Raw genomic sequence first — 112,115 nt, forward strand, 5'->3', positions numbered from 1 at the left:
GCCGCGGTGCCGTCCGGTGCGTCCACCGGCGCCTTCGAGGCGCTCGAGCTGCGCGACGGTGACAAGGGCCGCTACCTCGGCAAGGGTGTCGAGAAGGCGGTCAACAACATCGAGGAGCAGATCGTCGAGGAGCTCGTCGGTTACGAGGCCTCCGACCAGCGCCTGATCGACCAGAAGATGATCGACATCGACGGCACGGACACCAAGTCCTCGCTCGGTGCCAACGCCATCCTCGGCGTCTCCCTCGCCGTGGCCAAGGCCGCCGCCGCCTCGGCCGAGCTGCCGCTGTTCCGCTACCTCGGTGGCCCGAACGCGTCACTGCTGCCGGTCCCGATGATGAACATCCTGAACGGTGGCTCGCACGCCGACTCCAACGTCGACGTGCAGGAGTTCATGATCGCGCCGATCGGCGCGCCGACCTTCCGCGAGGCCGTCCGCAGCGGCGCCGAGGTCTACCACGCCCTCAAGTCGGTGCTGAAGAAGAAGGGCCTCTCCACCGGCCTCGGCGACGAGGGCGGCTTCGCGCCGAACCTGTCGGCGAACGTCGCGGCCCTGGAGCTGATCGCCGAGGCCGTGCAGGCCGCCGGCTACACCCTGGGCAGCGACATCGTCCTGGCCATGGACGTCGCCGCCACCGAGTTCCACAAGAACGGCGCGTACGTCTTCGAGGGCACCCCGAAGTCGACCGACGAGATGATCGCGTACTACGCGAAGCTCGCCGCCGACTTCCCGATCGTCTCCATCGAGGACCCGCTGGACGAGGAGGACTGGGCCGGCTGGACCGCGCTCACCGCCGAGCTCGGCGACAAGATCCAGATCGTCGGCGACGACCTGTTCGTCACCAACCCGCAGCGCCTGGCCCGCGGCATCGCCGAGAACGCCGCCAACGCCCTGCTGGTCAAGGTGAACCAGATCGGCTCGCTCACCGAGACGCTGGACGCCGTGGAGCTGGCCCACCGGGCCGGCTTCAAGACGATGATGTCGCACCGGTCCGGCGAGACCGAGGACGTCACCATCGCCGACCTGGCCGTCGCGGTCGGCTCCGGCCAGATCAAGACCGGCGCCCCGGCCCGGTCCGACCGGGTCGCGAAGTACAACCAGCTCCTGCGCATCGAGGAGCAGCTGGAGAGCGCCGCCCGGTACGCCGGTGCGGGCGCGTTCCCGCGTTACCGCGTCGGCTGACCCTCCGGCGTCGGATCATCGGGTTTGTGGCACCCGCCTTCGGAGACATAGATTTCCGGGTGGGTGCCACGAACACGTGACGGTCAGCGGGGAGGGTGAGATGGCGGAACGCCGCACACCGAGCGGCCAGGGTCCGGCCCGGCGAGCCGGTGGCCGCCCCACCCCGCCCCGGACCAGGAACACCGGCCCGATCCGGGTGCCCGCCGCACGGCGTACCTCCTCGGGGTCCGGCGGCGCAGCCGCGAAGCGCACCGAGGCGCCACGCCCGCGCGCGCTGACCGGCCGGGCCACCGTCCTGATCGCGCTGGTCGTGGCGCTGGCGCTGGCCTACACGTACCCCGTCCGGGTGTATTTGAAGCAAGAGGCCGAGATCGCCGAGATGGAGCGGGCGCAGGCCGTGCAGCGCGCCGAGATCGCCGAGACGGCCAAGACCCTCGAGAAGTGGAACGACCCGGAGTACCTGCGGATCCAGGCCCGGGAGCGGATCTTCTACGTGCGCCCGGGTGAGACGCCCCTGCTCGTCGTCGACGACAAGGACCGCGCCGCCCGCACCGCCGCTGAGCAGACCCCGGCGGCCGCCCCCGACCGCTGGTACGACACGCTGTGGAGCAGTGTCCAAGCCGCCAACGCAGAGCCCCAGGACTGATTTCGGACTGATGGAAGAACCCACACCCGCCGACCTCGACATCGTGGCGGCCCAGCTAGGCCGTCGTCCCCGTGGCACACGGGCGGTCGCGCACCGTTGCCCGTGCGGCAACCCCGACGTGGTGGAGACCTCGCCGCGCCTCGATGACGGCACACCGTTCCCCACCCTCTTCTACCTGACCTGCCCGCACGCCACGGCCGCATGCAGCCGCCTGGAGTCGGCCGGTGTGATGCGCGACATGCAGGAGCGTCTCAGCACCGATCCCGAACTCGCCAAGCGGTACGCGGCCGCGCACCAGGACTATCTGGACCGGCGGACCGCCATCGAGGACGTTCCGGAGATCAGCCACGTCTCGGCGGGCGGCATGCCGGACCGGGTCAAGTGCCTGCATGTCCACCTCGGGCACGCGCTGGCCGCGGGCCGCGGCGTCAACCCGTTCGGCGACGAGGTGCGGGACGCGATCGAGCCGTACTGGGCCGGCGGCCCCTGCGTGCGCCCGGCCGGCGACGAGTGATCATCCGGCGCGCCCGGACCGGGGACATCAAGGCGATCCGGGCGCTCGTCGACACCTACACGACCGATCGGCGCCTGCTCAGCAAGGCCACCGTCACCCTGTACGAGCAGGTGCAGGAGTTCTGGGTGGCGGCCGACGAGGCGGACCGGGTCATCGGCTGCGGCGCCCTGCACGTGATGTGGGAGGACCTCGCGGAGATCCGTACCGTCGCGGTCGACCCGTCCCGTCGCGGTCAGAAGATCGGCCACCGGATCGTGTCGGCTCTGCTCGACCAGGCGCGCGAGCTCGGCGTACGCCGGGTGTTCTGCCTCACGTTCGAGACCCGGTTCTTCGGGTCGTTCGGGTTCACCGAGATCGACGGGGCCGCCGTGCCGCACGGGGTCTACGAGCAGTTGCTGCGCTCCTACGACGAGGGCGTGGCGGAATTCCTCGACCTGGAACGGGTCAAACCCAACACCCTGGGGAACACGAGAATGCTGCTGCACCTATGAGCGGGTCATCGAGCTCGGTCCGGAACTCATGGCGATGCCGGGGTAAAGCGTCATGAGCGTCCGGGTGGCCGCCATCGACTGCGGCACCAACGCGATCCGCCTGCTGATCGCCGACGTCGACGGGGACAAGCTGACCGACGTCGCCCGGCGGATGGAGATCGTGCGGCTGGGGGAGGGCGTCGACCGTACCGGGATGCTCGCTCCGGCCGCGATCGAGCGGACCCGCCAGGCGCTGCTCGGCTACGCGGCCGAGATCGCCGAACTGGGCGTCACCCGGGTGCGGATGTGCGCCACCTCGGCCAGCCGGGACGCGTCCAACGCGCAGGACTTCCGGGACATGGTGCGCGGTGTGCTCGGCGTCGACCCCGAGGTGATCACCGGCGAGCAGGAGGCGCAGCTCTCCTTCGACGGCGCCGTCCGCGGCCTCGGCGCGGAGGGCCCCTACCTGGTCTTCGACCTGGGCGGCGGCTCCACCGAGTTCGTCACCGGCACGACCGGCGTCGAGCGCGCCGTCTCGATGGACATCGGCTGCGTCCGGATGACCGAGCGGCACCTGCACAGCGACCCGCCCACCGCGGCCGAGCTGGCCGCCGCCGAGGCGGACATCGCCGAGGCCGTCGACACGGCGCTGGCCGCCGTGGCCGGCCGGGAGGCCAGGACGCTGGTCGGTCTCGCCGGGACGGTCACCACCGTCGCGGCTCTCGCTCACGACCTCGAGGTGTACGACTCCGCGCGCATCCACCACAGCCGGGTCGAGGCTCCGGCCGTGGCCCGGGTGACCGCCGAGCTGCTGGCCATGACCGTCGCCGAGCGTCTCGCGCTGCCCGTGATGCACCCGGGGCGGGCCGACGTGATCGGCGCCGGGGCCCTGATCATGAAGCTGATCATCGAGCGGTCCGGCCACGACTTCGTGATCGCCTCGGAGCACGACATCCTCGACGGCATCGCCTTCGGTCTGGCCGTCTGATTCTCCGCACCGCCCCTCCGGGTAGTGCGCTGTTGACGGTACTTCGGATTGCGCAGTAGTGTGCTCCGCGTGGATCCGACCCAGTTGCTCAAGGGCGTGCTAGACCTCGCCGTCCTCGCCGTCCTGCGCGACGAGGACGGTTACGGCTACGACATCCTTCGCCGCCTGCGCGCGGCCGGGCTGGAAGACGTCGGTGACGCCTCCGTCTACGGCACACTGCGCCGGCTGTTCAACAACGGCCTGCTGAACAGCTATGTCGTGCCCAGTGACGAGGGCCCGCACCGGAAGTACTACGCACTCAACGCGGCCGGCCGCACCGAGCTGCAACGCTCGGGCAAGGTCTGGAGCGGCTTCGCATCGATCATGGATGATCTTCTTCGCGAGCGGGGGAAGGCGTGAACCTCACGGCACAGGACGAGATCGCCGTCTACGTGGAGGGCGTTCGGCTGGCACTCGCCGGCCTGCCGCCCGCCACCCGGGACGAGCTGCTCGAAGACCTGCCCGAACATCTGGCCGAGGTTCTCGCCGAGGGCGGCGGATCACTCACCGACCGGCTCGGGCCACCGGAGGCCTACGCGGCCGAGCTCAGCGCCAGCGCGGGCTTCGCCGCGGCCGGGCAACCCACCTCACGCTACGCGGCGGTCACCGGCAGAGCCGCCCGGCATCGTGCGCGGATCAGCCAGGCGGTGCAGCGGGCCGACGTCCGGGTCGGGCCCATTCTGGGGTATGCGAAAGCCAGCGAATTCCTGGTGCTCCTCCGTCCTGCCTGGTGGGTCCTGCGCGGCTACCTCGCGGCCATGGCGATCGCGTTCATGTTCGACGGCAACTCCCGCCTCGGCCTGATGCCCCGGCTCGGTGGCGACGACTTCGCGGCCGTCCTGCTGCTGGCCCTGGGCATCCTCGGCTCGATCTGGCTCGGCCGCCGCGGCACACCGGCCCGTAAGTGGCCCCGGCGCGCCCTCCGCCTGGCCACGGTGTACCTGGTGTTCTTCGCCCTGATCGGCTTCTTCGAGGTCGACTCCGCGGCCCAGCGCGACGGCTACAGCGAGGTCGGCTACACCGGCTGGAACGAGTTCACCGACGTCCGTGACGTCTATGTCTACGACGGCGACGGCCGCCTCATCTCCGGCGTGCAGCTCTACGACCAGGACGGCAACCCGATCCGCCTGGGCGAGCCCTACTGCGACGACCCGGCCAGCGGCATGAGCGTCCCGAGCCGCACGCTGGGCTACCCGCACTGCCCGGAGGCCGCTCCGTACCACCCCGGCGACCCGTCCGCCGTCCCCCCGGCCTCCCCGGACGCCTCCACCCCTGCTTCCGCGGCCCCGTCCGCCCCGGCCGCCTCCCCGAACGCCTCGGCCCCGTCCGCCCCGTCCGCTTCCCCGAAGGCCTCGGCTCCGGCAGTCTCCTCGGCCGACTCGACTTCGAAGCCGCCCGCGCCCGTCGGCGGAGCCCAGACTCCCGAGGCCAAGGACCCAGCCGACGGCGCCAAGCCTTCCGTCCCGGGCCGGGTCGGCTAGCCCGCCACCCGCCGCCGACCCGGAATGCCCGGTTCCCCGGGAGGTGCGTGCTCTTGCGGACGTATCCCAGGAGAGGAGCCGGGCCAGGTTGGGAAGGGGGGATCGCGCGCGAGCGACAGTGATCGCTATCCTCGCGTGCCGGCGATCGATATCCGGTCGTGGCCCCTGGAAAGGAACCCCTGATGACTGACCCGGTTGTGCCCTCTCAGCCCGGCGGCACCGTTCCGCCGGCCGAGGCCGGGACCGTCCTGCCGCCGACCAGCGGTGCCTCCGGGTCCGAGTCCTCCCCGACCTCACCGGCCACCGCTCTGCCCGCCGACTCCCCGTCGCCCGCCGCGGCTCCGACCGCTGTCTACGCAGACGCCGCGGCTCCCGCACCCACCACAGCCCCGGATCCCTCCTCGTCCCCGGCTGCGGCTCCGGGCTTCCCGGCCGCGCCCGTTGTGGCGCCGGGTTACCCGGCTGCGGCTCCGGGCTTTGCCGGAGGGCCGGCTGTGCCGCCCGTGGAAGGTGGGACTCCTGGCTACCCGGGTGCCCCGGCGCCGGGCTTCCCTCCGGTCGAGGGTGGGGTGCCGGGCTTTCCTCCGCCCGGGTTCCCTCCGGCGGAGGGAACCCCGCGGAAGAACAAGGCGCTGGGCAAGGTTCTCGGCGTCCTGGGCGCGATCGTGGTGATCGCCGTCGTCGTGGTGATCAAGGTTCTGATCAGCAGCGTGCTCGGTGACGCGACGGCCGACGCCAAGGCCGGCGACTGCGTCTCGATCGGCAAGGAACTCGGCGCGGAGGTGTCCGAGACCACGGCCGAGGTCGTCGACTGTTCCTCCGCTGAGGCCGGCTACACCATCGTGGGGCGGGTCGAGGGCACCACCGATGTCATGGGCACGGCGTGCGACCAGTACTTCAAGGAGGGCGACGACGCGGTCATCCTGGCCGGCGACGACTACCTGCTCTGCGTGGTCGCCAAGCCCTGACCGCGACGCGGCGGACCATCCGGATCGCCCCAGCCGGCTCCAGCCGGATTGCGGTGGGAGGGTGAGGCCGGGTGTGCGGGTGTGCGGGCGGGATGCTGTGCTGGACAGGTGTTGCCGTCCGGCGCGTCCGCGCGTACCCCCGGGGAAGTTGTCGTCCAGGCGGCCGGGGCCGCCTCGCTGAGCGTGCTCGACGCCGGGGTCGCGGATTGTTTCGCCTGCCCGCGCCTGGTCGCCTGGCGCACCGACGTCGCCGTGACCCGGCGGGCGGCGTTCCGGGACCAGGAGTACTGGGGGCGGCCCGTCCCCGGCTTCGGCCCGGCCGACGCCGAGATCGCGGTCCTGGGGCTGGCCCCGGCCGCGCACGGCGGGAACCGTACCGGGCGGATCTTCACCGGCGACCGCTCCGGTGACGTGCTCTTCGCCGCGCTGCACCGGGCCGGCCTGGCGAATCAGCCGACCAGCGTCGCCGCCGACGACGGCCTGGAACTGCGGCACACCCGGATCTTCGCGGCGGTCCGCTGCGCGCCGCCGGACAACAAGCCGCTGCCGGGGGAGCGCGACACCTGCGCGCCGTGGTTCCAGCGGGAACTCCAGTTGATCCAGCCGACCGTACGCGTCGTGGTGGCGCTCGGCGCTTTCGCCTGGGCGGCGTGGTGGCCCGCGATGACCGCCGCCTACCGGGTGCGCCCGCCGGTGCCGCGCCCCAAATTCGGGCACGGCGCCCAGGTCAGCGTGCCGGGAGCGCCCACCCTGCTGGGCTGTTTCCACGTCAGTCAGCAGAACACTTTCACCGGCCGGCTGACACCGGGCATGCTCGACGAGGTGTTCGCCCGTGCAAAGGTTCTGGCGGGCCTGGCATGATGCGAGGCCTGTCGACAAACCCCGAGTCACGGATCTGAGCCTCCGCATGGATTTCGCTGTACTGCGCCGATGGTGGCCCCTGGCCGCCGTACTCGGGCTGCTCTTCGTGGTCGCACTGGCCGCGACCCGGTCCGCGCCGCAGCTCGACCAGATCAAGCCGGAGTCGACCGCCACGACCCGCCCGCCGCTGCTGCCGCCGCGCCCGTCGGTGACGCCCAGCCTGGAGGAGTCCATTCCGGAGCCGGCGCGCCAGCTGCCCGGTTGGGTGGGCACCGCGACGCTGGTGCTGCTGAGCCTGGTCGCGCTGCTCATGGTGGTCGGCCTGTGCTGGGCGCTGGTCCGTGACTATCTGCGCCGGCGCCCGGCCCGCAGCGGCAAGCACGAGCCGCGCCGCCCGACCCGGACGGCCGACGACCTGGTGGCGGCGCTCGACGCCGGTCTGGAGGAGCTCTCCGACACCGACCGTGACCCACGCCGGGCGGTGATCGCCTGCTGGGTGCGGCTGGAGGACGCGGCGGCCGCGGCCGGCACGCCACGGCATCCGGGGGACAGCCCCACCGACTACGTCGGACGGCTGCTGGCCGAACAGCAGGTCGACGCCCGTGTGCTGGCCGCGCTGCTCGAGGTCTACCGCGAGGCGAGGTACGCGACGCACACCGTCGACGACCAGATGCGGCAGCAGGCCCGGTCCGCGCTGGAGCGTCTGCGCGCCGATCTGGGCGCGACCCGGGCCGGGGTGACCGCGTGAGCGAGTTCGTGCCTTCGCGGGGGCGCCGGAGCGGGGCGGAGGTGACCGCGTGAGCGACGGAGGACTGGACGATCTGTTCGGTGCCGCCGACGGCCGGGTCGTCGCCGAGGAGCGGGAACCCGTCACCAGGCGGCGCTCGGCGGCCATCACACTGATCGGCAACGCGGCCGTGATCGGGCTGGCCACAGTGGTGGCGACGGCCGGTCTGCGGGCGCTCGGCCTGACCATCTCGCTGCTGCTGCTGATCGCCCTGCTCACCGGCCTTCGCCTGCTGATCCACGCGGTCGCGGCCGTGGCGCCGCCGCCCGGGCCGAGGCTGCGGTCGGGGATCGGCGCGGAGGCCCCGCCGGCGGTGGACGCGCTGCGGGCGACGGTTCGCCGCTGGGAGCGGAACCTGGACCAGGCACACTCGGATCCGGATCTGCATGCGCGTAACGTTCTGCCGGTGCTCGCGGAACTCGCCGACGAACGGCTGCGCCTGCGGCACGGCATCACCCGGGCCAGCGACCCCCGCCGGGCCCGTGAGCTGCTCGGGGACGATCTCTGGGCGACGCTGTCCGGTCCGGGGCGCCGCGCGCTCAAGGCCCGGGATGTCGAGACCTACCTCGACGCCATGGAACGACTGTGAGAAAGGTGCGCCGGTGACGCAGGCTCTTCCCCCGTACGAGGTCGGGCGGCTGGCCGGGGCGGTCCTCGACTCCGTCGGCACCGTCGTGGTGGGCAAGCGGGACTCGCTGGAGCTGGTGCTGGCCGGGATCCTGGCCGGCGGCCACGTGCTGCTGGAGGACATGCCGGGGCTCGCCAAGACGCTGACCGCCCGGTCCTTCGCGCAGGCGCTCGGGCTCGACTTCCGCCGTCTGCAGTTCACCCCCGACCTGCTGCCGGCCGACGTCACCGGCTCGTTCCTGTACGACCAGCGCAAGGGCGACTTCGCCTTCCGGGCCGGCCCGGTGTTCACCAACATGCTGCTGGCCGACGAGATCAACCGGACGCCGCCGAAGACCCAGTCCGCCCTGCTCGAGGCGATGCAGGAGAAGCAGGTGTCGGTCGAGGGCGTCACCTACCGCCTGGACCCGCCGTTCCACGTGATCGCGACGGCAAACCCGATCGAGTACGAGGGGACCTACCCGCTCCCCGAGGCGCAGCTGGACCGGTTCCTGCTGCGGGTGTCGTTCGGCTACCCGACGGCCGAGGAGGAGTGGGCGATCCTCCAGCGCCGGATGGCCCGCCGCCAGGAGGAGGCCACCCTGGCTCCGGTGGTCGACGCTCGTACGCTCCAGATGATGCAGGGCGCGCTGGAGTCCGTCGCCGTGGAGGACTCGATCGGCCGCTACATCGTGGCGCTCACCTCGGCCACCCGGGAGCACGGCGCCGTACTGGTCGGCTCCTCGCCGCGTGGCTCGCTCGCGCTGCTGCTGCTGGCCCGTGCCCGGGCGGCGATGGCCGGCCGTGACTACGTGGTGCCGGAGGACGTGAAGGACGTGGCGATCCCGGCGCTGGCCCACCGGATAACGCTGCGCCCGGAGATGTGGCTGCGCCAGGTGAATCCGTCGTTCGTGGTGCAGGAGGTGCTCACCGCGGTGCCGGCCCCGGCGAGCGGGGCGCTCCCGACGTACGCCCGGCATGACTGACCTGTTGCGCCTGCGCCCGGCCGTGCCCGCGGGCGGGGCCGGCGAGTCGTCGTCCGGACCGGTCTGGGCACCGACCCGGGCACTCGGCCGTTCGGTCCTGCTCACCGGCCTGCTGCTGCTCCTCGGCGTGGCGCTGGGCCGCGTCGACCTGGCGCTGCTGGCCGCCCCGTTCGCGATCGGCGCGGCGATCAACCTGCGGCGGATCCCGTCCGCGGCCCCGGAGATCACCGTCCGGACCGACGAGTCGTACCTGGTCGAGGGCGGCGCGGTGGATGCCGGGCTGATCGTCTCGAACCCGGACACGATCGACTACGACCTGGTGGTGGTGCGTACGCGTACCTCCCCCTGGCTGAAGCTGGAGCACGCCGACCGCCCGTTCGCGATCACCGTGGCCGCCGACGGCTGGGCCGCGATCGACCTGCCCGGCGAGGCGACCCGTTGGGGCCGGCAGGACGTCGGTCCGGCCGCCGCGCGGGCCGCCGCCTGTGGTGGCCTGCTGGCCTGCCGTCCGGTGGTGACGCCGGCCGCCGGGGTGCGGGTCTACCCGGTGACCGAGCCGTTCAACGCCACCGAGGCGATGCCGGCCGCGGCCGGTCTGGTCGGCGCGCACCGCTCCCGGCGGCCCGGTGAGGGCGGTGAGCTGGCCGGGGTCCGGCAGTTCGCCCCCGGCGACCGGCTGCGCCGCATCGACTGGCGGGTCTCCCTGCGGACCCGTGACCTGCACGTCGCCTCCACCCTGTCGGACCGGGACGCCGAAGTGCTGCTGCTGCTCGACGTGCTCGGCGAGATCGGCCTCTCCGGCGGGGTCCGCGGCGAATCGTCGGTGCTGGACACCACGGTCCGGGCGGCCGCCGCGATCGCCGAGCACTACCTGCACCGGGGGGACCGGGTCTCGTTGCTGGAGTACGGCGCGACCGCCCGCCGGCTGCGCCCCGCCTCCGGCCGCCGGCAGTATCTGACGGTGCTGGAATGGCTGCTCGACGTACGGGCCGATCCGGTCAATTCCGAGCAGTACGAGAACGTCGTCGGCGCCCACCACGTCTCCTCGTCCGCGCTGGTCGTGGTGCTGACCCCGCTGGTCGACCCGCGGGCCGCCGACATGCTGGCCCAGCTCACCCAGTCCGGCCGGTACGTGGTGGCGGTGGACACCCTGCCCGCCCAGGCCGCCCCGCCGGTGCGGAACCAGTGGACCCCGCTGGCCACCCGGCTGTGGCGGCTGGAACGGGAGAACGTGCTGGGCCGGCTGCGCGAGCACGGCGTACCGGTGGTGGCCTGGGCCGGCGCCGGCAGCCTGGACCTGGTGCTGCGTGACGTGGCCCGGTTGGCCTCGGTTCCGAGGGGGCGCTGACGTGCGGAACGATCTGACCAGGCGGATGGACCGGTGGCGTACCGCCGCGGGACGGGCGACCACGATTCCGTTCCTGGTCCGTTGCGGCGTCCTGCTCACCGGCCTGCTGGCGACCGTCGTCGCCTGGCCGCTGGAGATGCTGTCCAACCCCCGGTTCATGGTCCTGCCGGTGGCGGCCGTGATCTGGGCGGCGCTGGCACCTCGCGGCCGGGGTGGCACCGCCGCGGCGCTCAGCGTGATCGCCGGGTGGCTGCTGAACACCGCCGGTTTCGGCGCCTCGATCGACCTGTGGCGGGTGCTGACCCTGGCCACCCTGCTCTATCTGGGGCACACGCTGACCGCGCTGGCGGCCGTCCTGCCCTACGACGCGATGGTGAACTTCGACGTGCCGGCGCTCTGGCTGGGCCGTGCCCTGATCGTGGTGCTGAGCTCCGCGGTGGTCATCGTCCTGGCGCTCGGACTGACCGCGGACCTGGGCGGCGACGCCTTCCAGTTGGCCACGCTCGCCGGTCTGGCCGCGGCCGCCGCCGTGACAATGGTCCTAGCACGTATGGTCCGGCGCGGGTGAATTCTGAGTCTTAGGTCACTTGACTTCCGCCGTTGTGATCGTCACAGAACCACGCATGAATCGCTTCCCCCGCGCGACAATAGAGGCGTGAATCCGCCGCGCATTGTCGTCGTAGGAGCAGGTCACGTCGGGCTTTACGCCGCCCTCCGCCTGTCCAAGAAGCTGAACCGCAATCGGGCCGAGGTTGTCGTAATCGACCCTGTTCCGCACATGACTTACCAGCCGTTCCTGCCTGAGGCGGCGGCCGGTAACATTTCGCCGCGACACGCTGTGGTGCCGCTGCGCCGTGAGTTGAAGAAGTGCCGCATCGTCTCCGGTGAGGTGACCCGGGTCGAGCACGCGCGTAAGACCGTGAGCGTCCAGCCGATCGACGGTCCCGCCTACGAGATGGAGTACGACCACATCATCGTGGCGCCCGGCTCGGTCTCGCGGACCCTGCCGATCCCCGGCCTCAGTGACATGGGCATCGGCCTCAAGACCATCGGTGAGGCCATCTACCTGCGCAACCACATCCTCGACCGGCTGGACGTCGCCGCCGTGACGCCCGACGAAGAGGTGCGCAAAGCTTCGCTGAACTTCGTGTTCGTCGGTGGTGGCTTCGCCGGCATCGAGGCGCTCGCGGAGATGCAGGACGTGGTCTCCGACGCGCTGAAATACTACCCGGAGCTGGACCCCAAGGAGGTCCACTTCATCCTGGTCGAGGCCACCAACCGGATCCTGCCCGAGGTCGGTCCCGAGATGGGTGCGTACACCGCTCGCCAGCTCGCCGCCCGCGGCGTGGACCTGCGCCTGGGCACCTTCCTGAAGTCGTGCGCCGACGGCCGGATCGAGCTCTCCGACGGCGACTCGTTCCGCGCCGAGACCCTCGTCTGGACGGCCGGTGTCAAGCCGTCGCCGATGCTGGCCAACACCGACCTGCCGCTGGGGCCGAAGGGGCACGTCAACTGCCTGCCCACCCTCCAGGTCGCCGACACCGAGACCGGCGAGGTCCTGGAGGGCGCCTGGTCCGCCGGTGACTGCGCGCAGGTGCCCGACCTGACGAACCCGGGTGGCTGGTGCTCGCCGAGCGCCCAGCACGCGGTCCGCCAGGCGCGGGTGCTCGCCGACAACATCGTTCAGGTGATCCTCGGCGGCGCCCCGAAGGAGTACCGCCACAAGCACGTCGGCGGTGTCGCCGGCCTCGGCCTGAACAAGGGTGTCGCGCACGTCTACGGCATCAAGGTCAAGGGCTACCCGGCGTGGATCATGCACCGGACCTACCACGTGAGCCGGATCCCGTCGTTCAACCGCAAGATCCGGGTGCTCGCCGACTGGACGCTGGCGCTGTTCCTCAAGCGGGAGACCGTGGCGCTGGGCCAGCTGCACCGTCCGCGTGAGGAGTTCACCGAGGTGACCCCGCCGGTCGAGCTGCCGCAGGAGAAGAAGGTGGCCGCCGGATCCCGCTGATCCGGTAATGCCGTTTCCATCGCCTGGGCGGCACCAGCTACGGTGTTCGCAGGCCGCCCGGGTGGTGGAATGGCAGACACGGCCGCCTTAAAAGCGGCTGCCCGAAAAGGCGTGCGGGTTCGAGACCCGCCCCGGGCACCATCTACCGCGGCCGCGGCGTGACGCCGCGGCCGCGATCTTGAGCACAGGGCTGCTGACCAGCACTGACGTCGGTCATTTTCAGCTGGCTCACAGCTACTGGAAGCAGCGGGAAGTGGACACACGGCTTACCCTTGAGCGACAGGCACAGCGCCGCAATCTCTAGGGAGGCTGGAAACAGTGAAGACATCGAACCCGGTGCTCTCGCGCCTCGGCCAGGCGGCCGAGCGGGAGCGAGCGGCCGGGTACGGGCCATATGGGCCGGCCCCGCAGCCGGGTTACGGTCAGCCGGCCTACGGCGATCCCTACCCCACCGCGGCGGGCTACCCTTCCGCTCCTCCGGCCGTTCAGCCGATGACCCTCGACGACGTCGTCGTCAAGACCGTGCTGCTTCTCGGCCTCACCGGTATCTCCGCGGTCGCCGCGTGGAACCTGATCCCCGACGCCCTGGTCGGTCCCGCGTGGATCGGTGCGGCGCTCGTCGGCCTCGTTCTCGGCCTGGTCATCTCGTTCTCGCGGATGGCCAACCCCGCTCTCGTGCTGACCTACGCGGTCGTCGAGGGCGTCTTCGTCGGCATGGTCAGCAAGGCCTTCGAGAACATCCTGGGCTACCAGGGCATCGTCCTCCAGGCCGTGGTCGCCACCTTCGGTGTGTTCTTCCTGATGGCCGGGCTCTACAAGGCCCGCGTCATCCGGGCGACGCCGAAGTTCATCCGCGGGATGATCGCGGTCATGGCCGGCCTCTTCGGGGTCATGCTGATCAACTTCGTGCTGGCTCTCTTCGACGTCAACACCGGTCTGCGTGACAACGGCCCGCTCGGCTATGTCTTCAGCCTGGTCTGCATCGTGGTCGCCGCGTTGAGCTTCATCCTGAACTTCAACGAGATCGAGGAGGGCGTGCGGATGGGTCTGCCGCAGCGCTACTCCTGGACCGCGGCGTTCGGCATTCTGGTGGGCCTCGTCTGGCTCTACATCGAGATTCTCCGCCTGCTGAGCTTCCTCCAAGGCGACGACTGACGGTTCGTCCGTCGTCCCGAGCAACGCCCGGCTCGCCTCCCCGCGAACCGGGCGTTGTCCCCCGCTTGACGCGAGCCCGCCCGTGCCCCGTGCCGGGCGGGCTCCGTCTTTCCAAAAGCCCTCCCGAAGCCTTTGGCGCCGGAGCCTGCCGGAGCCTTTGCCGGGAATCTCCCGCCGGAGCCGCCCGGGTATGGTCGCCGGGTGCCCGACTTCGCCACCTCCATCGAGCGGCTGCTCACGCAGGTCCACCACTGGGACGAGCCACGCTGGCGAGCCACCGCCACCACCGGCACCCGCTCCCAGTTGGTGCGGGACCTCGTGCAGCGCCTGGCCGACCTGAGCGCCGAGGCCGAGTCCCGCCCCACCCGCCGGGTTCCGCACATCCACGACCTGGTCCTGCGCGACCAGCTCCGGGTCCTGGCCGACGACCTCCTGGCCGCGGCCCCCTCCGCCGACCTGCTGGTTCGGGCCACCACCGCGGTCGACGAGACCCGCCGCGCCCTCTGACACCTCCGCAAAGCGGCATTTCACCCTGCCCGGCGGCGCCTCACCCCGACCCGGACGATCTCCTGCCCGGCGGCGCGTCACCCCGACGTCAAACCCGCCATCCGGTACGGGAAAGCCCCGCACCCAGCCGCACTCTTCCCGCCCCGCCGAGCACCGCGAGGCGCTGCCCACCCCAGGCCGTAGCGCGCCCGCCGGGGGGAGCGCTGTCTCAAGCCCCGAGACAGCTCTCCGAGCCAGCCGGAAAGATCCACCCGCGGGAGACGAGCAACGGCCGGGCTGTTTCGGTGGGCTTCCTCGGCTGTTGTTCTGCGTGTGTGGGCGATCCGGGTGAGTGCATGTGCCAGGGCTGGGGACCGTGGTCTCAGGAACGCAGGGTGCGGGTGAGGGAGTCGAGGTCGGGGACCGGGCGGAAGCCGAGTTCGGCGTAGAGGGCCTGGGCCGCGGCGTTGCCGGGCTCGGTCTGCAGGGAGATGCGCAGGGCGCCGGTGGTTCGGGCTTCGGCGATGGCGTGTTCCATGAGGGCGCGGGCTACTCCGTTGCGGCGCTGGGCGGGGTCGACGAAGAGGTCGCGTACGGAACAGGCCTGCCCCAGGCGCAGCGAGGCGGGGAGGACCAGGGTGGTGATCAGGCCGGCGGGGCGGCCGTTCCGGAGGGCCACGGTCAAGGTCAGGCCGTAGGCGGTGATCTGACGGGCGAGCCAGCCGGCGGTGGCCGACGGGTCGGAAGGGTGGCCGTAGTGGGCCCGGTAGTCGTCGAAGAGGGTGGCCGCGGCGGGGAAGCCGGTGTGCTCCGGGGTGACTCGGACCAGGTCGGTCGGCATGTGGGCACCGTACCGGGGTGTGGGGTTCGAGGGTGACCACGCACGGGCGTCGCCGGGTGGGGGTGGCCGTTCAGGAGCCGCCAGGCGACTGGCCGCCCGCGCCCGGCCCTCGGCGGGAGCGACGGTCCGCACCCACCACCCCGCTGCGACATCAAGATCTTGACCCGGCCCCGCTGCGGCAGATCGTGAAACGGCCCGGCACGCGGGGCAGGCGTGCCGGGCCGGGGGTGCGGAAGGTCAGCTGAGGCGTTCGACGATCAGCGCCATGCCCTGGCCGCCGCCGACGCACATGGTCTCGAGGCCGATGGACTTGTCGTGCCAGTCGAGCGAGTTCAGCAGGGTGCCGGTGATGCGGGCGCCGGTCATGCCGAACGGGTGGCCGACGGCGATGGCGCCGCCGTTCACGTTGAGCTTCTCCAGCGGGATGCCGAGGTCCTTGTACGACGGGATGACCTGGGCCGCGAAAGCCTCGTTGATCTCGACGAGGTCGACGTCGCCGATGGTCATGCCGGCGCGCTTGAGGGCCTGCTTCGACGCCTCGACCGGGCCGAGACCCATGATCTCCGGGGAGAGGGCGGTGACGCCGGTGGACACGATCCGGGCGAGCGGGGTGATGCCGAGCTCGCGGGCCTTCGTGTCGCTCATGATCACGACCGCGGCGGCGCCGTCGTTGAGCGGGCAGCAGTTGCCGGCGGTGACCCGGCCGTCGGGGCGGAAGACCGGCTTGAGCTGCGAGACCGCGTCGATGGTGACGCCGGCGCGGGGGCCGTCGTCCTTCGACACGACGGTGCCGTCGGGCAGCGTGATCGGGGTGATCTCGCGCTCCCAGAAGCCGTTGGCGATGGCCTTCTCGGCGAGGTTCTGGCTGCGGACGCCGAACTCGTCCATCTCCTCGCGGGAGACGTTCTTGATCTGGGCCAGGTTCTCCGCGGTGTAGCCCATCCCGATGTAGATGTCGGGGGCCAGGCCGTCTTCGCGGGGGTCGTGCCAGACGCTGCCGTTCTGGGCGCTGGCCTGCGTGCGGGCCTGGGCCTCGTCGAAGTACGGGTTGGTCCAGCGGCCCAGCGCCTCCTGGGCGGCCGACGGCAGGCCGTCGGAGCTGCCGCGGGCGAACCGGGACACGGTCTCCACACCGGCCGAGATGAAGATGTCGCCCTCACCGGCCTTGATGGCGTGGAAGGCCATCCGGGTGGTCTGGAGCGAGGACGAGCAGTATCGCGTGATGGTGGCGCCGGGCAGGCCGTCCAGGCCCAGCTTGGTGGCGACCACACGGGCCATGTTGAAGCCCTGTTCGCCGCCGGGCAGACCGCAGCCGAGGTAGAGGTCCTCGATGAGGGTGCGGTCGAGCTGCGGCACCTTGTTCAGGGCGGCGTCGACGATCGTGGTGGTGAGATCGTCGGGGCGCAGATCCTTCAGCGAGCCCTTGTGGGCGCGGCCGATGGGCGAGCGGGCAGTGGCGACGATGACAGCTTCCGGCATGGGCCCAGTTTACTCATCGGTAACATGGTCGGAAGCGCGAATTTGTCACACGAGGTGCAAAAAATTCAGACGCTGCTCATCGCCGCTTTCGACACCGCCGGATAGAGCGCGTGCGCCCAGACCCGGTAGCCATCGGCGGACGGGTGGAAGCCGTCGTAGCAGAGCGTCCCGGCGTCGGCGCGGAACACCGCACCCGTTTCGGCGGCCAGGTCGACCACCACACCGCCGGCCTCGGTCACCGCCCGGGCCTGGGCCCGGGCCATCCGGCGGCCGATCAGCCCGGCGATCTGCCGCAGCGGCGGGGCCATCGAGCGGGCGGCGCCCAGATCCGGGCAGGTGCCGACCACCACCTGGACGCCCGCCGAGCGCAGCCGCCGCACCGCCTGGCCCAGATGATCGGCCGCGTCCTCGGGACCGCGCCCGGACGCCGCGTCGAAGGCCCCGATAAGCACCACGGCCACGTCCGGCCGGTCGCCGAGCAGGGAACGGGCCACCTGGGTGGCCAGGTCGCTGGAGCGGGACCCGGCCACACCGACGCTGGACAGCAGCACGTGCCGCTGGCCCATCTCGGCCGAGCCGTCGGCGAGCAGGCGGGCGAGCTGGCCACCGACCGTGTCGGACAGCCATTCCACGCCGACACCCACCGCGGCCGAGTCGCCGAGCAGCACCAGGCGCAGCGGCGGCGCGCTCTGCGGGCCCATCGACGTGCGCAGCGCCAGGCCCATGGTGGGCTTCGCGTAGCGCCGCGACTTGGCGGCCAGCATCTCCCCGGCGATCAGCGCGACACCGCCCACCACGCCGGCCAGCAGACTCGTGGCAGCGGCCCTGGTGAGTCGTTCCGGCAACCCCGCCATGTCCCGCCTCCCTGCATCAGCCGACCTGATGATCCTCTGGGGTATACCCTACGGCCCCGGCCGCGGAGTCACCGCTGGGAACGGGGGCCGCGGCCGTGGGGCGCGCGCTGAACCAGCGGTAGCGGCGCATCCGGGCCCACGGCCCGGCCGGGGCGACCTCGGTCCCGGGCGCCCGGACCGCCTCGTCGGCCGCCTCGGGAAGAGCACGGACGTCCTCGGCGACCGGGATGGCCACCCGGTCCTCCGTGCCGAGCACGGCCATCACGGTCGGCATCATCACGGAGACCGCCCTGGCGTACCCCTCGGCGGACGGGTGGAAACGATCCGAGCTGTACATCCGCCCCGGGTCCGCCTCGAACATCGGGCCCAGCAGGTTGCCCAGCGACACCGTCCGGCCGCCGGCCTCGACCACGGCGATCGTCTGCGCGGCCGCCAGCTGCCGGCTCCAGCGCCGGGCCAGCCAGCGCAGCGGCGGCTTGATCGGCTGGATCGCGCCGAGATCGGGGCAGGTGCCGACGACCACGCGGCACCCGGCCGCGCGCAGCCGGCGCACCGCGTCACCCAGATGGCGGACGGCCGCGTCGCGCGCCGAGAAGTGCGTGACGTCGTTCCCCCCGATCAGGATGATCGCGAGGTCCGGTTCGTACTCACATGCGGCGTCCACCTGGTACGGAAGGCCGGCCGAGACCGAACCGACCACGGCCAGCCGGTGCAGCCGGACCGGGCGGCGCAGACGGCGGGACACCCCGGTGGCGAAGAGCGCGCCGGGTGTCTCACGGGGACGGTGGACGCCGTACCCCGCGGCCGAGGAGTCGCCGAGGATCACCAGGTTGACGGGCTGCCCGCCGAACTTCGCGCCGTAGACGCCGTCACCGCGGGGCGGGGGCGCCTCGGCCATCGGGATGATCCGGCGGGCGTCGGCGGCCTGGCGCATCAGCAGGCCGGCGGAGAGAGCCGTCAGCCCGGCGACCGCGCCGGCGGCCCGGGCGGCCACCCGGATCCATCGCCAGTGGGCACTGCTGGTTGCATCGATGGTGCTCATAGTCTCCCTCGCTGTCGCTCGAAGGGAACCATCCGGCTCGCCCATGATCGGCGTTGCTTGTCGGAATTCGAGGCTAACTCGCAATGGCGAGAGGCAATCATGGCGCGCCCACGTCATGCTTGAGTTGCCGAAAGGGGAACACAGATGGCCAAGACGTTGAAACGTGCCGCGGCGTTCACCGCGCTCGCCCGGGCGCTCACCGCGGGCACCCGGGGCGGTCCCACGATCGCCCAGAGACTCGGCGCGCTGCCCCGCATGATCGCGGCCACGGTCCGGGGGCGGTATGACGGCGGCGCCCGGCTGGCGCTGATGGTGGCCGCGACAGCGTATGTCGTGTCCCCCGTCGACGCCGTCCCGGAGATGTTCCTCGTCTTCTTCGGGCTGATCGACGACACGGTCGCGGTCACCTGGCTGGCCGGCATGATCCTCAGTGAGACGGAACGGTTCCTGGAGTGGGAGCGGACCCCGCCCGCCCTGGTCGTAGAGTGAAGCGTGCGCTATTACGACAACGTGGTCGAGATCATCGGTAACACCCCGCTGGTCCGCCTGAACAGCGTGACCGAGGGCATCAGCGCCACCGTGCTGGCCAAGGTCGAGTACATGAACCCCGGAGGTTCGGTCAAGGACCGGATCGCGCTGCGGATGGTGGAGGACGCCGAGAAGGCCGGCCTCCTCAAACCCGGCGGCACGATCGTCGAGCCGACCAGCGGCAACACCGGGGTCGGCCTGGCCCTGGTGGCGCAACAGCGGGGCTACAAGTGTGTCTTCGTCTGCCCCGACAAGGTCAGCGAGGACAAGCAGAACGTTCTGCGGGCGTACGGCGCCGAGGTGGTGGTCTGCCCGACCGCCGTCGCGCCGGAGGACCCGCGTTCCTACTACAACGTGTCCGACCAACTGACCCGGGACATCCCAGGCGCCTGGAAACCGGATCAGTACAGCAACCCGGCGAACCCACGCTCGCACTACGAGCAGACCGGGCCGGAGCTCTGGGAACAGACCGGCGGGAAGATCACCCACTTCGTGGCGGGCGTCGGCACCGGCGGCACGATCAGCGGCGTCGGGCGCTACCTCAAGGAGCAGGGGCCGGTCCAGGTGATCGGCGCCGACCCGGAGGGCTCCGTCTACTCGGGCGGGACCGGGCGGCCGTACCTGGTCGAGGGCGTCGGTGAGGACTTCTGGCCGTCCGCGTACGACCGGGAGGTCACCGACGACGTGATCGAGGTGAGCGACTCGGACTCCTTCGAGATGACCCGCCGCCTGGCCCGCGAGGAGGGCCTGCTGGTCGGCGGCTCGTGCGGGATGGCCGTGGTGGCCGCGCTCGAGGTCGCCCGCAAGGCCGGGCCGGACGACGTGATCGTGGTCCTGCTGCCGGACGGTGGGCGTGGCTACCTGTCCAAGATCTTCAACGACCGGTGGATGGCCCGGTACGGATTCCTGCGCACCCAGGAGGGCACCCCCACGGTGGCCGACGCCCTGGCCGGCAAGGGCTCCGAGATCCCGCCGCTGATCCACGTGCACCCCACCGAGACGGTCCGCGACGCCATCGACTACATGCGGGAGTACGGCGTCAGCCAGCTCCCGGTGCTCAAGGCCGAGCCCCCGGTGGTCACCGGGGAGGTGGCCGGCTCCATCTCGGAGAAGGTGCTGCTGGACGCGCTCTTCACCGGCCAGGCCCACCTGCACGACACGATCGAGCGGCACATGAGCCAGCCGCTGCCGATGATCGGCGGTGGCGAGCCGGTGGCCGAGGCCGTCGCCCTCCTGGAGAAGGGCGACGCCGCGATGGTCCTGGTCGACGGCAAGCCGGCCGGTGTCCTCACCCGTCAGGACCTGCTGGCCCACCTCAGCTAGGCGAGGTGGGCGACCTGCTCCCAGGCCGGGTCGGGCGTGACGGTGATCCGGACACGCCCGTCCGGCCAGGCGGCGGTCAGCGGCTTCAGGGCCTCGGCGGCAGCCGGACGGTCGGCGTAGAGGTGCGTGGTGCGGACACCGTCCGATGTCTCGTGCGCGACGAGGACCGCGCCGTCCAGGTGCCGGGCGATGTGGTCCTCCAGCGCGTAGAGGTCCGGGAACGCCTCCTTGGCCGGGAACCCGTTGTCGTCGCGCCGCGAGTACGGCACCTCGACCCGGATGTGCAGGTCGTGCCCCGGCCAGCGGGCCGGCCGCAGTGGCGTCTGCGCCATGGCCACCAGCGGCCTGCCACGTCGGGTGCCGGACATGGACAGCCACGGCTCCTCGCCCTCGGCCGGCGCCAGCCCGCCCACAACAGCGGCCAGCTCCGGGCCGGTCAGTGACGCGCCGGGCCCGGATGCCGGCGTGACCGCGCCCACCCAGATCCCCACGGCGTCCTCCCCGAGGATCCAGTCCAGCGAGAGGAACGTGATCTGGGTGCGGGCGCCCTCGGGCAGCTCCGGGAACCGCGGGTGCCACACCTCGACGTGCACCCGGGGCCGGTCCTCGTCGACCTCCGCGCTGAACCGCAGCTCGGCCAGGTCGAGCCGGTGCCCGGCGATCTCCAGCTGGGCGTCCGCCAGGGCCGTGGGATTGCCCTGACGAGCCGTGGCGTAGCCGAACGTCTCGTCCGGCGGTGGGCCGGCCCGCCGCCAGCGCTCGGCCAGCGCCCGGAGCCGCGGATCGCCGACCGCGCTGATCACCAGCAGGTGCCGCGACGACGTGCCCGCGGTGAACTCCCAGTCCAGCTCCGGATGGATCGCCGAGACGGCGGCGCCCATCTCGGCGATGAGAGCATCATCGGGATGCCCGGCGATCTGCCTCTCCGCCCGGGGCCGGGCGGTCGCCCACCAGTCCCAGAACCGCTCGATCGCCGCCGCCGGATCCGGCTCCGTCTTACGTCGTCTCTTGAAGATCACCGGCGCACCGTACTGCCTGGGACCGACATTTTCGTGAGCCCGTGGGCCATCGATGCTCGTGCGGAGGGAAACCGCTCGGTTCATGGATTGTTACGGATAGTCGCCGCAATCGCACAGACAGTCCGACCGGCCGATGAGCCGCTGCGGTTGTATGTGTCGTGACGGAGCTATGAGCCACTCCCGGACGGAGGGGTAGGGGATGGTCGACGTCGACGAGGCGGCGCCCGCCGACATCGTGGACCGCCTGCTGTGGCGGGACGCGCAACGGATGCTCGGGCGCCACGTGGCGAACGGCGTGGACGGCCTGGAAGGCACCTGCGACTGGTGCGGATGGCGCTGGCCGTGCTCGGCCCGCCGTCTGGCCGAGCGGGCCGCCGCGGTCGCCCGGCGGCCGTGGCGTGAGGCCTGGACCCTGCGCCACGACCTGAACAGCATGCGTTCCCTGCCCGGCAAGCGGGCCGGTGCGGACGAGATCGGCCGCTACGGCGCCGGCCCGTACCACCGCAACGACGACAACCGGAGGTATCTGGCCTGATTTTTGAACCCTGACGTCGCCGACATGCTTGACCGTCCCCCGGCAAGTGCGGCTTCCCGGCCCGGCCGACGTCGCCCGGCGGTGACACCGGTGCGCCCCGCCAGCGCTCCGGTGTCCCGCGCCCAGACCCGCTCTTGAACTGGATCCCAGATCGGCACGCCTCCGCTGATCGAGCGCCTCCGGCCAGGCGCATCCGGTTCGGGCGGGGCGGTGGGCGGGAGCACGAGACCAACAGGTTCCCCCGCATTCACTCGGTCCCGTGCTCCCGCCCGACCAGCGCCCCACGTCTACAACGGATGTGAATACCGCAGCTGCGGCAGGTCCCGGTCGTTGACCGGGGCGACCCGGACCGCCCCGTCCGGGAGCCAGCCGCCCTTCTCGTAGAAGCGCCGGGCCACCGCGTTGTCCTCCAGCACCCACAGCACCGCCCGCCCGGCCCCGAACCCGCCCAGCCGCTCCAGCGCGTCGACCATCAGGCGCCGTCCGACGCCGGTGCCGACCCGCTCCGGGGCCAGATGGATCGCGTACAGCTCGACGGCGCCTTCGGTCTCGCTCGGGCCCAGGTAGGTGAAACCGGCCAGTTCGCCGTCCACCTCGGCGACGGTCATCCGGTGCGTCTCCCGCTCCCACCGCCAGCGCTCGACCCACCAGGCGCTCATCGCCTCCGGCCCGCGGGCCGCGAACGTCTCGGCCGGAATCAGATGGGCGTAGGCAGCCGCCCGGGAACGGTGATGCAGCGCGCCGATCGCGGCCAGGTCACCGTCCTCAGCGGGACGAAGCGAAACGGTCATGGGCCGACGTTAGCCCGGCTCCGGCGGCTACCGCCGCGGCGGCACGGGCACCCGCATCAGATCCTCGGCGATCACGATCGGGCCGTCGAACTCCTTGCGTGCCTCCTCCAGGAAGCGGTCCGGCTCCGGGTAGCGCTGGGAGAAATGCGTCAAGACCAGTTTTCGTACGCCGCACTCGCGCGCGACCGCGGCGGCCTGCCCCGCCGTCAGGTGCCCCACCTGGGCGGCCAGCTCCGTGTCCTCGGCCAGGAAGGTGGACTCGATCACCAGCAGGTCCACGCCGTCGGCCAGCGCGAACACGCTGTCGCACAGGCCGGTGTCCATCACGAAGGCGAAACTCTGGCCGGGGCGGACCACGCTCACCTCCTCGAGCGCGACGTCACCCAGCCGGCCGGCCCGCAGCAGCTCACCGACCGCCGGGCCGCTGATGCCGCGCTCGGCCAGCAGCGCGGGCACCATCCGGCGGGAGTCGGGTTCGGCCAGGCGGTACCCGTACGTCTCGATGGAATGCCGGAGCGGCAGCGCGGTGAGGCGCCCCGCCGGGGTCTCCACCGCGAAGCCGGCGCCCACCGGACCGGGCACGATGTCGGCGTTGTCCCAGTAGCTGGTGGCATGCCGCAGGCGGTCGTAGAACTCCTGGCCGCCGGCCGGGTAGTGGACGTGGACCGGGTGCGGCACCCGGTCCAGCGAGATCCGCTGGAGGACGCCGGGCAGGCCGAGACTGTGGTCGCCGTGGAAGTGGGTGATGCAGATGCGCCGCAGCGGGGTGACCGGGAGGCCGGCCATCAGCAGCTGGCGCTGGGTGCCCTCACCCGGGTCGAAGAGGATCACCTCGTCGTCCCAGCGCAGCAGGTAGCCGTTGTGGTTGCGGTGCCGGGTGGGCACCTGGCTCGCCGTGCCGAGCGCGACAAGCTCCCGCATCCGTTCCTCCCCGGTGGAAATGAAGCGACCCCTGGGGACTTCCACACTCGCGAACGAGTGTGGTCCGGTCGGACTAGGCCGGATCCCCAGGGGTCGGGTGGCTGTCGTGTACTCGCCAGACCGTTGCCACACGGTCTCGACTCTTTGATCATTTTTAAGATCAAATTCGGACGCTTATCAAGAAGATCGTTTGACAAGCGTCCCAAGCTGTCGAGGACAGCGGCTAGCGGACAGCCACCTCACGAGTCCCGTTGCTACTCAACTTTGGACCACCTCCCTTCACGTGTACGGCCACGTTATCCACGAGGGGCCGGGAGCGCCAACGATTTTGAATCACTCAGAGCCGCGGGAATACCTGGGGAGAGGCATCGGGATTCTCCACCACGAGATTGGCGGAGCCGACGATCAGCGGGTCCGGGGCGCCGACGATCTTGATGTCTTTGCCCTCGTAGTCGAAACGGTGCAGCACATACCGCATCGCCTCCAGCCGGGCCCGCTTCTTGTCGTTGCTCTTCACCACCGTCCACGGGGCATCCGCCGTGTCGGTGTAGAAGAACATCGCCTCCTTGGCCTCGGTGTAGTCGTCCCACCTGTCCAGCGAGGCCAGATCCATCGGGGAGAGTTTCCACTGCCGGACCGGGTCCACCTGCCGGATCGCGAACCGGGTCCGCTGCTCGCCGCTGGTCACCGAGAACCAGAACTTCACCAGGTGGATCCCGGAGCGGACCAGCATCCGCTCCAGCTCCGGGGTCTGGCGGAGGAACTCCAGGTACTCCTTGCGCTCGCAGAAGCCCATCACCCGCTCGACGCCGGCCCGGTTGTACCACGACCGGTCGAAGAGCACGATCTCACCGGCCGCCGGCAGATGCTTGATGTACCGCTGGTAGTACCACTGGGTGCTCTCCCGCTGGTTCGGCTTCTCCAGGGCCACCACCCGGGCGCCACGCGGGTTCAGATGCTCCATGAACCGCTTGATCGTGCCGCCCTTGCCGGCCGCGTCCCGGCCCTCGAACAGGACCAGGAGACGGTTGCCGGTCTCCTTGCACCAGTTCTGGAGCTTCAGCAGCTCGATCTGGAGCAGCCGCTTGTCGTGGTCGTAGTCGGTGCGGGACAGGCGCTCGTCGTACGGGTAGTCCTCCCGCCACGTGGCCACCGGCTGCCCGTCGGCGTCGAGCAGGCGGGGGTCATCGTCCGCGTCGTCGAGGACGCGGTAGCCGGCCAGTTCGGCGATCGGCCCGTCGTAGGGATGGGTGCTCGCCAGCTCGTACTCCGATTGCATGACCCGACTTGATACCCCCGTCCGCCCCGAACACAACGTCCTTGATCAGAACAGTCGCCGGACTCTGCGCCGGCGCGCCGCCTTCGCCAGGCCGGGCACCTTGGCCAGCTCCTCCCGGCCGACCTGCTCCTGGCGCCCGTACAGCACACCGAAGTGGAAACTGCCCTCGCCCAGCTCGCGCAGAACCCCACGGGCGACGTTCGAATCCTGGTACGACCCGAGGCCGTCCTGTAGCGCGGTCAGCCGCTTCACCAGGCGTTTCGCGTCCTGACCGTGCCCCGGGACGAGCAGCTCGACGGAATACCGTGCCTGCTTGAAGCCCTTGCGGGACTCGTGGATCTCCTCCTCCACCCCGCTCGCCAGCGCCGCGTCCAGCCGATCGTCCGCTTTGGCCAGCACCTTCCGGGCACGGTTCACCGGGTCCGGGGTGTGGAACGGATCGCCGTCGACCAGCTCGTCGATCCGGTCCAGCAGATCCAGGTAGCGGTCCGACTCCAGAGCCCCGGCCAGCTCGGTGCGGCCGGTCTCGATCTGGTCCTCCAGGTGGGCGCGCACCCGGTCGGCGGCCGGGGCGAACTCCGGTCCCGCCTCCTGGACCAGGGCGAGCAGCTTCTCCTCCAGGACCTGTGGGTCACGGACCGCGCCCAGCACCCCGGCCAGCCAGCGCAACTCGTCACGGATGCCGGTGTCCGGGATCGACTTCCGGTACGTCTTCAGCGTGCTGCGCAGCCGCCGGGTGCCCACCCGCATCTGGTGCACGGCCCGGGGCTCGCCACGACGGGCCGCCGGGTCGAAGCCGATGATGGCGTCGCGCTGCTCACGGGCGTACGCCAGAACGGGGTTGACCTTGATCTTGGTCGGTTCGGCCGACCGGTGCTCGGCGAGCCGGCCGGCCAGCGCCCGCGCCACCTTGGAGGGCCCCTCGGCCGGTCGCGCGCCGGCGGCGAACAGAGCCTCCTCGACCGCGTCGAGCACCGCCGCGTCGCCGGAGACCAGCTCGACCTCGATCTCCTGCCAGGCCTGCTCGGCGCCGTCCGACTCGGCGCGCACCTGATCCTGCGCGATCAGCGCGAGAGTGCGGCCGCCGGAATCCCGCAACGGCGTCTCCACCCGGTGTGTGCGCAGCCGGGCCACCGGGGTCAGCGGCCGCCGCCGGACGATCGACCGGACCACGCTGACCAGCTCGGCGGGCACCTCGTCGGAGTCGCCGGGCAGCCGGTGCTCGGTCCGGCCGGCGCCGTCCCCGGGGGTCTTGAGATGCCACCCGGCGTCGTTGCCGCCGGAGCGCCGGCGGAGAGTCCGGCGATTTCTCATCAAGATCAGATCTTCGGTGTCGAAGTAGGTGGCGTCGAGATCGTGGATCTCGGCACCGTCGACTCCGGCGATATCTCCGGCGCCGACCAGATCAGGAAGCTCGAAGGTCTCGGGGACGTCGTACTTGCGCTCGGTCTCGGTGGCGATCTCCACCCGTCCATGGTGCCTGCCGCGGCGGCTGATGCACAGCGGTGTCTCAGGTTCGCCTGGCACCGTGGTGACCCGGCTCGTAAGGAGTGCTGCATGGAGAAGCCCGAACGTCGTCCCGTCCCACTCGCCGCCTCACTCGCCGGTCTGCGCCTTCTCGGCGCCGGCGCGGTTCTCGGCCTGGCCCTCGCGGTGCCCGGGTCATCGGCCCAGGCCGACCCGCCCCGCCCGCCGGCCGCCACCCAGGACTCGGCGGCCGACGACGCCCCGGAGAGCTAGAGCAGCCGGGCGTCGTCGCGCGCGTGCAGGTAGATGGCGCGGGCGTAGTTCGCCGTCGCCGCGTTGTAGTACATCGTGGCCAGGCCGGTGTAGAAGCCGTTCGCTGTCAGCGCGTTCTTCGCGTTGGCCGTGGCGGACCAGCGGATCTCGGCGTCGGTGGTGCTGATGCCGCGGCGCGCGCAGCGCAGGCGGTTCATCTCCTTGCCGGTCTTCCAGGTCTCCAGGGCGTCCTCGGCCTCGCGCATCATGTCCCGCGCCTGTTGCAGGAGGAACTCGGCGAGATCCCAGCTGGCCCGTTCCTCGTCGTTGTGGTACCTCGTCGTCATGCCCTACCTCCCGTGTTACTCGATTTCGAGTGTGAGTGGGATGTCCGGACATGTCGATTTTTTTCGATCGCGCGCGTGAATTCCGCGCCCCCGTCTTGACCTTCACCGGGCGGCAGGCGTGCCCTCGTCGTTGCCGCCGTCGACGACAATGATCGGAATGCTGGAGGAGTTGCGAAGCAGAGTCGAGCGGTGCCGCGCCGCAGCGGCCGAGTCGGGTCTGCCGGTCGAGATCGGGCCGCCGCTCGCGTTGCCGGGGGCGCCCGCGGACGCGCCGCCGGCCGCGGTGGCGGCGTACCGGCTGTTCGAGTGGGTGGCCGGCCCGCTCTTCCGGTTCGACTGCCCCGACGAGCTGCGCTCGATCGAGGGGTGGCGGGCGCGATCCGACATCGAGATGCTCCTGCCCATGCCGATCGAGCTCGGCTGGGAGATGTGGTCGTGGCAGTCCGTGACGAAGGGCCGCCTCGGCGTTCAGGGAGGCGAGGGCATCTGCCTCGATCCGGTCAAGGGCGACGTGTACTACGTCGAGGACTGGGCGTGGTTCCAGAGAAACATCGAGTGGGAGGCCGTCGAGGACGTCCACCACCCGATCGCGCCGGATGCGGTGACCTTCTTCGCCGACTGGGTCTTCGGGCCGCGCTATCCGGAGCTGGTCTCCCTGGTGCTCGGCCCCGGCCTGCTGGAGCACCGCATCCGCAAGGGCCGGCACAAGGGCGAGCTCACCGATGCCTGGCTGCGCCTGCTCCAGCGGGCAGAGCTTCTCGAGGAGCGCACGGCCACGGAGTAGCCGGTAGTGCCGAACAGGTGGCCGACAGCAGGGCCGGCGGCCACCTGTTCCGGTGGGTCAGCGCTCGTCGGGGACCGGGGCGACGCCGATCGGGCAGGTCATGCCGTTCGGGCCGTGGTTGCAGTAGCCGCCCGGGTTCTTGTCGAGGTACTGCTGGTGGTAGTCCTCGGCGTAGTAGTACGCGGTCAGCGGCTTGATCTCGGTGGTGATCGTCCCGTGACCGGCGGCCGTGACCACCGGCTGGAAGGCGTCCCGTGCGGCCGCCGCCGTCTCCGCCTGGGCGTCCGTGGTCGTGTAGATCGCGGACCGGTACTGGGTGCCCACGTCGTTGCCCTGGCGCATGCCCTGGGTCGGGTCGTGGTTCTCCCAGAAGGCCTTCAGTAGGTCGGCATAGCTGATCTTGTCGGGGTCGTGGACCACCTGGACCACCTCGGTGTGGCCGGTCGTCCCGAAGCAGGTCTCCTCGTACGTCGGGTTGGCGGTGAAACCACCCGCGTAGCCGGCCGACGTGGAGTGCACGCCGGGCAGCTGCCAGAAGATCCGCTCCGCGCCCCAGAAACAGCCCATTCCGAAGACCGCGACCTCCAGCCCGTCGGGCCACGGGCCCTTCATCGGGGTGCCGAGCACGGTGTGCCTCTCCGCGACCGGCGTCTCGGTGTCGCGGCCGGGCAGGGCGGTCTCGGCGGTGGGCAGGTCGAGCTTCTTGTACCGCAGGAACACGGTCACTCCCTTCGTCCGGTCTCTGCAACGCTGAGCCGGGTGTATTCCTTACCGACGGCGGCGGCGATCCCGGTGGCCTCGTCGTCGTCGGCGTATTTCCGGCGCGGCCAGAAGAAGCCCTTCAAACCATCGCCTCTGGTACGGGGTACGACGTGCGTGTGCAGGTGCGGCACCGACTGGGAGACGACGTTGTTCATCGCCACGAAGGTGCCCTGCGCGCCGAGCGCGGCGGGGACGGCGGCCGCGATCCGGCGCACGAACCCGAAATATTCCGGCAAGTCCGAGGGTGACAGGTCGGGAAGTGTGACGATGTGGGGGCGGGGGATCACCAGGACGTGGCCCTTGAACACCGGGCGGACGTCGAGGAACGCCAGCCCGGCCGGGCCGGAGGCCACCAGGAACGCCGGGACCGACCCCGCCACGATGCCGCAGAACACACAGTCTGCCATCCAGTGAGACTAGCCTTGCGCAACATGACCGTTGACAGCTATGGGTTCGACACCCTCGCCATCCATGCCGGCCAGGAGCCGGACCCGCGGACCGGCGCGGTGGTGCCACCCATCTATCAGACGAGCACCTACGCCCAGGACGCGGTCGGTGCTCCGCGTCTGGGTTACGAGTACAGCCGGTCCGGCAACCCGACCCGGGACTCGCTCCAGGAGTGCCTCGCGGCGATCGAGAACGGGCGGCGCGGGCTGGCCTTCGCGAGCGGCCTCGCGGCCGAGGACACCCTGCTGCGTACGGTGTGCCGCCCGGGGGATCACGTGGTCATCCCGAACGACGCGTACGGCGGCACGTTCCGGCTGTTCAGCAAGGTCGCCGAGCGGTGGGGCCTGGACTGGACGGCGGTGCCGCTGGACGACATCGACGCGGTGCGGGCCGCCTTCCGTCCCGGGCACACCCGGCTCATCTGGTCCGAGACGCCGACCAACCCGTTGCTCAACGTGAACGACATCGCGCTGCTGGCCGGTCTCGCCCACGAGTACGACGCGATGCTCGCGGTGGACAACACGTTCGCGTCGCCGTACCTCCAGCAGCCGCTCGCGTTCGGCGCCGACGTGGTGATCCACTCGACCACCAAGTACCTGGGCGGCCACTCGGACGTGGTCGGCGGGGCCCTGGTCACCGCGGACGACGGGCTCGGCGAGGAGCTGGCCTTCCACCAGAACGCGATGGGCGCGGTGAACGGCCCGTTCGACGCGTGGCTCACCCTGCGCGGGATCAAGACCCTCGGTGTACGGATGGACCGGCACTGTGACAACGCCGAGCGGATCGTCGCCTACCTGAGCGAGCACCGGGCCGTGGCCGAGGTCCTCTACCCGGGCCTGGAGACGCATCGCGGTCACGAGGTGGCGGCCAAGCAGATGAGCCGGTTCGGCGGCATGGTCTCGTTCCGTACCGTCGGCGGCCCGGAGCAGGCGGTGGCCGTCTGCAACCGGGCGAAACTCTTCGTGCTCGCCGAGTCGCTGGGCGGTGTGGAATCGCTGATCGAGCACCCGGGCCAGATGACACATCTGTCGGCTGCGGGCTCAGCGCTTGAGGTTCCCGCCGATCTCGTGAGACTGTCTGTCGGCATCGAAACCGTTGACGATCTGCTCGCGGACCTGGAGCAGGCTCTCGGATAACTGACCGACGCTGGAGATTCTGCGCGATGGACTCGACGACCTGGGTGGGAGCAACCGCTAAACAGATCGCTCGCGCGGTGCGCCGCGGCGATGCGAGCGCCACCCAGGTCGTGGCCGACCATCTGGAGCAGATCGGCATCTCCGATCCGGCGCTCGGCGCGTTCCGGGTGGTCCGCGGCGGTGAGGCGATCACCGAGGCGGAGAAGGTCGACGACCAGGAGGACCTGGCGAACCTGCCGCTCGCCGGGGTGCCGGTCGCGGTCAAGGAGAACACTCCGGTCGCGGGACTGCCCACCTGGCACGGCTCGGCCGCCGCGCGTACCCCCGAGGTCGCCGAGGAGGACCACGAGGTGGTCCGCCGGCTGCGCGGGGCCGGCGCCGTCGTGGTCGGGGTGACCCGGATGCCGGAGATGGGTCTCTGGGCGGTCACCGACGACGAGGACGGGCCGACCCGCAACCCGTGGGATCTGGAGCGGACCCCGGGCGGCTCGTCCGGCGGGTCGGCGGCGGCGGTGGCGGCCGGGCTGGTGCCGCTCGCGCAGGGCAACGACGGTCTCGGCTCGATCCGGATCCCGGCGGCCTGCTGCGGGCTGGTCGGGCTGAAGCCGGGCCGCGGCGCGGTCCCGGTCGACTTCGGTGACAAGGACTGGTTCGGCCTGGTGGAGAACGGGATGCTGGCCACCACGGTGGCCGACGCCGCACTCGGCTTCGCGGTCCTCGCCGGGCAGGTGCCGGGCAAGCTGGTGGAGCCGGCGAAGCTGCGGATCGGTGTCTCGCTGCGCTCGCCGGCGGCCGGCGTGAAACCGGACGAGCCGAACGTCTCGGCCGTCACGAAGGCGTCGAAGCTGCTCGTCGACGCGGGGCACGACACGGTGACCGCGGACCCCACCTACCCGGCCGGGGTGGCGCTCGGGGTGCTCGCCACCTGGTTCGCCGGGGCGTACAAGAACTCCGAGGGACTCCCGCTGGAGCGGCTCCAGCCGCGCACCCGGCGGCACATCCAGCTCGGCAGGGCGGTCACGAAGGCCGGGCTGGTCCGGCAGCGGCAGCGCGACGCCTGGCGGGAGCGGTCCATCCAGTTCTTCGCCGACCGTTCGATCGACCTGCTGCTCACCCCGGCGCTGGCGACCGCGCCGCCGCCGGCCGTGCAGTACTCGGCCTCGGCCTGGCGCAAGAACATGTGGGCCAACGCGTCGTACGCGCCGTACGCCGCCCCGTGGAACTACGCCGGACTGCCCGCGATCGTGGTGCCGGTCGGGTTCCGGCCGGACGGGCTGCCGCTGGCCGTGCAGCTGGTCGGCCCGCCCGACTCGGAGTTGCTGATGCTCGCGGTGGCCGGCCAGTTCGAGGTGCTCAACCCCTGGCAGCGTCACGCCCTCGTGTGAGCTGGTGGCACGATTGGCGCCCATGGACCTGCTCACTCTCGCCGACGTAGAGGCCGCCCGAGATCTGCTCGCCCCGGTGGTCAAGAAGACGCCGCTGATCCCGTCCCGGCCGCTCGGCGAGATCACCGGGGTGCCGGTCTGGCTGAAGTGTGAGAACCAGCAGCGCGCCGGGTCGTACAAGGTGCGGGGCGCCTACACCCGGATCGCCCGGCTGTCCGGCGCGGAGCGCTCGCGCGGCGTGGTCGCCGCCAGCGCCGGCAACCACGCCCAGGGGGTGGCGCTCGCGGCGGGCCTGCTCGGCACGCAGGCCACCGTCTTCATGCCGGAGGGCGCGCCGCTGCCCAAGGTCAGCGCCACCAAGGGGTACGGCGCCGCCGTCGAGTACGCCGGGACCAGTGTCGACGACGCGCTGGAGGCGGCCTACGACTACGCGGCCACCACCGGGGCGGTGCTGATCCACCCGTTCGACCACGCGGACGTCATCGCCGGTCAGGGCACCGTGGCGCTGGAGATCCTGGAGCAGCGGCCGGAGGTGACCACGATCGTGACCGCGGTCGGCGGCGGCGGGCTGATCTCCGGTGTGGCGGTCGCGGCCAAGGCGTTGCGGCCGGACATCCGGATCATCGGGGTGCAGGCGGCCGGCGCGGCGGCGTACCCCGTCTCGCTCGAAGCCGGAGCACCCCGGAAGCTGGACGCGTGCGCCACCATCGCCGACGGCATCGCCGTCCGGCGGCCCGGCGATCTGCCCTTCGCGCATGTCGCGAAGCTGGTCGACGAGATCGTCACGGTGCAGGACGAGGACCTGTCGGCAGCCCTGCTGGTGCTTCTGGAACGGCACAAGACGGTGGTCGAGCCGGCCGGGGCGGCGGCCGTCGCGGCGCTGCTGACCGGGGCGTACGTCCCCCTCGACGGCCCGGTCGTGGCGATCCTGTCCGGCGGCAACATCGACCCGATGCTGCTGATGCGGGTGATCGAGCACGGGCTGGCCTCGGCGGGCCGGTTCCTGCGGCTCGCGGTCCGCTGCACCGACCGGCCCGGGCAGCTGGCCCGGCTGCTGCGCGAGATCGCCGAGCAGCGGGCCAACGTGGTCGACGTGAACCATTCGCGGCAGAGTCCGCGCCTCAGCTTCGGCGAGGTCGAGGTGGCGCTGTCGGTGGAGACGCGGGGGCCGGCGCACTCGTCGGCGCTGATCCAGGCGCTGCGCGACGCCGGTTACCGGGTGGCGCTGCTGGCCGACACCACACCCTGAGAACGCGAAACGGCCCGCGGCGCATCCGCCGCGGGCCGTCGCGAAGGGATCAGCCCTCGAACGGGCCGAACTCGACCACGGTGACCTTGATGTCGGCGCCGCTGGGGGCCGTGTAGGTCACCGTCTGACCGGGCCGGGCACCGAGGATCGCCTTACCCAGCGCCGACTCGGGGCTGTAGACCGTGTGCGTGGTGGTGGAGGAGATCTCCCGCGAACCGAGCAGGAACGTCTCGGTGTCGGCCTGGTCGTCGTCGAAGTAGATCGTCACGACCGAGCCCGGGGTGACCGTGTCGCTCTTCTGGACCTCGCCGATCTCCGAGTTGCGCAGGAACTCCTTCAAGTACAGGATCCGGCCCTCCTGGCGGCTCTGCTCCTCACGGGCGGCGTGGTAGCCGCCGTTCTCCCGCAGGTCGCCTTCCTCGCGCCGGGCGTTGATCTCCGCAGCTATCGCCGGCCGGTTGGCGATCAACTCGTCGAGCTCGGCCTGCAGCCGGTCGTGAGCGTCCTGGGAGAGCCAGGTCTTCGGCGTCTCGGAACTGGACACGGTCGATCTCCTTGCTGGAACTGGGCAATGTCACTGCTAGGGGGTCACTGCTCGCATCCTGAACGCAGCGAATCACCAAGCTTACCAGCGGTACTCACTCCGGCCGGAAGTCGAAAGTTTCGCGTATCTAGCCGGCCGCGCGGCAGCCCATCACGTCACCGACCGCCGCCCGGGCGGTGGTGGTCACCGGCTCCCGGAGCGTGACCGAGCCACCGTCGGGCGGCGCCGGGAAGGTCACCGGCCGGCGGCCCACCTCGAAGCCGTCGTAGTCGCGGGCCCGCAACATGCACAACGCCTGAGCGCCCTCGGGCACCCGCACCCGGAACTCGATCACCATCTGCGTGTCCGACGGGACGCTCCAGCCGACGATCTCCGGGCTGTAGTCGGTCTGCCCGTACTTGTCGTAGTAGGCGACCGTGAGCCCGCCCAGGAGCAGCGCGAACACCGCCACGGCGACCGCGAACGGCCAACGGCGCCGGCCGCCCTCGCGGCGACGGCCGTACCGGCCGGGCGGGAAGACCGGCGCTGTGGTGTGCGTCTCGCTCACCTGTCGACCTCTCGTGCGTTCGTTGTCAGTGGGATCGGCCAGAATGGCAGAGTCCATCTTCGCAGCCGATCCCGGTCTGCCCCGCGCGGCAGGTCTGGTCGAGAGGATTTCAACACCGTGGCCGAGCAATTGCGTCTGATGACCGTGCACGCGCACCCCGACGACGAGTCGAGCAAGGGTGCCGCCACCATGGCGAAGTATGTCGCCGAGGGTGTCCAGGTGCTGGTCGCGACCTGTACCGGTGGGGAGCGGGGCAGCGTCCTCAACCCCAAGATGGACCGGCCCGAGGTGCTCGCCGACATTGCCAACATCCGCCGCGCCGAGATGGACAAGGCTCGCGAGATCCTCGGCGTCGACCAGGCCTGGCTCGGCTTCGTCGACTCCGGTCTGCCCGAGGGCGACCCGCTGCCGCCGCTGCCGGAGGGCTGCTTCGGCCTCCAGGACCCGGAGGAGGCGGCGAAACCGCTGATCAAGCTGATCCGCGAGTTCCGGCCGCACGTCATGACGACCTATGACGAGAACGGCGGCTACCCGCACCCGGACCACATCATGTGCCACAAGATCTCGGTGGTGGCCTTCGACGCGGCCGGCGACCCGGAGAAGTACCCGGAGCTCGGCGAGCCCTGGCAGCCCTCGAAGCTGTACTACAACTCCGGCTGGACCCGCGCGCGGATGCTCGCGCTGCACGAGGGCATGCTGGCGGCCGGGCTCGAGTCGCCGTACACGGAGTGGCTGGAGAAGTGGTCGGACCGGCAGGACCGGGGCGACAAGATCACCACCCGGGTCGAGTGCGGAGAGTATTTCGGCGTTCGCGACGACGCGCTGCGCGCCCATGCCACCCAGGTCGACCCGGACGGGTTCTGGTTCCACATCCCGCTCGAGATGCAGCAGAAGGTGTGGCCCACCGAGGACTTCGAGCTCGCCCGCTCGGTCGTCGACAGCCCGATTCCGGAGTCCGACCTGTTCGCGGGCATCCGGGAGAAGGTCGGCGCCCACTGAGCAGTAGGCTGGCGGGGTGGACGTCGTTTTCGCGGTCAACAACTTCGGTGACACCCGATCGGGCGGTCTGGCCGGCCCGATGGGGCTGTTCCTCATCGTCCTGATGTGCGTAGCGACCGTGCTGCTGATCCGCAACATGAACAAGCGCATTCGTCGGCTTCCCGACAGTTTCCCGCCGGCCGGTGAGCGGGATCGTGTGGCGCAGATCGCCCGGGACGCCGCCGGCGCCGGGAGTTCCGGCGCTCCGGCGGCCGCCCAGGTCGAGCCCGGTCGATCGGAAACGGCCGCCGGAGCAGCAGAAGCCGAGGTGGCGGGCGTGTCCGAGGAGCAAAGTGGATCCGTGTCCGGCGACGGGCGCGAGCGTTCCTGATCGAGCCGCCGGCCGGCCGGCCCGCGTGGTTTCGGCCCGCCCGCGCCGAGTGTGCCCCTTCGGCCGCCGTCAAGCCCTGTTGCGTTCATCGCGATTGATTTAGCCTTCCGCCCGGGGGCCGTACGGCCCTCGGACCCTGCGCGGAAGGGGGCGCCGACATGACCACGGTTCGGCGCCGACTCTCGGTAACCGCGCTGCACGTGCATCCGGCCGTGCGACGGCGGGCGTCGCCATGACCTCCCCACCGCGTTCCCGATTCGGGTCCGCCGGGCTGACCGGCCGCCCCCGCCCGGTGCGGATCCTCACCGCCGTCGTCGTGATCGCCGCCGCCGCGGCCGTCGTCCTCGGCGCGTTCCAGCCCGTGCGACCGGCCGACGGGCGCCCGCTCGCCCCGGTCTACGGCGTCTGCGTGGCCGCCGTGCTCGCCGCCATCGCCCAGCTCGCCGGACTGCGGTTCCGGCTCGGCCCGGACGCGGTGTCGGTCAGCTGGGCGGAGGCCGCCGTGGTGGTCGGCTTCGTGCTGGCCCCGGCCGGCTGGCTGCCCGCCGCCACCCTGGCCGGCACCGGCGCCGCGTGGCTGCTGCTCGCCTGGTGCACCGGCCTGCGCAACGTCACCGAGATCGTGCACCTGATCGCCTCGATGACCCTCGGCGTGGCCGGGGCCGCCCTGGTCACCTCGATGCTCGCCGGGGACGTGCCGGTGCACAGCGCCCGGCTGCCGCTGGCCCTGATGGCCGGCGCCGGCACCTACCTGCTCATCACGTTCGGCCTGGTGGTGCTCACCCTGATGCTGCACCGGGACGCGCACCCCGGGCAGATCGCCACCCGGGTCCTCTACGCCAAGCTGCCGATGACCGTGGGGAACCTGATCGTCGGCCTGTGCGCGGTCTACGCCCTGATCCGGGAGCCGTTCTGGCTGCTCGCCTTCGGGCCGGTGCTGTGGCTGCTGCACCGGACCTACCGGTTCCACCTGCGCGCCGCCGAGGAGCGCCGGATGTGGGAGGCCTTCGCGGCCGCCACCGCCCGGCTGCCCGGTGCCAGCGAGGCCGAGGTGGCGCGGGCCGGGCTGCTCGGCGCGCTCGACGTCTTCGGTGCCCGCCGGGCCGAGCTGGAGGTCCGCACCGGGCACGGCTGCCGGCGGTACGCCCAGGACCTCCCCGGACTGCTGGACTCGACCGGCGGCCGCTCCGGCCCGGCGATCACCCGCACCATGGCGGTGTCCGGCCGCCCGGTCGGCGAGCTCACCGTCTGGCTCGCCGAGCCCGGGCTGCCGGTGCCGCGCGACGAGGCGGCGATCGCGGCGTACGGGGAGGCGCTGGCCGGGGCCCTGCACGACGCGGCCGCCCACCAGCGGATCGTCGAGGTGGAGGCACGCGCCGCCCACGAGCGGGTGCACGACCCGCTCACCGGCCTGATCAACCGCGCCTCGCTCAGCGCCGAGGGCGACCCGCTGGTGCGCGCGCTCGACCGGGAGCGCCCGGTCGCGCTGCTGCTGCTCGACGTGGTCGGGTTCGGCGAGGTGAACAGCACGCTCGGCCACGGCGGCGGCGACGAGGTGCTGCGCCTGATCGCGGACCGGCTCAGCGGCCTGATCCGGGACGGGGAACTGATCGGGCGGACCGGTGACGACGAGTTCGCCCTGCTGGCGCCGGTCGCGACGCTCGCCGACTCGGCCGCCCCGGCACACGGCGAGCCCAGCCCGCTGCCGACCGCCCTGCGCCGGGCCCGGGAGCTGGTCGAACAGCTGCGGGTGCCGATGGAGGTGGCCGGCGTCCGGCTGTCGATCGAGGTGACCGTCGGCGTGGCGGTGGAGCGGGCCGGCCAGTGCGAGGTGGGCGAGCTGCTGCGCCGCGCGTCGCTGGCCACCACGCGGGCCAGGGAGCTGGGCGTCACCGTCGGGACGTACGACAGCGGGCAGGACGCGAGCAGCACCGACCGGCTGGCGCTGCTCGCCGACCTCCAGGACGCGTTCGCCGCCGACGACCAGATCATGCTGCACCTGCAACCCGCCGTGGACCTGGTCACCTCCGAGCCGACCGGGGTCGAGGCGCTGGTCCGCTGGCGGCACCCGCGGCGCGGCTACCTGTCGCCGGCCGAGTTCCTGCCCGCCGTGGAGCGCAGCGAGCTGCTCATCCCGTTCACCCGGCGGGTGCTCGACCTGGCCCTCGCCGCGGCGGCGGACTGGACCGCGAACGGCATCGACGTACCGGTCTCGGTGAACGTCTCGGCCCGCAGCCTCACCGACCCGACCTTCCCGGCCCAGGTGACCGAGGCGCTGCGCCGGCACCGGACCCCCGCGTCGCGGCTGGTCCTGGAGATCACCGAGTCGGTGGCGGTCAGCGAGCAGGAGATCGTCGACGAGGTGCTGGCCCGGCTGCGGTCCTCCGGCGTCCAGGTGTCGCTCGACGACTTCGGCACCGGCTTCTCCTCGCTGGCGTCGGTCACCCGGATGCCGGTCGACGAGATCAAGATCGACCGGTCGTTCGTGGACGAGATGATCGACTCGGCGGCGGCCGGCGCCGTGGTGCGCGGCGCGGTCGAACTCGGCGCCCGGCTGGGCGTGCGGGTGGTCGCCGAGGGCATCGAGACGATCGAGCAGCGAGCCGCCCTGATCGCGCTCGGCTGCCCGTCCGCGCAGGGCTACCACTTCTGCAAGCCGATGCCCGCCGACAAGATCGTTCAGGCGTTGTCGCAGCTGGCCCGGTCGGCCTCCGGTGGCAATGTGACCCCGTTGCGCGCGGACGACGCCTCGACCGCGTGAGAGGCTGGGGGCATGGCCAACCGTCTCGCCGACGCCACGTCCCCCTACCTGCTCCAGCACCGGGACAACCCGGTCGACTGGTGGCCCTGGTCCGCGGAGGCGTTCGCCGAGGCGCGCAGACGGGACGTGCCGGTGCTGATCTCGGTCGGTTACGCGGCCTGTCACTGGTGTCACGTGATGGCGCACGAGTCCTTCGAGGACGCGTCGATCGCCGCGAAGCTCAACGACGGGTTCGTGGCGATCAAGGTGGACCGTGAGGAGCGGCCCGACATCGACGCCGTCTACATGACCGCCACGCAGGCGATGACCGGCCAGGGCGGCTGGCCGATGACGGTCTTCGCCACGCCCGGCGGCGAGCCGTTCTTCTGCGGCACCTACTTCCCGAAGCAGAGCTTCGCCCACCTGCTCGACTCGGTCACCACCGCCTGGCGGGAGCAGCGCGACGACGTGCTCGCCCAGGGCGCCGCGGTGGTCCAGGCCGTCGGCGGGGCCCAGCTGGTCGGTGGCCCGACCGCGCCGATCTCCGCGGATCTGCTCGGCGCCGCGGTGGTCGCCCTCCTCAAGGACCACGATCAGACGTACGGGGGATTCGGCGGCGCCCCCAAGTTCCCGCCGCACATGAACCTGCTCTTCCTGCTCCGCCACCACGAGCGCACCGGGTCGTCGGAGGCGCTCGAGACGGTCCGTCACACGTGTGAGCAGATGGCCCGCGGCGGCCTCTACGACCAGTTGGCCGGTGGCTTCGCGCGGTACTCGGTGGACGCCACGTGGACGGTGCCGCACTTCGAGAAGATGCTGTACGACAACGCGCTGCTGCTCCGGGTCTACACCCAGCTGTGGCGGCTCACCGGGGACGTGATCGCCCGCCGGGTCGCCGACGAGACCGCCGCCTTCCTGTTGCGTGACCTCGGCACGTCGCCGGGTGGCCTGGCGTCGGCCCTGGACGCCGACGCGTCCGGGGTCGAAGGCTCCACCTACGCGTGGACGCCCGCCGAACTGGTCGAGGCGCTCGGTGAGGAGGACGGCCGCTGGGCCGTCGACCTGTTCCGGGTCACGCCTACCGGAACGTTCGAGCACGGCAAGAGCGTGCTGGTCCTGGCCCGCGACATCGACGAGGCCGACCCCGCGCTGATCGCCCGCTGGCAGGACGTCCGGCAGCGCCTGCTCGCCGCCCGGGCGGCCCGCCCGCAGCCGGCCCGCGACGACAAGGTGGTCGCCTCCTGGAACGGTCTGGCCGTCACCGCCCTGGCCGAGCACGGCGTGCTCACCGGCTCGGAGGCCTCCCGTGCGGCGGCGGTCAGCCTGGCCGGGGTGCTGGCCGTCCGGCACCTGGTCGACGGCCGTCTGCGCCGGGTCTCCCGGGACGGCGTGGCCGGCGAACCGGCCGGGGTGCTGGAGGACTACGGCTGTGTGGCCGAGGCGTTCCTGGCCGTCCACCAGATCACCGCCGACCCGCGCTGGCCCGCCCTGGCGAAACAGCTGCTGGACGTGGTGCTGGACCACTTCGGCACCGGGCAGGGCGGCTTCTACGACACCGCCGACGACGCCGAGAAGCTGCTCACCCGGCCCGCCGACCCGACCGACAACGCCACCCCGTCCGGCGCGTCGTCGGTCTGCGCGGCCCTGGTCGCCTACGCGGCCCTCACCGGTGAGACGTCCTATCGGGAGGCGGCCGACACGGCGCTGGCCACCCTGGGGCCGCTGATCGAGGGGCACCCGCGGTTCGCCGGCTACGCGGCCACCGTCGCCGAGGCGGCGCTCGCCGGGCCGTACGAGATCGCCGTGGCCACCACCGACCCGTCGGATGCGCTGGTCGAGGCCGCTTTCCGGCACGCCCCCGGCGGTTCGGTCGTCGTCGCGGGCGAGCCGGACCGGCCCGGAGTGCCGCTGCTGGCCGACCGTCCGCTGCTCGACGGCCGCGCCACCGCCTATGTGTGCCGGGGATTCGTCTGTGAGCGCCCGGTCACGACCCCCGGCGATCTGCTCACCCGGCTCGCCAAGTGACTCCGGCGAGGAGAGGTCGGCCGGTCGCGCCCGGAGGGCGTCGACGGTGGTGGTGCGGTCGGGGGCGCGGTAGCCGTACCAGAGAATGGGGTTGATTTTGGGGTTGATCTGCGGCGTCGCTAGGCTGGCTGAGCGATGGATACCCGAACCGGACTGCCTGTAGTCGGCATGGTGGGAGGCGGGCAGCTGGCCCGGATGACCCACCAGGCCGCCATTTCCCTCGGCCAGTCACTGCGTGTGCTCAGTGAGAAGCCCGATGACAGCGCCGCGCTCGTCGCGGCCGACGTGCCGATCGGCACGCACACCGATCTCGCCGCGCTGCGCGAGTTCGCCAAGGGGTGCGACGCCGTCACCTTCGACCACGAGCATGTGCCGACCGAGCACATCGAGGCGCTCGAGTCCGAGGGTGTGAAGATCTTCCCGGGCTCGAAGGCACTGGTCTTCGCCCAGGACAAGGGGCTCATGCGGGAGCGTCTCGCCGAGCTGGGCGCGCCGGTGCCGCGCTGGGCGCGGATCGACACGGCCTCCGACGTGGAGACCTTCGCGGGCGGGTCCTGGCCGGTGGTGGCCAAGGCGACCCGAGGGGGGTACGACGGACGCGGCGTCTGGATGGTCGGCTCCCCGGAGGCGGCCGCCGACCTGGTGTCCACCGGCATCCCGCTGATCGTCGAGGAGAAGGTGGCTCTCCAGCGGGAGCTCGCCGCCCTCGTGGCGCGGTCGCCGTTCGGGCAGGTGGCGGCGTACCCGGTGGTCGAGACCGTGCAGAGGGACGGAATCTGCGTCGAGGTGATCGCGCCCGCGCCCGGCCTGTCCGACGAGCGCGCGCTGGAGGCCCAGCAGCTCGCCATCGACCTGGCCAACGAGCTGGGTGTGGTCGGCCTGCTGGCCGTCGAGCTGTTCGAGACCGACGCCGGCATCGTGGTCAACGAGCTGGCCATGCGCCCGCACAACTCCGGCCACTGGACCATCGAGGGCGCCCGGACCTCGCAGTTCGAGCAGCACCTGCGGGCCGTGCTGGACTATCCGATGGGCTCCACGGCGCTGGCCGCCCCGGTCGTCGTGATGGCGAACGTGCTGGGTGGCGAGCCCGGCGGCATCTCCATCGACGAGCGGCTGCACCACCTGTTCGCGACCGATCCGGGCGCGCGGGTGCACCTCTACGGCAAGCAGGTCCGGCCCGGCCGGAAGATCGGCCACGTGACCGTGCTCGGCGACGATCTGACCGAGGTGCGGGCGCGGGCCGCGCGCGCCGCCAAGTGGCTCCAGGAAGGCGTGTAGATGGCCCCGCGTGTCGGCATCATCATGGGCAGCGACTCGGACTGGCCCACCATGGAGGCGGCCGCCGTCGCGCTCGCCGAGTTCGACGTGCCGTTCGAGGTCGGCGTGGTCTCCGCGCACCGGACCGTGCGCAAGATGGTGGACTACGCCGAGTCCGCGGCCGGCCGCGGCATCCAGGCGATCATCGCCGGGGCCGGCGGGGCCGCCCACCTGCCGGGCATGGTGGCCTCGCTCACCCCGCTGCCGGTGATCGGCGTCCCGGTGCCGCTCAAGCATCTGGACGGGATGGACTCCCTGCTGTCGATCGTGCAGATGCCGGCCGGTGTGCCGGTGGCGACCGTGTCGATCGGTGGGGCGCGCAACGCCGGCCTGCTCGCGGTCCGGATCCTCGGGGCGTCCGATCCGGTGCTGCGGCAGCGGATGGCGGAGTTCCAGAAGGGCCTGGAGGAGATGGTCGCCGAGAAGGACGCGGCGCTGCGCGAAAAGCTGATGGGCTAGTTCCGCGCTCCCCAGCGGACGTAGAGGACGGCGCCGGCCGCGCAGGCGGCCAGCGCCGGCGCCCACGACCACCCGGCCGTCGACGGCTGCAACGGCCACCCCCACAGGTTCTCCCAGCCGCCGTCGCGGGCCGGGGACGCGCCGTAGACGGTGACGACATAGGCGAACGCGGGCAACCACGCCAGGCGGGCGCCGATCAGCACCGCCGCCCCGGCGACCAGGCCGGTGCAGCCGAGGGCGTTGCGGACCAGGGCGTACGAGCCGTAGACCGCCGGGTCGTGCAGGCCCGTCGCCGCCAGCAGCAGCGCCACCAGCACGGTCGCGGCACCCACATGGACGGCCCGGACCAGCCGCCAGCGGACCGGCGCGACACGCTCCAGCGACTCGTCGGCGCCGGCCAGGGTGCGGGCCAGCAGCAGTGCGGCCAGCAGCGGCGCGAGCGCCACGATCGGCACCCGGGCGGCCGGGCCGTCGAAGAACGGCCGGGTGGCCAGCCACTGCGCGGCCACCCAGGCGAACACGGTGACCAGGACCAGCCCGGCGCCGAACCGGGGGCCACCACGGGCCCGCAGGTGCAGCCGTAACGCGCGGGCGGTCATGACAACGCCAGCCGGCCCAGCGCGGCACGGTCACAGGCGCGGCTCGCGGCGAACACCCGCCCGATCCACTCCCGTTGCCGCTGCTCGGGCAGGGCGGTCAGCTCGGGCGGCGGGTCGCCCTCCATCCAGAGGAAGGCCGCCAGTTCGGTCCGCCATGGAGCGTCCTCGGCCGGGTCCCCGGTCGAGTCCGGCGGCGGCGGGCATCCGTTGTCGCCCAGGCTGCTCCGGAACGTCGTCTCCAGCCAATCCCGGCGAGCCACCCCGCCGGTGAGGGTGGCCTGATCGAGGAGGGAGAACCAGGCGGTGCCGGGGCGGTACTCGCCCGTTCGGCGGGCGTTCTCCTCGACGGCCTCGACCGGTGCCCCCGGAATGCCGGCCAGCCGCTCCAGGCCGGGCCGCAGCACCGCGTCGACCTCGGGCAGCAGGAACTCGTTGATCCGGGTGACGCACACCCGCGGGGCCCGCTCGGTGCACACCAGCGCGAGGGCGCCGGGATCCTCGGCCGGCTCACCCGGCGGAAGGGCCACGAGCAGCGTCCCGGCGAGCGCCGCCGGGACGACGGCCACCCACCAGCGGCGGGTCGCCAGCAGCAGGAACGTCACGGCGAGCAACCCGAGCCAGGCCGCCTGCCAGACATGGAAGGACGCCGGCCAGAACACGTACGACCGGAACTCGTCGGTCGCCGGGGACAGGACCGCCCACCGGCTGTCCGGGAAGTAGGCGGGCACCGCGAGCCCGACATAGGTCGCCAGCCCGGCGACCGGCGCGGTCACCCGCCCCGGGAACCGCCGGCCGATCAGGACGCCGAGAGCCGACGCGGCCGCCAGCCCGGCCGGAACCACCGGCAGCGGCCCCCACCAGCCCGGACCGGCGTAGGTGGCGAGCCGCGCGGTCATGGCCGCGGCCACCAGCAGCGGCAACGAGAGGCCGGCCAGACCGCCCAGCGTCACCGCCGCCCAGCCGGTGAGCATCGGATGCCACGCCGGGCGCGGGACGGTCCCGAGCAGCTCCACCGTCCGGGCCCGGCGGTCCCGGCCGGCCTGCCACGCGCCGGCGGCCAGGAACAGCGGGCACAACACCACGAGGCACACCCGCAGGTAGACGGCCAGGCCGCCCCACTGGCCGAGCCACTGTGCCGGGTTCGCCACCAGCACCCAGGTCAAGGCGACGGCCGTGGCCAGTGCCGCCAGCGGCGCGGAGCCGTGGCGCAGCTCGATCCGCAGAATTCGCCGGATCATCCGCGGGCCGCCCGCAGGACGGCCGTGTAGCCGCGCTCGATGGCGGAGTCACCGGCATCGCCGTCGCCGCCGGCCGCGGCCAGCTGCTCCGGCGTGCCGGTGAAGACCAGCCTGCCCCCGTCGACCAGGCTGACCCGTTCGCACGCCACCGCGACGTCCTCCACCAGATGCGTGCTGACCAGCACGCACGCGTCCACCCCCAGCTCCCGCAGCAGGGCCCGGAAATCCACCCGCTGCTCCGGGTCCAGCCCCGCGGTCGGCTCGTCGAGCAGCAGCAGCCGCGGGTCGTTGACGATCGCCTGGGCGATCCCGGCCCGGCGCTGCATGCCGCCGGAGAGCGTCTTCATCCGGTCGTCGGCCCGGTCCAGCAGCCCGACCCGCTCCAGCGCCCGGTCCACCGCCACCGGGATCCGGGCGGCCGGCATCTCCTTGAGCCAGGCGAAGTACTCGACGAACTCGCGCACCGTGAACCGCGGATAGAAGCCGAACGTCTGCGGCAGGTAGCCGAGCTGCCGGCGGACCTCCCGCAGCGCCTTCTCGTCGGCGATCGCGCTGCCCAGCAGCCGCACCCCGCCGGCGTCCGGGCGGGCCACCGTGGCCAGCACCCGCATCAGCGTGGTCTTACCGGCGCCGTTCGGTCCCAGCAGCCCGTGCACACCGGTGTCCAGCGCCAGATCCAGCCCGTTCAACACGACCCGGCGGCCGTACCGGACCGTCAGCTCCTCGACGGCGACCGTCACCGGTGCGCCTCCCTTCGGTAGACGATGATCAGGGCCGCGGCGGCGGTGACCGCCAGCCAGGCCGGGGCGGTTCCCCCGGTGACCAGCTGGGCGCCGCCCTCCGGGCTCCACAGGGTGCCGGTCACCAGCAGGGTCCAGCCGCCGCCGACGACCGCCGCGGCCACCGCCGGGCCGGTCCGCGCGGCCAGAGCCAGGGTCAGCGCGGTCAGGGCACAGCACGGCAGCAGCCAGACGGCCGGCTCACCCAGGCCGGAGACCAGACCGCCGGCCGCGGCGACCGGCAGGGAAGCGGCGAGCACCGACAGCGTGCGCCACAGGACGATGCGCAGCCCGCCGTACGCCGTGGACGCGACCAGCTCGTCCAGCGGATCGGTGTGCCGCCCGTACGACACGGCCGTGCCCAGCACCGGCAGGACCGGGCCGATCAGGAGCAGCAGCCAGTGCGGAACCCGGTCGCCCACCGTGAGGGTGAGCAGGACCGTCACGGCCACCGCCGAGAACCAGGCGACCCGCGCCTGCGGCCCGGCCCCGATGAGCAGCCGGATCCGGCGTGCCCGGGTGGCCCGGCGGACCCGGCCCTGCGGCGGCAGGTCCATCGGCGCCGGTGGGACGGCCGGCGTGGCCGGCGTCCGGAACCGGCAGGCCGCGCAGTCGTCCAGGTGCGCCTCCACCGACCAGGCGGCCGGTTCGGCCAGCCGGTTCTCGGCCCAGGCCAGCAGCTCGGCGTCGGCGATGTGGAAATCGGTCAAGAGAGTGCCTCCCGCAACTGTCGCCGGGCCCGCATGGCGCGGGTCTTCACCGTTCCCTCGGGTACGCCGAGCAGGACGGCCGCCTCCCGGACGCTCAGCCCGTCCAGGACCGTCGCCTGCAACACCGCACGCAGTTCGGGGGAGAGCCGTCGCAGGGCGTCGATCACCGCGGTGTCCCAGACCCGGGTGAGCGCCTCGTCCTCGGCCGACGGGTGGCGGCCGTGCTCCTCGTCGCCGAGCGCCGCGACCGTCTGCGGCCGGACCGCGGCCCGCCGCTGGGCGTCGATCAGGCGGCTGAGCGCGATCGACCAGAGCCAGCCGGCCGCCTGGGCGCCGCCCCGATAGCCGGCCGCCACCCGCCACACCGCCAGGAACGTCTCCTGGAGCAGCTCGGCGGCCAGCTCCGGATCGGGGCAGCGGCGGCGCAGGCGGGCCGCCAGCCAGGGCGCGTGCGCGCGATAGAACGCCTGGAACGCGGCCCGGTCACCGGCCGCGATCCGGCGTAGCGCCGCGTCGTCTTCCATGCAGAGTAAGGACGCAGCGTTTCAAGATCCGGTTCACCGCATCTTTGAAAGGACCTCGCGGAACTCCTGCGTGCGCCGCCGGTTCTCGCTCGACGCGCCCAGGAACAGCAGCACCACGCCGACCGGCACCAGCATCAGCCACGGACCGCCGACGGTGGACGCGAACGCCAGCGCCGCGATCACCGTGGCCGCGGTGCCGACCACGACCGGCGCCTGCTGGCGGGTCCGCGACCCGACGATCAGCGTGAGCACCGCCCCGAGCAGCAGCAGCACCGCCCGCAGGTCGCCGCCGTCGCCGGTCAGCACGATCCCGATGGTCGGCACGAACGCCGCGAGCAGGGCCGGCCCGTACGCCGCCCAGCTGCTCAGATCCGGCCGGTGATGGGCCTCGACCACACCGACGGCGAGGGCCAGCGCCGCGAACGGCAGTGTGTACGCCTCCGGCAGCCCCACCGACGCCAGCGAGATGAACAGCCACCAGCCGGCGATCTCGAACCCGACCGCCACCCAGAACAACGTGCGCCGCTGGCTCGCGGTGCGGTCCGGCCGGGACGCCGCCAGGCCCAGCACCGCGCCCCAGGCCGCGAGCAGCGCCGCCAGATGGGTGGGGGAGTCGAACGCCAGCGCCCCGGCGATCGCCGCCGACGTGTAGCCGCTCCACTCGATCGTGACCGCCTCGGCCCGGTACTGCGGCAGCCCCAGCCGGGGCAGCGCCGCCTCCAGGGTGAGCAGCACCGCGCCGACGGCCAGTACGCCGAACGCCGCCCACTGCCGCTCCAGCCCGGCCGCGATCGACACGCCGAGGACGAACATCTGGCCCATCAGGGCGGCGAACAGCCAGCCCAGCAGCCGGGCCATCTGGGTGCGCCCGTTGATCGCCGCGACCAGCCCGACACCGACCGCGCTGCCCAGCGTGAACAGGGTCAGCGGCACCTCGGCCAGGCTCCCGGCCAGCCCGGCGCCACCGGCCAGCAGACCGATCACGAACACCGCTGTCCGGGTGGTCCGCAGCACCGGCGCCCGGGTCGCGAGCGGCGGCGGGGTGAGCGCCAGCCCCAGCATCGAGATGGTGAACACCACGAGGGCCGCCCCGGTGGCCGCCGGATAGCCGGCGTGCAGGGCGATCGGGGTGATCAGCAGGGTCAGCGCGAGCCCCGGCAGGATCACCGGCACCGCCTCGGCCGCCTTGCCGCCGAACCCGATCGCGGCCAGCGCGGCCGCGCCGGTGAGCAGCACGGCGGCCAGGGCGCTGGTGGCGTCCACGTTGCCGGCGGCCGGGTCGGCGAGCGCCGGGACCGGGCCCTGCCAGATCGCGCCGAGCTGCTCCAGCGGGTCGACGAGGGCCGCCCGCAGGGCCGGGGCCAGCGAGAACAGTGCCAGCACGGTGGGCAGCAGGGCGAGCATGACGGCGCCGGTGGCCGGGTCGGCGAGCCAGCGCTCACCCCAGCCGGGCCGGCGGATCCGCGAATACCGGCCGACCGCCGGGTTGTTGAACGGGGCCACTCGCGGCACCGGGTCGGTCGGCGCCGGCGGAACCGAACCGCGCAGCATCTCGGCCAGCACCCCGACCAGGGCGGCGGCCGCGGCGTACAGGGCCGTCGGGTAGTCGGTGGGGATGCAGGCGATCGCGGTGACCGAGGCGCCCAGGACCACGCCGATCGTCGCCCAGGGAAGGTACTGCGGCAGGAACCGGCCGGCCGCGGCCAGCACCGCGAGACCCAGCGTGGAACCGGCCAGCGCGGCGGTCAGCACCACCTGGAGGTCGTGACCCTGATCGGCGGCCACGGCGGCCAGGAAACCGGGCAGCGCCAGCAGCGCCGCGGCGGTCGCCGCCCCGCCGATCTGCGCCCGGTGCCGGGGCAGCACCCGCACCGGAGGACGGTTCGGATCGGCGCTCTCCAACTCGGCGGTGTCCTCGAACGCCGACGCGGGCAGCCGCGCCGGGATCCGGGCCATCGCCGCCACCAACGCGCCGAGCAGCACCACCACGAGCAGCGCCAGTGCGGTCGACCAGGGGCGGGCCAGACCCACCGCGACCGTGTGCAGCATCGCCACGGCGGCGACCGCGGCCCGGGCGCGGGCGGCGTGCGGGTCGAGCGCGGCGACGGCGGCCAGCGCGTAGCCGACCGCCACCGCGGTGCCGATGATCAGCGGGGACCACCAGGGGAAGCCGAGCGCGTACGGGGTACCGATGGCGGCGAGCGCGGCGGCGAGCCCGGACGCGTACGACGACCACGGCCGGGGCATCGCGATGGCGGCCGTGATCGCGATCATCACCAGCGCGAACGGGGCCTGCCAGGCGCCCGCCGGAGCGGTCGCCGGATAGGCGTCCAACTGGGCCTCCCACAGCCCGCCCGGCAGCGAGAGCACCTTGAGCCCGCCGGCCAGCGCCTGCCAGCCGGCGATCGCCCCGACCACCAGCGCGGCGATCCCCAGGCCGCGGGCCGGGCCGGGCCGCCAGTCGTCCGGCAGGACCGTCACGCCCATGCCGACCAGCAGCACCACCACACCGGCGACGGCCAGCGGCGCGGCCGGGAAGCCGAGCGCGGCCACCCGGGCGAGGGCGCCGCAGATCGCCACGGTGGCGGCCGCCGCGGCGATGTCCGGGCCGTCCAGCATCCGGTCGGTACGCCCGCGGTTGTCGATCGACTTGGCGAAGAACAGCAGCCCGGCCGCGCCGAGCAGCAGCGCGCCGACCCAGACGTCGGGGGCCGTGGCGCCCGGGGCGAACAGCGCCGCCAGCGCCAGCGTCACCGCGCCGAGCCCGGTGCCGATGGTCAGCGGCAGGCTGATCTCGCGGCGGGCCACCTGGAAGACGGCCGCGTAGCTGAGCGTGCCGGCCACCGCGAGGAACCCGGCGGCCAGCGCCGGGACGGTCGAGCCGGCGTTCGGCGGCGGACCGCCACCCGGATCGGCGACGGCCAGCGCGGCGGTCACCGCGGCGCCCGGAACGGCCAGCGCCGCGGCGCCCGACGCCCAGTCGCCGACCACCCAGGCGAACAGCCGGACCGGGATCTGCCGGGCCGCGATGGTGACCATCACCCCGGCGCCGGCCAGCGCGGTCAGCACGGCCGCGGTCAGCCAGGAGGCGCTCAGCGCCGCACACGCCCCGAACAGCCCGACCACCCCGGCCGCGATGACGTGCGCGTACGCGATCCGGGAGGTGCTCGCCCACAGGCCGGCGGCACCCAGGCCGATCGCCGCCAGCACCAGCGGCCAGGGCGCCTCCGACCAGGGCAGGCCCAGCGAGGCCGGTACGGAGAGGGCGGTCAGCGCGATCCCGGCGACCGCGCCCTCGTGGCGGATGCTCGACGGCAGGGCCAGGGCGGCGGCGATCGTCATCAGCAGCGCGCTGAACGCCAGCAGCCAGCCGGACGGGCCGACCGCTTCGGCGAGCTTCTGGGCGTACGCCGCGGTGTCGGCATCCCAGACCGGCCGGGCCGCGGCGACCGGGGCGATCGCCGCCCGGATCGCGTCCACCCCGACGATCAGGCCGATCAGGGCGAGGGCGGCGGTCGACGCGTACTGCGGGCCGCGGCGCACCGGTTCGGGCAGCATGCCGATCACGGCGCCGGTGATGGCGACGGTCGCGGCGGCGGCCACCACGTTCCACGGCGGGGAGGCCACCCCGGCGATCCGGGCGATCGCGCCGATCACCGCGAGGGTCAGGACACCGCCCGCCACGTTCAGCGCCAGCGGGTGCCGCAGCAGCCGGGCCGCGGCCACCGCAGTGCCGGCCGCGGCCACCAGGATCAGCCCGGACCGCAGCGCGTCACCGACCACCCGGGCCTGGAGCAGCGCCACCGAGGAGTAGAGCAGCGCGGCCGCGGACGCGAGGCAGAGCAGGGCGAAGGTCAGCTCGCGCAGCCAGTCCGCCGACGGCGGGACGGCCGGCGGGGCCAGCGGCGCCGAACCGGCCGGCGGCGCGCCCTGCGGCCGCGGACCGGGGAAGATGCGGCTCGACCAGCGGCGGGGACGGTTCAGCCCACCGAAGATGAGATCGGGTTCCTCCGGCTGGGACTCCGGGCGCGGCGGGGCGTCCGCCGCGTACGCCGACGGGTCCGCCGGATCGGGCTCGTCCTCGCGCCGGGCGTGTCGCTCGGCGTCGGCGTCCGCCTCCGCGAGCGACACGCGGTCGGCGGGCGCCGGCCGGCCCAGCGGCCAGCGTGGCACCAGCCGCCCGGTGCGGATCACCCGGGTGAGAAGAAGCAGGTCGAGCACGGCCACGGTGGTCAGCGCGAGGCCCCAGCCGGCCGGGCTCTGGATCAACGGGTACGCGAGAAGCGGCGCCACCGGTTGAGTGGCGATGACCGTCGCGTACCGGGGAGCGGTCAGCCGGGTGACCCCGGCGTAGAGGAACCCGGCCACCGCGGTGACCGCGAAGGTGATCCCGAGGTACAGCGCGGTCGGCACGTCGCCGCCGGTCAGTGGGGTGTCGTGCAGCGCGTACAGCGTCATCGGCAGCAGGATCAGGCCGATCGCCGCGATCGTCTCGCCGGTCGAGGTCAGCCCCCGCTTGGCCACGCCGGGCGCCGCGGACAGGGCGATCCCGGTGGCCAGGGCCAGGATCAGCGCCCGGGCGAACGGGTTGGAGACCGCCACCCCGGCGAACACCACGGCCGCCACCCCGAGCAGCAGGGCGCCGAGGACCAGCAGGATGTTCTGCACCGACTGGGTGGAGGCCTCCGGTGGATGCTCCATGGTGGCCAGCGGTGGTCGCCTCGAACCCGGCGGCGGGGCCACCCGCTCGGTCGGGGGCGGGTCGTCGACCAGCACGGTCACCCCGTCGGAGGCGACCCCGGGCGGGCCGGTGTGCGCGGTGCCCGGCTCGGCCCGGTCCGGCGGCGGAGGCTGCCGCCGGCGGGGGCGGGGCGGCGGCTCCTCGGCGGTCTGCGGGGCGCCGGGCGGCGGGGGCGGCGGGAAGTCCTCCGGCGGGCGGCGCCGGGTGGAGCGGCGGCTCTTGGCGCCCTTCTGCTTCTGGGCGTGCGACAGGATGTCCCGCTGGAACTGGGCGGCCTGGATCTTGCTGGCGATCTTGGTGCGTTCGGCCGCGGCCTGCATGTCCCGGATCTTCAGATCCGCTATCGACGCGTCGATACGAGCCAGTTCGTCTACGTAGTCGGGCTCGTCTGCCTGCGCCACAGGACCCCCTCGCACCACCCGGCCGCTCTCTGTAGTTAGAGCATGCCGTTCCGACACCTCATTAGAACAGTCTCAAGCGGGTGGAGATCTGCGGAAACGGCCCCGAACCCGGCGGTTTCCCAGCATGCCCCCGAACGGGCGGCGATATTCGGCACAGGAGGCGGTGTTGCCAGGGCCACGCTACGCGCCGGTAACATGGCCCGGGACCGGCTTAGGGAAGGTTAAGGACATGGCTGACTTCGACGTCTACCGACTTCCGGAGGACCACGAGACGATCCGCGCCGCGGTGCGCGAGATCTGTGACGCGCGGGTCGCCCCGCACGCCGCCGAGGCCGACGAGACCGGCGAGTTCCCCAAGGCGTCGTACGACGCTCTCCGCTCCTCCGACTTCCACGCGCCGCACATCCCGGTGGAGTACGGCGGCGCCGGCGCCGACGCCCTCGCCACGGCCATCGTGATCGAGGAGGTGGCCCGTGCCTGCGCCTCGTCGTCGCTGATCCCCGCGGTCAACAAGCTCGGCACCATGCCGCTGCTGATCGCCGGGTCCGAGGAGCTCAAGCACAAGTACCTCTCGAAGGTCGCCTCGGGCGAGGCGATGTTCTCGTACTGCCTCTCCGAGCCGGAGGCCGGCTCCGACGCCGCCTCGATGACCACCCGCGCGGTCCGCGACGGCGACCACTGGGTGCTCAACGGCGTGAAGCGGTGGATCACCAACGCCGGCGTCTCCGAGTACTACACGGTCTTCGCGGTCACCGACCCGTCCGCCCGGTCCCGCGGCATCTCCGCCTTCGTGGTCGAGAAATCCGACGAGGGCGTCAGCTTCGGCGCGCCGGAGAAGAAGCTCGGCATCAAGGGCTCGCCCACCCGCGAGGTCTACTTCGACAACGTGCGCATCCCGGCCGACCGGATGATCGGCGACGAGGGCACCGGCTTCGCCACCGCCATGAAGACCCTCGACCACACCCGGGTCACCATCGCGGCGCAGGCCATCGGCATCGCGCAGGGCGCGCTCGACTTCGCTCTGGGGTACGCCAAGGAGCGCAAGCAGTTCGGCAAGTCGATCGCCGACTTCCAGGGCCTCCAGTTCATGCTCGCCGACATGGGCATGAAGCTCGAGGCGGCCCGCCAGCTCACCTACGCCGCGGCCGGCAAGAGCGAGCGCGGCGACGCCGACCTGACCTACTTCGGCGCGGCCGCGAAGTGCTTCGCCTCGGACGCCGCCATGGAGATCACCACCGACGCGGTCCAGATCCTCGGCGGGTACGGCTACACCCGCGACTACCCGGTCGAGCGCATGATGCGCGACGCCAAGATCACCCAGATCTACGAGGGCACCAACCAGGTGCAGCGGATCGTGATGGCCCGGCAGCTCCTGAAGGGCTGAAAACGGCTTTTCGTCGCTCAGAAGCAAAGTGGCCGGGCGCTTGCGCCCGGCCACTTTCGGTATTCCCCGCGGCGCTGTCCTGTGACGACGGCCGTGCCTCACCGGGTAGCCCGGTGCTGGAGAGTGGAGATGAGAGCAAGAGTCGACTCGGCGCCCTGGTTCAGGTTGGGTCCGTGCGGGGTCAGCCCGTCATAGCCACCGCCGGTCGCCGGGTCCCACATGACCTGCCCGGCGTCGTTGTCACCGAGGAACCAGACGATGGACTGGCGTACCGCTGCGTACCAGATCTGACCACCCGTGATGCCGGCGGCGGTGGCGCAGGCATCGGCCAGCGCCGCCACCTCGATCGGTTGCTGGTCGTGCCGCAGCCTAGGGGTGTCGCGTTGCCACCCTGCCGACGGCAGGACCGACAGGTGGCCGTCGCTGGTCTGGATGTCCAGCAGCCATTTCAGCATCCGCAGGCCGGCGGTCAGGGCCGGTGGGTCGTCGAGAAGGTCGCCGGCGACGATGACGGCTTCGGCGAGTGCGGCATTGGCGTAGGTGAGCTGTTGCTGTGGCCAGGGCCAGCGTGGATCGGGATCCGGAGGCCCGATCGTCGTTACGGCGTCGGCGAGAAGGGCGGCGGCTGGTTCGTTGCCGGGGTCGGCGCGCAGCAGTTCGGCGGCGCCCAGCGCGGCGAATGCCATTGCCCGCGGCGCGACGGCCCGGCGGGAGGCTCCCCGGGTGAAAGCGAGCAGGGCTTCCTGGCGGATCCACGGAACCGGGCTGCGGGCAGCGGCGGTCCCGAGGCCCCAGAGGGCGCGCCCCCACCAGTCCCCGAGGCCGGGCTGGTCGATCCAGGTCCGGTTGAACCCGAGCCGGTTGTGGAAGGCACCCTGGGCGTTCTGTGCGTGGGCGAGGAAGGCCAGATAGCGCTCTGCGAGCCGCAACACCGCGGCGGAGGGGTCGGGCTCACGGCTGGCGACTACGAGGCCCCGGGCGACGTCGTCGGTGCAGTAGCCGTGCTCGCGGCGGACGGTGGCGTGCCGGGCATGTTCGAACAGGCCGGTGTCGTCGGTGAGCCGTGCCAGGTGTGCGAAGGAGGGAGCGGGAACGGTGCGGCCGGTTGTCGGCGCCGCCACGGTAGCCCTGACGGTCACGCGCTGGCCACGGTGACGGGGCGGGCATCGGCGGCGACGAGTGTCGCGGCGAGTTCGTGGTATCGCCGGGCGACCGCGGGCCACCGCAGCGCCGGTTCGGCGTGACCGTTGCGTTCCCGCAGGGTGGCGGCCAGGTCGGGCTTGGTGAGGATTCTCCTGATGGCAGTCGCGAGAGCTGCCGGGTTCTTGTGGGGCACGAGCAGGCCGGGTCCGTCGGTGAGCAGTTCCACCGCGTGCGGGAACGCGGTGGCGACGACCGGGATCCGTGCCGCCACGGCCTCGACGAGGACGCCCGAGGTGACCTGCTCGGTGGAGTCGTACGGCAGCACGACGACGTCGGCGGAGCGAATGAGCTCCCCGAGTGCCGCCTCGTCGAGATAGGCCGACTCGTAGCGCACGTTCTGCGCGATGCCGAGGGCGGCGCCGAGCCGGTGCAGACCCGCCCGGTACGCCTCGCCGTGAAGTTCGGCGACCTTGGGATGTGTCCGGCCGGCCACGGTGTAGACGGGCGCGGACTTGAGGTTCTGCAGCAGAGCCAGGCCGCGCAGCGCCCATTCGATGCCCTTGCCCGGTCCCAGCAGGCCCCAGGTGAGCAGGTGCGGCTGCGGGTGTCGGCGGCTCGGCGGGCCGGTGTAGTCGGAGGCGCCGTGCGGAATCACGGAGATCTTCGTGGCGTCCACGGCGTAGCCGAGCAGCAGCCGGTCGTGCGCGGCCCTGGTGATGGTCACGACCGCGTCGGCGGCAGCGACGATCTGCTCGAGCAGTGACTTCTGGCTCGGGGTGGGATGCGTCAGCACGGTGTGCAGGACGACGAGGCTCGGCACGGTGAGCCGCCGAAGCACGGACAGGACGTCTCCGCCGTCGCGGCCGGGGTAGATGCCGTACTCGTGCTGGACGACAGCGACGTCGAAGTTGTTCAACGCCTCGGCACTGTCGCGCCAGCCGGCCGGTGTCGTGGCCATCCAGGTGTGCACCACCCCGGACATGGCGGTGGGGTCGTCGCCATGCCCCGCGACCCGTACGACGCCGCCGGGAAAGCCGGCCTTGCCGAGGTGGGTGGCGAGCGCGGAGTTGAAGGTCGCCAGGCCGCAGCGGGTAGGCGGGTGAGTGCTGAGAAATCCGAATCTGATGGCCATGTGCCGTACCTTCCAGTCGCTCGATCGTCGGCTCAGGTCGCCCGCACCGGCGCGGTGCGCATGTGATCAGGCACTTGTGCGGTGGCAGCGGTGCGCGAACGGCGCCGGCTCAGGTGCCGGGATCGGCGTCCTCTCTACTCTGACGCGAACGGATGGCGAAGCCGATGCATCGCCTGCTCGCCGCGGTCCGAATCGCGAAGCGTGGGCGCCGGATCCGCCGCGGCGGCTGGGGCGAACGGTGTCAGGCGCCCGAGGGTCGGGGCTGGGGCGGTGCGCCGGAAACGCGAAAGGTCGGAAAGCGGGCGGGAGACGGGCACACGTGGCGCTTTTATTATCGTCATCATGAGGCCTTTCCTGAGTGGCACGCACATGAGCGCGGGAGCCGCGAAATATGAGGGAACAGTTTCGAATGATCGCAGTAGAGAAATACCGAAGGCGGCTCGCTGAACCAGTCGAGCCGCCTTCGGTGTCAGTGGATCAGAGAGCGCGAATGTTCTCGGCCTGCGGGCCCTTCTGGCCCTGCGTGATCTCGAACTCCACTCGCTGATTCTCGTCGAGGCTACGGAAGCCGCTCGCCGAGATCGCCGAGAAGTGGGCGAACATGTCGGGGCCGCCGCCGTCCTGGCTGATGAACCCGAAGCCCTTGTCGCCGTTGAACCATTTCACGGTACCGTAGCCATGTCTTTTCCTTAGCAAGCTGCCGGAGTCCGTACTGTGCGGATTCTTGCGCCGCCGCGTTGATCATCCGCATCACTTCGATGCGGAAAACGAGAAAGCGCCTGAAGGGGTTCAGATAACCCATCAGGCGCCGAAAACGTCTACGGAGATCAAAACTGCAACACGGCAACACTAACACAGAAATTCGACCGCTGACCCGGAATCTTGCCGCCGATTTCCGGCCCGGCGTTACCCGGCACCGATTTCTGCGGCCGACGTATGGTGGTCCGTAAGGATGAGGCGATGGATGTCGAGCCGGTTCTGATCTTTATCCTCGCCCTTGTCGCGGTAGTCGCGGTGGTGCGCTGGGTGGCCGGACAGACCGGGCTGCCCGCCGCCGCGCTGCTGCCGATCATCGGCATCGGATACGCCGTCCTGCCGGGGCCCAACGTCCCGCTCGATCCGGACATCGTCCTGGCGTTCGTGCTGCCGCCGCTGCTGTACAGCGCCGCCCTGGACTCGTCCATGATCGCGATCCGCCGCAATCTGCGTACCGTGGTCAGTCTGTCGGTGGTCCTGGTCCTGCTCACCGCACTGCTGATCGGCCTGGGTTTCGCGTGGTTCGTCACCGGCGCGACCCTGGCCGCCGGCATCGCGGTCGGTGCGGCGGTCGCGCCACCCGACCCGGTCGCCGCGCTCGCCGTCGGTCGCAAGGTGGGGCTTCCACCCCGGATCATCACCCTGATCCAGGGTGAGGGACTGCTCAACGATGCCACAGCGCTCACCGTCCTGAGCGTCGCGGTCGCCGCGGCCACCGGAGACCGGTTCTCGGCGCCGGCCGCCCTCGGTCAGTTCCTGCTCGCCGCCGTAGGCGGAGTGGCCGTGGGCGCACTGGTCGCTTTCGCCGTCCGCCTGTTGTCCCGGCCGCTCAGCGGCGATCCGATGCTGGCGAACGCCGTGTCGCTGGCCACACCGTTCGGCGCCTACCTCCTCGGTGAGGTGATACACGTCTCCGGTGTGCTGGCCGTGGTCGTGGCCGGGCTGATCGTGGGGCACCACACGCCGCGGTCCGCTTCGGGAGCGGGCCGTCTGCAGACCAGTGCGGTCTGGCGGTTGGTCGACTTCCTGCTCGAGGGCTTCGTGTTCCTGCTGATCGGTCAGCAGCTGCCCGAGGTCATCCGAGGGCTGGCGGGATACGACGCCGCCACCGTCGTCGTCGCGGTCGCGATCACCGTGGGCGTCACCCTGCTGCTACGACCGCTGTGGCTGGTGCTCACCTTGCTGTTACCCGGAGTGCTGCACACCCGTTGGAGCCGGGGCGGAACGGGCGAGGGGGCGTCCGTGAGATGGACCGGCCGAGAGGTCGTGATCCTCGGTTGGGCCGGTACGCGGGGCGTGATCAGTCTCGCGGCGATCTTCACCCTGCCGCTGGTCACCGAGACCGGGGCCCGGTTCCCCGCTCGCGACCTGCTCCTGTTCTGCACCGTCGTGGTCGTGCTCGTCACCCTGGTCGGGCAGGGTCTGACGTTCGCGCCGATGGTCCGGGCGCTGGGGATACGCGCGGACGACAACGATCAGGCCCTTCTCCGTAACGAGGCGCGGGCGGCATCCGTCGCGGCCGCCGTCACCGCGCTCAACGAGCTCGAGGACCAGGGACACGACGACATCAGCGGCCAGGTGATCGAGGCGATGCGCGAGCAGTTGCGGGCCCGGCTGAGCCGTTACCGGGACCGGCTCTCCCAGTTGCGCGACAACGACTCGGCGGGTCCGCCGATCTCGCCGGAGTACGAGGCCGCCCTGCACGTGCGCCGGGTGGCCATCGATGCTCAGCGGGAGGAGTGCCTGCGCTGGCGCGATGCCGGACGGCTGTCCGACGAGGGTCTGCGCGTGCTGGAACGCGAACTGGATCACGAGGAGCGGCTGCTGCCGGACCGGCCGGCCCGCCGGTGAACTCGGCACACGCCTTTACGCATTCAGGTAGGCCAGCATCAGCCACCCGGTGTCAAGCGGAAGAGTATTCATGCATGTCCGTCCGGTGTGCCGATGTCGCGTCGTCGTCCGCGGGCCCGGCGATCGGGAGCACGATCGTGGCCGTGGTGCCGGCGCCCTCCTCGGAGTCGATGGTCACTGTTCCGCCGTGTTGTTCGACGACCGTCGACACGATGGTCAGGCCCAGACCGGTGCCGGGGATCGCCTGCCGGATGGCGTTGGTGGCCCGGAAGAACCGGGTGAACAGATGCGGCATGTCCGGGGCCGGGATGCCGATGCCGGTGTCCCGGACGACAAGTACGGCGTTCGGCCCGCTGATCCGGGCGGCCACGGTCACCGTCCCGCCGGGCCTGGTGAACTTCACCGCGTTCGCCAGCAGCTGGAGAAGCATGCGATCCAGGTGCTCCCGATCCCCCCGTATCGTCATCGACCCGTCGACGTCGCAGGTCACGGTGAGTTCGGCCTTGTGCGCCGCGGGCTTGATCTCCGTGCACGCCGTGCGGACCAGGGCGCCGAGGTCGAGGAGGTGGTGGGACAGCGAGAGCCGCCCCGCCTCGATGCGGGACACCATCAGCAGGTCCTCGATGAGCCGCCGGAGCCGGACGACGTTCTGGTCGATCACGCCGAGCATCCGTTCCTGCGCGGCGTTCAGCGGCCCGGCCTCCCGGTCGATCAGGACCTCCAGGTAGCCGGCGACACTTGTCAACGGGGTCCGCAGCTCGTGCGAGACGGTCCACAGGAGTTCCGTCTTGGTGGCGTCGACCTCCCGTGTCCGGGCCACGAGCTCGTGTGCCTGCTCGAAGAGCTTCGCGTGGGTCAGGATCCGCGCCAGGTCGGCCGCGAACACGCCGGCCAGATGCACCTCGTACGGCCGCCAGGTCCCCCGTCCCGGCTCCCGCACGACGGTGAGCTGTCCGGTCGCCGTCCCACCCTCACCGAACGTCACCTCGATCACCCGCCGGGCCGCGGCCGCGTGCAGCGCCGCGGTCATCGGCCCGGGCGGCGCCTGCTGGACGTCGCGGACGACGGCCTTGCCCGGCTGTGACGCGTCCCAGTCCACGGGGGTGCCGGCCAGCGGGGTGGGGTCGCCGGTGGCCTCCGCCGCGCTCCAGATCTCCGGTTCGAATTCCCCGTCGGGATCCGGGGCCAGGCGGATCACCACGTGGTCGGCACCGAGCAGGTCACCCAGGACCTGCGCTGCCGCCGCCACCGCCTCGCCGCGCGAAAGGTGGTGCCGTACCGCCGCACTGTGCTCCTGGAACGCGTCGAACGTGCGGCGTTCCCGGTCTCCTTCACCGGCGGCCGTGTTGACCGCCGCCGCGACCGCCTCGATCTCGGTCGGAGCCCCGGCGAGGGTCACTCGGACCTCACGCTCGCCGCGACCGAGCCGGGCGACGGCTTCGAGCACCTGAGCGAGCGGGCTCGTGATACGCCGGGTGGCCGCGTTCCCGATCCGGAGCGCGAACCCTCCGGCCAGCGCCGTCGTGACCGCCAGCATGGCCAGCGCGACCGCGTTCAGGACGTTGTTGATGCGGTTGATCTCGCTGATCTGCTGTACCAGGCGCAGGTCCAGCGCCCGGTAGGCGGACTCCACCCGGGCGAACTGTTCTCGCTCGCGTGCGATCTCCGCGCTGGAGGGCTGAGCCCTCGGCATGCTGTCGATCTGCTGGTCGGCCAGGGCCCACCAGCGGGCCGCCTCCGTTGCCAGCGTCTCGACCAGAGTGCGTGTCGAGTCGATCGTGACAGCACGTAGCGCGGCCTCCGCGGCCGGATAGTCCTGCCGGGCCGTCAGGTACGAGGCCCGGTCCGTCTCCTGGCCGGTGAGCAGGTAGCCGTCGAGGCCCTGTTGCCCGTCGAAGAGCAGCGTGCGCACGACGCCGCTGGTGCTCCGGGTGCGGAGCAGGTCGTTCAACGGTGTGCTGATCGCAAGGAACGGGGGGACCGTGGCCACCAGCCCGGCCACGCCCATCAGGAACACCAGTGCCACCACCCAGCCGAAGGCGCGGCGCAACAGCTGTCCGATGCTGGTCGACCCGGCCTCCGGCGGCGGTGGCCGCGGGTTCACGCCCGTGTCCTGCTCAACAGGGTCTGCACGCGGGACACCAGCTCGCGTGGGCTGAACGGCTTGGTGACGTAGTCGTCGGCGCCGACCGCGAAGCCGCGTTCGACATCCTGTTCCTGCACCCGGGCGGTCAGCAACAGCACCAGGGTGTCCGCGATCGCGGGATCCGCGCGGACCATCCGGCACACGTCGATGCCGGACAGGCCGGGCATGGCGATGTCGAGGATCGCGACCGGGGGGCGTCGCTCGCGGATCGCCGCCAGAGCCGCCTCGCCGTCCTCGACGGCGATCGTCTCCAGGCCGAGCCCTTCGAGCTTGAAGGTGACCAGATCACGGATGTCCGCGTCGTCGTCCGCCACCAGAACCAGTGCCATGCCGCACCTCGCGCCGGGATCGATTTTTACCATCATGGCTGGTCATAGCCATTATGGCAGGCTTGTCGGTAATCGAAGGCTGGACGGCCAGGCATCCACGCTGTTCGTCCGCATGTTCTCCGCCGCGGTGGGCGGAAAGCTGACCCGTGCGCCCACGCCGGGACACGCCAGTGGCACCTGGACCACCGATGTCAGCGAATGGCTGGCCGGCTGGGTCATCGGGCTGGAATGGGAACCGTGGCCGTTTTCGGCCTGGCCGGAACCGGCCTGGCCGATCGTCTTCCGTTGTCCGAAGTGGGCCTCGATGATGTACGGCAAGAGTGAGGAAGAGGTTGAGCCCATGCGACTTGCCCGGATCTCCCTCGTGCCGCGTCCCGGTGCGCCGGCCGCCGTCGACGCGGTGGTGCTGGTGGACGCCACCTGGGCGGCCGCGCGGGCCGGGGACGAGGTTGAGCACGTGGTGGCCCGGGCGGTTCCGGGCGGCTTCGAGGTCGGGGTGTTCCTCCAGGCGGCCGACGGCCCGGCCGGGCGCGCCACCGCGGACGCGCTGATGCGGCGGGTGCTCGGCAATTCGCCGATGCTGCGGCAGTGGCGGATCGTGGCCGGCTCCGACATCCCGTTCGACAGTCTGCGACATTGATCCGGTTCCCCGGTCCACCCCTACCCGCCGAGCCGGAGCCCTGGGCCTTCTTCCAGGTCATGGACATACGTGCGGCGTTGCCTAGATTCGAATCATGCTTGATGTGCTGGGCCTGGGTAGCGAAGCCGAGTCGGTCTACCGCCTTCTGCTGGCCCACCCGCGATGGGGGGTCCGTGACCTCGTCGAGCATCTGGCCGCCGACGAGGACACCGTCCGCGGGGCACTCGACCAGCTCTTCGATCTGGCGCTGCTGTGCCCCTCCGCGGAACGCGAGGGCGAGCTGCGGGCGGTCAGCCCCACCGTCGGCCTCCAGTCGCTGCTGGCCCGCCAGCAGGCCGACGTCGAGCACCGCCTCCGGCGGATCGCCGCGGGGCAGGCCGCGGTGGCCGCGATCCTCGCCGAGTACAGCGACCGGGCCGCCGCCGAGGAGGCGCCCGAGGCGGAGCGCGTGATCGGGCCGGACGCGATCCAGAGCCGGCTGGAGGAGCTGGCCCAGACGCTGCGGGAGGAACTGCTCAGCATCGTGCCGTCGGTGCCGTCGGTGGCGGCCGCCGAGACGGCCCGGCGGCACAACGCCGAGCTGGTGGCCCGCGGGATCACCATCCGGACGACGTTGCGGGACTCGGCCCGCCGGGATCCGGTCGCCGCCGAGTACGCGAAGTCCCTGACCGACGTCGGCGCCGAGGTGCGTACCGCGCCGCTGCTCCCGCCGCGCATGCTGATCTTCGACCGGGCGATCGCGATCGTCCCCATCGACCCCGGCCACACCGCACAGGGCGTCCTGCAGCTCTCCGGCCTGGGCGTGGTGGCCTCGCTGGTCACCCTGCACGAGCAGGTGTGGCGGACCGCCGTCCCGCTCGGCGCCGTCGCGCGCGACAGCGACGGCATCACGCCGATCCAGCGTGAGCTGCTGCAACTGCTCGCCCAGGGGCACACCGACAGTTCCGCGGCCACCCGTCTCGGCCTGTCCGAGCGCACCTGCCGCCGGGCCATGGCGGAGCTGATGGAGCGGCTCGGCGCGCGTAGCCGCTTCGAGGCCGGCCTGCTGGCCGCCCGCGAGGGCTGGATCTAGGCGGCCGGAACCGGCCAGGCCGGTTCGGGACAGCCCGGAGACCTTCCCGCCCACCCCGGCGCCCGGGATAGTTGTTCATGTCAGGCCGAGAACGGCCAGAAATGACGCGGACATTCAATCCAGGTATTCAGCCGGGGGTATCGCCATGTCTTTTTCGGTCGCTCGCCTTGCGCTTGTCGTCTCCATTCTCGCTCTCGCCGCCACCATTGTCCTGCTGGCGACCGGAGCCGGATATGAGCAGCTCACCACCGCTTCGGCGGCCGACACCGGCCTGATCTGGGGCTGACCGGAATGGCTCAGAACGCTCTGGCCGAGCGGCAGTGGTCGGTCGGTCAACTGACACAGATGTACGTTTCCAGCGTCCTCGGCGCGGGAATCCTGGTGGTGCCGGGAATCTCCGTCCAGGAGGCCGGCTGGGCCGCCCCGCTCGTGTGGGTCGTGCTCGCCGGGATCTGCGTCTGTATCGCCCAGATGTTCGCCCGCATCTCGATGGAGTTCCCCCGGGTCTCCGGCATCACCGACGTCATCGGCTCCGGCATGGGCTCCGCGAACGCCGCCATCGCGCAGGGTCTGCTGTTGGTGGTCTACGCGGTCGGGAACCCGGCCATGGCCATCGCCACCGCCCACTACCTGGAGGCGCTGACGGACCGGCTGCCCCCGGTGCCGGTCACCGCCATGGCGCTGATGCTGCTGTCCCTGGCACTGGCCGGGCTCAGTGACCGGGCCATCGCCCGGATCCAGGACGTCAGCATCAAGATCGCGCTGGTCGCCCTGGGGGTCAGCATCGTCCTCGCCGTGCCCGGCATGGACCTGGCCAACCTCGGCCGGCAGGGCTCCACGTCGGTGGCCGGTGTGCTGACCGCCGCGGGCGTCGCCTTCTACGCCTACCTGGGCTGGGAGAACGTCTCCCTGCTGGGCGGCTCGGTGCGGGACCCGCGGCACACCTTCCCCCGGGCGATCCGGCGCGCCGTACCGCTGGTCGCCCTGACCTACCTGGCCGCCACCGTCGCCTACGCGGCCCTGCCGCCCGGCGGGCCCACCGCGCTGGTGCCCGCCCTGACCGCCGGTCTGCCGGCGCCTCTGCGCCTGGTCCTGCTGGCCTCGTCCGCCGTCGCGATCATCGCGGCGACCAACGCGTGGGTGCTCGGCGCCACCCGGCTGTACGTGCACGCCGTCCGGGGCCGGACCTCCGAGTCGCGCGCCAAGATCGTGCTGGCTTGCGCGTACGCCGGCACGCTGGCCCTCTTCGGCGCCGGGATCGTCACCCACTCCGACCTCCTCGCCTGGACATCGGCGCTGTTCATGTCCGTCTACGCGCTGTGCAGCGCCGCCCTCGCGCGGTTGCAGCGGAGGTGGAGCGTCCAGGCCGTCGTCGTCCTGCTCAGCAGCCTGGTGATCCTCGGATCGCGGGGCATCGCGGGACTGCTCTTCGTCTGTGTCCTCGTCGTGGTGGTCCTGGCCACCGGAAAGGTACGGAAATGACCGCCCTGCGCCATATGGCCACGCTGTCCGAGGAATCGGCGGACGGCGAGTTCGGAACCCGGTGCCAGCGGGTCTTCCCCCTGAACCTCATCGACGACGAGACGCTCGGCGCGATGGGCTGCTGGCTGGAGCCCGGCCGGCAGACCGAGCCGGACCAGCACGACCAGCGCGAGATGGTGTTCGTCACCGGCGGCCGCGGGACCCTCGTCTCGGGCGCCGAGTCCACCCCGCTGCGCGCCGGCGACGTCGTCTTCATCGAGAAGAACCACGAGCACGTCGTGCACTGCACCGACGAGCCGCTCACCTGGTTCTCCGTCTACTGGCCCCTGAAGGAGACCCGATGACCACCTGGATCACGGCGACGCCCCCGACGCCGAACGGACACCTGCACGTGGGTCACATCTCCGGGCCGTACCTGGCCGGCGACGTGATGGCCCGGGCGCTGGCCGCGGACGGGCAGGACACCTGGTACTCCACCGGCCTCGACGACAACCAGACGTACGTGCCGCGCCGTTCCTGGGGGGAGGGCGGCACGCCCGAGGAGACGGCGGAGCGGTACACCCGCTCGATCGTCGACACCTGGGCCGCGGCCGGCGTGCGGTTCGACGCGATCGTGCGACCGCACGGGATCGAGTACGAGTCCCGCGTACGAAATCTGTTCTCGCTGTTGATCGAAAGCGGTCACGTGGTGGCCCAGGAGCGGCCGCTGCCGTTCTGCGAGCCCTGCGACCTCTGGCTGTACGAGGCCTACCTGGGCGGGAAGTGCCCCCACTGCGGGGCCGGCACCAACGGCAACGCCTGTGAGGACTGTTGCCGGCCCAACGTCTGCGCCGACGTCGCCGACCCGTTCTGCATCCGCTGCGGCTCGACCCCGGAGGTACGGCAGACCAAGCTGCACGTGCTGCCGCTGGAACCGCTGCGGGACCGGCTCGTGGAGTTCTGGGCGTCCTGCGACATGCCCGAGCGGCTGCGCGCCGTCTGCCGGGCGATGGCGGCCGAGCGCCTGCCCGACATCCTCGTCTCGCACCCGTCGGACTGGGGCATCCCCACCGCGGAGGATCCGGCGCTGCGCACCTACGTGTGGCTGGAGATGGCCGAGGGGTACGCCGCCGAGGCGCCGCCCGCCGGACACGACCGGCTCGTGCAGTTCTTCGGCATCGACAACGGCTACTTCCACGCGGTCCTCTTCCCGGCCGTGAACCTGGCGCTGGGCCGGGCGGAACTGCTGCCGGAGAAGTTCGTCGTCAACGAGTTCTTCCAGCTGAACGGCTCCAAGTTCTCCACCAGCCGGCGGCACGCCATCTGGGCGTCCGAGCTGCTCCCGGTCGTCGGGGCGGACCTGCTGCGCCTGCACTGCCTGCTCCGGCGGCCGGCGACCAGCCGGACCGACTTCACCCTGGACGACCTCAGCCGTACCGAAAAGGTGCTGGACGCCTGGGACGCCACCTTCCGCGGGGTGTTCGCCCTGGACGGTGCCGCGACCACCGTGGACGAGGCCGCTCTCCCGGCCGACCTGCGGCGCAGCGGACGTGCCGTACGGGCGCAGCTGGACCTGGCCCGCGCGTTCTGCCGGCCGGACGACTTCGACCCGCCGGCCGCGGTCGAGCAGCTGATGTCCGCCGCCCGGGTGATCGGGTCGGCGCTCGACGAGGTGCGCGCCATGGGACCCGAGGGGGCCGCCGCGGCCGCCGCCCTGCGGGCCTGGACCGCCGAGTTCGCCGAGGCCGCCGCCCCGGTCGTGCCGGACGGCAGCGCGTACCTCCGGCAGGCGTGCTCCGGGACCGGGCGCCCGGCCAGGTACTTCGGGCTGGGCGTGGGATGAGCACCGCAGGCCGTCTCGCGGTCGTCGCGCCCCGCACCGGCCCGCGGGCCCGCTGGGGAAGGCTCTTTCCCCCGGCGCTGCTGGAGCATCCGGCGGTGGAGGTCTTCGACGACGCCGCGGATCCCGAGCGCTCTGTCGCCATCGCCCGGCGCATCGCCGGATCGGCCGGCTACTCGGCCGTGGTGGGGCACTTCTCCAGCGAGGCGGCCGGTGGCGCGCTGACCGCCTACCGGTGGGCCGGCATCCCGGTGGCCTTCCCGCTCTCCTCGGCGCCGGAGATCACCCGCGAACACCTGGACCCGGACCCGGGGGTGATCGCCCCTATGCCGGACAACCTGGCGCAGGCCGCCGTGCTGTTCCGGGCGTACCGGCCCGCGGAGGCGTGGGCCGGGCCCTCGGCCGACGGGCTCGCCGGCGCGTGGGAGCTCCTGGGCGGCCGGGTCCGGCCCAGCGTGCGGGAGATCCTCCAGCAGCCCGGCGCCGGCACGCTGGTGGTCCTGGGCACCCTGACCGACGCGGAGGAGGCGATGCGGGCCGTCGCCGAGGACGGCCGGGAGGTACACGTGGCACTCACCGACGACAGCTGGGTGGGCTCACCGGACTGGGACGAGCTGCCGCCGGGCGAACGGCCGCGGGTCGTCACCTCCCGGCCCGACCCGGCGGTCCTCGTCGACCGCTGCGCCCGGCACATGCTCGAGGCCGTCGAGCGTGACCTCACCGGCCCGGAGCTGGTCACCCTGTGGGCGGAGCGGTACGGCGTACCGGTCTGGGAACAGCCGCGCCCGGTGGAGGTGCTCCGGTGACGACCGTGGACTGTGCCGTCATCGGCGACGGCGTCGTCGGCCGTTTCACCGCGCTGGCGCTCGCCGCCCGGGGACTGCTGGTGAGTCTCAGCGGCGAGGACGCCGGCTCGTCGGCCTCGGCCCTCAGCGGGGGACTGGTCCGCGCCTACTCCGCCGATCCGTTCCTGACCCGGCTCGCGGCACGCAGCCTGACCTCGGTGTGGCTGAACTGCCCGGCCTACCGGCGGACCGGTTCGGTGCACGTGGTGCCGCGGGCCGGGCTGGACCGGGCGGTGCTGTCCGAGATGGCGGCCGCCGGGGTGCCGTACCGGGTGATCGGCGGACCGGCCCGGCACCCGGTCCGGCTGGAGCGGGGCGACTGCGCCGTCGTCGAGCCGTACGGCGGTTTCGTCCATGCCGGCGAGGCGCTGCGCTGGCTCGCGGACCGGTGCCGGGACGACGCCGCGATCACCCGGACCGGCCCGGTCCGCCAGGTGATCACCCACGGCGACGGCTTCTCGCTGGTCGGCACGGGCCCGGCGGTACGGGCCCGCCAGGTGATCGTGACCGCCGGACCGGGCACCGCCGCGCTCCTGCCGCCCGGATCGGCCCCCGAGGTGGAGCGACGGCGGATCGTCTACTCCTTCGTCCGCCTCGGCGACTCCGGCGCGGTGCCGCACACGCTCGTGGACACCGTCCCCGACACCTGGATGCGCCCCGCGCCCGAGCAGGGCCCCGGCGTCCTCCTGGTCGGCCGGGCCGACCCGATGCCCTGGAACCGGCCCGGCCGGCGGGACGTCACCGACCGGCGGACCGGACTGCGGGCGGCGGAGGCCCTGGCCCGGCGGATACCGGCCCTGTCCAAGGCCGAGTACCTGAGCAGCGTCGTCGCGTCCGACATGTACGCGACACCGGGACACCACGGCGACGTGCCGGCGCCGACGGCCACCGACGGCCTCTGGTACGTGACCGGCCTCTCCGGGGGTGGTTTCAAGATCGCGCCCGCGCTGGGCGAGCGGATCGCCGACCGGATGACGGCGAGCGACAACGACGTCGCGCAGACCCTGTACAGCAACGACGTCGAGGGTGGGGACCATGTTTGATCGCGATCTTGTCGGTGTGGGCCTCGGCCCGGCGAACCTGGGTCTGGCCATCGCACTGGAGGAGGCCGGGACTCCGGCCCGGGCGCAGTTCCTCGACCGCCGTCCCGGGTTCGACTGGCATCCGGAGATGCTGCTGCCCTCCTCCGTCATGCAGATCAGCTACCTCAAGGACCTCGCCACCCAGCGGGACCCGCGCAGCGCCTACACCTTCGTGAACTACCTGCACGAGCGCGGCCGGATGAGCGACTTCATCAACCGCAAGTCGTTCTTCCCCAGCCGTCTCGAGTTCACCGACTACCTGCGGTGGGCCGTGGAGCGGCTCCAGGTCCCGGTGTGCTGGGGTGCCGAGGTGGTCTCCGTCGACCTGGACGAGCGCACCGGCGGCTGCGCCGTGTCCTGGGACCTGGACGGCGCCCGGCACACCACCACGACCCGGTACGTCGCGATCGGCGCCGGCTCGACACCCCGGATGCCGGACTGGGCCGCGGCGTTGCCGGGTGTCCTCCACAACACCGGGCTCATCGGCGGCCTGCGGTCCGCGGGCCTCGGCAGAGGAGCCCGGGTGGCCGTCGCCGGGCAGGGGCAGAGCGCTGCCGAGGCGGTACGGCACGTCCTCGACACCTACCCCGGCGCGTCGGTCGACTGCTACCTGTCCGGGTACGGGATGACGCCCGCCGACTCCAGCCCGTTCGCGAACCGGGTCTTCGATCCCGCCGCCGTGGACGACTTCTACTTCGCCGACGCCAACGTCCGCGCCGAGCTGCTCGACCGGCACCGGGCCACCAACTACAGCTGCGTCGACCCGGAGCTGCTCACCTGGCTCTACGACTTCGAGTACCAGGAGAAGGTGGCCGGCGGGGACCGGCTGCGCTTCCACCGGGCGGCCCGCATCACCAGCGCTCGCGCGTCCGGTGGCCGGATCACGCTGGACGTCCTGCGCCGGATGACCGGGACGACCGCGCGGGAGACGTACGACGCGGTCGTCTGCGCCACCGGGTTCACCTCGCCGCTGCCCCGGAAGCTGCTCGGCGGCTCCTTCGGCGACACCTCCGACGTCTGGCTGGCCCGCGACTACCGCCTGCACCGGGCGGACGGGTCGGCGCTGCCGGTCTTCGTGCTGGGCTCCACCGAGTCCGGGCACGGACTGGGCTCGGGGCTGCTCTCGAACATCGCCGTCCGTGGTGGCGAGATCGCCGGCCAGGTCATCGCGTCGGCGCGGGCTCCACGCCGCGAACTCGCCGTCATCCGCTGACGGAATGGGCCGGGCGCGCGCCCGGCCCATTCTCAGGCGGACGGGTCGAAGGTGATGCCGGCCGGCATCGCCTCGGTGATCAGGCTGACGAAGTTGGCGTCCTTCAGGCCGAAGTTCGCGCTGCCGAAGTCGTAGTTGCTCAGCGTGGTGCGGATGCTGGTGGACGGGAAGCCGTTCCAGCCGACGAGAGCCGGGTACTGCCAGGCGGCGTACCCGTTCTCGGGCGGCTCGTCGCCGGTGCCGGCCAGGCGGAAGGTGTGCGTGCTGGCGCCGTCCTTGTGGTAGACGATCTTCGGGTGGTTGCCGGTCCAGCGGACGCTGCTCGCGGCGGAGATGGTGAAGTCGCCGTGCGCCGAGGTGGCGACGTACTTCGCCACGTCGTTCTGCACCCAGACCACGACGTGCTCCCAGTCGTGGCGGTGGCCGCCGATCGAGCTGTTCGCGAGCGCCTGGTCCTTCTCGAAGTAGAGGCCGTACGCGACGGCGCACCACCCGTTGTTGCACTTGTAGCGCGAGTATCCGTTGGTGTTGTCCAGATCTGACGTGTCGTGGCAGTCGCCGCTGAGCGACCCGGCCGGTTTCAGGCCGCCGTTGACCGTGCCGGTCGGGCCGATCGCCGGGGTGGGGTAGCAGCCGTCGGTGTCGTAGTCGTACGCCGGCTGCCACTTGGTCTCGACCGCCTCGGCGTTGCCGGGCAGCTCGGTGGGAGGTGCGGCCAGCGCCGGTGCGGCGGTGGCGAGCAGTATCGCGAGGGCGGCACCGGCGACGACGGCGGTGCGCTGAGGGGCTCTGTCGGGGGCCATGAGCCAGGCTCCTTACCTGTCGGTAACAACCGCGCTCAGCCTCGCGCCCACCGCACCCGAAATCAATAGCCGATCTTCGATTTAACCTGGGCTTCCGCGTCCGAATCCGGTCAGGTCACGTTCAGTACGCCGGCGGAGAGGCTGCCCTGGACGGTGATCTCGCCACCCCACACGACGCCCTGAGCCGATTCGCGGTGCGGGATCAGGTCGACGGCCAGCCCTTGGACGACCAGCGCGGGGGTGCCGCACTGCGGGGGATAGGAGCCGGCGAGCCCGGTGCAGAGCTGTGTCACCTTGTCCCGCGTGATCAGGACGTAGCCCCGTACCCGCACCTGTCCGGCACCGACGTCGATCGCTTCCTGCACGGTGAGGACGTGGCCGTCTTCCGATTCCGTAGCCGGCGCCGCGCATCCGAACAAGACGGTCAGCGCCCCGATCGCGATCACGACATTGATTCGGGCAGTGCTCATGGGCCCTCCTGATTCGTCGTCGAAGGATGGGACGTCGTGGCGCATTGCTCGGTTCCGTACGAAGGGTGCCGGGCTGTTCGCCCGGTACCCTTCGACGTTTCTTACAGGTTGGCGATCGCGTTGTAGAAATCGCGGGCGTTGTTTCCGAAATAGGGTCCGTTCCACTTGTACCGGACACCACTGGAATTCCAGAAGACCCAACTGTTGACGGAGTCGAGCCAGCCGAAAGTGCCGTCGAAGTCATCCAGCCACGGGCCGCCGCTGGCGCCCTCGGTCATGCTGCAATTGATCCCGTTGTGTCCACCATCGTTGTAGGACTGTCCCGTGCAGTACTTCAGGATTTGTCCGTTGAACGGTGTCCTGGACGGGTAGCCGAACTGGAACTGGTACTGCGACAGGGGGTAGTTCCACTCGATTCCCTGCCCGCCGACGTAGTCGACGATCCTGGTGCCACCGGCATTGGTGGACATCACCGCCGCGCCGATGTCCTCGGCCCGGTTCGCGCCGTTGTGCCATGCCGGGCGGGTCCAGAGCTGGCGGGCCGTCCAGCTCCCGTACGGCGCGTTGCCGTTGTTGTAGCCGGGCACGAAGGTCCACGGCGCGCTGTTGTACCAGGTGCCCGAGCCGTTGGAGACGCAGTGTCCAGCGGTGAAGACGAGGTTCTTGCCGCCGCTGTTGACGGTGCTGCCGGAGCAGACGTAGTTGCCGCCGTCGGCCCCGACGAAGAAGACCTTGCCGGACGTCGCCCCGGGCGGCGAACTCGTCGAGCTCCACGTGGCGGCGCTGGCGCCCGGGTCGGCGAGCTGTTGGGCCGGTCCCTGCTCGCGCATCGAACCGGCCGCGCCGTCGACTTTGCCGGCGCGCCCTTGCGGCACTGCCCGCTGGGACAGCTTCGCGTTGGTGGCCGTGTCCAGTTCGGGCACCGGCACGGGTTTCGCGTTGAGCATGCGCTCGGTGGTCCAGTAGCTTGCCGCGGTGCGGACAGAGGCGCTGACGCTCACGCCGATAGCCGCATCCGCCGCCGGGCCGGCCTGGGCGGGTGCCGACAGGGCTGCTCCGGCAAGTGCTCCGGTGAGTGGAATCGCAATGAATAGTGATCGAAGGCGCCGTAGCATCTTTCCCCTTTCACGGGAATCGGTCCGGATGCAGTGATGGACTGCATCGCTGCCGGGTGCACGGCGATGATCAATTGTTCTAGGTCTATGCCCCAAGCAGCAGTGCGACTATAGGGCGAACATTAAGAACCTTCGATGACTCTCTGGAATGCTTCTAATTGAGTCAAGGCGCGGATCGAGGCCAATGGCTTGATCATTTCGCAAGCCTTAACAACATGTTCTCGATTTCATGTGCGCTTACGGATCATCAGATGCAGGGCCACCAGCGGGACAATGCCGATCGGGTACCAGATCAGGTCGATCGGGTCGAAAGCCGCGCCGAGCACCAGCCGGGCCAGGAGGCTCTCCTCGGAGAGGGCCGCCGGAACGCCGGTGAGCTGGAAGAGCTCGGCGCCCCAGCACCAGCCCAGAGCGATCCCGCCGGCCACGAACGGGGACAGGCGAGGCGCGAGGAAGAGCACGCCGGCGTATGTCATCGAGGCGTAGAGGGCGGTGCCGGACGACTGCTCGGCCCAGCCGCCCAGGGGTGCCACCGCCCGGATCGCCAGCGCGAGGGCCAGGAACCCGAGCGCGGCGCCGAGCATCGCCAGCCGGAAGCGCGTGATCGACATGGCCGCGATGGTAGGGCTTACGGGCCGTATCGGGGATCATCCCGATGCGGCCCGGAGTTCGGCGTTCCTACCGTCGAAGGCATGAAGTTGCTGCTCAAGATGCTCGGTGTGATCGCCGCGACGTTGCTCGTCGCGCAGGCGGTGGCCACGCCGTTCCTCATCGACCTGTCCGATCCGGCCACCTACAGCGGTCAATGGGGCGGGCCCAGCCTGTTCGGCGTGCTCGCCCTGCGCGTCGGCGCGGGCGTGCTGGCCGGGATGTATCTCTACGGAACGGTGGCGCGGTCGTATCCTCGCCGCCATGAAACAGGGCGATGAAACAAGAGCGACCGTACGCGACGTGGCCGCCCGCACCGGCCTGTCCATCGCCACCGTCTCGCGGGTGCTGAACGGGCGGGCCAACGTCGCCCCGGCCACCCGGGAACGGGTGCTCGCGACCATCGCCGAACTGGGCCGTGGCGCTCCCCGCCGGCGCGGGGAGCGGGCCACCGGGATCTATGTCCGCTGCCCGTACGTGCTCACCGACTACTTCGGGCTGATCGTCTCCGCGGTGGCCGAGGCCCTGGAGCCGCACGGTCTCCAGGTGATCCTGAACGCGGGTGTGGCGGCCCAGCGCGACCACGTGCTCACCGCTCTGACCGGCCGGCGTGACGTGGCCGGCGCCGTGCTCATCCTGCCGCCCGAGCCGGGCGCCGAACTGGCCCGGCTCCGCGATCGCGGCTTCCCCTTCGTGGTGCTCGATCCGCGTACCCCGCCGCCCCGGCAACTCGCCGCGGTCTCCGCCGCGCACTTCTCCGGCGCCCGGCAACTCGCCGCCCACCTGGTCGGGCTCGGGCACCGGCGGATCGGGATCATCGGCGGGCCCCGCGACTGGCTGGCCGGCGAGAACCGGTTCGCAGGCTATCTCTCTCCGCTGGCCGACGCCGGTGTGCTGCCCGCGCCGGAGCTGACCCGGTTCGTCGCCGAGCCCACCACCGAGCTGGGCCACCATGCCGCCGCCGAATTGCTGGACCTGCCGGAACGCCCGACGGCGCTGCTCGCCTTCAACGACAAGATGGCGATCGGGGCGCTGCGGGCGGCCGCCGAGCGCGGGTTGCGGGTGCCGGCGGATCTGTCGGTGGCCGGGTTCGACGACATCGAGCTGGGGCAGGCGTGCCGGCCGATGCTGACCACGGTCCGGCAGCCGCTGGAGGAGATGGGGCGGATGGCCGTACATCTGCTGTTGCGGATGCTGGGTGGGCACCGTCTGGACGCGCTGCACGTGGAGCTGGCCACCGAACTCGTGATCCGCGACTCCACCGGGCCCGTTCCTGACGTGTTTCACGGTTCCGGAACCGGCGTACCCCGATCCGGAACGTCATCTCATTGACCCTTCCGAATTAATAGAGGTTTCCTTCCTGTTACCTTCCCCCACGGAACAGGAGTCCTCATGCGCGTGCGAAGTGCGCTGCTCATCGCGGCTCTCGGCGTGACGATGAGCGCAACCCCCGCCCACGCGGCCGGCGAGACGGTGAACGTCTACCTCACCACCACCTCGGACAGCGCCGGCCGCGTCGTCACCCGCGGCCTCCAGCAGCAGGCCGCCATCGCGTTCGGCCCGGCCGGCGGCAGCGCGAACCAGACCATCACGATCGACGAGGGCACCACCTACCAGACCTTCGAGGGCGGCGGCGCGTCGATCACCGACACCACCGCCTACCTGCTGCGCGGCGGCCCGATCAGTGCGGCCACCCGGGACGCCGTGATGACGAAGCTGTTCAGCCCGACCCAGGGCATCGGGCTCTCCTTCGTCCGTAACCCGATCGGCGCCTCCGACCTGTCCCGGCCCGGCAACGTCTCGCTCGACGACACCTGCTGCGACCTCAACGACTTCGGGTCGAACGGGTACGACACGAACGTCCGGCTGCTGACGCAGCAGGCCAGGCAGCTGAACCCGGCGCTGCGGGTGAAGGGCGTCCCGTGGAGCGCGCCCGGCTGGATGAAGGACAACGGCCGGATGGACCAGATGGGCTGGCTCAAGTGGGAGTACTACCCCACGTACGCCCAGTACCTGGTCAAGTACATCCAGAGCTACCAGGCGGCCGGAGTGCCGATCAACTACATCTCGGTGCAGAACGAGCCGAACTGCTGCCAGGCCGCGAACCCGACGGCGATGAACTACCCGGGCATGAGCTGGAACCCGTCCGGCCTGGCGGAGTTCACCAAGAACCACGTCTACCCGGCGTTCCGGGCGGCCGGCATCACCACGAAGGTGCTGATCCACGACTGGAACTACGGCGACTACGCGAACTTCGGGGCGGCCATCCTCGCCGACACGGGCGTACGCGATGATCCGCTCTTCGGCGGCATCGCCTGGCACGGCTACTTCGGCGACCCGGCGGTCGGCACCCAGGTCCACGACCAGTACCCGGCCGTGAAGCAGTTCAGCACCGAGCACTCCGGCGGCACCTGGATCACCAACCAGCACAACGAGGACCTGGCCGACATCGTCAACTACGCCCGGAACTACAGCAGCAGCCTGGTCAAGTGGAGCCTCGCGCTGAACCAGGACATGGGCCCGCACAACGGCGGCTGCGGCACCTGCACCGGGCTGATCACCGTGCAGGAGGGCGGCTCGCGGGCCGGTCAGGTCGACTACACCGTCGAGTACTACACGACCGGGCACCTCACCAAGTTCGTCAAGCCGGGCGCGGTCCGGATCGCCTCGAACAACACCGCCGTGCAGAACGTGGCGTGGCGCAACCCGGACGGCGGCAAGGCCCTGATCGCGCACAACAGCGGCACGAGCAGCCAGTCGGTGCGGGTGAACTGGGGCGGGCAGTCGTTCGTGTACACGCTGCCGGCCCGTACCACCGCGACCTTCACCTGGGCCGGAACCGCGACCCAGACGCCCGGCGGGACCATCACCGGGCTCGACGGCAAGTGCGTCGACGTGGCCGGCGCCGCCACCGCCAACGGCACCGCGATCCAGCTCTACGGATGCAACGGCACCGCGGCCCAGCAGTGGTCCCGTCCGGGTGACGGCACGCTCCGGTCGCTCGGCAAGTGCCTGGACATCAGCGGACCGAGCAACGCCGACGGCACCGTCGCCCACCTCTGGGACTGCCACACCGGCACCTCGCAGAAGTGGACGCTGGACAGCTCGCAACGGCTGGTCAACACGTACTCCGGCAAGTGCCTCGACGCCACCGGCAACACCTCCGCCGACGGCACGCGACTCCAGATCTGGACCTGCACCACCGGCGCCAACCAGAGGTTCGTTCTCAACTGACACCGGTCTGCCGGAGGCGGGCCAGGAGCTCGCCTTCGGCGGCGTCCGACACCGGGTCGGACCAGAACCCGGCGGGCGCCTACGTCGTCGTCTGGCTGCTGTGCGGCGCTGGCCGCCCTCTTCGCCAGGCGCGCCGAAACAGCCTAAAAACCCTATTTGGTACGCGCTACCTCGTCGACGCCGAATTCGGATCGTCCCGCCCGTTCGACGCGGGCTCGCTGCCCGCTCCGGCCTGTGCCGCGCCCGCCGGGCTGAGATCGGTGGCCGGGCGGGCGGTGACGCCTGCACGGACCGGCGCTACGGCCTCTCGTCGCTCAGGATTCGATCTCCGGCGGCTGCCGTTGGGCCGGGATCAGCGCGGTGGGCTCGGTGGGCAGCCGCAGCGGCTCGGTCACATCGCCGGGCGGCGTCACCAGGCCGTGTGGGCGGGTCGGTTCGTCGCCGTTCGGCTGGCTCTTCGCGGCGTCGACCGCGAGGCCGTGTGGGCGGGTCGGTTCGTCGCCGTTCGGCTGGCTCTTCGCGGCGTCGACCGCGAGGCCGTGTGGGCGGGTCGGTTCGTCGCCGTTCGCTTCGCTCTTCGCGGCGCCGACCGCGAGGCCGTGCGGAAGGGTCACGTCGCCGGCCTCGGCCGCCGGCTTCTCGGACGGCGTGGCGAGGACGGTGGTCGGCTCGGCCTCCGGCAAGCGGATCGCGACGGTCGGCTCCGAGGTGGTGACCGGGGCGGCGGGAGCGGAGGCGGGGACCGCCGGCATGGTGACGGTGCGGTCGGCGGCGGTCACGACCTCGGTGCGGTCGGCCGGTGTGCCGACCCGGATCACCGTGGTCTCGGCGATGGAGACCGGGATGCCGGCCACCTTCGCGGCGCCCCGGAAGCGGCCGATCTCGCCGATGATCGGCAGGACGGGCGGCTCGTAGCGGGCCCAGCGGCGGGCGCTCAGCGCGGTCCCGAGCAGCGGCACGGCGAGGAGGGCGGCCAGACCGTAGCCGGGGCGGCTCAGGTCGAAGCCCTCCTTGGAGACCTCCGGCGCCCACAGTGCCGCGTAGGCCGCCGGGGACTGCCACGCCCAGATCGTCACGCCCAGGTAGGCGGCGCCGGCCAGGACCGGGCCGGCCGGGGAGACCGGGGCGAACGCCAGGATGGCGTAGAGGATGCCGGCGAAGATCAGCAGCAGCAGACCGGAGATCGACTCGGCCGCGAAGAATTCGCGCCCTCGGCTGCTCAGGTCGTGTGTGAAACCGACGCCGGACAGCACCCAGATGCTGGGGGCCAGCACGAGCGCATAGAAGATCGACCTGAGGTGGCGCATGATCCGGCACGGTACCCGGGCGCGGCAAGGAACCGCGAACGCCGCCGTTACCGTACCGGCCATGGAAGAACAGCTCTCCGGACGGCCGACGGCGCTCTCCCGGGTCACCCTGAGCCGGATCATGACCGCGGTCGACGTGAACCTCTACGGCACCGTGCACGGCGGCGTACTGATGAAGTTCGTGGACGACGTGGCGGGCGCGGCCGCGGCGCGGCACAGCGGGGGCACCGCGGTGACCGCGGCGATCGACGAGATCGTCTTCCTCGAGCCGGTCCGGGTGGGTGATCTCGTGCACGCGTACGCCCAGGTGAACTGGACCGGAACCTCCTCGATGGAGGTGGGCGTGAAACTGGCCGCGGAACGCTGGGACGCGGTCGGCGCGGTCCCGCTGCCGGTGGCGACGGCCTACCTGGTGTTCGTGGCGGTGGACGCGGCCGGGCACCCGCGTTCGGTGCCGCCGGTGCTGCCCGGCGAAGACGCCGACAAGCGCCGGTTCACCGAGGCGATGATCCGCCGGGACCACCGTCTGGCCCGCCGTGCGGCGATCCAGAAGGCCCGCGCCGAGCACCGGCCGGGAGTCGATTGATCCACCGTTAAGGTGTGGTGATGACGACAGGTGTGGTGACGGCCGGCACACTTCTCTGGGAGCCGCCGGCGGACATCCGGGAGACGTCCCGGATCGGGCGTTATCTGGAGTGGCTGGAGCGGGAGCGGGGCCTCTCGTTCGCCGACTACGCGGCACTGTGGGAGTGGTCCGTCACCGACCTGACCGCCTTCTGGGGCTCCATCTGGGAGTACTTCGAGGTGGTGGCGCACGAGCCGGCGACCGCGGTGCTGGACGGCACGGCCATGCCGGGTGCCCGCTGGTTTCCCGGCGCCACGCTCAACTACACCGAGAACGTGCTGCGGATGCCGGGGCGGGACGAGGACGAACCGGTCGTCATCGCGTACTCCCAGAGCCGTGAGCCGGTCACCCTGACCGGCCGGAAGCTGCGCGAGGAGGTGCGGAGGGTCCGGGCCGGGCTGAAGGCCCGTGGGGTCGGCAAGGGTGACCGGGTCGCGGCCTATGCCCCGAACATCCCGGAGACCTACGTGCTGATGCTGGCGACCGCCAGCCTGGGCGCGGTCTTCTCGTCCTGCGCGCCGGAGTTCGGCGCCCGCAGCGTGATCGACCGCTGGAGCCAGATCGAGCCGAAGGTGCTGGTCGCGACGGACGGCTACCGGTACGGCGACAAGGACGTCGACCGCCGCCCGGAGATCGCCGCGATCCGGGCGGCGATCCCGTCGATCGAGCACGTCATCACCATCGGATACCTGCGCGACGGTGGTGACTGGGGTGATCTCGGCGGCGACGATCCGCTGGAGTTCGAGCCGGTGCCGTTCGACCACCCGCTCTACGTGCTCTACAGCTCCGGCACCACCGGGTTGCCCAAGCCGATCGTGCACGGTCACGGCGGCATCCTCCTGGAGCACCTGAAGATCCTGGCGCTGCACCACGACCTGGGCCCGTCCGACCGGTTCTTCTGGTTCACCACCACCGGCTGGATGATGTGGAACTACCTGGCCAGCGGTCCGGCCGTGGGCGCGGCGATCGTGCTCTTCGACGGCAATCCGGGCTGGCCCTCGCTGGACGCCCTGTGGGATCTGATCGACACCGCCGGGATCACGTATTTCGGCACTTCGGCACCGTTCCTGATGGCCTGCCGCAAAGCCGGGATCACCCCGGGCAAGCGGCTCAAGGGGCTCGGCTCCACCGGGGCGCCGCTGCCGCCGGAGGGCTGGGGCTGGGTCTACGAGGCGGTCAGCGGCGAGGTGCAGCTGACCTCGCTGTCCGGCGGCACCGACGTGTGCACCGGTTTCGTCGGCGGGGCGCCGCTGCTGCCGGTTCGGGCCGGTGTGATCACCTGCCGCAGCCTCGGCGCCCGGGTGGAGGCGTTCGACCCGGAGGGCAAGCCGGTCATCGGCGGGCTGGGCGAGCTGGTGATCACCGCGCCGATGCCGAGCATGCCGGTCGGGTTCTGGAACGACCCGGACGGCTCCCGCTACCGGGAGGCGTACTTCGACGTGTTCCCGGGCGTCTGGCGGCACGGTGACTGGATCACCATCGACCCGGACGGCAGCTGCGTGATCACCGGCCGGTCGGACGCCACCCTCAACCGGGGTGGCGTGCGCCTGGGCACCGCCGAGTTCTACTCGGTGGTGGAGGCCCTGCCGGAGATCGCCGACTCGCTGGTCGTGCACCTGGACAAGCCCGGCGACCCGAACGGCGAGCTGCTGCTCTTCGTCGTGCTCACCGAGGGGCTGGAACTGGACGACGCCCTGCGCGGGCGGATCGCGCGGGAGCTGCGCGGGGCGCTGTCGCCCCGGCACGTGCCCGACGCCGCCTACCAGGTGCGTGCCCTGCCGCGCACCCTCTCCGGGAAGAAGCTGGAGGTGCCGGTGAAGCGGATCCTCACCGGCACCCCCGTGGAGTCGGCGGCGGCCAAGGGCGCCCTGGCCAACCCCGACTCGCTGAACGCCTTCGCCGACCTGGCCCGGGAGCGGGTCAGGCCAGCGTCACAGTGACCTTCTCGGTGGCGGCCCGCGCCCCGGCCTTCGACACGTCCAGGTTGGCGCAGAGGACGACCGAGGCGTCGGCCACCAGCGGGGCCAGCAGCCAGTCGACCGGGTCGGGGTAGAGCGTGACGTCGATCAGCACCCGGTCGCCGGACGTGATGCCGAGTTCGGCGGCCCGGTCGGCGGCCATGCCGATCACCTCGTGGTGGCTCAGCTCGACCGGGCCGGCCAGGGCCCGGTCGGCCGGGTCGACCGGCGCGCCGCGGAAGTGGTCGCCGTGGTTACGGACCTCGGTGACGTAGTCGGCGTACCCGGCCGGCGGGGTGCGCAGCGGCATGGCCAGCGGCAGCAGGCCGGTGGCCCAGCGGTCGAGCGAGGTCCAGCTCGCGGCCCGGTCCACCAGGTCCGGGGTGGTGAAGAGCGCCTCCACCGGTTGCGGGTCGCCGCCCAGGTCGGCGGCCAGGCCGGCGGCCGACACGCCGAGCAGCAGCGCCGCGGTCTGCCAGTGCGGCGGCAGGAGCAGGGCCACCGCGTCGCCGTGACCCAGGCCGACCCCGTCGACCAGCAGGTTCGCGGTCTTCGACACCCAGTTGTCCAGGGTCGCCCCGGACAGCTCGGTGCGGTCGCCGGTGGCGTCGTCATACCAGGTCAGCAGCGGCGCGGCCGGATCGCGCCGGACCGCCTCCGTGAACGCCTGCGGGATCGTCGTTTTCATCACCACACACCTTACGACCCGGACTCGCGCAGGCCGGTTACGGTCCGTGATGCCGCGGATTGACTACGGCGATCGGCGGTGTCGTGGACACGTTCGCGGCGCGTTCCAGGCGTACCCTCGAATCGTCGGTAGTTCCATCGCCGCATCGGTACGTCAGAGACGCCAAGGAGATGCCTCGTGACCCCCGGTCGCCCCCCGCGAGTGCTCGTCGACGCCACCAGTGTCCCCGCGGACCGGGGCGGTGTCGGCAGATATGTCGACGGTCTGCTCGGAGCGCTCGGGCAGCTCGGTTCCGACCGAGTGGACCTTGCCGTCGTGGCACAGCGTTCCGATGCGGAGCGTTACCGCCGGATGCTGCCCTCCGCCGAGGTGATCCCCGGCCCGGCCGCGATCGTGCACCGGCCGGCCCGTCTCGCCTGGGAGCAGACCGGTCTGCCGCTGCTCGCCCAGCAGGTCGGCGCGCAGGTCCTGCACTCGCCGTTCTACACCTGCCCGCTGCGCACCGGCTGCCCGGTGACCGTGACGGTGCACGACGCGACGTTCTTCACCGAGCCGGAGCACTACGACAACACCAAGCGGACCTTCTTCCGCAGCGCGATCAAGACGTCGCTGCGCCGGGCCGCCCGGGTGATCGTGCCGAGCAAGGCCACCCGGGACGAGCTGATCCGCTTGCTGGACGCGGACCCGACCCGGATCGACGTGGCGTACCACGGGGTGGACCAGGCGGCCTTCCACGCGCCGACCGAGGACGAGAAGGCGCGGGTCCGGGCCCGCCTCGGCTTGGGCGACTCGGGCTATGTGGCGTTCCTCGGCGCCAAGGAGCCGCGGAAGAACGTGCCGAACCTGATCCGTGGCTGGGCCCGGGCGGTCGCCGACTGGCCCCACCCGCCGGCCCTGGTGATCGCCGGCGGTCAGGGGCACGACGACGACATCGACCGCGCGGTGGCCGAGGTCCCGGCGCACCTGCGGCTGCTGCGACCAGGCTATCTGCGGTACGCGGACCTGCCCGGCTTCCTCGGCGGCGCCCTGGTTGCCTGCTACCCCTCGTTCGGGGAGGGGTTCGGCCTGCCGATCCTGGAGGCGATGGCCTGCGGCACCCCGGTGCTCACCACGCCCCGGTTGTCACTTCCGGAGGTCGGCGGTGACGCTGTCGCCTACACGACCGAAACACCGGAGCGGATCGCCGAGGACCTCGCTGACCTGCTGCACGACGAGCAGCGCCGCCGGACGTTGGCGAAGGCGGGCTCCGACCGTGCGAAAGAGTTCACCTGGATGTCAAGTGCGGAGGTACACGTAACAACGTGGAATCGGGTTGCCGCTTGATCATCTACTAAACTCTCCGCGCATGAGCGACGAACAGGCTGTGTTGTACGGAGTGGTTCTTGCTGGCGGAACCGGAACCCGTCTCTGGCCACTGTCCCGCGCCGGTCATCCCAAGTTTCTGCACCCTCTGACCGGTACGGAGGCGTCCCTTCTCCAGGCGACGGTGGACCGGTTGGACATTCTCACCTCCCCCGATCGGGTCTTCGTGGTGACCGGTGTGGCGCACGCGGCGGCCGTCTCCCGGCAGCTTTCCGCCATGCCCGAGGACAACGTTCTGGTGGAGCCGTCCCCGCGGGACTCGTGTGCCGCGATCGCCCTGGCCGCCGCGGTCATCGCCCGCCGCGACCCGGAAGCGATCATGGGCTCCTTCGCGTCCGATCACCTGATCGCCGACAAGGAGGCGTTCTCCGACGTGATCCGGTCGGCGATGGCCGGCGCGCGGGAGGGGCTGCTGATGACCCTCGGGATCACGCCGACCCGCCCCGAGACGGGCTACGGCTACCTCCAGTGCGGCGGCTCGGTCGGCGACGGCCCGCTGCTCAAGGTGGAGGAGTTCAAGGAGAAGCCGACGTACGAGGTGGCCGAGGGCTACGTGAAGTCCGGCAACTACCTGTGGAACGCCGGCATGTTCGTCTGGCGGGTCGAGTCCTTCCTGGCCGAGCTGCACCGGCAGCAGCCGCAGCTGGCCGCGGGCATCAGCCGGATCGCGCAGGCGTGGGGCACCGCCGAGCAGGAAGAGGTGATGGGCGACGTCTGGCCGACGCTGCCCAAGATCTCGGTGGACTACGCGGTGATGGAGGGCGCGGCCGCGGCCGGCCGGGTCGGCACCGTGCCCGGCGACTTCGGGTGGAACGACGTCGGTGACTTCCACACCCTCGGTGAGGTGCTCACCGCGGACCAGGCCGGCAACGTGGTGGTCGGGCACGACGCCGCCGAGCGGCACCCCGTGCTGCTGCGCGAGACCGAGGGCCTGGTCGTGGTCCCGTCGTCGGGCCGTCTCGTGGCCGCCATGGGGGTCCGGGACCTGGTCATCGTGGACACGCCGGACGCCGTCCTGGTGTGCCCGCGGGAACGGGCGCAGGAGGTCAAGCAGCTCGTCGACCAGCTCAAGGAGCTGGGCCAGCACGGCTACATCTAGTTCACCAGTCGAGGGCCCGGTCGCTGAACTGCTGTAGCGAGCCGATCCGGAGCTCGTTCATGGTGATGCCGTTGCGCCGCGAGGTGGGGAAGTCGGCAAGGACGGCCGCCGGGCCGTCCTTGCTCTGGCCCATGTCGTAGCGCAACGTGCCGCCGGCCTGGCAGTCCTCCTCGGTGCGGGCGCACGAGGTCCACCGGAGGCCGGCGTAGGCGGCCTGATGGGGCCGGACCACGAACTCCTGGGCCGGCGCCGGCTCGTCCAGCTTCGTCGTGGGGACCGGCAGGACCCGGCGGCCGGCGGTCGCCAGGGTGACCGTCAGCCAGCCGTCCACGGTGCAGTCCTGGCCCGCGACGTTGATCAGGGTGACCAGGGCGGCGCGTTCCGGGCCGGCGCCGGTGGCCGTCCGGAGGGTGACCGTGGCCTCCAGATCGCTGGTCAGGCAGGCGGGAGCCGGAGCCTCGGCGGCGGCCGGGGTGGGTACCGTGCCGGGCTCGGCGCATGCGGTCAGCGCCAGGATGGTGGCCAGGGCGGGGATGACCGGCCTCGAGGGGTTACGCATGTCTCCAACTCAGCGGCGCGCTTTCACGTCAGGCGGGCCAACGCGGGGGCGATCTGCTGGATCGTGCCGTCGGCCAGAGGTGACGGTAGAGCGTCGGGGCGGAACCACGCTAGGTCTGACGACTCGTCACTTATCCGTTCGACCGCGCCGGCCGGGGCCCGCAGCAGGAATCGAACGTCGTAGTGGACCGACGGGGTGGCCGGTGCGCCCTCCTGGGAGCCGCAGCGGACCTCGTGGATGTCGATGTCGATCGGCACCGGGTCCAGGACCAGACCGGGGATGCCGGACTCCTCTCCCGCCTCCCGGAGCGCCGCGGCGGCCAGCGTCCCGTCGCCCTCCTCGCAGTGGCCGCCCAGCTGCATCCAGAGGCCGAGACGGCCGTGCAGGCAGAGCAGCACACGCCGGGAGTCGTCGACGATCAGGGCGCTGGCGGTGACGTGGCCGGCCCGGTGGGCGCGGGTCATCGCGCCGGGGCCGTCGGCGAGCAGGTCGAGGGTGCGCTTGCGGTTCGCCTCGGCGGCATCGGAGGTGGCGTTCCAGGTGGACAGCACGTCGACGGCGTTCTCGTAGAGGTCGGTCATGCGGATGCTCCGTAGTACAGGGTGACGCCCTCGTCGTCGGTCAGGGCGGTGGTGTGGACGCCCTCGGCGGCCAGAGCGGCCCGGAGCCGGTGGGCTTCGGCGCCGGTGCGGATCAGGGCAGCGGGACTGTCGCGGGCCGGGGTCAGGCGGATGCCGTTGTCGAGGCGGAGATTCGACACGAGGAGATCGCCGAGCGTACGCAGTGCGCGGGTCACGGCGGCCGGGTCGGCGGCCGGAGGACCGGCCGGAGGCGGATCCATCAGGCTGCGGCCGCCGGTGTGCGGGAGCTCCGGGAGCGCCGCGGCGGCACGGAGGCCCTCGGCGCGCGCCTCGGCCGTACCCGATCCGAACATGTCCTCGGCGGAGTCCCGGACCAGGACCTTGGCGCCGGGCCCGTCGTCCGCCGTCAGGCGGCCGTAACCACGAACCACCGCGACCGGCACCCGGTCGCATTTGCCCTTGACCAGCTCGGCGGCCGCGGACAGCTCGTCGATCACCGCCATCTGGGTGAGGCTCAACTCGTTGCCGTAGGGGTCGAACTGCCCGCGGTGGTCGAGCAGCGCGTCGATGCCCGCGGCGCCGAGGGCCACGTCGGTGAGCCCGTTGCGCCAGGCGCGGCCCATCGTGTCGGAGACGACCACGGCAACGTCCAGGCCGCGTTCGCGTAGGTCGGCGCGCAGCCGGCGGGCCGAGGCGTCCGGGTCCTCGGGCAGCAGCACCAGATGGGTCTTGTCGACGTTCGACGCGTCGATGCCGGCGGCGGCCATCACGAAACCGTGGTGGGTCTGCACGATGGTGGTGTTGCCCCGGCGGGCCACCAACCGGGCGGTCTCGCCGGCCAGCACCCGCTGCCGGGCCTCCTCGCGCTCCGGCCCGTCGGCCGGGACCTCGACCAGGCGGCCCTCCGCCTTCGACACGATCTTGCTGGTCACCACGAGGACGTCACCGTCGGCGAGCCACGGCGCCGCCCCGGTGATCAGCTCGGCGAGGTCGTCGCCCGCGGTCACGTCCCCGATGCCGCGGACCGGGAGGATCTCCAGGCCGTCGTTCACGCCACGCCGCCGAGTTCCAGGGCGTCCTCCACCATCCGGGCGGTGGCCACCTCGTCGCGCATCCACAGCGGCACGGCACGGGTGCGGACCCCCGGCACCTCGGCGCCGGCGTCCGACTCGTCGACCAGCCAGCCGTCCAGCAGACCGCCTTCGGCGCGCGGACCGTACATCCGGCCGACCGCGTCGGCGCTCACCTCGACCTCCAGGGTGGCCAGGCACTTGTCGGCCATGCCCCGGACCGGCGCGCCACCGATGATCGGCGACACCCCGACGACCGGCGCCGGGCCGTTCGCCACGGCGTCCTTCAGATGGGGTACGGCGAGGATCGGCGCGATGCTGACCACCGGATTGCTGGGCGCGATCAGCACCACGTCCGCGGCCGCGATCGCGTCGAGCACCCCGGCGGCCGGTTTCGCCGTCTCGGCGCCCCGGAAGACGAACCGGTGCGTCGGCACCTCACCGCGGTAGCGCACCCACCACTCCTGGAAGTGGATCGCCTTCCGCTCGCCGTCGACGTCCACGACCACGTGCGTCTCCAGCCGGTCGTCCGAGGCCGGCAGCATGGTGATGCCCGGCTGCCAGCGCTCGCACAGCGCCGCGGTGACCGCGGAGAGCGGGTACCCGGCGTTCAGCATGGTGGTGCGCACCAGGTGGGTGGCGGTGTCCTTGTCGCCGAGGCCGAACCAGGACGGCTCCACCCCGTACTTCGCCAGCTCCTCCTTGACCACCCAGGACTCGCCGACCCGGCCCCAGCCGCGCTCCGGGTCGGCGGCGCCGCCCAGCGTGTACATGACGCTGTCCAGGTCGGGACAGATCTGGAGGCCGTGCATGCGCACGTCGTCGCCGACGTTGACGACCGCCGTGACGTCGGCGCCGATGGCGCGGGCGTGCGCGCGCACGCCAAGGAGGAAACGGGCACCGCCGATGCCCCCGGTCAGGACCACGATCCGCATTCCCTCATCCTCCCGCACACGCGTCATCCCATCGGGTGGCGGGTATCGGTTTACTCTGAGCCGACCTCGATCCACGTACCGGGAGCAATCGTGACCACACCTCCGCAGCCGGGACCGGCCGGCGAGAAGCCCATCGGGCAGTTCCTCCGCCCCGTGCGTGACCTGGCGGCGTACGCCCTGGTCGGCGCCCCTGCAGTGTTCCTGTTCGTGGCGTTCCTGGGGATGTTCGGCGACGACTTCATCGCCAAGACCCGGTACAGCTTCAGCAACTTCGTGAACCTGGAGACGGTGTTCTTCCCGCTCGCGGCGGTGCTCCTCGCGACCGCTGTCCGGCCGGCCCACCCGCAGGCCCGGCTGATCACCATCATCGCGGGCATCGAGTACGTGGTGGCGGCCGTCTTCGGAGTGATCTTCGGAGTCCTCTTCGGGGTGAGCGGGCTCGCCGGCCTGGACGCCGGAACCGCCTTCACGGCGCTGCTCTACCGGGTCGCCTACCTCGGGCTGCTCGGCGTGGCGGCGTACGCGGTGCTGCGCCTCTGGCAGGGGCTCTACTACGTGCCGAAGCCCCAGCCGCAGCCCGGTGTCTACGGCCAGCCGTACGGTCAGCCCTACGGCGCCTACCCGCCCCCCGGAAGCGTCCCGCCGCCCGGGTACGGCCACGGCCAGTACCCGATGGGCCAGCCCACCCCGCCGCCTCCCGGCTGGGGGCAGCCGACTCCTCCGCCGCCTCCGGGCTGGGGGCAGCCGACCCCGCCGCCGCCTCCGGGCTGGGGTCAGCCCCCGGTGAGCGGCGCCCCCACGCCGCCGCCTCCGGTGACCCCGTTCGCCGAGCCGACCCAGGCGGTGCCGCCGCCCCCGGCCCCGTTCGCCGAGCCCACCCAGGCGGTGCCGCCGCCGGCCGACCACACTGAGGTGCTGCCGCAGGACCGTCCCGGTTTCGGCCCGGCCGACCAGGATCCGCCCAGGCAGTGACTTTGTTCCCGGTCCGGGGGTGTTTCACGACACGCCCCGGGCCGGGAGCAGCGGCGGCGGTCGAAAGGATTCGGGCCTAGGCTGCTGTGCGTGGTAGAGGTCAACGTGGAACCCGTACCGACACCGGCGAGCATCCGCCGCGCACTGCGCCGCGCCGCCGACGGCAAGGCGATCGACATCGATGAGGCGACCGCGCTGCTCGCGGCCACCGACGACCAGTTCGACGAGCTGCTGGCGATCGCCGGCGGCATCCGGGACGCCGGTCTGCGGGAGGCCGGGCGGCCGGGCGTCGTGACGTACTCGCGCAAGGTCTTCATCCCGCTGACCCGGCTCTGTCGCGACCGATGTCACTACTGCACCTTCGCCACCGTGCCGCACAAGCTCCCGGCCGCGTTCCTGGAGCGCGACGAGGTGCTGGAGATCGCCCGGCAGGGCGCCGCACAGGGCTGCAAGGAGGCGCTGTTCACCCTCGGCGACCGGCCCGAGGAGCGCTGGCCGGCGGCCCGGCAGTGGCTCGACGAGCGGGGTTACGACTCCACCCTCGACTACGTGCGCGCCTGCGCGATCGCCGTGCTGGAGGAGACCGGCCTGCTGCCGCACCTCAACCCCGGGGTGATGAGCTGGGCCGATCTGCAGCGGCTCAAGCCGGTGGCGCCGAGCATGGGCATGATGCTGGAGACCACCGCCACCCGGCTCTGGTCGGAGAAGGGCGGCCCGCACTTCGGCTCGCCGGACAAGGAGCCGGCGGTCCGGCTGCGGGTGCTCGACGACGCCGGCCGGGTCGGCGTGCCGTTCACCACCGGCATCCTGATCGGCATCGGCGAGACCGTCACCGAGCGGGTCGAGTCGCTTTTCGCGATCCGCCGCGCGGCCCGGGAGTTCGGGCACATCCAGGAGGTCATCGTCCAGAACTTCCGGGCGAAGCCGGACACGGCGATGCGCGGGATGCCGGACGCCGAGTTGCGCGAGCTGGCCGCCACGGTGGCGGTCGCCCGGATCATCATGGGCCCGCGTGCCCGGATCCAGGCCCCACCGAATCTGATCGACGACGAGTTCTCCCTGTTGCTGCGGGCCGGCATCGACGACTGGGGCGGGGTGTCCCCGGTGACACCGGACCACGTGAACCCCGAGCGCCCGTGGCCCCAGATCAACCTACTAGCCGAAATGTCCGAAAAATCGGGATTCGAGCTTCGGGAACGCCTCACGATCTACCCGGAGTACGTCCGCCGGGGTGACGAGGGCTGGCTGGACCCGCGGGTGAAAGCGCACGTCGCGGCGCTGGCCGAGGAGAGCGGCCTGGCGAAGGAGGGCGCGATCCCGGTCGGCTCGCCCTGGCAGGAGCCGGACGACGCCTTCGGGACCGGCCGCACCGACCTCCACAAGAGCATCGACACCGACGGCCGCACCGGCGACCGGCGCACCGACTTCGACGACGTCTACGGCGACTGGGACGAGGTCGCCGCGCACGTCAAGAGCGCGCCGGCGACCATGCCGACCGACGTGGTGGCGGCGCTCAGGCTGGCCGAGACCGACCCGGGCGCGCTCCTGCTGGAGCAGCACGAGGACAAGGCCATGGCGCTGTTCAACGCCGACGGCCCGGCCCTGGACGAGCTGGCCCGGATCGCCGACGGCCTGCGCCGTGAGGTCAACGGCGACGACATCACGTACGTCGTGAACCGCAACATCAACTTCTCGAACGTCTGCTACGTGGGCTGCCGGTTCTGTGCGTTCGCCCAGCGGGAGAAGGACGCGGACGCCTACCGGCTGTCGGTGGAGCAGGTCGCCGACCGGGCCGAGGAGGCGTGGCGGGACGGCGCCTCCGAGGTGTGCATGCAGGGCGGCATCGACCCGAAGATGCCGGTCACCGCGTACGCCGATCTGGTTCGCGCCGTCAAGCAGCGGGTCCCCGGCATGCATGTGCACGCGTACTCGCCCATGGAGATCGTCACCGCCTCGGCCAAGGCGGGCGTCTCGCTGCGGGAGTGGCTCACCGATCTGCGGGACGCGGGTCTCGGCACCATCCCCGGCACCGCCGCCGAGATCCTGGACGACGACGTGCGCTGGGTCCTCACCAAGGGCAAGCTGCCCACCGCGACCTGGGCCGAGGTGGTCACCACGGCGCACCAGGTGGGCATCCGCTCCAGTTCGACCATGATGTACGGCCACGTCGACCACCCGCGCCAGTGGCTCGGCCACTTCCGGGTGCTGGCCGGCATCCAGGACGTCACCGGTGGCTTCACCGAGTTCGTGGCGCTGCCGTTCGTGCACACGAACGCCCCGATCTACCTGGCCGGCATCGCCCGCCCCGGCCCGACCTGGCGGGAGAACCGGGTGGTGCACGCCATGGCCCGGGTGCTGCTGCACGGCCGGATCGACAACATCCAGTGCTCGTGGGTGAAACTCGGCGACGAGGGAACCCGGGTGATGCTCAACAGCGGCTGTAATGACCTTGGTGGAACTCTGATGGAGGAAACAATTTCACGAATGGCCGGTTCGGAACACGGCTCGGCCCGTACGGTCGCGGAGTTGAAAGAACTGGCCGCGTCGGCCGGTCGCCCGGCGATGGAACGGACCACGGTGTACGGCCGCAGGTGACAGTTTGATCCATTCGGCGGACCCGTCCTGGGGACCCCCCTGTCCACAGGTTACAAATCGGGTTAAATTGGACGCGAAGGCCCGGCCTCGCGTTACCTTCCAATGCCCTGGAGAGATAGGGCAGGAACGGGGCCATGAACCGTTCTCAAGCGTCGGGGAAACGGGCCCATTTAGCAGGTTCGGCTTGACGACGCACGTCTTACACGCGTGTAATTTTGGTGGGGTTGCGGGGACGATGTGGCACAAAGGCGTCGAACCCGCAAAAACACGCCGCGTGCGTGGGGGGTCAGCGCCGGTTTCGCGCCGGCGCGGAATTTTGGAGGCACGCCGATGGAAGCGCAGGTTGAAGGGGTAGACCTGCTCGGGGACGCGCCCGAGTGGCAGGAACGGGCGCTGTGTTCGCAGACCGATCCCGAGGCCTTCTTCCCGGAGAAGGGCGGCTCGACGCGCGAGGCGAAGCGCATCTGCGGCCGCTGTGATGTCAAAGCCGAGTGTCTGGAGTACGCACTCGGTCACGACGAACGCTTCGGGATCTGGGGTGGACTGTCCGAACGTGAACGTCGCAAGCTGAAGCGGCGCGTGGCCTGACCGGACTCAGGCCAGCTCGTCCGGATCCACTCCGAGCAGGTTGGCTACCTGCTCGATGATCACATCGTGGACGAGGTCGGCGAGGTCCTCGCGATCCATCGCCCGGAATTCCAGCGGGCGCCGGTAGAGCACGATCCGCGGGGGAAGTTCGTGCCGTCCCGGCCGGCCGGGCAGCAGCCGGGCCAGAGGCACCTCGCCGTCCTCGAGCACATCCGAGTCGTAGACGTTCAGCTCCGGTGGCACGTCCTCGACCGCGAACTCGACGCCGGCCAGTTCCTTGGCGTAGCGGCGCTCCAGGCTCTCCACCGTGTCCAGCACCAGGTCGTCGAAGATCTCCGCCTTGGTGCGGGCCAGGGGAACGGTCGCCGGCACCAGACGGCCGCGGAGCCCGCGCCCGTGCCGGTCACGCCGGGCCGGATGACCCGGGCCGGAACCGCGCGTCGCCTTGCCATCCGTCCGGCGGCGTTCAGGGCTGGTGGTCACGCGGCCAGCGTATCCCCACCGGGGTGGCAGGAGCGGTCAGCCCATGCTCATCGTGTGTCCGTGCCGTTAATTCGCCCCAACGGGGCGGCGTGTCTAACGACCATGGCCGAATCGTGATGCGGTCCGGGTCGGCGTGTCGCGGGGCAACATTCCCCAGAATCGCGGGCGGGGAGATAAGTTGCCGCCGTGAGGTCACCACGGCGCTGCTCCCGGAACGGCTGTCCCCGACAGGCGGTCGCCACCCTGACCTACGTCTACGGCGACTCCACGGCCGTCGTGGGCCCGCTCGCGGCCTTCGCCGAACCCCACACGTACGACCTCTGCGAGACGCACGCCCGCAGCCTCACCGCCCCGCGAGGCTGGGAACTCGTCCGCCACGACGGCGACTTCGCGCCCCCACCCCCCACCACCGACGACCTCGTCGCCCTCGCCGAGGCCGTCCGCGAAGCCGCCCGCCCGGTCCCGCCACGCCCGGACGACACCGACCACACCCCCCAGACCGGCCGCCGCGGCCACCTGAGAGTGATTCCCCCCTCCCACTGAGCGCCGCCGACGGCGAGATCAACGAACGCCGGTGCGCTCGGCTGCCGAAGGCGAAGATCAACGGCCATGTCGTAGCGGGGTGGTGGGTACAGACCGCCGCTCCCGCCGAGGGCGCGGGCCGGCTCGCTGGCCGCTGGCGCGTCCAGAACGCTCCCCGCCCCGCGCGACGTGCGTGAGTGGTCACCCTCCCACCGGGCCGGCTGGACCACCGACCTGAGCCCGGCGGGCGCGGCACAGGCTGGAGTGGCAGTGCCTCGCGTGGAGCGGCGGGACGGGGTGGAATTCGGCGGGGGCGGTGTCCGCCCGTACCGGAAACGGGTTTGAAGTGAATGTCAGGTCAGCGGGACCAGCTGGAAGCGTTTGTGCAGCCAGGGGAGCAGGACGCGGTAGGCGGCGATGGTGTCCGGCTGGGCGTAGTCGTGGGAGAGGACGATCGCGCCGGCGCGGGTGCGCTGCTGGACGATGCGGATGATGCGCTTGCGGTGGGCGTCGCGGGATTCGGTCTCCGGCTGATCCCAGTCGCGGGGGTCGACCTTCCAGTAGATCGAGCGCATGCCGAGCTGTGCGGAGACCTTGACCATGGCCGGGGTGAAGTTGCCGCCGGGCGCGCGCATGTAGCGGATCTCGGCGCCGGGGACCGCGGCGCGGATGGCGGCGTTGGTGCGTTCCAGGTCCGCGCGGATGGCGGCATGGGACTTCTTGCCCAGTTTGAGATCGTGGTTCCAGGAGTGGTTGCAGAGGCTGTGACCGCCCGCCGCGATCGCCTTGACCAGGTCGGGGTGGCGCCGCGCCTCCGTGCCGACCAGGCAGAACGTCGCCTTGACGTGCTGCTTGGCGAGGAGCTTGAGCAGCTCGGGCGTGTAGTCGGGGTCGGGGCCGTCGTCGAAGGTGAGCGCCACGCCCTTGGTGCCGGTGGTCAGGAGGCTGCCGGCCGGGCCGGTCCGGCCCTTGGGCTTGGTGTCGACGGCGGTGTTCTCGACGCGGGGCGAGCTCTTCGACGGGGTGGGCGTCGGCGAGGGCGACGGCGAGGGCGCGAAGCTGGGCGCGGTGACGGACGGCGTGGGGCTGGCGGAGACGATCGGCGCAGGGTCCCCCTGTGCGGTCGTCGTCGCCGCCGTCGCCTGGCCGAGCAGACCGGTCATGATCAGCAGGGCGCTGATCACGAGGGCCTTCCGGGTGTGCGACAGCCGTATCAAGAGACCTCCCCAGGTCGGTTGCGAGCCTGACGACGATGCCTCGGATATCGGCCGGCCGCCAGTCCGTCCCCATCTTTCGTACCAAAAGCGGACCACGTTGATTTTGGCCGGAGTATCATCGCGCACGCGAAAAGGGCGGGGCCGGGGCCCCGCCCTTAACTTGATTTTCAGCTCAGTTCCGCGAGCTCCGCCTCGGTCAGGAGCCGGGAGCGGATCAGGAACCGTACGCCCTCCGGCGCCTCCAGCGAGAAGCCGGAACCGCGACCGGGGACCACGTCCACCGTCAGATGTGTGTGTTTCCACAGTTCGAACTGGCTGGCCGACATCCAGAACGTGATCGGCTCCGGCACCCCCTCGATCGCCAGAGACTCCAGCAGCACGTCGGACCGGCCGGTCCGGAACTCACCCTCCAGGTAGCACATCGGCGAGCTGCCGTCGCAGCAGCCGCCGGACTGGTGGAACATCAGCGGGCCGTGCCGCTCCCGCAGCTGCCGCATCAGGACGGCGGCCGCGGGAGTGACATCCACTCGGGTGGCGGTCATCTCCTAGAAGAAGCCGAGAGCCTTGGGGGAGTAACTCACCAGGAGGTTCTTCGTCTGCTGGTAGTGGTCCAGCATCATCCGGTGGTTCTCCCGGCCGATGCCGGACTGCTTGTACCCGCCGAACGCGGCGTGCGCCGGGTAGAGGTGGTAGCAGTTGGTCCACACCCGGCCGGCCTTGATCGCCCGCCCGGCCCGGTACGCCTGGTTCCCGTCCCGCGTCCACACGCCGGCGCCGAGGCCGTACAGGGTGTCGTTGGCGATCTTGATGGCGTCGTCGAAGTCGCTGAACGGGGAGACCGACACCACCGGGCCGAAGATCTCCTCCTGGAAGATCCGCATGTTGTTGCGGCCCTCGAAGATCGTCGGCTGGACGTAGTACCCGCCGGCCAGATCGCCGGGCATCTCCGCCTTCGCGCCACCGACCAGGGCACGCGCGCCCTCCTGCCGGCCGATGTCCAGGTACGACAGGATCTTCTCCAGCTGGTCGTTGGAGGCCTGCGCCCCGACCTGGGTGTCGGTGTCGAGCGGGTTGCCCTGCTTGAGGTTCTCCACCCGCTTCACGCCGGCGGCCAGGAAGTCCGAGTAGTGGCCCTGCTGGATCAGCGCCCGGGACGGGCAGGTGCACACCTCGCCCTGGTTGAGGGCGAACATCGCGAAGCCCTCGAGCGCCTTGTCGAAGAAGTCGTCGTCGGCCCGGGACACGTCGTCGAAGAAGATGTTCGGGCTCTTGCCGCCGAGCTCCAGCGTGACCGGGATCAGGTTCTCCGAGGCGTACTGCATGATCAGGCGGCCGGTGGTGGTCTCGCCGGTGAACGCCACCTTGGCGACCCGGTTCGAGCTGGCCAGCGGCTTGCCGGCCTCCACACCGAAGCCGTTGACGATGTTCACCACGCCCGGCGGGATCAGGTCGCCGATCAGCGAGAACAGGTAGTGGATCGAGGCGGGCGTCTGCTCGGCCGGCTTGAGGACCACCGCGTTGCCGGCGGCCAGGGCGGGGGCCAGCTTCCAGACCGCCATCAGGATCGGGAAGTTCCACGGGATGATCTGCGCGACCACACCGAGCGGCTCGTGGAAGTGGTAGGCGACGGTGTCCTCGTCCAGCTCGCCGGCGGTGCCCTCCTGGGCGCGGATGACACCGGCGAAGTAGCGGAAGTGGTCGATGGCCAGGGGCAGGTCGGCGGCCAGCGTCTCGCGTACCGGTTTGCCGTTCTCCCAGCTCTCGGCGACGGCGAGCTTCTCCAGGTTCTGTTCCATCCGGTCGGCGATCCGGTTGAGGATCACCGAGCGCTCGGTGGGCGAGGTGCGGCCCCAGGCCGGGGCGGCGGCGTGGGCCGCGTCCAGGGCCTTCTCCACGTCCTCCTCGGTGCCCCGGGCGATCTCGCAGAAGTCCTGCCCGGTCACCGGGGACGGGTTGGTGAAGTACCGGCCCTTGGCGGGCGGGACGTACTGACCGCCGATGTAGTGGTCATAGCGCGACTGGTAGCTGACGATGGCGCCTTCGGAACCGGGCGGGGTGTAGATGGTCACGGTCTCGCCTCCCTGTGTTGAGGCGGACGCTAGTTACGGCCACGTTGCAGAAACGTTGCACGAGTATTCCCGGGTCAGTGCCGCGACCCGGCGGGCGGCCACCGGATCCCGCGGCATCAGCCCCGCGTAGGCCTCCCACATCTCCAGGTCGTCGCCGCCCCACGGCCGGTTCAGCCAGGTCTGCACCAGGCGCCGGTCCCCGCTGCCCAGGATCGCGGCGCGCAGCCGGTCGTCCAGCCGCCGTCGCAACCGGACGATGCCGGGCGCGTCCGAGGCGGGCAACAACTGGCCGGGGTAGGCGTCCATCGCCTCCGCGGTCCGCCCGGCGTCCAGCAGGCGGGCCACCGTGCCGAGGTCGGTCTCCACTCCCGTGCGCAGCCGGTAGGGCCGGGAGTCGAGCAGCTCCGGGCCGAGGATGCGGCGCAGGCGGGACAGCTCGGCGCGGACCGTCACCGGGTTCACGTCGTCGCCGTACAGGTCGAAGCCGAGCTGGTCGCCGGTGCGCCCCTCCGGGTGCACGGTGAGCAGGACCAGCAGTTCGGAGTGCCGCCGGCCGAGCCGGACCGGCTTCCCGCCGACCGCGAGCCGGGCCTCGTCCCGGCCGAGAGCCGCGACCTGCGGCCGCTGCGGCAACGGGCCCACCCCACGGAGGTACGCCTCGGCGGCCAGCGCCGTGGCCCGGATCAGGGCGAGACTGTGCGGATTGGCGAGATGGTCGCCGCCGGTCACGTCGATGGCCCCCAGCAGCCGTCCGGTGCCGGGGTCGTGGACCGGGGCGGCCGCGCACGTCCACCGCTGCGCCGGATGGCTGAAATGCTCGGTCGCGAAGATCTGGAGCGCGTGGTCGACGGCGAGCGCGGTGCCCGGGGCGTTGGTGCCGGCGTGCGCCTCGTCCCAGCGCGCCCCCGGCACGAAGTTCATCGACGCGGCGCCGCGCAGGGTGGACGGATGCCCCTCGACCCAGAGCAGGCGGCCGTGCTCGTCGCAGACCGCCAGGATGTGGTCGCCGTCCTCGGCCAGGCCGCCCAGCAGGTCCCGGAAGATCGGCATGACCCGGGACAGCGGATGCGCCGACCGGTACGCCTCCAGGTCGTCGTCGGCCAGGTCGATCGGCGCGGTGGCGTCGGCCCGGATGTGCGCCGCCGAGCGCGCCCACGACTCGGCCACCACCGGGCGCATCGTGGGCGGGCGCCGCTCACCGGCCAGGAACCGTTCATGGGCGCGGCCGACCTGACGGATCCGTTCGGCCGGGTCGTCTCCGGGGGTCAGGGCAAGCCACGGGTTCACCAGCAGCACCTCCTGCCCCATCGTGACCCGCGTCACGGCAAGTGACAACAGTCTCTATGCTCCGGGTCGTGCAGCCCTGGCCCCGTACCGAAGAAGAAGCCCTCGCCGTGCAGGACAGCCTGCGTTCCCGGGTGGTCCTCAGCGCCGGTCCGGAGGCGCCCACGACCGTCGCCGGCCTGGACGTCGCCTACGCCGAGGGGGACGACCGGCTCGCCGCCGCGGTCGTGGTGCTGCGGGTCGCCGATCTCACGGTGGTGGACACGGCCGTGGTCCGCGGGCGGCCGGCGTTCCCTTACGTCCCCGGGCTGTTCGCCTTCCGGGAGGTGCCCGCGCTGCTGGAGGCGCTCGGCCGGCTGACCGTCCCGCCGGAGGTGCTGATCTGCGACGGGCACGGCCTGGCCCATCCACGCCGCTTCGGGCTGGCCGCGCACCTCGGTGTCCTCACCGATCTCCCGGCGTTCGGCGTCGGAAAGACCCGGTTGGTGGGAGACTGGGAGCCGGTCGGTGAACAGCGGGGCGCACAATCGCCGCTGGTCGACGCCGGGGAGACGGTCGGTGCGGTGCTGCGGACCCAGGCCGGGGTGAAACCGGTCTTCGTCTCGGTCGGACACCGGATCGGCCTGGATCGGGCCTGCGCGCTGACACTCGCGCTCGCGCCCCGGTTCCGGCTGCCCGAGACGACGCGAGCCGCGGATCGTGCGTGTAGAGATCTCCTCCGTTAACCGTACGGCCGCGCGGTTGAGACCTTGACGCGCCAGGCGCTCCGATACCCTCGGGCCCAAAGGGGATTTTGGCGCAAGGGGTGCAGTGGTGCTTGATCTGTCGCAGATCATCAAGGCGTACGACGTACGGGGGACCGTCCCGGACCAGTTCAACGAGACGGTGGCCCGAGCGATCGGCACGGCGTTCGTCGAGATGTTGCGTGAGTCCGGTGACGAGCCGGACCAGATCGTGATCGGTCACGACATGCGCGAGTCCGGGCCCGGCCTGGCCGCCGCCTTCGCCCGGGGCGCGAACGCCGCCGGTGTCGCTGTGATCAACATCGGGCTCGCGTCGACCGACCAGCTCTACTACGCGTCCGGCGCGCTGAGCCTGCCCGGCGCCATGTTCACCGCCAGCCACAACCCGGCGCAGTACAACGGGATCAAGCTGTGCCGCTCCGGCGCTCGCCCGGTCGGCCAGGACAGCGGCCTGGCGATCGTCCGCCAGCGCGCCCAGCAGCTGCTCGCCGACCTGAACGCGGAGGCCGACGGACCGTCCCGGGTGGAGCAGCGCAACCTGCTCGCCGATTACGCCGCGCACCTGCGCTCGCTGGTCGACCTGTCCGGCATCCGGCCGCTCAAGGTCATCGTGGACGCGGGCAACGGCATGGGCGGCTACACCGTCCCGGCCGTCCTCGGCGACCAGGTGCTCCCGGCCCTGCCGCTGACCATCGAGCCGCTCTTCTTCGAGCTGGACGGCTCGTTCCCCAACCACGAGGCGAACCCGCTGGACCCGAAGAACCTGGTGGACCTGCAGAAGGCGGTCCGCGAGCTGGGCGCCGACATCGGTCTCGCCTTCGACGGCGACGCCGACCGCTGCTTCGTCGTCGACGAGAAGGGCGACCCGGTCTCGCCGTCCGCGATCACCGCGCTGGTCGCCGCCCGTGAGCTGGCCAAGTTCCCGGGCAGCACGATCATCCACAACCTGATCACCTCGGCCGCGGTGCCGGAGATCATCACCGAGAACGGTGGCAAGCCGGTCCGCAGCCGGGTCGGCCACTCGTTCATCAAGGCCGAGATGGCCGCCACCAACGCGGTCTTCGGCGGCGAGCACTCGGCGCACTACTACTTCCGTGACTTCTGGTTCGCCGACACCGGCATGCTGGCCGCCATGCACGTGCTGGCCGCGTTCGGCGGGCAGGACCTGCCGCTCTCCGAGTTCGCCGCCGACTACGAGCGGTACGCCGCCTCCGGTGAGATCAACTCCACGGTGGCCGACGCCTCCGCCAAGATCGCCGAGGTGCGGGCCGCGTTCCCGGACGCCCGGGTGGACGACCTCGACGGGATGACCTTCCAGCTCGGTGACGGCGCCTGGTTCAACCTGCGGGCGTCCAACACGGAGCCGCTTCTGCGCCTGAACGTGGAGGCGCCCGACGCGGATCGGATGGCGAAGCTGCGCGACGCGGTGCTCGCCATCGTTCGTGGATAGGATCGCCACGACCGGAGTTCAACGTGGCGATTAGGAGTTACTCGGTGGCGCTCGATCAGCAGTTGCTGGAGATTCTGGCCTGCCCGGACACCCATCACGCGCCCCTCGAGCACGACGCCGGCGCGCAGACGCTGACGTGCACCGAGTGTGGCCGGATCTTCGAGATCCGCGACGACATCCCGATCCTGCTGCTGGACGAGGCGCGGCTGCCCGGCTCCTCCTCGGAGGACCGGGCGGCCGCCCGCTCGGCCGGCCCGCTGGCCGAGGATTCCGTCGAGAAGCCCGCGGACGAGGAGACGGACTGATGGCCGGCCCATTGAGCGGCTCCGCCGGGGTCAACGGCCATCGCGTCGCCGACGAGTCGCTGCTCAACGACGAGAAGTCGATGCTCGGCAACGACCCCGGCGGCATGCTGCGGGCCACCGCCTCGGCCGGCGCGCAGGTGCGGGAGGCCGCGGCGCTCGCCGCCGAGGTCGACCTGAGCATGCTCGCCGACGAGGGCCGTCCGCGGGCCGTGGTGGTCGCCGGCATCGGCACCGCCGGGCTCACCGGCAGCATCCTGTCCACCGTCGCCGGCCCGCGCTGCCCGGTGCCGATCATCGGCCACCGCAGCGCCGGCGTGCCCGGCTGGGTCGGCGCGGCCGACGTGGTGATCGCCGTGTCCGCCTCCGGCCGCAGCCCGGAGGCGCTCGCCGCGGCCGAGGCGGCGGCCCGCCGGGGCGCCCGCCTGGTCGCCATCGGCAACCCCGGGTCCGACCTGGAGGCGGTGGCCGAGCGGGCCCGTGCCCCCTTCATCGGCGTGCCGCGCCGGGCCCCGGCCCGGGCCACCCTGTGGGGCCTGACCATCCCGGTGCTGTTCGCCGGCCGGGCGCTCGGCATCGCCAAGCTCGCCGAGGCGGACATCGCCGAGACCGCCACCCGGCTGGACGCCGACGCCGAGCGCTGCCGTCCCGGCGCCGACTCGTTCGTCAACCCGGCCAAGGAACTGGCTCTCGGGCTGGCCGGCTCGGTGCCGATCGTCTGGGGTTCCTCCCCGCTGGCCACGGTCGCGGCCCGCCGGTTCGCCGACACGCTGGCCGCCAACGCCCGGTACCCGGTGATGGCCGGCGCGCTCGGTGAGGCCGGCCGGGGCCGGGTGGGCCTGCTCGACGGCGTCTTCGGCGGTCTGGCCGAGACGTCGCGGGACATCTTCGCCGACCCGGACGACGACGCCGACGAGCTGACCCGGCTCCGGCTGGTGGTCTTCCGCGACGGCGGGCTCAACCCTGAGGACGACGCCGACGAGCCGGTCGCCGTCGAGGAGCGCCGGGCCGACGCCATCCAGACGCTGGCCGACCGGCGGGGCGTCCGGTGCGACGTGCTCACCGCCGAGGGCGGTTCCAGCCTGGAGCGGCTGGCGTCGCTGGTCGCGGTGCCCGACTTCGCGTCGCTGTACCTGGCGCTGGCCCACGGTCTCGACCCGATGGCGGTCCCGGCGATCAGCGAGATGAAGGAGCTCTCGAACCCGCTTCCGGAGGGCATCTGATGACCGTGTACCCACTGACCGGCGTCATCCGGCCGTACGCCTGGGGCTCCCGGACCGCGATCGCCGGGCTGCAGGGCCGCCCCGCTCCCACCGCGGAGCCGGAGGCGGAGCTGTGGCTCGGCGCGCACCCCGGCGACCCGTCCACCGTGCCCGGCCCCGGCGGGCCGGTCCACCTCGACGGCCTCATCGCCGGCGACCCGGCCGGCCAGCTGGGGGAGGACGTGGCGGAGCGGTTCGGGCCGCGCCTGCCGTACCTGATGAAGGTCCTGGCCGCCGCCGCCCCGCTCTCCCTCCAGGCCCACCCCGACGCGGCGTACGCGAAGGAGGCGTTCGCCCGCCAGGAGGCCGACCCGGAGGCGCCGAAGAACTACACCGACGCCCACCACAAGCCCGAGATCCTGGTGGCGCTCACCCCGTTCGAGGCCCTGTGCGGGTTCCGCCCGCCGGCGACCGCCGCCGACGTGATCGCCGGCTTCGCCCTGCCCCGCCTCGACCCGGTCGTCACGGCGCTGCGCTCCGGTGACCTCTCCGAGGCCGTCCGCCTGCTGCTCACGTGGCCGGAGGACGACCGCAAGCCGCTGATCGACGACGTGGTCGCGGCCGTCGCCGCCCACCCCGCCGACCACCCGCACGCCGACTCGCACCGCCTGGCCGCGAAGCTGGCCGACCACTACCCCGGCGACCCCGGTGTCCTGGTGGCCCTGCTGCTCAACCTGGTGCGCCTGGCCCCCGGCGAGGCCATCTGGATGCCCGCCGGCAACCTGCACGCCTACCTGAACGGCCTGGGCGTCGAGCTGATGGCCGCCAGCGACAACGTTCTCCGCGGCGGCCTCACCCCGAAACGCGTCGACGTGGCCGAACTGCTGCGCGTCCTCCGCTTCGAGGTCCTCGACGACCCGCTGCTGCACCCCCACGATCTCGCCCCGGGCGTGACGGCGTGGCGTGTGCCGGTCCCCGACTTCGAGCTGTACCGGATCACCCTCACCGCTGACCGCCCGCCGGCCCGCATCCCCGGAAGCGGGCCCCGCATCCTGCTGGGCACCGAGGGGGACGTCCACGTCGGCGAGGAGCACGGCATACCGGTCACCCTCCACCCGGGCACGGCCGCCTACGCGCCGGCCGACACGGGGCCGCTCACGGCCGCCGGCCTCGGCACGATCTTCGTGGCCGCCGTCCCGGACTGACCCGCGGGTCCTCCGTTCGCCTACGCCCGCGCGGGCCTTCCGCTCGACCACGCCCGCGCGGGCCTTCCGCTCGACCACGCCCGCGCGGGCCTCTGCTGACCGGCGCGACCCGGCTGTGCCGTGTCGTGGATCCGACTCGTCCGCTCTTGGCCCAATCGCGTCCAGGGGGACGATCTGTCCCCTAATCCGTCGCACTCCGTCACATTCGCGCCCGAAATTTCTCGAAATTCCTTGACATCATGGTTGCAGAGTGTGAATCTAGAAGCACGCAGCGTCATTGGTGATCGGGGGGTCCCACGGACGCGCGCGGTACCAAACCGGGGGGATGAACGGGGCGGCGGGCTCAGGCCTGTCGCCCCGTTCGCTATTCCGCCGCGGCAGCCGTCCACGGGAAGTCCACGGGAACCGGACGGCGCCCGGATCGGGTCCCCCTTCGGGGTGTATGTCCTGCCGGGGAGACGCGCTCAGCGCGATGCTGACGGCGCCTACCGAACAGGCAGTCCGCCGCCGCGGGAACCGGGTGTTGCCGGAGCCCCCGCCCGCCGGACGGGGACTCTTCCCCGGCGGTTGCCGCCACCGGGTCCGGCCTACGCCATCCATTACTTCACGAGGCCCCGGGCGCTGCAAGTGCATTGGTGGCTGTGCAAGTTGCAATGGAGACCCGATCCGTCGATATGGTGGCTCCGTGGCGAGGCCGACATCGACAGCGCGCCGGGAGCTCGGCGGGGAACTGCGCCGGCTCCGCGGTGAGCGCCGCGCGGTCGACGTGGCGACCGCGCTCGGCTGGTCGGAGTCGAAACTCAGCCGGATCGAGACGGCGCACACCGGGATCAGCGAACCGGACCTGGACCGGCTCCTCACCCTGTACGGGGTGGCGGTGGAGGACCGCAGCCGGCTGCGTGACCTGGCCCGGCGGGGGCGGGCGCGGGCCTGGTGGACGCCGTACCGGTCGTCGGTCCCGGACCCCTACGACGAGTACCTGGCCCTGGAGGCCGAGGCCGTGCGGATCTGTGAGTGGGAGACCCAGGTGGTGCCCGGCCTGCTCCAGACGGACGAGTACGCCCGCGCCGTGATCGAGGCCGGTGTCGACATCGACGACTCGGCCGTCACCCAGCGCCGTCTCGCGTTGCGGATGGCCCGGCAGTCGACGCTGACCCGGGTTCCGCCGCCCAGCCTGCGGATCGTCATCGACGAGGGTGTGCTGCTGCGTGAGATAGGCGGGCCGGAGGTGCAGCGCCGTCAGCTGGCCCGGCTGTACGAGGCGAGCAGCCGCCCCGGGGTGGAGTTGATGATCCTGCCGTTCCAGGCGGGCGCGCACGCCGGGCTGACCGAGTCGTTCATGGTGCTGGAGTTCGCGACCGGCACCCGGGCCCCGGTCGTGCACATCGAAGGGCTGACCGGCGGCCTCTTCCGGGTGAAGCCGGAGGAGATCGACGTCTACCAGGATGCCTTCGATGACCTGCAAGAACGCTCTTTGTCGCCAGAAGACAGCCGAACGGTCATCGCTGAGACGAGGGATCGATTGGCCCGGTGATCTCCCGGCGTGGGGTCCAATGGACTTGCATTCCACGGAAGGAGATGATCATGCAGGACACCACGCTCACCTGGCGTAAGAGCAGCCGCAGTGGCGCTGCCGGGCACTGCGTCGAAGTCGCCGAGGTGCCCGCCGCGGTGCTGGTGCGTGACTCGAAGGATGCCACCGGACCGGTGCTGAGCTTCGGCAATGCGGGTTGGACCGGCTTCATCGCCGGCGTCCGCGCGGGAGAGTTCGACCGGCCCGGCGCGTGATCGGGATTTTCTGATCATCGATCGCGCGCGACGGGCGGTCCCGGACCGGGACCGCCCGTTTTCTCTGGGCACGGACAGGCTTCCCGGACAAGATCGCCACCCAGGTAGCGCGAAGTCCGGGAGGACAGTGCAATATTGGACCGCATGAGAGCCCGGGTACTGGTCGTCGATGACGATCCCGCGTTGGCCGAGATGCTCGGCATCGTCCTGCGCAGCGAAGGATTCCTACCCTCCTTCGTGGCGGACGGTGAACGTGCCCTGGCCGCTTTCCGAGAGAATCGTCCGGATATCGTTCTGCTCGATCTGATGCTGCCCGGCATGAGCGGCATCGACGTGGCGCGCGCGATCCGCGCCGAGTCGGGCGTCCCGATCGTGATGCTGACGGCGAAGAGCGACACCGTCGACGTCGTGCTGGGCCTGGAGTCGGGCGCCGACGACTACGTGGTCAAGCCGTTCAAGCCCAAGGAGCTGGTGGCCCGGATGCGGGCCCGCCTGCGCCGTGGCGAGGACGCCGCGCCGGAGATGCTCACCATCGGCCCGCCCGGTAACCAGATCACCATCGACGTGCCGGCGCACACCGTGTCCCGGGACGGCGAGGAGGTGAAGCTGACGCCGCTCGAGTTCGACCTCCTGGTCGCCCTGGCCCGCAAGCCGCGTCAGGTCTTCACCCGCGAGGTCCTGCTCGAGCAGGTCTGGGGTTACCGGCACGCGGCCGACACCCGCCTGGTCAACGTGCACGTCCAGCGGTTGCGCGCCAAGATAGAGCCGGACCCGGAGCGGCCGGAGATCATCCTCACAGTCCGTGGCGTCGGCTACAAGGCGGGCACCGGCTGATCGGCGGCGGGGGGATAACCTTGCCGCGATGCGTGCTCCCACCTGGCTCCCCATGCCCGTGCGCCGCGCCCTGCGAGTGGTGCGGCGCTACTGGCGTGTCCTGGCCCGCCACCTGGAGCGTTACACGGCGCCGGCCCGCCGGGCATGGCGCCGTTCGCTCCAGTTGCGGGTGGTGGCGCTGACCCTGGTCGCGTCCAGCCTGCTGGTCGGCACCTTCGGCGCCTTCATCGCGAACAGCAGCACCGACATCCTGCTGAGCCGCGCCGAGGACGAAGCCCGGACAGCGATGAACGGCAAGGTGGACTACGCGCTGAAGCAGCTTACGCTCTACCCGCAGGCGCGGGACCCGGAGCTGCCGAACGCGCTGAACGATCTGGCCGACGAGCTGTTCGACGGGAAGTCCGGCTCGCCGGGTTCGTCGATCGTCTCGATCCGGGCGGAGAACTACCCGGATCTCCAGGCGGTCACCGTGCCGCCGACCGTCGACACCAGCGACCTGATCACCCAGGACATGATCGACAAGGTCTCCGCCGGATCCGGCAAACAGGCCCGCCAGATCCGGACCGCCGAGATCAACGGCCAGGTCACGAAATACCTGGTGTACGGCTCCCCGGTGCCCACCCGGTTCGGTCACGTCGAGCTCTACTACATGGTTCCGCTGACCACCGAGGACCAGGACGCCAACCTGATCCGGACCATCGTGCTGGCCACCGGCCTGGCCCTGGTGATCCTGCTCGGCGTGGTGGCCGGCCTGGTCACCCGGCTCGTGGTGACCCCGGTCCGGGTGGCCGCACGGACCGCCCAGCGCCTTTCGGCCGGCCTGCTCGACCAGCGGATGAAGGTGGACGGCGAGGACGACCTGGCCCTGCTGGCCGCCGCGTTCAACCAGATGGCGGCGAACCTGCAGCGGCAGATCGTGCGGCTGGAGGAGATGTCCCGGTTGCAGCGGCGGTTCACCTCGGACGTGTCGCACGAGCTGCGGACGCCGCTGACGACCGTACGGATGGCCGCGGACCTGATCTTCTCGGAGCGTGAGGATTTCGACCCGGCGGTGGCGCGCAGCGCCGAGCTGTTGCAGGCCGAGCTGGACCGGTTCGAGGAGCTGCTCACCGACCTGCTGGAGATCAGCCGGTTCGACGCCGGGTTCGCCGCGCTGGACGCCGAGCACACCGACCTGGTCCCGATCGTCGAGCGGGTGGCCGAGCGGCTCACCGGGCTGGCCGAGCGGGCCGGCGTCGAGCTGGAGCTGCGCCTGCCGGACACCCCGGTGATCGCCGAGGTGGATCCGCGCCGGGTCGAGCGGGTGCTGCGCAACCTGGTGGGCAACGCGGTCGAGCACGGGGAGGCGAAACCGGTGCAGATCACCATGGCGACCGACGACGCGGCCGTGGCCGTCACCGTCCGCGACCACGGGATCGGCCTGAAGCCGGGGGAGGAGCGGCTGGTCTTCAACCGGTTCTGGCGGGCCGACCCGTCCCGGGCCCGGCAGACCGGCGGCACCGGGCTCGGCCTGTCGATCAGCGTCGAGGACGCGCGGTTGCACGGCGGCTGGCTGGAGGCATGGGGTGCGCCCGGCGAGGGCGCCCAGTTCCGGCTCACCCTGCCGGTGCGGGCCGGCGACCGGCTGGTCGCGGCACCGCTGCCGCTGATCCCCCGGGACCGTGGCCCGGAGGCTCCGCTGCCGTTGATCCCCCGTGACCGGGCCGCGGAGGTGGGCTGATGCTGCGCCGCATGATCGCCGGTACCACCCTGGTCCTCGTGCTGCTGGGCGGCTGCGGGATCCCGGACGGCTCGGACGTCACCGACCTCGGCCCGGGCCCGTCCACCGGCACCTCCTCCGGTGACGGCGGCTCGCGCAGCCGGCTCACCCGTGAGTCGACCAGCGACCGGGCCCAGTTCGTCACCAACTACCTCCAGGCCGCGGCGGGGGACTACGACACCGCCCTGGACCGGGTGAAGCAGTTCATGTCGACGACGGCGAAGGAGCAGTTCAACGCCCCGGCCGCGCCCCGGGTGATCCGCACGATCGACACCCCGCTGCTCACCAAGGACCAGGACAAGGTCAAGGTCGAGTACGAGCTGCTCGGCACCCTCGGCAAGAACGGTCTGATCGAGCCGCCCGCCGAGCCGAGCACCGGCACCTACGAGTTCACCCTGACCGAGGTCACCGGCGACGGCCTGTTCATGGTCGAGGCGCCGCCGTTCCTGCTGCTGAGCACCCGTGGGCTGGACAACTTCTACGAAGAGCGCACGATCTATTTCTGGAACACCGAGTACACCGGCCTGGTCCCGGACATCCGCTACCTCCTCGGTGACGTGCCGATCGAGCAGGAGCCGACGATCATCCTGGGCTGGCTGATCGGTGGCCCGGCCCCGTGGCTCCAGGACGCCGTGAAGCAGCTGCCGGAGGGCACCCGTACCGAGGGCAAGGTGCCCGCGATCGAGAACAACCAGTTGGCGATCACCCTGAGCGCGCAGGCGGTGCCCACGCAGGACGCCGACGCGGCCGTGGAACGCCTGCGGCGGCAGTTGCAGTGGTCGCTGCGGCGCCTGCCGTACGAGTTCCTGAAGTTGAGGATCGGTCACCAGGAGGTCCGGAGTTACTCCGGCACCGACTACCTGTCCAGCAATGCGGCACACCGGCTGGTCCCCAACCCGGACCGGTACGTGGTGTACGACCGCACCGTCCGGCGTCTCGTGGAGCCGGACCGGCCGACCCCGGACACCGTGCCGGGCCTGAACGCCGACAACAACAAGGACGTCAGCCGCGCGGCGGTCACCACCACCGGATCGCACGTCTACGCGGCCCTGGTGACCGGCTCCGGGAAGAACGAGCGGCTGCGGGTGGGGTTCGCCCCGGCCGGGCAGGTCGCCACGCTGCGTGAGATCACCGGGCTGCCCGGCGGCATCGGTCACCCGATTTGGGCGATCACCCCGGAGGACAAGACCGACGGGGCCGCCGGGCTGGTCATCGCGGACGGCAAGCTGTGGCGGTTCCGGGCGCAGGGCGGTCAGGCGCTCCAGGTCACCTGGCCCGGCGGGACCGGGAAGATCAGCGCGATCACGGTCGCCCCGGACGGGCACCGGGTGGCGCTGGCCATCGGCGGCCGCCTCTACCGGGCGGTGCTGACCATCAGCGGCGACGGCCTGGCCCTCAGCGGCATGCAGGAGCTGGACCCGCCGCTCGAGTCGGTGACCGCGGTGGACTTCACCAGCGAGGGCTGGCTCACCGTGGCGGGCACCGACCGCCGCAGCAAGCGGATCGCGATCGAGGACATCTCGATCGATGCGGCTCTCCAGTCGGACCGTTTGGCCGACATCGGTACGAACGCGGTCAGCTACCTGACGACGTACCCCGCGAACCCGGAGTCCAACCGGCCCACCGGTTCCACGTTGATGTACTCGACCGGCACCGACGCGTGGGAGGGCCTGTCCACGTCGGTGCAGCTCAAGGTCGGTAGCCTGGCCGGCCCGAGCACCGAGCCGCGGCCGGGTGTGGTGCCCGGGGCGCCGTTCTTCCTCGACTGACATGCTGCTGGCGGACCTCGCGGATCTGGTGCTGCCGACCGCCTGCGCGGGCTGCGGGGCGGAGCGGGTGCGCCTCACCTACGGCGTCTGCGGCGGCTGTGTGACCGAACTGGAGGGCCTGCGCCCGCGGGCTGCCGAACCGGTGCCGCCGCCGGCCGGCTTCCCGGCGTGCATGGCGGTCGGGACCTATGCGGGGGCGCTGCGGGGCGCGCTCCTGGCGTACAAGGAAAAGGGCCGGCACCGGCTCGCCCGGCCGTTGGGCACACTGCTGGCCGGCGCGGTGGCCGCGCTGGCGCCCCGCGATCGGCCGGTGGTCCTCGTTCCGGTCCCGTCCACCGCGGCGGCCCGGCGGGAGCGGCACGGCGATCACATGGCCCGGTTGGCCGGCCATGCGGCCCGCCGGTTGCGGTCGGCCGGCTATCTCGTGAACGTGGTGCAGCCGCTGCGTGCCCTGCCGCGTCCTGACTCAACGTCACTGGATGCGCACGAACGGGCGATAGTAGCTGTAAATTCGCTGCGAATGATCCCCCGGATCGGCGTTCTGCGACGCGACGGCCGTTGGCGAGGCACTCTTGTGGTGGCGGATGACATCGTCACCACAGGGGCCACACTGGCCGCGGTGGTACGCCGGCTTGAGGAGGCGGACATGCAGGTCACAGGTGCCGCGGTGCTCGCAGCGACAGAGTTGCGCACGTTTTCCCCGCGTATTCGACTGTGATCGGCGTCCGGCTTGCCGATAGAGGCGAATGTCAGCCATCCGGTATCCCGAACGAGGGGTGACTGACGGCCACAGGCAGGTTAGCGTCTAGGTGACGAGGGTAAGTCGATCAACTTGCCCGCCACCGGGAGCGCACGAGTCCAGGGCTTGTTCGCCGCACCGGAAAGGAGTCGTCTCACTCACGTAGGCCGCGTCGGTTCTCGTCACGCGGCGTCTTCACCGAGCAGCTCGATGCGCCGTGGTTCGGCGCCCGCCAAGCACAACGTTGGGGGAGGTCACGAGTGGACATTGTCGTCAAGGGCCGCAACGTAGAGGTTCCCGACCATTATCGAGAGCATGTCGCCGACAAGCTGAGCAAGGTCGAACGTTACGACCAGAAGCTGATGAGGGCGGACGTGGAGCTGTTCCACGAACGCAATCCGCGACAGTCCGACATCTGCCAGCGGGTCGAGATCACCGTCAGGACGAAGGGGCCGGTGGTACGCGCCGAGGCGCAGGCACAGGACTTCTACGCTGCCCTGGACTGTGCGATCAACAAGTTGGACGCCCGGCTGCGCCGCTCCGCCGACCGTCGCCGAGTGCATCGCGGACGGCACGCGCCGGTCTCCGTCGCCGCGGCCACCGCGAACCTCCCCACCGATCTGACCGGTGGACGGACCGCCACGCTCACCGAGCCGGAGCTCGACACCGAGCCCTCCGAGCACGAGGACAACCAGCCGTGGCGCATCGTGCGGGAGAAGGAGCACTCGGCCGAGCCGATGACCGTTGACGACGCCCTCTTCCAGATGGAGCTCGTCGGGCACGACTTCTATCTGTTCCACGACAAGGAGAGCGGGCGGCCCAGTGTGGTGTACAGGCGCCGCGGATACGACTACGGCATCCTCAGCCTAGGCATGTGAGGTTCCCGCGCCGGAGGCCTGTGCTAGCAGGTCTCCGGCGAGGAGCACGTACTGCACGTCGTCCAGCCGGCCACCGTCCGGCCCGGGCAGACGCTGCCGCTGGTAGGCCTCGCGCGTGAAGCCGGCCTTCTCCAGCACCCGCTGCGAGCCGATGTTCGTCGGGAGCGCGCCGGCCACGAGACGGACGATGTCCGTCTCGGCGAAGACCCAGAGGGCGAGCAACTGCGCCGCGCGGGTGGTCAAACCCCTTTTCCGGTACGCCGGAAGCGTGCTGTACCCGATCATCGCCTGAGCCAGCGGCGGCTCCTGGTAGTACAGATCGATCTCGCCGGCCGGTAGCCCGGTCGCGGTGTCCACGATGACGAGATCGGCCCGGCTCCCGGTGAGCCACTGCGTGGCGGCCCGTGAGCAGCGCCGGCGGATCTCGTCGGCCGGCTTGGGCTCGGCCGGCACGCTGGTCGCCACCACGTCCGGCACGCTGTGCAACTCGGTGTAGAAGTCGACGTCGCCCTCGCCGAGCGGGCGCAGTGTGATCACGCCGTCGGACAGCTCGCCACCGGGCAGGTCGGGCAGCAGGCGCGGTGCCGGCTCCCCGCTGTCGCTCGCCAGACGGGAGTAGACCAGCAGCTCGGGCGTGCCCCGGCGGATCCCCTCCCGGGTGTAGCCGGCGGCCAGCGCGACCCGCAGGGCGATCGGGTTGTCCCACGGGATCAGCAGCTCCAGCCGCTCCCGGTCGCGCAGGGTGAGCCGGCTCACCTCACGCAGCGCCGCCGTCGCCACGCCGCGCCGCCGGGCCGCCGGCACGACCTCGACGGTCACCCGCTCCCCGGTCAGGGCGACCCGGCCGAGGCGGTCACCGGACCGGGTGCCGACGATCTCGTACGCCCCGTCGCCCGCGTCCTCGAGCCGCACTTCGCTGTTCTGATCCACGGGGACATCCTCGTCCGGGACGCGCCCGGGCGCCAAACAGCTTGCAAATGAGTCGGAGGATGCGCTGTCAGCGAACTTCATGGCGTATTTCGCCCTTTTTGTGAGTTTCACGGGAGGCTCGGGTCACAGGTCCACGGGGAAGGTGCCTACGATGGTTCAGCAGACTGTCTAGGGGAGCGTTGACCCGTGTCGATATTGGAAAAGATTCTTCGCGCCGGCGAAGGCCGCATGGTGCGACGGCTCAAGGCGATCGCGGAAGCGGTCAACTCGATCGAGGACGACTATGTCGACCTGACCGACGACGAGTTGCGCGAATGCACCCAGCAGTTCCAGGAGCGCTGTCAGGAGGGCGAGTCGCTCGACTCGCTGCTCCCCGAGGCCTTCGCGGTGGCCCGGGAGGGCGCCAAACGGGTGCTCGGCCAGCGGGCTTACGACGTCCAGCTGATGGGTGGCGCCGCGCTGCACTTCGGCAACATCCCGGAGATGAAGACCGGTGAGGGCAAGACCCTGACCGGCGTGTTCCCGGCCTACCTCAACGCGTTGAGCGGCAAGGGCGTGCACATCATCACGGTCAACGACTACCTCGCTCAGCGTGACGCCGAGTGGGTCGGCCGGGTGCACGTGTTCCTCGGCCTGACCGTCGGCGTCATCCTGCCGAACCGTCCGTCCGCCGAGCACCGCGCCGCCTACGAGTGCGACATCACGTACGGCACCAACAACGAGTTCGGCTTCGACTACCTGCGCGACAACATGGCGTGGGCGAAGACCGAGCTGGTGCAGCGCGGGCACAACTTCGCGATCGTCGACGAGGTCGACTCCATCCTGATCGACGAGGCCCGGACCCCGCTGATCATCTCCGGCCCGGCCGAGCACTCCGCCCGGTGGTACGGCGAGTTCGCCCAGATCGTCGCCCGGCTCCAGGCGGGCAAGGACGGCGAGGGCGACTACGAGGTCGACCACGCCAAGCGCACCATCGCGATCACCGAGCGCGGCGTCGCCAAGGTCGAGGACCGGATCGGCATCGACAACCTGTACGAGTCGGTGAACACTCCGCTGGTCGGCTACCTGAACAACGCCATCAAGGCCAAGGAGCTGTACAAGCGCGACAAGGACTACATCGTCAGCCCCGAGGGCGAGGTCCTGATCGTCGACGAGTTCACCGGCCGCATCCTGCACGGCCGCCGCTACAACGAGGGCATGCACCAGGCCATCGAGGCGAAGGAGGGGGTGGAGGTCAAGCAGGAGAACCAGACCCTGGCGACCGTCACCCTCCAGAACTACTTCCGCCTGTACGAGAAGCTCGGCGGCATGACCGGTACCGCGCAGACCGAGGCCGGCGAGTTCAACAGCGTCTACAAGGTCGGCGTCGTCAGCATCCCGACGCACCGCCCGATGATCCGGATCGACCACCCGGACGTCATCTACAAGACCGAGAAGGCCAAGTTCAACGCGGTCATCGAGGACATCGCCGAGCGGCACGCCACCGGCCAGCCGGTCCTCGTCGGCACCGTGTCGGTGGAGAACTCGGAGATCCTCTCCCAGCTGCTGCGCCGCAAGGGCATCCCGCACAGCGTGCTGAACGCGAAGTTCCACGCCCAGGAGGCGACGATCATCGCCCAGGCCGGCCGGAAGGGCGCGGTCACCGTGGCGACCAACATGGCCGGTCGTGGCACCGACATCCTGCTCGGCGGCAACCCGGACTTCACCGCCGCGGCCGAGCTGCACCAGCGCGGCCTCGACCCGGTGGAGAACCCGGAGGAGTACGCGAAGGCCCTCGAAGAGGTGCTCCCGATCGTCAAGGAGGCCACCGAGCGGGAGGCCGCCGAGGTGCAGGCCGCCGGCGGGCTCTACGTGCTCGGCACCGAGCGCCACGACTCCCGCCGCATCGACAACCAGCTCCGCGGCCGGTCCGGCCGGCAGGGCGACCCGGGTGAGTCCCGGTTCTACCTGTCCCTCCAGGACGACCTGATGAAGCGGTTCCGGGCCGGCGCCGTCGAGGCCGTCATGGAGCGGTTCAACATCCCCGAGGACGTTCCCATCGAGTCGAAGATGGTGAGCAAGCAGATCCGCAACGCGCAGACCCAGATCGAGGCGCAGAACGCGGAGATCCGCAAGAACGTCCTCAAGTACGACGAGGTGATGAACAAGCAGCGGCAGGTCATCTACGCCGAGCGCAAGCGCGTGCTCGACGGCGAGGACATGCACGAGCAGGTCACCCACATGATCGACGACGTGATCGCCGACATCGTCACGGTGGCCACCGCCGACGGCTACGCCGAGGACTGGGACCTGGACCAGCTCTGGACCAACCTCAAGCGGCTCTACCCGGTCACCGTCACCATCGACGACATCGTCGAGGAGTCCGGCGGCGAGAAGGGCACGATCGACCAGGAGTTCCTGGCCGAACAGCTCAAGCAGGACGCGCGGGGTGCCTACCGTTCCCGCGAGGAGGAGCTCGGCGCCGAGGCGCTGCGTGAGCTGGAGCGCCAGGTGCTGCTCGCGGTCATCGACCGGAAGTGGCGTGAGCACCTCTACGAGATGGACTACCTCCAGGAGGGCATCAGCCTGCGGGCCTACGCCCAGCGCGACCCCGTGGTGGAGTACCAGCGCGAGGGCTTCGACATGTTCAACCAGATGATGGAGGGCATCAAGGAGGAGGCGGTCGGCTTCGTCTTCAACCTGGAGGTCCAGGTCGAGGAGCAGCCCACCATCACCGTCGACCCGAGCCAGGCCTACGAGCTGCCCCAGGTCGGCGAGGAGCCGGAGGGCGACGGCGGTTCCGAGCGGGTCGAGGTGCACGCCAAGGGTCTCGGCGGCTCCAACCGCCCGCAGAACCTCCAGTACACCGCACCGGCCATCGACGGTGAGGCGGGCGCCGGCCGCCCGGTGATCCAGCAGCAGTCGGCGCCGGTCCAGATCGGCCCCGGCGGGTCGCCCGTCCCGGCCAGCCCGGCGCACACCGGCGCCGGCTCGCCGAGCCGGTCCTCGGCCTCCCAGTCGGAGTCGAACGGTCCTTCGCGCAACGCCCCCTGCTACTGCGGCTCGGGCAAGAAGTACAAGCGCTGCCACGGCGGGCCCGGCGCGGCCTGATCCACTCCCGAACGGCCCGCGTGGCCCGGCTCCGGCCGGCCCACGCGGGCCGTTCCGCATTCCTGCCCGCCCGCACCCGCCCTGCCGGCCCGCGCCCGCCCTGCCGGCCCGCGCCCGCCCTGCCGGCCCGCGCCCGCCCTGCCGGCCCGCGCCCGCCCTGCCGGCCCGCGCCCGCCCTGCCGGCCCGCGCCCGCCCTGCCGGCCCGCGCCCGCCCTGCCGGCCCGCGCCCGCCCTGCCGGCCCGCGCCCGCCCTGCCGGCCCGCGCCCGCCCTGCCGGCCCGCGCCCGCCCTGCCGGCCCGCGCCCGCCCTGCCGGCCCGCGCCCGCCCTGCCGGCCCGCGCCCGCCCTGCCGGCCCGCGCCCGCCCTGCCGGCCCGCGCCCGCCCGAACCCGCGCCCGCCCGAACCCGTGCCCGCGCCCGCCTGCGCAGAGGCTCGTTTTGGTGGGAGTGGCTGGCTCCGAGGGGCACCCTAGGAGCCAGCCACGGACTTGTGCGGGGTGGGCGCCGGTGGAGCGGGCACGGGTGAGACCCGGGACGGCCGCCGCTTCGGTTGCTGACGGTCGCCCCGGGAGTGTGGGAGGCGTCAGATGATCAGGAGCGCGGTGGCGGCCCAGGTCTGCTGGTGCAGCTCCAACCGGAAGGCCATCGCCCAGGTCCGCTCGCCGGTGGCCAGGGTGACCGCGGCCTCGACGACGCCGGGCCGCGGCTCGCACAGCCGCAACCGCAGCACCGCGACGGGGGCGTGGCGGCGTGGCGGCCGGGTGCGCGGCCGGCCCGCCCGGCGCAGTTCGGCGGCCCGGCGCGCCCCGGCCAGGCCTTTCGCCACCACGTCGGCGGCCTCGGCGGGCAGTGCCATCCGCCGCAGGTGGGCGGCGGGCCGGAACCCGTTGAGGACCTCGACGCAGAGGTGCACGAACCGCCGGGCCGCGAGCCGCGCGTCACCGGAGGCTCCGGCCACGGCGGGGGCCTCCGGCGGTGGCCCGAGGGGCGCCCGCTGCGCGTTACCCGGCCACTCCAGAGCCGGCTGCCGGGACGGCGCCCACACCTGGGGCGCGGACTCGTCGTCGAAAGGTGGGTCGGACCGGGGAACCGGGCGCAGCCGAATCGTGGGCGCCATCTCGACCGTCGATCGCATCGCCACCGCCAATCCTTGCGTTTGCCTCCGTTTGCCTTCGATGAACTGAAGCATCGTCCAGTTGCCTTCGGCCGGTCAACGGCTGATCATCGATCCGGGAAGAGGCGCAAAAGCCGCCGACCGCTCATTCCGCCTCGCGGTCGGCCAGGGGGTTGTCGCGCACCCACGCGGCGGTGTCCGCGTACCTCTCCTGGATGTATTTCTCCAGCTGGGAGCGCTCGACGCGCCACTGACCGCGCCCACCGAT

At 71.6% G+C, this 112,115-nt stretch carries 108 protein-coding genes, 1 tRNA gene and 1 pseudogene (2 of these 110 running past the window's edge); 67 read left to right on the forward strand and 43 right to left on the reverse strand.

Going from position 1 to position 112,115, the window contains the following annotated elements; translation table 11 throughout:
* The 18 genes from eno to BJ964_RS14085 form a co-directional block, all read left to right on the forward strand.
* Positions 1-1,182, forward strand: the 3' portion of a protein-coding gene (gene eno, locus BJ964_RS14000; RefSeq protein WP_188121071.1) for a phosphopyruvate hydratase. The gene continues 102 nt to the left of window position 1, outside the view; the window shows 1,182 of its 1,284 coding nt (coding positions 103-1,284); the start codon falls outside the window, past its left edge; its stop codon occupies positions 1,180-1,182.
* A 100-nt stretch (positions 1,183-1,282) separates the two neighbouring features.
* On the forward strand, positions 1,283-1,828 hold the full coding sequence (locus tag BJ964_RS14005; RefSeq protein ID WP_188121072.1) for an FtsB family cell division protein: 546 nt from the start codon (positions 1,283-1,285) through the stop codon (positions 1,826-1,828).
* A gap of 10 nt (positions 1,829-1,838) precedes the next feature.
* Positions 1,839-2,342 (forward strand): DUF501 domain-containing protein, encoded by a 504-nt coding sequence (locus BJ964_RS14010; protein WP_188121073.1) that lies wholly within the window; start codon positions 1,839-1,841, stop codon positions 2,340-2,342.
* Positions 2,339-2,833: an amino-acid N-acetyltransferase gene (locus BJ964_RS14015; RefSeq protein WP_188121074.1), complete on the forward strand. Its 495-nt coding sequence runs from the start codon at positions 2,339-2,341 to the stop codon at positions 2,831-2,833. The genes BJ964_RS14010 and BJ964_RS14015 overlap by 4 nt, the downstream gene beginning before the upstream one ends.
* 52 nt (positions 2,834-2,885) lie before the next feature.
* The gene (locus tag BJ964_RS14020; protein ID WP_188121075.1) at positions 2,886-3,800 is read left to right on the forward strand and encodes a Ppx/GppA phosphatase family protein; all 915 of its coding nucleotides are present in this window, start codon (positions 2,886-2,888) and stop codon (positions 3,798-3,800) included.
* 69 nt (positions 3,801-3,869) lie between these two features.
* Positions 3,870-4,199 carry a PadR family transcriptional regulator gene (locus tag BJ964_RS14025; RefSeq protein ID WP_183222961.1) on the forward strand — a complete coding sequence of 110 codons (330 nt, stop codon included), beginning with the start codon at positions 3,870-3,872 and terminating at the stop codon, positions 4,197-4,199.
* Positions 4,196-5,320 carry an HAAS signaling domain-containing protein gene (locus BJ964_RS14030; RefSeq protein ID WP_188121076.1) on the forward strand — a complete coding sequence of 375 codons (1,125 nt, stop codon included), beginning with the start codon at positions 4,196-4,198 and terminating at the stop codon, positions 5,318-5,320. The genes BJ964_RS14025 and BJ964_RS14030 overlap by 4 nt, the downstream gene beginning before the upstream one ends.
* A gap of 569 nt (positions 5,321-5,889) precedes the next feature.
* On the forward strand, positions 5,890-6,288 hold the full coding sequence (locus tag BJ964_RS14035; RefSeq protein ID WP_188121077.1) for an LppU/SCO3897 family protein: 399 nt from the start codon (positions 5,890-5,892) through the stop codon (positions 6,286-6,288).
* A 108-nt stretch (positions 6,289-6,396) separates the two neighbouring features.
* Positions 6,397-7,149: a uracil-DNA glycosylase gene (locus BJ964_RS14040; RefSeq protein ID WP_188121078.1), complete on the forward strand. Its 753-nt coding sequence runs from the start codon at positions 6,397-6,399 to the stop codon at positions 7,147-7,149.
* Positions 7,150-7,195: 46 nt separating this feature from the next.
* The gene (locus BJ964_RS14045; RefSeq protein WP_188121079.1) at positions 7,196-7,897 is read left to right on the forward strand and encodes a DUF4129 domain-containing protein; all 702 of its coding nucleotides are present in this window, start codon (positions 7,196-7,198) and stop codon (positions 7,895-7,897) included.
* Positions 7,898-7,946: 49 nt separating this feature from the next.
* A complete protein-coding gene (locus BJ964_RS14050; RefSeq protein WP_188121080.1) occupies positions 7,947-8,525 on the forward strand; it encodes a hypothetical protein in 579 nt (192 codons plus the stop codon).
* Positions 8,488-9,528: an AAA family ATPase gene (locus BJ964_RS14055; protein ID WP_229806637.1), complete on the forward strand. Its 1,041-nt coding sequence runs from the start codon at positions 8,488-8,490 to the stop codon at positions 9,526-9,528. Before BJ964_RS14050 ends, BJ964_RS14055 begins: the two co-directional genes overlap by 38 nt.
* Positions 9,529-9,538: 10 nt before the next feature.
* The gene (locus BJ964_RS14060; protein WP_407650842.1) at positions 9,539-10,876 is read left to right on the forward strand and encodes a DUF58 domain-containing protein; all 1,338 of its coding nucleotides are present in this window, start codon (positions 9,539-9,541) and stop codon (positions 10,874-10,876) included.
* Between the two features lies 1 nt (position 10,877).
* A complete protein-coding gene (locus tag BJ964_RS14065) occupies positions 10,878-11,444 on the forward strand; it encodes a hypothetical protein (protein WP_229806638.1) in 567 nt (188 codons plus the stop codon).
* A gap of 87 nt (positions 11,445-11,531) precedes the next feature.
* Positions 11,532-12,890 carry an NAD(P)/FAD-dependent oxidoreductase gene (locus BJ964_RS14070; RefSeq protein WP_188121083.1) on the forward strand — a complete coding sequence of 453 codons (1,359 nt, stop codon included), beginning with the start codon at positions 11,532-11,534 and terminating at the stop codon, positions 12,888-12,890.
* Between the two features lie 55 nt (positions 12,891-12,945).
* Positions 12,946-13,031: transfer RNA gene (locus BJ964_RS14075), tRNA-Leu, on the forward strand.
* Between the two features lie 177 nt (positions 13,032-13,208).
* Positions 13,209-14,045, forward strand: coding sequence for a Bax inhibitor-1/YccA family protein (locus tag BJ964_RS14080; RefSeq protein ID WP_188121084.1), 837 nt, complete (start codon positions 13,209-13,211; stop codon positions 14,043-14,045).
* Positions 14,046-14,246: 201 nt separating this feature from the next.
* Positions 14,247-14,552 carry a hypothetical protein gene (locus BJ964_RS14085; protein WP_229806639.1) on the forward strand — a complete coding sequence of 102 codons (306 nt, stop codon included), beginning with the start codon at positions 14,247-14,249 and terminating at the stop codon, positions 14,550-14,552.
* A gap of 361 nt (positions 14,553-14,913) precedes the next feature.
* On the opposite strand, the gene BJ964_RS14090 is transcribed toward BJ964_RS14085, so the two are convergent.
* From BJ964_RS14090 to BJ964_RS14105, 4 genes are all read right to left on the reverse strand, one after another.
* Positions 14,914-15,372, reverse strand: coding sequence for a GNAT family N-acetyltransferase (locus BJ964_RS14090; protein WP_188121085.1), 459 nt, complete (start codon positions 15,370-15,372; stop codon positions 14,914-14,916).
* 237 nt (positions 15,373-15,609) lie between these two features.
* Positions 15,610-16,851 (reverse strand): acetyl-CoA C-acetyltransferase, encoded by a 1,242-nt coding sequence (locus tag BJ964_RS14095; RefSeq protein WP_188121086.1) that lies wholly within the window; start codon positions 16,849-16,851, stop codon positions 15,610-15,612.
* A gap of 65 nt (positions 16,852-16,916) precedes the next feature.
* Positions 16,917-17,705 (reverse strand): SGNH/GDSL hydrolase family protein, encoded by a 789-nt coding sequence (locus BJ964_RS14100; RefSeq protein WP_188121087.1) that lies wholly within the window; start codon positions 17,703-17,705, stop codon positions 16,917-16,919.
* Between the two features lie 16 nt (positions 17,706-17,721).
* A complete protein-coding gene (locus BJ964_RS14105) occupies positions 17,722-18,747 on the reverse strand; it encodes an SGNH/GDSL hydrolase family protein (RefSeq protein WP_188121088.1) in 1,026 nt (341 codons plus the stop codon).
* 144 nt (positions 18,748-18,891) lie between these two features.
* Between BJ964_RS14105 and BJ964_RS14110 the strand changes: the two genes are divergently transcribed.
* Positions 18,892-19,236, forward strand: coding sequence for a YkvA family protein (locus BJ964_RS14110; RefSeq protein WP_188121089.1), 345 nt, complete (start codon positions 18,892-18,894; stop codon positions 19,234-19,236).
* 3 nt (positions 19,237-19,239) lie between these two features.
* Positions 19,240-20,598 carry a cystathionine beta-synthase gene (locus BJ964_RS14115; RefSeq protein WP_188121090.1) on the forward strand — a complete coding sequence of 453 codons (1,359 nt, stop codon included), beginning with the start codon at positions 19,240-19,242 and terminating at the stop codon, positions 20,596-20,598.
* On the opposite strand, the gene BJ964_RS49090 is transcribed toward BJ964_RS14115, so the two are convergent.
* The gene (locus BJ964_RS49090; protein WP_188121091.1) at positions 20,595-21,617 is read right to left on the reverse strand and encodes a DUF695 domain-containing protein; all 1,023 of its coding nucleotides are present in this window, start codon (positions 21,615-21,617) and stop codon (positions 20,595-20,597) included. The two genes, BJ964_RS14115 and BJ964_RS49090, sit on opposite strands and share 4 nt — an antisense overlap.
* A 199-nt stretch (positions 21,618-21,816) precedes the next feature.
* Here BJ964_RS49090 and BJ964_RS14125 point away from each other — a divergent pair, with 199 nt between their 5' ends.
* A complete protein-coding gene (locus BJ964_RS14125; RefSeq protein ID WP_229806640.1) occupies positions 21,817-22,152 on the forward strand; it encodes a hypothetical protein in 336 nt (111 codons plus the stop codon).
* A 287-nt stretch (positions 22,153-22,439) separates the two neighbouring features.
* On the opposite strand, the gene BJ964_RS14130 is transcribed toward BJ964_RS14125, so the two are convergent.
* From BJ964_RS14130 to BJ964_RS14145, 4 genes are all read right to left on the reverse strand, one after another.
* Positions 22,440-22,943 (reverse strand): GNAT family N-acetyltransferase, encoded by a 504-nt coding sequence (locus BJ964_RS14130; RefSeq protein WP_188121092.1) that lies wholly within the window; start codon positions 22,941-22,943, stop codon positions 22,440-22,442.
* A 27-nt stretch (positions 22,944-22,970) separates the two neighbouring features.
* Entirely contained in the window at positions 22,971-23,864 is an 894-nt protein-coding gene (locus BJ964_RS14135) for a ribonuclease Z (protein ID WP_188121093.1), read from the reverse strand.
* Positions 23,865-24,201: 337 nt separating this feature from the next.
* Complete coding sequence (gene ppk2, locus BJ964_RS14140) at positions 24,202-25,143, reverse strand: polyphosphate kinase 2 (protein WP_188121094.1); 942 nt, start codon at positions 25,141-25,143, stop codon at positions 24,202-24,204.
* A gap of 45 nt (positions 25,144-25,188) precedes the next feature.
* Complete coding sequence (locus BJ964_RS14145) at positions 25,189-26,610, reverse strand: CYTH and CHAD domain-containing protein (RefSeq protein ID WP_188121095.1); 1,422 nt, start codon at positions 26,608-26,610, stop codon at positions 25,189-25,191.
* A gap of 90 nt (positions 26,611-26,700) precedes the next feature.
* On the opposite strand from BJ964_RS14145, the gene BJ964_RS14150 reads away from it, so the two are divergent.
* Complete coding sequence (locus BJ964_RS14150; protein WP_188121096.1) at positions 26,701-26,883, forward strand: hypothetical protein; 183 nt, start codon at positions 26,701-26,703, stop codon at positions 26,881-26,883.
* On the opposite strand, the gene BJ964_RS14155 is transcribed toward BJ964_RS14150, so the two are convergent.
* Positions 26,880-27,209 carry a hypothetical protein gene (locus tag BJ964_RS14155; RefSeq protein ID WP_188121097.1) on the reverse strand — a complete coding sequence of 110 codons (330 nt, stop codon included), beginning with the start codon at positions 27,207-27,209 and terminating at the stop codon, positions 26,880-26,882. The two genes, BJ964_RS14150 and BJ964_RS14155, sit on opposite strands and share 4 nt — an antisense overlap.
* 169 nt (positions 27,210-27,378) lie before the next feature.
* On the opposite strand from BJ964_RS14155, the gene BJ964_RS14160 reads away from it, so the two are divergent.
* Positions 27,379-27,993 (forward strand): hypothetical protein, encoded by a 615-nt coding sequence (locus BJ964_RS14160; RefSeq protein ID WP_188121098.1) that lies wholly within the window; start codon positions 27,379-27,381, stop codon positions 27,991-27,993.
* 57 nt (positions 27,994-28,050) lie between these two features.
* Here the strand turns inward: BJ964_RS14160 and msrA are convergent, their stop codons facing one another.
* Both msrA and BJ964_RS14170 read right to left on the reverse strand, forming a co-directional pair.
* Positions 28,051-28,713, reverse strand: a complete 663-nt coding sequence (msrA, locus tag BJ964_RS14165; RefSeq protein WP_188121099.1) for a peptide-methionine (S)-S-oxide reductase MsrA — start codon at positions 28,711-28,713, stop codon at positions 28,051-28,053.
* 2 nt (positions 28,714-28,715) lie between these two features.
* Positions 28,716-29,162, reverse strand: a complete 447-nt coding sequence (locus tag BJ964_RS14170; RefSeq protein ID WP_188121100.1) for an HIT family protein — start codon at positions 29,160-29,162, stop codon at positions 28,716-28,718.
* Between the two features lie 24 nt (positions 29,163-29,186).
* On the opposite strand from BJ964_RS14170, the gene BJ964_RS14175 reads away from it, so the two are divergent.
* The 3 genes from BJ964_RS14175 to ilvA are packed head-to-tail and all read left to right on the forward strand — an operon-like array spanning position 29,187 to position 32,972.
* The gene (locus tag BJ964_RS14175) at positions 29,187-30,338 is read left to right on the forward strand and encodes a cystathionine gamma-synthase (protein ID WP_188121101.1); all 1,152 of its coding nucleotides are present in this window, start codon (positions 29,187-29,189) and stop codon (positions 30,336-30,338) included.
* 26 nt (positions 30,339-30,364) lie between these two features.
* Positions 30,365-31,723 carry an amidase gene (locus tag BJ964_RS14180; RefSeq protein WP_188121102.1) on the forward strand — a complete coding sequence of 453 codons (1,359 nt, stop codon included), beginning with the start codon at positions 30,365-30,367 and terminating at the stop codon, positions 31,721-31,723.
* Between the two features lie 22 nt (positions 31,724-31,745).
* Positions 31,746-32,972, forward strand: coding sequence for a threonine ammonia-lyase (gene ilvA / locus BJ964_RS14185; RefSeq protein WP_188121103.1), 1,227 nt, complete (start codon positions 31,746-31,748; stop codon positions 32,970-32,972).
* 49 nt (positions 32,973-33,021) lie between these two features.
* On the opposite strand, the gene greA is transcribed toward ilvA, so the two are convergent.
* Both greA and BJ964_RS14195 read right to left on the reverse strand, forming a co-directional pair.
* Positions 33,022-33,516, reverse strand: coding sequence for a transcription elongation factor GreA (greA, locus tag BJ964_RS14190; RefSeq protein WP_188121104.1), 495 nt, complete (start codon positions 33,514-33,516; stop codon positions 33,022-33,024).
* A gap of 127 nt (positions 33,517-33,643) precedes the next feature.
* Positions 33,644-34,063, reverse strand: coding sequence for a DUF4307 domain-containing protein (locus tag BJ964_RS14195; protein WP_229806641.1), 420 nt, complete (start codon positions 34,061-34,063; stop codon positions 33,644-33,646).
* A gap of 117 nt (positions 34,064-34,180) precedes the next feature.
* Between BJ964_RS14195 and mca the strand changes: the two genes are divergently transcribed.
* The 6 genes from mca (at position 34,181) to purE (ending at position 41,973) form a co-directional block, all read left to right on the forward strand.
* Entirely contained in the window at positions 34,181-35,062 is an 882-nt protein-coding gene (gene mca, locus BJ964_RS14200) for a mycothiol conjugate amidase Mca (protein ID WP_188121106.1), read from the forward strand.
* A 79-nt stretch (positions 35,063-35,141) separates the two neighbouring features.
* Positions 35,142-35,432: a hypothetical protein gene (locus BJ964_RS14205; protein WP_229806649.1), complete on the forward strand. Its 291-nt coding sequence runs from the start codon at positions 35,142-35,144 to the stop codon at positions 35,430-35,432.
* Positions 35,433-35,664: 232 nt separating this feature from the next.
* Positions 35,665-38,193: a putative bifunctional diguanylate cyclase/phosphodiesterase gene (locus tag BJ964_RS14210; protein WP_188121108.1), complete on the forward strand. Its 2,529-nt coding sequence runs from the start codon at positions 35,665-35,667 to the stop codon at positions 38,191-38,193.
* 12 nt (positions 38,194-38,205) lie between these two features.
* Positions 38,206-40,197, forward strand: coding sequence for a thioredoxin domain-containing protein (locus BJ964_RS14215; RefSeq protein ID WP_188121109.1), 1,992 nt, complete (start codon positions 38,206-38,208; stop codon positions 40,195-40,197).
* A gap of 135 nt (positions 40,198-40,332) precedes the next feature.
* Positions 40,333-41,475 carry a 5-(carboxyamino)imidazole ribonucleotide synthase gene (locus BJ964_RS14220; protein ID WP_188121110.1) on the forward strand — a complete coding sequence of 381 codons (1,143 nt, stop codon included), beginning with the start codon at positions 40,333-40,335 and terminating at the stop codon, positions 41,473-41,475.
* Complete coding sequence (gene purE / locus BJ964_RS14225; RefSeq protein ID WP_188121111.1) at positions 41,476-41,973, forward strand: 5-(carboxyamino)imidazole ribonucleotide mutase; 498 nt, start codon at positions 41,476-41,478, stop codon at positions 41,971-41,973.
* On the opposite strand, the gene BJ964_RS14230 is transcribed toward purE, so the two are convergent.
* From BJ964_RS14230 to BJ964_RS14255, 6 genes are read right to left on the reverse strand one after another with little or no spacing between them, the layout of a single operon-like run.
* Positions 41,970-42,572 carry a hypothetical protein gene (locus tag BJ964_RS14230; protein ID WP_188121112.1) on the reverse strand — a complete coding sequence of 201 codons (603 nt, stop codon included), beginning with the start codon at positions 42,570-42,572 and terminating at the stop codon, positions 41,970-41,972. The genes purE and BJ964_RS14230 overlap by 4 nt on opposite strands.
* Complete coding sequence (locus BJ964_RS14235) at positions 42,569-43,810, reverse strand: hypothetical protein (RefSeq protein WP_188121113.1); 1,242 nt, start codon at positions 43,808-43,810, stop codon at positions 42,569-42,571. Before BJ964_RS14235 ends, BJ964_RS14230 begins: the two co-directional genes overlap by 4 nt.
* Entirely contained in the window at positions 43,807-44,550 is a 744-nt protein-coding gene (locus BJ964_RS14240; RefSeq protein ID WP_188121114.1) for an ABC transporter ATP-binding protein, read from the reverse strand. The genes BJ964_RS14235 and BJ964_RS14240 overlap by 4 nt, the downstream gene beginning before the upstream one ends.
* Positions 44,547-45,299: a zf-HC2 domain-containing protein gene (locus BJ964_RS14245; RefSeq protein WP_188121115.1), complete on the reverse strand. Its 753-nt coding sequence runs from the start codon at positions 45,297-45,299 to the stop codon at positions 44,547-44,549. The genes BJ964_RS14240 and BJ964_RS14245 overlap by 4 nt, the downstream gene beginning before the upstream one ends.
* Positions 45,296-45,823, reverse strand: a complete 528-nt coding sequence (locus BJ964_RS14250; RefSeq protein ID WP_188121116.1) for an RNA polymerase sigma factor — start codon at positions 45,821-45,823, stop codon at positions 45,296-45,298. Before BJ964_RS14250 ends, BJ964_RS14245 begins: the two co-directional genes overlap by 4 nt.
* A 33-nt stretch (positions 45,824-45,856) precedes the next feature.
* Complete coding sequence (locus BJ964_RS14255; protein WP_188121117.1) at positions 45,857-50,965, reverse strand: SCO7613 C-terminal domain-containing membrane protein; 5,109 nt, start codon at positions 50,963-50,965, stop codon at positions 45,857-45,859.
* Between the two features lie 229 nt (positions 50,966-51,194).
* Between BJ964_RS14255 and BJ964_RS14260 the strand changes: the two genes are divergently transcribed.
* On the forward strand, positions 51,195-52,349 hold the full coding sequence (locus tag BJ964_RS14260) for an acyl-CoA dehydrogenase family protein (protein WP_188121118.1): 1,155 nt from the start codon (positions 51,195-51,197) through the stop codon (positions 52,347-52,349).
* A gap of 98 nt (positions 52,350-52,447) precedes the next feature.
* Here BJ964_RS14260 and BJ964_RS14265 read toward each other — a convergent pair whose 3' ends face one another.
* From BJ964_RS14265 to BJ964_RS14275, 3 genes are all read right to left on the reverse strand, one after another.
* On the reverse strand, positions 52,448-53,488 hold the full coding sequence (locus BJ964_RS14265; protein WP_188121119.1) for a glycosyltransferase: 1,041 nt from the start codon (positions 53,486-53,488) through the stop codon (positions 52,448-52,450).
* Positions 53,485-54,624 (reverse strand): glycosyltransferase, encoded by a 1,140-nt coding sequence (locus tag BJ964_RS14270; protein ID WP_188121120.1) that lies wholly within the window; start codon positions 54,622-54,624, stop codon positions 53,485-53,487. The genes BJ964_RS14265 and BJ964_RS14270 overlap by 4 nt, the downstream gene beginning before the upstream one ends.
* A 477-nt stretch (positions 54,625-55,101) precedes the next feature.
* Positions 55,102-55,290, reverse strand: a complete 189-nt coding sequence (locus BJ964_RS14275) for a cold-shock protein (protein WP_275407629.1) — start codon at positions 55,288-55,290, stop codon at positions 55,102-55,104.
* 294 nt (positions 55,291-55,584) lie between these two features.
* Between BJ964_RS14275 and BJ964_RS14280 the strand changes: the two genes are divergently transcribed.
* Positions 55,585-57,231, forward strand: a complete 1,647-nt coding sequence (locus BJ964_RS14280; RefSeq protein WP_188121122.1) for a Na+/H+ antiporter — start codon at positions 55,585-55,587, stop codon at positions 57,229-57,231.
* A 52-nt stretch (positions 57,232-57,283) separates the two neighbouring features.
* Here BJ964_RS14280 and BJ964_RS14285 read toward each other — a convergent pair whose 3' ends face one another.
* A complete protein-coding gene (locus BJ964_RS14285; protein WP_188121123.1) occupies positions 57,284-59,335 on the reverse strand; it encodes an ATP-binding protein in 2,052 nt (683 codons plus the stop codon).
* Entirely contained in the window at positions 59,332-59,706 is a 375-nt protein-coding gene (locus BJ964_RS14290; protein ID WP_188121124.1) for a response regulator transcription factor, read from the reverse strand. The genes BJ964_RS14285 and BJ964_RS14290 overlap by 4 nt, the downstream gene beginning before the upstream one ends.
* Here BJ964_RS14290 and BJ964_RS14295 point away from each other — a divergent pair.
* The 9 genes from BJ964_RS14295 to BJ964_RS14335 all read left to right on the forward strand — a co-directional run bounded on the left by BJ964_RS14295 (position 59,705) and on the right by BJ964_RS14335 (position 67,859).
* On the forward strand, positions 59,705-60,346 hold the full coding sequence (locus BJ964_RS14295; RefSeq protein WP_188121125.1) for a hypothetical protein: 642 nt from the start codon (positions 59,705-59,707) through the stop codon (positions 60,344-60,346). The genes BJ964_RS14290 and BJ964_RS14295 overlap by 2 nt on opposite strands.
* Before the next feature lie 94 nt (positions 60,347-60,440).
* A complete protein-coding gene (locus BJ964_RS14300) occupies positions 60,441-61,418 on the forward strand; it encodes a helix-turn-helix domain-containing protein (RefSeq protein WP_188121126.1) in 978 nt (325 codons plus the stop codon).
* 145 nt (positions 61,419-61,563) lie between these two features.
* Positions 61,564-61,704 carry a hypothetical protein gene (locus BJ964_RS14305; RefSeq protein WP_188121127.1) on the forward strand — a complete coding sequence of 47 codons (141 nt, stop codon included), beginning with the start codon at positions 61,564-61,566 and terminating at the stop codon, positions 61,702-61,704.
* A 5-nt stretch (positions 61,705-61,709) separates the two neighbouring features.
* On the forward strand, positions 61,710-62,900 hold the full coding sequence (locus BJ964_RS14310) for an APC family permease (RefSeq protein WP_188121128.1): 1,191 nt from the start codon (positions 61,710-61,712) through the stop codon (positions 62,898-62,900).
* On the forward strand, positions 62,897-63,244 hold the full coding sequence (locus BJ964_RS14315) for a cupin domain-containing protein (protein WP_188121129.1): 348 nt from the start codon (positions 62,897-62,899) through the stop codon (positions 63,242-63,244). The genes BJ964_RS14310 and BJ964_RS14315 overlap by 4 nt, the downstream gene beginning before the upstream one ends.
* Complete coding sequence (locus tag BJ964_RS14320; RefSeq protein WP_188121130.1) at positions 63,241-64,722, forward strand: class I tRNA ligase family protein; 1,482 nt, start codon at positions 63,241-63,243, stop codon at positions 64,720-64,722. Before BJ964_RS14315 ends, BJ964_RS14320 begins: the two co-directional genes overlap by 4 nt.
* A complete protein-coding gene (locus tag BJ964_RS14325) occupies positions 64,719-65,525 on the forward strand; it encodes a type 1 periplasmic-binding domain-containing protein (protein WP_188121131.1) in 807 nt (268 codons plus the stop codon). The genes BJ964_RS14320 and BJ964_RS14325 overlap by 4 nt, the downstream gene beginning before the upstream one ends.
* The gene (locus BJ964_RS14330; RefSeq protein WP_188121132.1) at positions 65,522-66,607 is read left to right on the forward strand and encodes an NAD(P)/FAD-dependent oxidoreductase; all 1,086 of its coding nucleotides are present in this window, start codon (positions 65,522-65,524) and stop codon (positions 66,605-66,607) included. Before BJ964_RS14325 ends, BJ964_RS14330 begins: the two co-directional genes overlap by 4 nt.
* Positions 66,600-67,859 carry a lysine N(6)-hydroxylase/L-ornithine N(5)-oxygenase family protein gene (locus tag BJ964_RS14335; RefSeq protein WP_188121133.1) on the forward strand — a complete coding sequence of 420 codons (1,260 nt, stop codon included), beginning with the start codon at positions 66,600-66,602 and terminating at the stop codon, positions 67,857-67,859. The genes BJ964_RS14330 and BJ964_RS14335 overlap by 8 nt, the downstream gene beginning before the upstream one ends.
* Before the next feature lie 32 nt (positions 67,860-67,891).
* Here BJ964_RS14335 and BJ964_RS14340 read toward each other — a convergent pair whose 3' ends face one another.
* From BJ964_RS14340 to BJ964_RS14355, 4 genes are all read right to left on the reverse strand, one after another.
* Positions 67,892-68,662 (reverse strand): NPP1 family protein, encoded by a 771-nt coding sequence (locus BJ964_RS14340; protein WP_188121134.1) that lies wholly within the window; start codon positions 68,660-68,662, stop codon positions 67,892-67,894.
* Between the two features lie 110 nt (positions 68,663-68,772).
* A complete protein-coding gene (locus tag BJ964_RS14345; RefSeq protein WP_188121135.1) occupies positions 68,773-69,132 on the reverse strand; it encodes a hypothetical protein in 360 nt (119 codons plus the stop codon).
* 101 nt (positions 69,133-69,233) lie between these two features.
* On the reverse strand, positions 69,234-70,247 hold the full coding sequence (locus tag BJ964_RS14350; RefSeq protein ID WP_188121136.1) for a trypsin-like serine peptidase: 1,014 nt from the start codon (positions 70,245-70,247) through the stop codon (positions 69,234-69,236).
* A gap of 227 nt (positions 70,248-70,474) precedes the next feature.
* Positions 70,475-70,858: a ribosomal maturation YjgA family protein gene (locus tag BJ964_RS14355; RefSeq protein WP_188121137.1), complete on the reverse strand. Its 384-nt coding sequence runs from the start codon at positions 70,856-70,858 to the stop codon at positions 70,475-70,477.
* A gap of 81 nt (positions 70,859-70,939) precedes the next feature.
* Between BJ964_RS14355 and BJ964_RS14360 the strand changes: the two genes are divergently transcribed.
* Genes BJ964_RS14360 through BJ964_RS14370 form a run of 3 tightly spaced genes read left to right on the forward strand, consistent with a single transcriptional unit; the run spans position 70,940 to position 74,129 of the window.
* Positions 70,940-71,176, forward strand: a complete 237-nt coding sequence (locus tag BJ964_RS14360; protein ID WP_188121138.1) for a hypothetical protein — start codon at positions 70,940-70,942, stop codon at positions 71,174-71,176.
* A complete protein-coding gene (locus BJ964_RS14365; protein ID WP_188121139.1) occupies positions 71,160-72,227 on the forward strand; it encodes a LacI family DNA-binding transcriptional regulator in 1,068 nt (355 codons plus the stop codon). Before BJ964_RS14360 ends, BJ964_RS14365 begins: the two co-directional genes overlap by 17 nt.
* 60 nt (positions 72,228-72,287) lie before the next feature.
* Positions 72,288-74,129 carry an RICIN domain-containing protein gene (locus BJ964_RS14370; protein WP_188121140.1) on the forward strand — a complete coding sequence of 614 codons (1,842 nt, stop codon included), beginning with the start codon at positions 72,288-72,290 and terminating at the stop codon, positions 74,127-74,129.
* A gap of 314 nt (positions 74,130-74,443) precedes the next feature.
* Here BJ964_RS14370 and BJ964_RS14375 read toward each other — a convergent pair whose 3' ends face one another.
* Positions 74,444-75,436, reverse strand: coding sequence for a hypothetical protein (locus tag BJ964_RS14375; RefSeq protein ID WP_188121141.1), 993 nt, complete (start codon positions 75,434-75,436; stop codon positions 74,444-74,446).
* 61 nt (positions 75,437-75,497) lie between these two features.
* On the opposite strand from BJ964_RS14375, the gene BJ964_RS14380 reads away from it, so the two are divergent.
* Positions 75,498-76,022, forward strand: coding sequence for an acyl-CoA thioesterase (locus tag BJ964_RS14380; protein ID WP_188121142.1), 525 nt, complete (start codon positions 75,498-75,500; stop codon positions 76,020-76,022).
* Between the two features lie 20 nt (positions 76,023-76,042).
* Positions 76,043-78,001: an acetoacetate--CoA ligase gene (locus BJ964_RS14385; RefSeq protein ID WP_188121143.1), complete on the forward strand. Its 1,959-nt coding sequence runs from the start codon at positions 76,043-76,045 to the stop codon at positions 77,999-78,001.
* Here the strand turns inward: BJ964_RS14385 and BJ964_RS14390 are convergent.
* A complete protein-coding gene (locus BJ964_RS14390; RefSeq protein WP_188121144.1) occupies positions 77,982-78,707 on the reverse strand; it encodes a TIGR03089 family protein in 726 nt (241 codons plus the stop codon). The two genes, BJ964_RS14385 and BJ964_RS14390, sit on opposite strands and share 20 nt — an antisense overlap.
* A gap of 177 nt (positions 78,708-78,884) precedes the next feature.
* Between BJ964_RS14390 and BJ964_RS14395 the strand changes: the two genes are divergently transcribed.
* Together BJ964_RS14395 and BJ964_RS14400 are read left to right on the forward strand one after the other, a co-directional pair.
* Positions 78,885-80,030, forward strand: coding sequence for a glycosyltransferase family 4 protein (locus BJ964_RS14395; protein WP_188121145.1), 1,146 nt, complete (start codon positions 78,885-78,887; stop codon positions 80,028-80,030).
* 40 nt (positions 80,031-80,070) lie between these two features.
* Entirely contained in the window at positions 80,071-81,168 is a 1,098-nt protein-coding gene (locus BJ964_RS14400; protein ID WP_188126942.1) for a mannose-1-phosphate guanylyltransferase, read from the forward strand.
* 1 nt (position 81,169) lies between these two features.
* Here the strand turns inward: BJ964_RS14400 and BJ964_RS14405 are convergent, their stop codons facing one another.
* The 4 genes from BJ964_RS14405 to cofD are packed head-to-tail and all read right to left on the reverse strand — an operon-like array spanning position 81,170 to position 84,313.
* Positions 81,170-81,727 (reverse strand): DUF4232 domain-containing protein, encoded by a 558-nt coding sequence (locus BJ964_RS14405; protein WP_188121146.1) that lies wholly within the window; start codon positions 81,725-81,727, stop codon positions 81,170-81,172.
* Positions 81,728-81,750: 23 nt separating this feature from the next.
* On the reverse strand, positions 81,751-82,308 hold the full coding sequence (locus BJ964_RS14410; protein WP_188121147.1) for an NUDIX hydrolase: 558 nt from the start codon (positions 82,306-82,308) through the stop codon (positions 81,751-81,753).
* On the reverse strand, positions 82,305-83,360 hold the full coding sequence (locus BJ964_RS14415; protein WP_188121148.1) for a coenzyme F420-0:L-glutamate ligase: 1,056 nt from the start codon (positions 83,358-83,360) through the stop codon (positions 82,305-82,307). The genes BJ964_RS14410 and BJ964_RS14415 overlap by 4 nt, the downstream gene beginning before the upstream one ends.
* Entirely contained in the window at positions 83,357-84,313 is a 957-nt protein-coding gene (gene cofD / locus BJ964_RS14420) for a 2-phospho-L-lactate transferase (protein ID WP_188121149.1), read from the reverse strand. Before cofD ends, BJ964_RS14415 begins: the two co-directional genes overlap by 4 nt.
* Before the next feature lie 90 nt (positions 84,314-84,403).
* Between cofD and BJ964_RS14425 the strand changes: the two genes are divergently transcribed.
* From BJ964_RS14425 to BJ964_RS14435, 3 genes are all read left to right on the forward strand, one after another.
* Complete coding sequence (locus BJ964_RS14425) at positions 84,404-85,285, forward strand: hypothetical protein (RefSeq protein ID WP_188121150.1); 882 nt, start codon at positions 84,404-84,406, stop codon at positions 85,283-85,285.
* A gap of 90 nt (positions 85,286-85,375) precedes the next feature.
* A complete protein-coding gene (locus BJ964_RS14430; RefSeq protein WP_229806642.1) occupies positions 85,376-87,880 on the forward strand; it encodes a bifunctional FO biosynthesis protein CofGH in 2,505 nt (834 codons plus the stop codon).
* A gap of 330 nt (positions 87,881-88,210) precedes the next feature.
* Positions 88,211-88,468: a WhiB family transcriptional regulator gene (locus tag BJ964_RS14435; RefSeq protein ID WP_015619224.1), complete on the forward strand. Its 258-nt coding sequence runs from the start codon at positions 88,211-88,213 to the stop codon at positions 88,466-88,468.
* A 6-nt stretch (positions 88,469-88,474) separates the two neighbouring features.
* Here BJ964_RS14435 and BJ964_RS14440 read toward each other — a convergent pair whose 3' ends face one another.
* Positions 88,475-88,951, reverse strand: coding sequence for a metallopeptidase family protein (locus BJ964_RS14440; protein WP_372441875.1), 477 nt, complete (start codon positions 88,949-88,951; stop codon positions 88,475-88,477).
* A gap of 186 nt (positions 88,952-89,137) precedes the next feature.
* Between BJ964_RS14440 and BJ964_RS14445 the strand changes: the two genes are divergently transcribed.
* Complete coding sequence (locus BJ964_RS14445; protein ID WP_188121151.1) at positions 89,138-89,494, forward strand: DUF3499 domain-containing protein; 357 nt, start codon at positions 89,138-89,140, stop codon at positions 89,492-89,494.
* Positions 89,495-89,826: 332 nt separating this feature from the next.
* Here BJ964_RS14445 and BJ964_RS14450 read toward each other — a convergent pair whose 3' ends face one another.
* From BJ964_RS14450 to BJ964_RS14465, 4 genes are all read right to left on the reverse strand, one after another.
* Entirely contained in the window at positions 89,827-90,690 is an 864-nt protein-coding gene (locus tag BJ964_RS14450; RefSeq protein ID WP_229806643.1) for a polysaccharide deacetylase family protein, read from the reverse strand.
* A gap of 167 nt (positions 90,691-90,857) precedes the next feature.
* The gene (locus BJ964_RS14455; RefSeq protein WP_188121152.1) at positions 90,858-91,232 is read right to left on the reverse strand and encodes a DUF779 domain-containing protein; all 375 of its coding nucleotides are present in this window, start codon (positions 91,230-91,232) and stop codon (positions 90,858-90,860) included.
* Positions 91,233-91,235: 3 nt separating this feature from the next.
* Positions 91,236-92,759: an acetaldehyde dehydrogenase ExaC gene (exaC, locus tag BJ964_RS14460; protein ID WP_188121153.1), complete on the reverse strand. Its 1,524-nt coding sequence runs from the start codon at positions 92,757-92,759 to the stop codon at positions 91,236-91,238.
* A 33-nt stretch (positions 92,760-92,792) separates the two neighbouring features.
* Positions 92,793-94,049, reverse strand: a complete 1,257-nt coding sequence (locus BJ964_RS14465) for a GAF domain-containing protein (protein WP_229806650.1) — start codon at positions 94,047-94,049, stop codon at positions 92,793-92,795.
* Between the two features lie 53 nt (positions 94,050-94,102).
* On the opposite strand from BJ964_RS14465, the gene nfi reads away from it, so the two are divergent.
* The 12 genes and pseudogenes from nfi (at position 94,103) to hpf (ending at position 106,712) form a co-directional block, all read left to right on the forward strand.
* Entirely contained in the window at positions 94,103-94,768 is a 666-nt protein-coding gene (gene nfi / locus BJ964_RS14470; protein ID WP_188121154.1) for a deoxyribonuclease V, read from the forward strand.
* An 88-nt stretch (positions 94,769-94,856) separates the two neighbouring features.
* Positions 94,857-96,236, forward strand: coding sequence for a phosphomannomutase/phosphoglucomutase (locus tag BJ964_RS14475; protein ID WP_188121155.1), 1,380 nt, complete (start codon positions 94,857-94,859; stop codon positions 96,234-96,236).
* Positions 96,237-96,280: 44 nt separating this feature from the next.
* Positions 96,281-96,442, forward strand: a pseudogene (locus BJ964_RS47925) (Trm112 family protein); the annotation flags it as partial.
* Between the two features lie 98 nt (positions 96,443-96,540).
* Positions 96,541-97,761: an SIS domain-containing protein gene (locus BJ964_RS14485; RefSeq protein WP_188121157.1), complete on the forward strand. Its 1,221-nt coding sequence runs from the start codon at positions 96,541-96,543 to the stop codon at positions 97,759-97,761.
* The gene (gene manA, locus BJ964_RS14490; protein WP_223149553.1) at positions 97,761-98,945 is read left to right on the forward strand and encodes a mannose-6-phosphate isomerase, class I; all 1,185 of its coding nucleotides are present in this window, start codon (positions 97,761-97,763) and stop codon (positions 98,943-98,945) included. The genes BJ964_RS14485 and manA overlap by 1 nt, the downstream gene beginning before the upstream one ends.
* Positions 98,946-99,630: 685 nt before the next feature.
* Positions 99,631-100,479 carry a helix-turn-helix domain-containing protein gene (locus BJ964_RS14495; RefSeq protein WP_188121158.1) on the forward strand — a complete coding sequence of 283 codons (849 nt, stop codon included), beginning with the start codon at positions 99,631-99,633 and terminating at the stop codon, positions 100,477-100,479.
* A gap of 50 nt (positions 100,480-100,529) precedes the next feature.
* A complete protein-coding gene (locus BJ964_RS14500; protein ID WP_183224962.1) occupies positions 100,530-100,733 on the forward strand; it encodes a DUF397 domain-containing protein in 204 nt (67 codons plus the stop codon).
* Positions 100,734-100,877: 144 nt separating this feature from the next.
* Positions 100,878-101,567, forward strand: a complete 690-nt coding sequence (gene mtrA / locus BJ964_RS14505) for an MtrAB system response regulator MtrA (RefSeq protein WP_109595320.1) — start codon at positions 100,878-100,880, stop codon at positions 101,565-101,567.
* Positions 101,568-101,619: 52 nt separating this feature from the next.
* Positions 101,620-103,287 carry an MtrAB system histidine kinase MtrB gene (gene mtrB / locus BJ964_RS14510; RefSeq protein ID WP_188126947.1) on the forward strand — a complete coding sequence of 556 codons (1,668 nt, stop codon included), beginning with the start codon at positions 101,620-101,622 and terminating at the stop codon, positions 103,285-103,287.
* On the forward strand, positions 103,287-105,095 hold the full coding sequence (locus tag BJ964_RS14515) for an LpqB family beta-propeller domain-containing protein (RefSeq protein WP_188121159.1): 1,809 nt from the start codon (positions 103,287-103,289) through the stop codon (positions 105,093-105,095). Before mtrB ends, BJ964_RS14515 begins: the two co-directional genes overlap by 1 nt.
* 1 nt (position 105,096) lies before the next feature.
* A complete protein-coding gene (locus BJ964_RS14520) occupies positions 105,097-105,813 on the forward strand; it encodes a ComF family protein (protein WP_188121160.1) in 717 nt (238 codons plus the stop codon).
* A 281-nt stretch (positions 105,814-106,094) separates the two neighbouring features.
* A complete protein-coding gene (gene hpf, locus BJ964_RS14525; RefSeq protein ID WP_183224958.1) occupies positions 106,095-106,712 on the forward strand; it encodes a ribosome hibernation-promoting factor, HPF/YfiA family in 618 nt (205 codons plus the stop codon).
* Here the strand turns inward: hpf and BJ964_RS14530 are convergent.
* On the reverse strand, positions 106,701-107,642 hold the full coding sequence (locus tag BJ964_RS14530; RefSeq protein ID WP_229806645.1) for a GNAT family N-acetyltransferase: 942 nt from the start codon (positions 107,640-107,642) through the stop codon (positions 106,701-106,703). The genes hpf and BJ964_RS14530 overlap by 12 nt on opposite strands.
* Before the next feature lie 186 nt (positions 107,643-107,828).
* Between BJ964_RS14530 and secA the strand changes: the two genes are divergently transcribed.
* Positions 107,829-110,732, forward strand: a complete 2,904-nt coding sequence (gene secA, locus BJ964_RS14535) for a preprotein translocase subunit SecA (RefSeq protein WP_188121162.1) — start codon at positions 107,829-107,831, stop codon at positions 110,730-110,732.
* A gap of 584 nt (positions 110,733-111,316) precedes the next feature.
* On the opposite strand, the gene BJ964_RS14540 is transcribed toward secA, so the two are convergent.
* Positions 111,317-111,868: an Rv3235 family protein gene (locus BJ964_RS14540; protein WP_229806856.1), complete on the reverse strand. Its 552-nt coding sequence runs from the start codon at positions 111,866-111,868 to the stop codon at positions 111,317-111,319.
* A 124-nt stretch (positions 111,869-111,992) separates the two neighbouring features.
* On the reverse strand, positions 111,993-112,115 hold the 3' portion of the coding sequence (locus tag BJ964_RS14545) for a helix-turn-helix transcriptional regulator (RefSeq protein WP_188121163.1). 108 nt of this gene lie beyond the right edge of the window; the window shows 123 of its 231 coding nt (coding positions 109-231); the start codon falls outside the window, past its right edge; the stop codon is at positions 111,993-111,995.

The sequence above is a fragment of the Actinoplanes lobatus genome (genome assembly GCF_014205215.1).
Taxonomy (GTDB): domain Bacteria; phylum Actinomycetota; class Actinomycetes; order Mycobacteriales; family Micromonosporaceae; genus Actinoplanes; species Actinoplanes lobatus.

What these genes read in the sequence shown, in the direction of transcription:
- BJ964_RS14005 (WP_188121072.1), top strand. Translation starts at nt 1,283, where the DNA reads ATGGCGGAACGCCGCACACCGAGCGGCCAGGGTCCGGCCCGGCGAGCC.
- BJ964_RS14010 (WP_188121073.1), top strand. Translation starts at nt 1,839, where the DNA reads ATGGAAGAACCCACACCCGCCGACCTCGACATCGTGGCGGCCCAGCTA.
- BJ964_RS14020 (WP_188121075.1), top strand. Translation starts at nt 2,886, where the DNA reads ATGAGCGTCCGGGTGGCCGCCATCGACTGCGGCACCAACGCGATCCGC.
- BJ964_RS14045 (WP_188121079.1), top strand. Translation starts at nt 7,196, where the DNA reads ATGGATTTCGCTGTACTGCGCCGATGGTGGCCCCTGGCCGCCGTACTC.
- BJ964_RS14055 (WP_229806637.1), top strand. Translation starts at nt 8,488, where the DNA reads ATGTCGAGACCTACCTCGACGCCATGGAACGACTGTGAGAAAGGTGCG.
- BJ964_RS14090 (WP_188121085.1), bottom strand. Translation starts at nt 15,372, where the DNA reads ATGCCGACCGACCTGGTCCGAGTCACCCCGGAGCACACCGGCTTCCCC.
- BJ964_RS14095 (WP_188121086.1), bottom strand. Translation starts at nt 16,851, where the DNA reads ATGCCGGAAGCTGTCATCGTCGCCACTGCCCGCTCGCCCATCGGCCGC.
- BJ964_RS14100 (WP_188121087.1), bottom strand. Translation starts at nt 17,705, where the DNA reads ATGGCGGGGTTGCCGGAACGACTCACCAGGGCCGCTGCCACGAGTCTG.
- BJ964_RS14105 (WP_188121088.1), bottom strand. Translation starts at nt 18,747, where the DNA reads ATGAGCACCATCGATGCAACCAGCAGTGCCCACTGGCGATGGATCCGG.
- BJ964_RS14110 (WP_188121089.1), top strand. Translation starts at nt 18,892, where the DNA reads ATGGCCAAGACGTTGAAACGTGCCGCGGCGTTCACCGCGCTCGCCCGG.
- BJ964_RS14125 (WP_229806640.1), top strand. Translation starts at nt 21,817, where the DNA reads ATGGTCGACGTCGACGAGGCGGCGCCCGCCGACATCGTGGACCGCCTG.
- BJ964_RS14130 (WP_188121092.1), bottom strand. Translation starts at nt 22,943, where the DNA reads ATGACCGTTTCGCTTCGTCCCGCTGAGGACGGTGACCTGGCCGCGATC.
- BJ964_RS14135 (WP_188121093.1), bottom strand. Translation starts at nt 23,864, where the DNA reads ATGCGGGAGCTTGTCGCGCTCGGCACGGCGAGCCAGGTGCCCACCCGG.
- ppk2 (WP_188121094.1), bottom strand. Translation starts at nt 25,143, where the DNA reads ATGCAATCGGAGTACGAGCTGGCGAGCACCCATCCCTACGACGGGCCG.
- BJ964_RS14150 (WP_188121096.1), top strand. Translation starts at nt 26,701, where the DNA reads ATGGAGAAGCCCGAACGTCGTCCCGTCCCACTCGCCGCCTCACTCGCC.
- BJ964_RS14155 (WP_188121097.1), bottom strand. Translation starts at nt 27,209, where the DNA reads ATGACGACGAGGTACCACAACGACGAGGAACGGGCCAGCTGGGATCTC.
- BJ964_RS14170 (WP_188121100.1), bottom strand. Translation starts at nt 29,162, where the DNA reads ATGGCAGACTGTGTGTTCTGCGGCATCGTGGCGGGGTCGGTCCCGGCG.
- BJ964_RS14175 (WP_188121101.1), top strand. Translation starts at nt 29,187, where the DNA reads ATGACCGTTGACAGCTATGGGTTCGACACCCTCGCCATCCATGCCGGC.
- BJ964_RS14180 (WP_188121102.1), top strand. Translation starts at nt 30,365, where the DNA reads ATGGACTCGACGACCTGGGTGGGAGCAACCGCTAAACAGATCGCTCGC.
- ilvA (WP_188121103.1), top strand. Translation starts at nt 31,746, where the DNA reads ATGGACCTGCTCACTCTCGCCGACGTAGAGGCCGCCCGAGATCTGCTC.
- BJ964_RS14205 (WP_229806649.1), top strand. Translation starts at nt 35,142, where the DNA reads ATGGGGCTGTTCCTCATCGTCCTGATGTGCGTAGCGACCGTGCTGCTG.
- BJ964_RS14210 (WP_188121108.1), top strand. Translation starts at nt 35,665, where the DNA reads ATGACCTCCCCACCGCGTTCCCGATTCGGGTCCGCCGGGCTGACCGGC.
- BJ964_RS14215 (WP_188121109.1), top strand. Translation starts at nt 38,206, where the DNA reads ATGGCCAACCGTCTCGCCGACGCCACGTCCCCCTACCTGCTCCAGCAC.
- BJ964_RS14220 (WP_188121110.1), top strand. Translation starts at nt 40,333, where the DNA reads ATGGATACCCGAACCGGACTGCCTGTAGTCGGCATGGTGGGAGGCGGG.
- purE (WP_188121111.1), top strand. Translation starts at nt 41,476, where the DNA reads ATGGCCCCGCGTGTCGGCATCATCATGGGCAGCGACTCGGACTGGCCC.
- BJ964_RS14230 (WP_188121112.1), bottom strand. Translation starts at nt 42,572, where the DNA reads ATGACCGCCCGCGCGTTACGGCTGCACCTGCGGGCCCGTGGTGGCCCC.
- BJ964_RS14235 (WP_188121113.1), bottom strand. Translation starts at nt 43,810, where the DNA reads ATGATCCGGCGAATTCTGCGGATCGAGCTGCGCCACGGCTCCGCGCCG.
- BJ964_RS14250 (WP_188121116.1), bottom strand. Translation starts at nt 45,823, where the DNA reads ATGGAAGACGACGCGGCGCTACGCCGGATCGCGGCCGGTGACCGGGCC.
- BJ964_RS14260 (WP_188121118.1), top strand. Translation starts at nt 51,195, where the DNA reads ATGGCTGACTTCGACGTCTACCGACTTCCGGAGGACCACGAGACGATC.
- BJ964_RS14270 (WP_188121120.1), bottom strand. Translation starts at nt 54,624, where the DNA reads ATGGCCATCAGATTCGGATTTCTCAGCACTCACCCGCCTACCCGCTGC.
- BJ964_RS14280 (WP_188121122.1), top strand. Translation starts at nt 55,585, where the DNA reads ATGGATGTCGAGCCGGTTCTGATCTTTATCCTCGCCCTTGTCGCGGTA.
- BJ964_RS14295 (WP_188121125.1), top strand. Translation starts at nt 59,705, where the DNA reads ATGCCGCACCTCGCGCCGGGATCGATTTTTACCATCATGGCTGGTCAT.
- BJ964_RS14290 (WP_188121124.1), bottom strand. Translation starts at nt 59,706, where the DNA reads ATGGCACTGGTTCTGGTGGCGGACGACGACGCGGACATCCGTGATCTG.
- BJ964_RS14300 (WP_188121126.1), top strand. Translation starts at nt 60,441, where the DNA reads ATGCTTGATGTGCTGGGCCTGGGTAGCGAAGCCGAGTCGGTCTACCGC.
- BJ964_RS14305 (WP_188121127.1), top strand. Translation starts at nt 61,564, where the DNA reads ATGTCTTTTTCGGTCGCTCGCCTTGCGCTTGTCGTCTCCATTCTCGCT.
- BJ964_RS14310 (WP_188121128.1), top strand. Translation starts at nt 61,710, where the DNA reads ATGGCTCAGAACGCTCTGGCCGAGCGGCAGTGGTCGGTCGGTCAACTG.
- BJ964_RS14315 (WP_188121129.1), top strand. Translation starts at nt 62,897, where the DNA reads ATGACCGCCCTGCGCCATATGGCCACGCTGTCCGAGGAATCGGCGGAC.
- BJ964_RS14320 (WP_188121130.1), top strand. Translation starts at nt 63,241, where the DNA reads ATGACCACCTGGATCACGGCGACGCCCCCGACGCCGAACGGACACCTG.
- BJ964_RS14325 (WP_188121131.1), top strand. Translation starts at nt 64,719, where the DNA reads ATGAGCACCGCAGGCCGTCTCGCGGTCGTCGCGCCCCGCACCGGCCCG.
- BJ964_RS14335 (WP_188121133.1), top strand. Translation starts at nt 66,600, where the DNA reads ATGTTTGATCGCGATCTTGTCGGTGTGGGCCTCGGCCCGGCGAACCTG.
- BJ964_RS14340 (WP_188121134.1), bottom strand. Translation starts at nt 68,662, where the DNA reads ATGGCCCCCGACAGAGCCCCTCAGCGCACCGCCGTCGTCGCCGGTGCC.
- BJ964_RS14345 (WP_188121135.1), bottom strand. Translation starts at nt 69,132, where the DNA reads ATGAGCACTGCCCGAATCAATGTCGTGATCGCGATCGGGGCGCTGACC.
- BJ964_RS14350 (WP_188121136.1), bottom strand. Translation starts at nt 70,247, where the DNA reads ATGCTACGGCGCCTTCGATCACTATTCATTGCGATTCCACTCACCGGA.
- BJ964_RS14355 (WP_188121137.1), bottom strand. Translation starts at nt 70,858, where the DNA reads ATGTCGATCACGCGCTTCCGGCTGGCGATGCTCGGCGCCGCGCTCGGG.
- BJ964_RS14360 (WP_188121138.1), top strand. Translation starts at nt 70,940, where the DNA reads ATGAAGTTGCTGCTCAAGATGCTCGGTGTGATCGCCGCGACGTTGCTC.
- BJ964_RS14365 (WP_188121139.1), top strand. Translation starts at nt 71,160, where the DNA reads ATGAAACAGGGCGATGAAACAAGAGCGACCGTACGCGACGTGGCCGCC.
- BJ964_RS14370 (WP_188121140.1), top strand. Translation starts at nt 72,288, where the DNA reads ATGCGCGTGCGAAGTGCGCTGCTCATCGCGGCTCTCGGCGTGACGATG.
- BJ964_RS14375 (WP_188121141.1), bottom strand. Translation starts at nt 75,436, where the DNA reads ATGCGCCACCTCAGGTCGATCTTCTATGCGCTCGTGCTGGCCCCCAGC.
- BJ964_RS14380 (WP_188121142.1), top strand. Translation starts at nt 75,498, where the DNA reads ATGGAAGAACAGCTCTCCGGACGGCCGACGGCGCTCTCCCGGGTCACC.
- BJ964_RS14385 (WP_188121143.1), top strand. Translation starts at nt 76,043, where the DNA reads ATGACGACAGGTGTGGTGACGGCCGGCACACTTCTCTGGGAGCCGCCG.
- BJ964_RS14390 (WP_188121144.1), bottom strand. Translation starts at nt 78,707, where the DNA reads ATGAAAACGACGATCCCGCAGGCGTTCACGGAGGCGGTCCGGCGCGAT.
- BJ964_RS14405 (WP_188121146.1), bottom strand. Translation starts at nt 81,727, where the DNA reads ATGCGTAACCCCTCGAGGCCGGTCATCCCCGCCCTGGCCACCATCCTG.
- BJ964_RS14410 (WP_188121147.1), bottom strand. Translation starts at nt 82,308, where the DNA reads ATGACCGACCTCTACGAGAACGCCGTCGACGTGCTGTCCACCTGGAAC.
- cofD (WP_188121149.1), bottom strand. Translation starts at nt 84,313, where the DNA reads ATGCGGATCGTGGTCCTGACCGGGGGCATCGGCGGTGCCCGTTTCCTC.
- BJ964_RS14435 (WP_015619224.1), top strand. Translation starts at nt 88,211, where the DNA reads ATGGAAGCGCAGGTTGAAGGGGTAGACCTGCTCGGGGACGCGCCCGAG.
- BJ964_RS14455 (WP_188121152.1), bottom strand. Translation starts at nt 91,232, where the DNA reads ATGACCGCCACCCGAGTGGATGTCACTCCCGCGGCCGCCGTCCTGATG.
- nfi (WP_188121154.1), top strand. Translation starts at nt 94,103, where the DNA reads ATGCTCCGGGTCGTGCAGCCCTGGCCCCGTACCGAAGAAGAAGCCCTC.
- BJ964_RS14485 (WP_188121157.1), top strand. Translation starts at nt 96,541, where the DNA reads ATGGCCGGCCCATTGAGCGGCTCCGCCGGGGTCAACGGCCATCGCGTC.
- manA (WP_223149553.1), top strand. Translation starts at nt 97,761, where the DNA reads ATGACCGTGTACCCACTGACCGGCGTCATCCGGCCGTACGCCTGGGGC.
- BJ964_RS14500 (WP_183224962.1), top strand. Translation starts at nt 100,530, where the DNA reads ATGCAGGACACCACGCTCACCTGGCGTAAGAGCAGCCGCAGTGGCGCT.
- mtrA (WP_109595320.1), top strand. Translation starts at nt 100,878, where the DNA reads ATGAGAGCCCGGGTACTGGTCGTCGATGACGATCCCGCGTTGGCCGAG.
- mtrB (WP_188126947.1), top strand. Translation starts at nt 101,620, where the DNA reads ATGCCCGTGCGCCGCGCCCTGCGAGTGGTGCGGCGCTACTGGCGTGTC.
- BJ964_RS14515 (WP_188121159.1), top strand. Translation starts at nt 103,287, where the DNA reads ATGCTGCGCCGCATGATCGCCGGTACCACCCTGGTCCTCGTGCTGCTG.
- BJ964_RS14520 (WP_188121160.1), top strand. Translation starts at nt 105,097, where the DNA reads ATGCTGCTGGCGGACCTCGCGGATCTGGTGCTGCCGACCGCCTGCGCG.
- BJ964_RS14540 (WP_229806856.1), bottom strand. Translation starts at nt 111,868, where the DNA reads ATGCGATCGACGGTCGAGATGGCGCCCACGATTCGGCTGCGCCCGGTT.